The organism is Rhizobium sp. PP-F2F-G48 (assembly GCF_004342335.1).
Taxonomy (GTDB): domain Bacteria; phylum Pseudomonadota; class Alphaproteobacteria; order Rhizobiales; family Rhizobiaceae; genus Ferranicluibacter.
This window is the reverse complement of sequence record NZ_SLVH01000006.1, coordinates 1-113,574: the sequence shown is the minus strand read 5'-3', so window position 1 is coordinate 113,574 and position 113,574 is coordinate 1. Positions and strand designations below refer to the sequence as shown.

105 protein-coding genes, 1 other RNA gene and 3 pseudogenes (1 of these 109 only partly in view) are annotated in these 113,574 nt (G+C 64.5%); 63 read left to right on the top strand and 46 right to left on the bottom strand.

The features are described 5' to 3' along the window. Positions 1-2,650 carry the 3' portion of a glutamate synthase large subunit gene (gene gltB / locus C8J36_RS15200; RefSeq protein ID WP_245506579.1) on the top strand. Its footprint begins 2,102 nt before the window's first position, so 2,650 of the gene's 4,752 nt are visible here — the last part of the coding sequence; the start codon falls outside the window, past its left edge; it ends in the stop codon at positions 2,648-2,650. Positions 2,651-2,976: 326 nt separating this feature from the next. Next, positions 2,977-4,431, top strand: a complete 1,455-nt coding sequence (locus C8J36_RS15195; protein ID WP_132536076.1) for a glutamate synthase subunit beta — start codon at positions 2,977-2,979, stop codon at positions 4,429-4,431. A gap of 142 nt (positions 4,432-4,573) precedes the next feature. On the opposite strand, the gene C8J36_RS15190 is transcribed toward C8J36_RS15195, so the two are convergent. Then, positions 4,574-4,963, bottom strand: coding sequence for a helix-turn-helix domain-containing protein (locus C8J36_RS15190; RefSeq protein ID WP_132536074.1), 390 nt, complete (start codon positions 4,961-4,963; stop codon positions 4,574-4,576). A gap of 163 nt (positions 4,964-5,126) precedes the next feature. On the opposite strand from C8J36_RS15190, the gene C8J36_RS15185 reads away from it, so the two are divergent. Beyond that, a complete protein-coding gene (locus C8J36_RS15185) occupies positions 5,127-5,738 on the top strand; it encodes an NAD(P)H-dependent oxidoreductase (RefSeq protein ID WP_132536072.1) in 612 nt (203 codons plus the stop codon). A gap of 25 nt (positions 5,739-5,763) precedes the next feature. Here the strand turns inward: C8J36_RS15185 and C8J36_RS15180 are convergent, their stop codons facing one another. Continuing rightward, entirely contained in the window at positions 5,764-7,086 is a 1,323-nt protein-coding gene (locus C8J36_RS15180; RefSeq protein ID WP_132536070.1) for a DUF459 domain-containing protein, read from the bottom strand. Between the two features lie 112 nt (positions 7,087-7,198). Further along, a complete protein-coding gene (locus C8J36_RS15175; RefSeq protein ID WP_132536068.1) occupies positions 7,199-8,419 on the bottom strand; it encodes a lytic murein transglycosylase in 1,221 nt (406 codons plus the stop codon). Between the two features lie 570 nt (positions 8,420-8,989). On the opposite strand from C8J36_RS15175, the gene galU reads away from it, so the two are divergent. Further along, entirely contained in the window at positions 8,990-9,871 is an 882-nt protein-coding gene (gene galU, locus C8J36_RS15170) for a UTP--glucose-1-phosphate uridylyltransferase GalU (RefSeq protein WP_062595853.1), read from the top strand. Between the two features lie 69 nt (positions 9,872-9,940). On the opposite strand, the gene C8J36_RS15165 is transcribed toward galU, so the two are convergent. The 10 genes from C8J36_RS15165 to C8J36_RS15120 all read right to left on the bottom strand — a co-directional run bounded on the left by C8J36_RS15165 (position 9,941) and on the right by C8J36_RS15120 (position 22,602). Then, a complete protein-coding gene (locus C8J36_RS15165) occupies positions 9,941-11,503 on the bottom strand; it encodes an outer membrane beta-barrel protein (RefSeq protein WP_245506578.1) in 1,563 nt (520 codons plus the stop codon). 97 nt (positions 11,504-11,600) lie between these two features. Further along, entirely contained in the window at positions 11,601-12,068 is a 468-nt protein-coding gene (locus tag C8J36_RS15160; RefSeq protein ID WP_132536066.1) for an NfeD family protein, read from the bottom strand. Further along, the gene (locus tag C8J36_RS15155; protein WP_132536064.1) at positions 12,068-13,087 is read right to left on the bottom strand and encodes an SPFH domain-containing protein; all 1,020 of its coding nucleotides are present in this window, start codon (positions 13,085-13,087) and stop codon (positions 12,068-12,070) included. Before C8J36_RS15155 ends, C8J36_RS15160 begins: the two co-directional genes overlap by 1 nt. A gap of 88 nt (positions 13,088-13,175) precedes the next feature. After that, a complete protein-coding gene (hemH, locus tag C8J36_RS15150) occupies positions 13,176-14,261 on the bottom strand; it encodes a ferrochelatase (RefSeq protein ID WP_132536315.1) in 1,086 nt (361 codons plus the stop codon). Between the two features lie 218 nt (positions 14,262-14,479). Continuing rightward, positions 14,480-16,465 carry a bifunctional metallophosphatase/5'-nucleotidase gene (locus C8J36_RS15145; protein WP_132536062.1) on the bottom strand — a complete coding sequence of 662 codons (1,986 nt, stop codon included), beginning with the start codon at positions 16,463-16,465 and terminating at the stop codon, positions 14,480-14,482. A 138-nt stretch (positions 16,466-16,603) separates the two neighbouring features. Next, positions 16,604-16,975, bottom strand: a complete 372-nt coding sequence (gene omp10, locus C8J36_RS15140; RefSeq protein WP_062595848.1) for an outer membrane lipoprotein Omp10 — start codon at positions 16,973-16,975, stop codon at positions 16,604-16,606. Positions 16,976-17,188: 213 nt separating this feature from the next. Then, positions 17,189-18,640, bottom strand: coding sequence for a homospermidine synthase (locus tag C8J36_RS15135; RefSeq protein WP_062595847.1), 1,452 nt, complete (start codon positions 18,638-18,640; stop codon positions 17,189-17,191). 219 nt (positions 18,641-18,859) lie between these two features. Continuing rightward, the gene (locus C8J36_RS15130; RefSeq protein ID WP_132536060.1) at positions 18,860-19,501 is read right to left on the bottom strand and encodes an aminotransferase class IV family protein; all 642 of its coding nucleotides are present in this window, start codon (positions 19,499-19,501) and stop codon (positions 18,860-18,862) included. After that, positions 19,498-20,664, bottom strand: a complete 1,167-nt coding sequence (locus C8J36_RS15125; RefSeq protein WP_132536058.1) for an aminodeoxychorismate synthase component I — start codon at positions 20,662-20,664, stop codon at positions 19,498-19,500. The genes C8J36_RS15130 and C8J36_RS15125 overlap by 4 nt, the downstream gene beginning before the upstream one ends. Before the next feature lie 111 nt (positions 20,665-20,775). After that, complete coding sequence (locus C8J36_RS15120; RefSeq protein ID WP_207897521.1) at positions 20,776-22,602, bottom strand: M3 family oligoendopeptidase; 1,827 nt, start codon at positions 22,600-22,602, stop codon at positions 20,776-20,778. Between the two features lie 280 nt (positions 22,603-22,882). Here C8J36_RS15120 and C8J36_RS15115 point away from each other — a divergent pair, with 280 nt between their 5' ends. The 3 genes from C8J36_RS15115 to C8J36_RS15105 all read left to right on the top strand — a co-directional run bounded on the left by C8J36_RS15115 (position 22,883) and on the right by C8J36_RS15105 (position 27,570). Continuing rightward, positions 22,883-24,451, top strand: coding sequence for a sigma-54 dependent transcriptional regulator (locus tag C8J36_RS15115; RefSeq protein WP_132536054.1), 1,569 nt, complete (start codon positions 22,883-22,885; stop codon positions 24,449-24,451). A 217-nt stretch (positions 24,452-24,668) separates the two neighbouring features. Then, positions 24,669-26,651, top strand: a complete 1,983-nt coding sequence (locus C8J36_RS15110) for a DUF882 domain-containing protein (protein ID WP_132536052.1) — start codon at positions 24,669-24,671, stop codon at positions 26,649-26,651. A 190-nt stretch (positions 26,652-26,841) separates the two neighbouring features. Further along, positions 26,842-27,570 (top strand): LuxR C-terminal-related transcriptional regulator, encoded by a 729-nt coding sequence (locus C8J36_RS15105; RefSeq protein WP_132536050.1) that lies wholly within the window; start codon positions 26,842-26,844, stop codon positions 27,568-27,570. 107 nt (positions 27,571-27,677) lie between these two features. Here C8J36_RS15105 and C8J36_RS15100 read toward each other — a convergent pair whose 3' ends face one another. From C8J36_RS15100 to C8J36_RS15090, 3 genes are all read right to left on the bottom strand, one after another. Next, positions 27,678-27,944: a DUF2312 domain-containing protein gene (locus C8J36_RS15100; protein WP_092989277.1), complete on the bottom strand. Its 267-nt coding sequence runs from the start codon at positions 27,942-27,944 to the stop codon at positions 27,678-27,680. Positions 27,945-28,162: 218 nt separating this feature from the next. Further along, positions 28,163-28,468, bottom strand: a complete 306-nt coding sequence (locus tag C8J36_RS15095; RefSeq protein ID WP_132536313.1) for a DUF1244 domain-containing protein — start codon at positions 28,466-28,468, stop codon at positions 28,163-28,165. Positions 28,469-28,581: 113 nt separating this feature from the next. Next, positions 28,582-29,376, bottom strand: a complete 795-nt coding sequence (locus C8J36_RS15090; protein WP_132536048.1) for an N-formylglutamate amidohydrolase — start codon at positions 29,374-29,376, stop codon at positions 28,582-28,584. 296 nt (positions 29,377-29,672) lie between these two features. On the opposite strand from C8J36_RS15090, the pseudogene C8J36_RS15085 reads away from it, so the two are divergent. Both C8J36_RS15085 and pyk read left to right on the top strand, forming a co-directional pair. Further along, positions 29,673-30,044 (top strand): annotated as a pseudogene (locus C8J36_RS15085) (DUF1036 domain-containing protein); the annotation flags it as partial. Further along, positions 30,044-31,483, top strand: coding sequence for a pyruvate kinase (pyk, locus tag C8J36_RS15080; protein ID WP_062595810.1), 1,440 nt, complete (start codon positions 30,044-30,046; stop codon positions 31,481-31,483). The pseudogene C8J36_RS15085 and the gene pyk, both read left to right, overlap by 1 nt. A gap of 97 nt (positions 31,484-31,580) precedes the next feature. Here the strand turns inward: pyk and C8J36_RS15075 are convergent, their stop codons facing one another. From C8J36_RS15075 to C8J36_RS15050, 6 genes are all read right to left on the bottom strand, one after another. Beyond that, positions 31,581-32,615, bottom strand: coding sequence for an alpha/beta hydrolase (locus C8J36_RS15075; RefSeq protein ID WP_245506577.1), 1,035 nt, complete (start codon positions 32,613-32,615; stop codon positions 31,581-31,583). Positions 32,616-32,757: 142 nt separating this feature from the next. Continuing rightward, positions 32,758-33,414, bottom strand: a complete 657-nt coding sequence (locus C8J36_RS15070; protein WP_165915067.1) for a hypothetical protein — start codon at positions 33,412-33,414, stop codon at positions 32,758-32,760. Between the two features lie 119 nt (positions 33,415-33,533). After that, positions 33,534-33,659, bottom strand: a complete 126-nt coding sequence (gene ykgO / locus C8J36_RS15065) for a type B 50S ribosomal protein L36 (protein WP_034855034.1) — start codon at positions 33,657-33,659, stop codon at positions 33,534-33,536. Positions 33,660-33,863: 204 nt separating this feature from the next. Continuing rightward, complete coding sequence (locus C8J36_RS15060) at positions 33,864-34,913, bottom strand: 5-(carboxyamino)imidazole ribonucleotide synthase (protein ID WP_132536046.1); 1,050 nt, start codon at positions 34,911-34,913, stop codon at positions 33,864-33,866. Then, a complete protein-coding gene (gene purE / locus C8J36_RS15055) occupies positions 34,910-35,374 on the bottom strand; it encodes a 5-(carboxyamino)imidazole ribonucleotide mutase (protein WP_132536305.1) in 465 nt (154 codons plus the stop codon). Before purE ends, C8J36_RS15060 begins: the two co-directional genes overlap by 4 nt. A gap of 160 nt (positions 35,375-35,534) precedes the next feature. Further along, entirely contained in the window at positions 35,535-35,738 is a 204-nt protein-coding gene (locus C8J36_RS15050; RefSeq protein ID WP_062595807.1) for a YdcH family protein, read from the bottom strand. A 298-nt stretch (positions 35,739-36,036) separates the two neighbouring features. On the opposite strand from C8J36_RS15050, the gene C8J36_RS15045 reads away from it, so the two are divergent. After that, positions 36,037-36,210 (top strand): DUF465 domain-containing protein, encoded by a 174-nt coding sequence (locus C8J36_RS15045; protein WP_082477274.1) that lies wholly within the window; start codon positions 36,037-36,039, stop codon positions 36,208-36,210. 1,177 nt (positions 36,211-37,387) lie between these two features. On the opposite strand, the gene C8J36_RS15040 is transcribed toward C8J36_RS15045, so the two are convergent. Continuing rightward, positions 37,388-37,648 carry a metalloregulator ArsR/SmtB family transcription factor gene (locus C8J36_RS15040; RefSeq protein WP_062595805.1) on the bottom strand — a complete coding sequence of 87 codons (261 nt, stop codon included), beginning with the start codon at positions 37,646-37,648 and terminating at the stop codon, positions 37,388-37,390. Between the two features lie 248 nt (positions 37,649-37,896). Between C8J36_RS15040 and C8J36_RS15035 the strand changes: the two genes are divergently transcribed. From C8J36_RS15035 to C8J36_RS15015, 5 genes are all read left to right on the top strand, one after another. After that, the gene (locus C8J36_RS15035; protein WP_062595804.1) at positions 37,897-38,550 is read left to right on the top strand and encodes a thiamine phosphate synthase; all 654 of its coding nucleotides are present in this window, start codon (positions 37,897-37,899) and stop codon (positions 38,548-38,550) included. 8 nt (positions 38,551-38,558) lie between these two features. Beyond that, positions 38,559-39,794, top strand: coding sequence for a tetratricopeptide repeat protein (locus tag C8J36_RS15030; RefSeq protein WP_132536044.1), 1,236 nt, complete (start codon positions 38,559-38,561; stop codon positions 39,792-39,794). Between the two features lie 247 nt (positions 39,795-40,041). After that, a complete protein-coding gene (locus C8J36_RS15025; protein ID WP_132536042.1) occupies positions 40,042-40,842 on the top strand; it encodes an inositol monophosphatase family protein in 801 nt (266 codons plus the stop codon). 234 nt (positions 40,843-41,076) lie between these two features. Then, positions 41,077-42,156 carry a MotA/TolQ/ExbB proton channel family protein gene (locus C8J36_RS15020; protein WP_062595802.1) on the top strand — a complete coding sequence of 360 codons (1,080 nt, stop codon included), beginning with the start codon at positions 41,077-41,079 and terminating at the stop codon, positions 42,154-42,156. 1 nt (position 42,157) lies between these two features. Beyond that, a complete protein-coding gene (locus C8J36_RS15015) occupies positions 42,158-43,189 on the top strand; it encodes a peptidoglycan -binding protein (protein WP_062595801.1) in 1,032 nt (343 codons plus the stop codon). 205 nt (positions 43,190-43,394) lie between these two features. Here the strand turns inward: C8J36_RS15015 and C8J36_RS15010 are convergent, their stop codons facing one another. Together C8J36_RS15010 and C8J36_RS15005 are read right to left on the bottom strand one after the other, a co-directional pair. Beyond that, complete coding sequence (locus C8J36_RS15010; protein WP_132536040.1) at positions 43,395-44,378, bottom strand: tripartite tricarboxylate transporter substrate binding protein; 984 nt, start codon at positions 44,376-44,378, stop codon at positions 43,395-43,397. 199 nt (positions 44,379-44,577) lie between these two features. Further along, on the bottom strand, positions 44,578-46,374 hold the full coding sequence (locus C8J36_RS15005; RefSeq protein WP_132536303.1) for an ABC transporter transmembrane domain-containing protein: 1,797 nt from the start codon (positions 46,372-46,374) through the stop codon (positions 44,578-44,580). A gap of 297 nt (positions 46,375-46,671) precedes the next feature. Between C8J36_RS15005 and rpmE the strand changes: the two genes are divergently transcribed. Beyond that, positions 46,672-46,893 carry a 50S ribosomal protein L31 gene (rpmE, locus tag C8J36_RS15000; RefSeq protein WP_018327882.1) on the top strand — a complete coding sequence of 74 codons (222 nt, stop codon included), beginning with the start codon at positions 46,672-46,674 and terminating at the stop codon, positions 46,891-46,893. A gap of 194 nt (positions 46,894-47,087) precedes the next feature. Here rpmE and C8J36_RS24955 read toward each other — a convergent pair whose 3' ends face one another. The 3 genes from C8J36_RS24955 to C8J36_RS14990 all read right to left on the bottom strand — a co-directional run bounded on the left by C8J36_RS24955 (position 47,088) and on the right by C8J36_RS14990 (position 49,592). After that, positions 47,088-47,258: a hypothetical protein gene (locus tag C8J36_RS24955; protein ID WP_165915066.1), complete on the bottom strand. Its 171-nt coding sequence runs from the start codon at positions 47,256-47,258 to the stop codon at positions 47,088-47,090. Positions 47,259-47,295: 37 nt separating this feature from the next. Continuing rightward, complete coding sequence (locus C8J36_RS14995; protein ID WP_062475155.1) at positions 47,296-47,814, bottom strand: DUF1465 family protein; 519 nt, start codon at positions 47,812-47,814, stop codon at positions 47,296-47,298. A 443-nt stretch (positions 47,815-48,257) separates the two neighbouring features. Continuing rightward, complete coding sequence (locus tag C8J36_RS14990; protein WP_132536038.1) at positions 48,258-49,592, bottom strand: MFS transporter; 1,335 nt, start codon at positions 49,590-49,592, stop codon at positions 48,258-48,260. Between the two features lie 247 nt (positions 49,593-49,839). On the opposite strand from C8J36_RS14990, the gene C8J36_RS24950 reads away from it, so the two are divergent. Next, entirely contained in the window at positions 49,840-49,995 is a 156-nt protein-coding gene (locus C8J36_RS24950) for a hypothetical protein (RefSeq protein ID WP_165915065.1), read from the top strand. A gap of 31 nt (positions 49,996-50,026) precedes the next feature. Here C8J36_RS24950 and C8J36_RS14985 read toward each other — a convergent pair whose 3' ends face one another. The 6 genes from C8J36_RS14985 to tkt form a co-directional block, all read right to left on the bottom strand. After that, on the bottom strand, positions 50,027-50,947 hold the full coding sequence (locus C8J36_RS14985) for a PhzF family phenazine biosynthesis protein (RefSeq protein WP_132536036.1): 921 nt from the start codon (positions 50,945-50,947) through the stop codon (positions 50,027-50,029). A 282-nt stretch (positions 50,948-51,229) separates the two neighbouring features. After that, positions 51,230-52,255 carry a class I fructose-bisphosphate aldolase gene (locus C8J36_RS14980; protein WP_132536034.1) on the bottom strand — a complete coding sequence of 342 codons (1,026 nt, stop codon included), beginning with the start codon at positions 52,253-52,255 and terminating at the stop codon, positions 51,230-51,232. Positions 52,256-52,476: 221 nt separating this feature from the next. After that, a complete protein-coding gene (locus C8J36_RS14975) occupies positions 52,477-53,676 on the bottom strand; it encodes a phosphoglycerate kinase (protein ID WP_132536032.1) in 1,200 nt (399 codons plus the stop codon). A gap of 29 nt (positions 53,677-53,705) precedes the next feature. Next, positions 53,706-54,278 (bottom strand): putative glycolipid-binding domain-containing protein, encoded by a 573-nt coding sequence (locus C8J36_RS14970; protein WP_132536030.1) that lies wholly within the window; start codon positions 54,276-54,278, stop codon positions 53,706-53,708. 164 nt (positions 54,279-54,442) lie between these two features. Continuing rightward, positions 54,443-55,453 (bottom strand): type I glyceraldehyde-3-phosphate dehydrogenase, encoded by a 1,011-nt coding sequence (gene gap / locus C8J36_RS14965; RefSeq protein WP_062595795.1) that lies wholly within the window; start codon positions 55,451-55,453, stop codon positions 54,443-54,445. A 134-nt stretch (positions 55,454-55,587) separates the two neighbouring features. After that, positions 55,588-57,570, bottom strand: coding sequence for a transketolase (tkt, locus tag C8J36_RS14960; protein ID WP_132536028.1), 1,983 nt, complete (start codon positions 57,568-57,570; stop codon positions 55,588-55,590). A 284-nt stretch (positions 57,571-57,854) separates the two neighbouring features. Here tkt and C8J36_RS14955 point away from each other — a divergent pair, with 284 nt between their 5' ends. The 10 genes from C8J36_RS14955 to C8J36_RS14910 all read left to right on the top strand — a co-directional run bounded on the left by C8J36_RS14955 (position 57,855) and on the right by C8J36_RS14910 (position 64,611). Beyond that, complete coding sequence (locus C8J36_RS14955; RefSeq protein WP_062595793.1) at positions 57,855-58,127, top strand: DUF4164 domain-containing protein; 273 nt, start codon at positions 57,855-57,857, stop codon at positions 58,125-58,127. A gap of 56 nt (positions 58,128-58,183) precedes the next feature. Continuing rightward, the gene (locus C8J36_RS14950; protein ID WP_132536026.1) at positions 58,184-58,600 is read left to right on the top strand and encodes a cell division protein ZapA; all 417 of its coding nucleotides are present in this window, start codon (positions 58,184-58,186) and stop codon (positions 58,598-58,600) included. An 85-nt stretch (positions 58,601-58,685) separates the two neighbouring features. Next, a non-coding RNA gene (gene ssrS, locus C8J36_RS14945) (6S RNA) lies at positions 58,686-58,843 on the top strand. Between the two features lie 151 nt (positions 58,844-58,994). Further along, positions 58,995-59,591 (top strand): 5-formyltetrahydrofolate cyclo-ligase, encoded by a 597-nt coding sequence (locus C8J36_RS14940; RefSeq protein WP_132536301.1) that lies wholly within the window; start codon positions 58,995-58,997, stop codon positions 59,589-59,591. Positions 59,592-59,607: 16 nt separating this feature from the next. Further along, on the top strand, positions 59,608-60,432 hold the full coding sequence (locus C8J36_RS14935) for a TIGR00282 family metallophosphoesterase (RefSeq protein ID WP_062595791.1): 825 nt from the start codon (positions 59,608-59,610) through the stop codon (positions 60,430-60,432). A gap of 122 nt (positions 60,433-60,554) precedes the next feature. Further along, positions 60,555-60,809, top strand: coding sequence for a BrnT family toxin (locus C8J36_RS14930; protein ID WP_132536024.1), 255 nt, complete (start codon positions 60,555-60,557; stop codon positions 60,807-60,809). After that, the gene (locus tag C8J36_RS14925) at positions 60,796-61,092 is read left to right on the top strand and encodes a BrnA antitoxin family protein (RefSeq protein WP_132536022.1); all 297 of its coding nucleotides are present in this window, start codon (positions 60,796-60,798) and stop codon (positions 61,090-61,092) included. Before C8J36_RS14930 ends, C8J36_RS14925 begins: the two co-directional genes overlap by 14 nt. Positions 61,093-61,205: 113 nt before the next feature. Next, complete coding sequence (locus tag C8J36_RS14920) at positions 61,206-62,063, top strand: MBL fold metallo-hydrolase (protein WP_132536020.1); 858 nt, start codon at positions 61,206-61,208, stop codon at positions 62,061-62,063. A 106-nt stretch (positions 62,064-62,169) separates the two neighbouring features. Next, a complete protein-coding gene (locus tag C8J36_RS14915; protein WP_062595787.1) occupies positions 62,170-62,916 on the top strand; it encodes a YebC/PmpR family DNA-binding transcriptional regulator in 747 nt (248 codons plus the stop codon). 237 nt (positions 62,917-63,153) lie between these two features. Next, positions 63,154-64,611: a diguanylate cyclase gene (locus C8J36_RS14910; RefSeq protein WP_165915064.1), complete on the top strand. Its 1,458-nt coding sequence runs from the start codon at positions 63,154-63,156 to the stop codon at positions 64,609-64,611. A 7-nt stretch (positions 64,612-64,618) separates the two neighbouring features. Here the strand turns inward: C8J36_RS14910 and C8J36_RS14905 are convergent, their stop codons facing one another. Next, complete coding sequence (locus C8J36_RS14905; RefSeq protein ID WP_132536016.1) at positions 64,619-65,617, bottom strand: LLM class flavin-dependent oxidoreductase; 999 nt, start codon at positions 65,615-65,617, stop codon at positions 64,619-64,621. A gap of 149 nt (positions 65,618-65,766) precedes the next feature. Between C8J36_RS14905 and ruvC the strand changes: the two genes are divergently transcribed. The 9 genes from ruvC (at position 65,767) to C8J36_RS14860 (ending at position 70,728) form a co-directional block, all read left to right on the top strand. Next, the gene (gene ruvC, locus C8J36_RS14900; RefSeq protein ID WP_062595784.1) at positions 65,767-66,291 is read left to right on the top strand and encodes a crossover junction endodeoxyribonuclease RuvC; all 525 of its coding nucleotides are present in this window, start codon (positions 65,767-65,769) and stop codon (positions 66,289-66,291) included. Between the two features lie 59 nt (positions 66,292-66,350). After that, entirely contained in the window at positions 66,351-66,968 is a 618-nt protein-coding gene (gene ruvA / locus C8J36_RS14895; RefSeq protein ID WP_062595783.1) for a Holliday junction branch migration protein RuvA, read from the top strand. A 75-nt stretch (positions 66,969-67,043) separates the two neighbouring features. Beyond that, positions 67,044-67,322, top strand: a complete 279-nt coding sequence (locus C8J36_RS14890; RefSeq protein WP_110730005.1) for an AbrB/MazE/SpoVT family DNA-binding domain-containing protein — start codon at positions 67,044-67,046, stop codon at positions 67,320-67,322. Continuing rightward, on the top strand, positions 67,319-67,720 hold the full coding sequence (locus C8J36_RS14885; protein WP_062595781.1) for a type II toxin-antitoxin system VapC family toxin: 402 nt from the start codon (positions 67,319-67,321) through the stop codon (positions 67,718-67,720). The genes C8J36_RS14890 and C8J36_RS14885 overlap by 4 nt, the downstream gene beginning before the upstream one ends. Next, positions 67,717-68,757: a Holliday junction branch migration DNA helicase RuvB gene (gene ruvB, locus C8J36_RS14880; RefSeq protein ID WP_062595780.1), complete on the top strand. Its 1,041-nt coding sequence runs from the start codon at positions 67,717-67,719 to the stop codon at positions 68,755-68,757. Before C8J36_RS14885 ends, ruvB begins: the two co-directional genes overlap by 4 nt. Next, positions 68,758-69,624 carry a metallophosphoesterase gene (locus tag C8J36_RS14875; RefSeq protein WP_132536014.1) on the top strand — a complete coding sequence of 289 codons (867 nt, stop codon included), beginning with the start codon at positions 68,758-68,760 and terminating at the stop codon, positions 69,622-69,624. It abuts the gene before it with no gap. Then, complete coding sequence (locus tag C8J36_RS14870) at positions 69,624-70,133, top strand: NUDIX hydrolase (RefSeq protein WP_132536012.1); 510 nt, start codon at positions 69,624-69,626, stop codon at positions 70,131-70,133. The genes C8J36_RS14875 and C8J36_RS14870 overlap by 1 nt, the downstream gene beginning before the upstream one ends. Before the next feature lie 65 nt (positions 70,134-70,198). After that, a complete protein-coding gene (locus tag C8J36_RS14865) occupies positions 70,199-70,414 on the top strand; it encodes a DUF2945 domain-containing protein (RefSeq protein ID WP_062595777.1) in 216 nt (71 codons plus the stop codon). Then, the gene (locus C8J36_RS14860; RefSeq protein ID WP_132536010.1) at positions 70,414-70,728 is read left to right on the top strand and encodes a hypothetical protein; all 315 of its coding nucleotides are present in this window, start codon (positions 70,414-70,416) and stop codon (positions 70,726-70,728) included. Before C8J36_RS14865 ends, C8J36_RS14860 begins: the two co-directional genes overlap by 1 nt. Before the next feature lie 11 nt (positions 70,729-70,739). On the opposite strand, the gene C8J36_RS14855 is transcribed toward C8J36_RS14860, so the two are convergent. Genes C8J36_RS14855 through C8J36_RS14845 form a run of 3 tightly spaced genes read right to left on the bottom strand, consistent with a single transcriptional unit; the run spans position 70,740 to position 73,764 of the window. Further along, entirely contained in the window at positions 70,740-71,708 is a 969-nt protein-coding gene (locus tag C8J36_RS14855; RefSeq protein ID WP_132536008.1) for an NAD-dependent epimerase/dehydratase family protein, read from the bottom strand. Then, positions 71,705-72,547, bottom strand: a complete 843-nt coding sequence (locus C8J36_RS14850; protein ID WP_132536006.1) for a glycosyltransferase — start codon at positions 72,545-72,547, stop codon at positions 71,705-71,707. Before C8J36_RS14850 ends, C8J36_RS14855 begins: the two co-directional genes overlap by 4 nt. Continuing rightward, a complete protein-coding gene (locus C8J36_RS14845; RefSeq protein WP_132536004.1) occupies positions 72,544-73,764 on the bottom strand; it encodes an NAD-dependent epimerase/dehydratase family protein in 1,221 nt (406 codons plus the stop codon). The genes C8J36_RS14850 and C8J36_RS14845 overlap by 4 nt, the downstream gene beginning before the upstream one ends. A 188-nt stretch (positions 73,765-73,952) precedes the next feature. Here C8J36_RS14845 and ybgC point away from each other — a divergent pair, with 188 nt between their 5' ends. From ybgC to serA, 17 genes are all read left to right on the top strand, one after another. Further along, positions 73,953-74,384: a tol-pal system-associated acyl-CoA thioesterase gene (ybgC, locus tag C8J36_RS14840; protein WP_062595998.1), complete on the top strand. Its 432-nt coding sequence runs from the start codon at positions 73,953-73,955 to the stop codon at positions 74,382-74,384. Positions 74,385-74,526: 142 nt separating this feature from the next. Then, positions 74,527-75,561, top strand: a complete 1,035-nt coding sequence (locus C8J36_RS14835) for a glycosyltransferase family 1 protein (protein WP_132536002.1) — start codon at positions 74,527-74,529, stop codon at positions 75,559-75,561. Positions 75,562-75,828: 267 nt separating this feature from the next. Further along, on the top strand, positions 75,829-76,548 hold the full coding sequence (gene tolQ, locus C8J36_RS14830; protein WP_062475077.1) for a protein TolQ: 720 nt from the start codon (positions 75,829-75,831) through the stop codon (positions 76,546-76,548). 21 nt (positions 76,549-76,569) lie between these two features. Then, positions 76,570-77,025 carry a protein TolR gene (gene tolR, locus C8J36_RS14825; RefSeq protein WP_062595771.1) on the top strand — a complete coding sequence of 152 codons (456 nt, stop codon included), beginning with the start codon at positions 76,570-76,572 and terminating at the stop codon, positions 77,023-77,025. A 9-nt stretch (positions 77,026-77,034) separates the two neighbouring features. Beyond that, entirely contained in the window at positions 77,035-78,147 is a 1,113-nt protein-coding gene (locus C8J36_RS14820; RefSeq protein ID WP_132536000.1) for a cell envelope integrity protein TolA, read from the top strand. 96 nt (positions 78,148-78,243) lie between these two features. Beyond that, a complete protein-coding gene (gene tolB, locus C8J36_RS14815) occupies positions 78,244-79,548 on the top strand; it encodes a Tol-Pal system beta propeller repeat protein TolB (RefSeq protein ID WP_165915062.1) in 1,305 nt (434 codons plus the stop codon). 200 nt (positions 79,549-79,748) lie between these two features. After that, the gene (gene pal / locus C8J36_RS14810; protein WP_062595768.1) at positions 79,749-80,285 is read left to right on the top strand and encodes a peptidoglycan-associated lipoprotein Pal; all 537 of its coding nucleotides are present in this window, start codon (positions 79,749-79,751) and stop codon (positions 80,283-80,285) included. A 234-nt stretch (positions 80,286-80,519) separates the two neighbouring features. Continuing rightward, the gene (ybgF, locus tag C8J36_RS14805) at positions 80,520-81,632 is read left to right on the top strand and encodes a tol-pal system protein YbgF (protein ID WP_132535996.1); all 1,113 of its coding nucleotides are present in this window, start codon (positions 80,520-80,522) and stop codon (positions 81,630-81,632) included. Beyond that, a complete protein-coding gene (gene tilS, locus C8J36_RS14800; RefSeq protein ID WP_132535994.1) occupies positions 81,632-83,119 on the top strand; it encodes a tRNA lysidine(34) synthetase TilS in 1,488 nt (495 codons plus the stop codon). Before ybgF ends, tilS begins: the two co-directional genes overlap by 1 nt. Before the next feature lie 104 nt (positions 83,120-83,223). Next, positions 83,224-85,161 (top strand): ATP-dependent zinc metalloprotease FtsH, encoded by a 1,938-nt coding sequence (gene ftsH / locus C8J36_RS14795; protein ID WP_062595766.1) that lies wholly within the window; start codon positions 83,224-83,226, stop codon positions 85,159-85,161. 766 nt (positions 85,162-85,927) lie between these two features. Then, positions 85,928-87,280: a phosphoglucosamine mutase gene (gene glmM, locus C8J36_RS14790; protein WP_132535992.1), complete on the top strand. Its 1,353-nt coding sequence runs from the start codon at positions 85,928-85,930 to the stop codon at positions 87,278-87,280. Between the two features lie 180 nt (positions 87,281-87,460). After that, the gene (locus C8J36_RS14785) at positions 87,461-88,294 is read left to right on the top strand and encodes an outer membrane protein (RefSeq protein WP_062595763.1); all 834 of its coding nucleotides are present in this window, start codon (positions 87,461-87,463) and stop codon (positions 88,292-88,294) included. Positions 88,295-88,488: 194 nt separating this feature from the next. After that, complete coding sequence (locus tag C8J36_RS14780) at positions 88,489-88,812, top strand: hypothetical protein (RefSeq protein ID WP_132535990.1); 324 nt, start codon at positions 88,489-88,491, stop codon at positions 88,810-88,812. A gap of 114 nt (positions 88,813-88,926) precedes the next feature. Then, positions 88,927-89,700 (top strand): outer membrane protein, encoded by a 774-nt coding sequence (locus C8J36_RS14775; protein WP_132535988.1) that lies wholly within the window; start codon positions 88,927-88,929, stop codon positions 89,698-89,700. Between the two features lie 121 nt (positions 89,701-89,821). Next, positions 89,822-90,148 carry a hypothetical protein gene (locus C8J36_RS14770; protein ID WP_132535986.1) on the top strand — a complete coding sequence of 109 codons (327 nt, stop codon included), beginning with the start codon at positions 89,822-89,824 and terminating at the stop codon, positions 90,146-90,148. Positions 90,149-90,320: 172 nt separating this feature from the next. Further along, positions 90,321-91,499, top strand: coding sequence for a phosphoserine transaminase (locus C8J36_RS14765; RefSeq protein WP_062595760.1), 1,179 nt, complete (start codon positions 90,321-90,323; stop codon positions 91,497-91,499). 103 nt (positions 91,500-91,602) lie between these two features. Next, entirely contained in the window at positions 91,603-93,198 is a 1,596-nt protein-coding gene (gene serA, locus C8J36_RS14760; RefSeq protein WP_062595759.1) for a phosphoglycerate dehydrogenase, read from the top strand. Between the two features lie 157 nt (positions 93,199-93,355). Here serA and C8J36_RS14755 read toward each other — a convergent pair whose 3' ends face one another. Beyond that, positions 93,356-94,246, bottom strand: a complete 891-nt coding sequence (locus C8J36_RS14755) for a DMT family transporter (protein ID WP_062595758.1) — start codon at positions 94,244-94,246, stop codon at positions 93,356-93,358. A 295-nt stretch (positions 94,247-94,541) separates the two neighbouring features. Here C8J36_RS14755 and C8J36_RS14750 point away from each other — a divergent pair, with 295 nt between their 5' ends. Beyond that, entirely contained in the window at positions 94,542-95,840 is a 1,299-nt protein-coding gene (locus tag C8J36_RS14750) for an adenylosuccinate synthase (RefSeq protein WP_062595757.1), read from the top strand. Between the two features lie 241 nt (positions 95,841-96,081). Beyond that, positions 96,082-98,829, top strand: coding sequence for a hypothetical protein (locus C8J36_RS25350; RefSeq protein ID WP_245506576.1), 2,748 nt, complete (start codon positions 96,082-96,084; stop codon positions 98,827-98,829). A gap of 53 nt (positions 98,830-98,882) precedes the next feature. Here the strand turns inward: C8J36_RS25350 and C8J36_RS14740 are convergent, their stop codons facing one another. After that, entirely contained in the window at positions 98,883-99,341 is a 459-nt protein-coding gene (locus tag C8J36_RS14740) for a hypothetical protein (RefSeq protein ID WP_132535984.1), read from the bottom strand. Positions 99,342-99,496: 155 nt separating this feature from the next. Then, a complete protein-coding gene (locus C8J36_RS14735) occupies positions 99,497-100,249 on the bottom strand; it encodes an outer membrane beta-barrel protein (RefSeq protein WP_132535982.1) in 753 nt (250 codons plus the stop codon). 312 nt (positions 100,250-100,561) lie between these two features. Here C8J36_RS14735 and C8J36_RS14730 point away from each other — a divergent pair, with 312 nt between their 5' ends. Next, the gene (locus C8J36_RS14730; protein WP_132535981.1) at positions 100,562-101,740 is read left to right on the top strand and encodes an alpha/beta fold hydrolase; all 1,179 of its coding nucleotides are present in this window, start codon (positions 100,562-100,564) and stop codon (positions 101,738-101,740) included. Between the two features lie 209 nt (positions 101,741-101,949). After that, positions 101,950-103,011, top strand: coding sequence for a DUF4105 domain-containing protein (locus tag C8J36_RS14725; RefSeq protein WP_132535980.1), 1,062 nt, complete (start codon positions 101,950-101,952; stop codon positions 103,009-103,011). Positions 103,012-103,024: 13 nt separating this feature from the next. On the opposite strand, the gene C8J36_RS14720 is transcribed toward C8J36_RS14725, so the two are convergent. From C8J36_RS14720 to C8J36_RS14705, 4 genes are all read right to left on the bottom strand, one after another. Next, positions 103,025-103,342: a hypothetical protein gene (locus C8J36_RS14720; RefSeq protein WP_132535978.1), complete on the bottom strand. Its 318-nt coding sequence runs from the start codon at positions 103,340-103,342 to the stop codon at positions 103,025-103,027. A gap of 149 nt (positions 103,343-103,491) precedes the next feature. Then, positions 103,492-104,205 carry a class I SAM-dependent methyltransferase gene (locus tag C8J36_RS14715; protein WP_165915061.1) on the bottom strand — a complete coding sequence of 238 codons (714 nt, stop codon included), beginning with the start codon at positions 104,203-104,205 and terminating at the stop codon, positions 103,492-103,494. Between the two features lie 350 nt (positions 104,206-104,555). Next, positions 104,556-104,765: a KTSC domain-containing protein gene (locus C8J36_RS14710; RefSeq protein WP_062595751.1), complete on the bottom strand. Its 210-nt coding sequence runs from the start codon at positions 104,763-104,765 to the stop codon at positions 104,556-104,558. A gap of 205 nt (positions 104,766-104,970) precedes the next feature. After that, positions 104,971-105,267, bottom strand: coding sequence for a hypothetical protein (locus C8J36_RS14705; RefSeq protein WP_132535974.1), 297 nt, complete (start codon positions 105,265-105,267; stop codon positions 104,971-104,973). A gap of 294 nt (positions 105,268-105,561) precedes the next feature. On the opposite strand from C8J36_RS14705, the gene C8J36_RS14700 reads away from it, so the two are divergent. From C8J36_RS14700 to C8J36_RS14675, 6 genes and pseudogenes are all read left to right on the top strand, one after another. Continuing rightward, positions 105,562-107,574, top strand: coding sequence for a methyl-accepting chemotaxis protein (locus tag C8J36_RS14700; protein WP_132535972.1), 2,013 nt, complete (start codon positions 105,562-105,564; stop codon positions 107,572-107,574). 321 nt (positions 107,575-107,895) lie between these two features. Continuing rightward, entirely contained in the window at positions 107,896-108,531 is a 636-nt protein-coding gene (locus C8J36_RS14695) for a LysE family translocator (protein WP_165915060.1), read from the top strand. 182 nt (positions 108,532-108,713) lie between these two features. Then, complete coding sequence (locus C8J36_RS14690) at positions 108,714-109,244, top strand: SMI1/KNR4 family protein (RefSeq protein WP_165915059.1); 531 nt, start codon at positions 108,714-108,716, stop codon at positions 109,242-109,244. Positions 109,245-110,859: 1,615 nt separating this feature from the next. Then, positions 110,860-111,627: pseudogene (locus tag C8J36_RS14685) on the top strand (DNA adenine methylase). A gap of 67 nt (positions 111,628-111,694) precedes the next feature. Then, entirely contained in the window at positions 111,695-112,132 is a 438-nt protein-coding gene (locus C8J36_RS14680) for a hypothetical protein (RefSeq protein ID WP_132535966.1), read from the top strand. Positions 112,133-112,135: 3 nt separating this feature from the next. Beyond that, on the top strand, positions 112,136-112,564 hold the full coding sequence (locus C8J36_RS14675; RefSeq protein ID WP_132535964.1) for a hypothetical protein: 429 nt from the start codon (positions 112,136-112,138) through the stop codon (positions 112,562-112,564). Between the two features lie 262 nt (positions 112,565-112,826). Here C8J36_RS14675 and C8J36_RS14670 read toward each other — a convergent pair. Beyond that, a pseudogene (locus C8J36_RS14670) lies at positions 112,827-113,574 on the bottom strand (IS3 family transposase); the annotation flags it as partial.

The following is a 113,574-nucleotide window of genomic DNA, read 5'->3' as shown; positions in this document are numbered from 1 at the left end:
CTCGGTCGGCCTCGTGGTGGAATCGGGCGAGCCGCGCGAGATCCATCACTTCGCGCTGCTCGCCGGCTACGGTGCCGAGGCGATCAACCCCTATCTCGCCTTCGACACGCTGACCGACATGCACAAGCGCGGCGAGTTCCCCAAGGAAGTCGACGGCAGCGAGATCGTCTATCGCTACATCAAGGCCGTGGGGAAGGGCATCCTCAAGGTCATGTCGAAGATGGGCATCTCGACCTACCAGTCCTATTGCGGCGGGCAGATCTTCGATGCCGTCGGTCTTTCGAGCGCACTGATCGAGCGCTATTTCTTCGGAACGGCCACGCAGATCGAAGGCATCGGCCTCAAGGAGATCGCCGAGGAGACCTTCAACCGTCACCAGGCGGCGTTCGGTCCCGATCCGGTCCTGACCAACACGCTGGATGTCGGCGGCGAATATGCCTACCGCATGCGCGGCGAAGGCCATGCCTGGTCGCCGGACTCGATCGCCTCGCTCCAGCATGCCGTGCGCGGCAATGCGCAGGATCATTACCGCGCGTTCGCCGACATGGTGAACGGCGACGCTCTGCGCATGAACACCATTCGCGGGCTCTTCACCATCAAGGGTGCAGACGGTCTCGGCCGCACGCCGATCTCGATCGACGCGGTCGAGCCGGCTGCCAAAATCGTCAAGCGCTTCTCGACCGGCGCGATGTCGTTCGGCTCCATCTCGCGCGAGGCGCACACGACGCTCGCCGTCGCCATGAACCGGATCGGCGGCAAGTCGAACACCGGCGAAGGCGGCGAGGAGAGCGATCGCTACTTCCCGCTTCATGACGGCTCGGCCAACCCGGAACGGTCCGCGATCAAGCAGGTGGCGTCCGGCCGCTTCGGCGTGACGACGGAATATCTCGTCAATGCCGACATGCTGCAGATCAAGGTGGCGCAGGGTGCAAAGCCCGGCGAAGGCGGTCAGCTGCCCGGCCACAAGGTGGACGCGACCGTCGCCAAGACCCGGCATTCGACGCCGGGCGTCGGCCTCATCTCGCCGCCGCCGCACCATGACATCTATTCGATCGAAGATCTGGCCCAGCTGATCTACGACCTGAAGAACGTCAATCCGGAAGCCAACGTGTCCGTCAAGCTCGTCTCGGAAGTCGGCGTCGGCACGGTTGCCGCCGGGGTCGCCAAGGCGCGCGCCGACCATATCACCGTCTCCGGTTACGACGGCGGCACCGGCGCCTCGCCGCTGACATCGCTGAAGCATGCCGGCAGCCCCTGGGAAATCGGCCTTGCCGAGACGCACCAGACGCTGGTTCTGAACGGCCTGCGCTCGCGCATCGCCCTGCAGGTGGATGGCGGCCTGAAGACCGGCCGCGACGTCATCATCGGTGCGCTGCTGGGGGCCGACGAGTTCGGCTTCTCCACCGCGCCGCTGATCGCCGCCGGCTGCATCATGATGCGCAAGTGCCATCTGAACACCTGTCCGGTGGGCGTGGCGACGCAGGACCCGGTCCTGCGCAAGCGCTTCAAGGGTGCGCCCGAGCATGTGGTCAACTACTTCTTCTTCGTCGCCGAAGAGGTCCGGGAAATCCTCGCCTCGCTCGGCGTGTCAAGGTTCGACGACATCATCGGCGCCTCGGAACTGCTGGAGAAGGACACGCTGATCTCGCACTGGAAGGCGAACGGGCTCGATTTCTCCAACATCTTCTACAAGGTGGATGCGCCGAAGGAAGCGACCTACTGGACGGAGAAGCAGAACCATCCGATCCACGACATTCTCGACCGGAAGCTGATCGCGGAAGCGATGCCGGCGCTGGAATCCAAGACCCCGGTGAAGATCGAGGCGACGATCAAGAACGTCGACCGTTCGGCCGGCGCCATGCTGTCGGGCGAAGTGGCCAAGCGCTGGCGCCACAAGGGGCTGAAGGACGATACGATCTTCGTGACGCTGCGCGGCACGGCGGGTCAGTCGTTCGGTGCGTTCCTCGCACGCGGCATCACCTTCGACCTGATTGGCGACGGCAATGACTATGTCGGCAAGGGCCTGTCCGGCGGTCGCATCGTCGTGCGTCCCTCCGAGGCATCGAAGATCAAGGCGGCGGAATCGATCATCGTCGGCAATACGGTGCTCTACGGCGCGATTTCCGGCGAGTGCTACTTCAACGGCGTGGCCGGTGAACGCTTCGCCGTGCGCAACTCGGGCGCCATCGCGGTGGTCGAGGGCGTGGGCGACCATGGCTGCGAATACATGACGGGCGGCGTGGTGGTCGTGCTCGGCGAGACCGGCCGCAACTTCGCGGCCGGCATGTCGGGCGGCGTCGCCTATGTGCTGGACGAGAGCGCCGACTTCCCGCAGCGCTGCAACATGGCCATGGTCGAGCTTCAGCCGGTTCCGGAAGAAGACGACATGCTGGAAAAGCTGCATCATCACGGTGGCGACCTCATGCACAAGGGCATGGTGGACGTCTCCGGCGACATGACGCGCCATGACGAGGAGCGGCTGGTGCAGCTGATCTCCAACCATCTCCATTATACGGGCTCGCCCCGCGCCAAGGAGATCCTCGACAACTGGGCGGACTTCCGGCCGAAATTCCGCAAGGTCATGCCGGTCGAGTACCGTCGGGCGCTCGAGGATATGGAGCGGATGAAAATGGCGGAGGCTGCCGAGTAATCGGCGGCCCCGCCCCCGGCGAAGGAAAAGGCTCCGTCGTCTCCGGGCCGGCGTCTCTTCCGCACGTCTGGCAGCGGCCGAAGCCGGCCTGCATGGTCCAACTCTAGCGGTCTGCGGACAGCCAGTTGGCGCAGAAGCGCGGGGACAAGAGCTTGCCGGCACGGGACCAGCGACCGTCTCGGCACCGGGACATGCGATGGAGCGTTCGCCGGGTCCGGCGACAACGGGATCAAAAGCTGCCGGTCGCCCGGCGGTCAGAAACAGAAACGGGTGGGCGCGGCGCGGGTGGCATCAGCGCTTCCACGGCGACGATTGAGGGTTACGTCATGGGCAAGGTTACAGGTTTCATGGAGATCGACCGGCAGCTGGCAAAGTATCAGCCGGCCTCCGATCGCATCCGTCATTTCCGGGAATTCACGATCCCGATGTCGGAGCCTGAAGTCCAGAAGCAGGCGGCACGCTGCATGGATTGCGGCATTCCCTTCTGCCACGGCCCGACCGGCTGCCCGGTGCACAACCAGATCCCCGACTGGAACGATCTCGTCTACAGCGGCAACTGGGAAGAGGCGATCCGCAACCTGCACTCGACCAACAACTTCCCCGAATTCACCGGCCGCATCTGCCCCGCGCCCTGCGAGGAAGCCTGTACGCTGAACCTCGAGGACGCGCCGGTCACCATCAAGACCATCGAGCAGGCAATCGCCGACAAGGCCTACGAGATGGGCTATATCGTGCCGAAGCCTGCGGTGACGAAGACCGGCAAGTCGATCGGCATCATCGGTTCGGGTCCGGCCGGCATGGCCGCCGCCCAGCAGCTGGCGCGCGCCGGCCATGCGGTGCATGTCTACGAGCGCGAGACCAAGGCAGGCGGTCTGCTGCGCTACGGCATTCCGGACTTCAAGATGGAGAAGAACTTCATCGACCGCCGCGTCGAGCAGATGACCGGCGAAGGCGTCACCTTCCATTACGGCGTCAATATCGGTGTGGACCGCACGGTGGAGAGCCTGCGCGAGGAGCACGACGCCGTGCTGTATTGCGGCGGCTCCGAGACGCCGCGCGATGCCGGCATTCCCGGGGGCGATTTCGCCGGCGTTCACGATGCCATGCCGTATCTCGTGCAGCAGAACCGCCGCGTCGGCCGCGAGAACATCGACAGCGTCGGCTGGCCTTCGGACCCGATCCTTGCCGGTGGCAAGCACATCGTCGTCGTCGGCGGCGGTGACACGGCGTCCGACTGCGTCGGCACTGCGTTTCGTCAGGGTGCCGTCAAGGTGACGCAGCTCGACATCCGCCCGCAGCCGCCGGAAAAGGAAGACAAGCTTTCCGTCTGGCCGTTCTGGGCCACGAAGATGCGCACCTCCTCGTCGCAGGCCGAAGGCGCCGTGCGCGAATTCCAGGTCGCGACGCTCGAATTCGTCGGCGAAGACGGTGTGCTGACCGGCGTGAAGTGCTGTCAGGTCGACGATCGCCGCAAGCCGGTTCCCGGCACGGAGTTCGTCATCAAGGCCGACCTCGCCTTCATCGCCATCGGCTTCAGCGGCCCCTTGAAGACGGGTGTTCTGGAGGAGCTCGGCGACGCGCTCGCCATCAACACCGACCGTCGCGGCTCCAGCAACGTGATTGCGGACGACAAGGACTATCGGACCTCCGTCGACAAGGTCTGGGCTGCCGGCGACGTGCGCCGTGGCCAGTCGCTCGTCGTCTGGGCCATCCGTGAAGGGCGCCAGGCAGCCCGCGCGATCGACGAGGCCCTGATGGGCTCCAGCGTTCTGCCGCGCTGATCCCGCGCGGCCTCCTGTGATGCGCGATGTCCGGTTTGCCGGGCATCGCACGTGAGGGAAACAGTGCCGCCCTCACGCGGCAAGGCCGCAAAGCCTGCAGCGCATTCAGCCCCGAGGTTCGGTCACGGTGCGCGTTGGCCGATCACGCCTGCCGTTGATCGTAGGCCAGGCGTGCCCGGTCGATCTGCTCCTGATGCTCGAAGGCCCAATTGCCGAGCGCCTGCACGGGCTCGCGCAGCGACTGGCCGAGATCGGTCAGCGCATATTCCACCTTCGGCGGAATGGTCGGGTAGATCGTCCGCGTCACCAGCCCATCCCGTTCCAGATTGCGAAGCGTCAGCGTCAGCATACGTTGCGAGATGCTGCCCAGCGCCCGCTTGAGCGCGTTGAAGCGCTTGGGTCCCGGCGTCAGCAGCATCACCACCAGCACCGACCATTTGTCGCCGATCCGGGAGAGGAGGGCGCTCGCCATGCGGCAGTCATGGGTCTCGTGAAGCGTCTCCAGCGTCATGTCCTTATTTGCAGGTGTCATAAATGTGCCTCCTTGCGCACGTTCCGACACATCATTCATAGTGCCTCGGTATGGAAAAGTAACTGGAATTCCCCGCGTCTCGCAGGACAAAGCGCGGCGTCGCGTTTCCATGCGCCGTCACCATCGACTGACCGTGCACATCGTGCATCAAAGGATAGACATCATGAAACTCCTCCACCTCGATTCCAGCATTCTCGGTGACCATTCCGTCAGCCGGGCCCTGTCCAAGGCTGCCGTCGAACGCCTGACGGCGGGCCATCCCGACATCGAGGTCACCTATCACGATCTCGCCGCCGAGCCGGTCGCCCACCTCTCCGGCCGGTATATGGCCGGACAAAGCGACGATGTTCAGCACGATCAGGCGCTTCAGGAGGATCTGGCGCTGGGCGGCAGGGTTCTCACGGCGTTTCTGGAAGCCGACATCGTCGTCATCGGCGTGGCGCTCTACAATTTCGGCATATCAAGCCAGCTGAAAAGCTGGGTGGACCGCATCTGCGTCGCCGGCAAAACCTTCCGCTACACCGAGGCCGGTCCGGAGGGCCTCGTCGGCGACAAGCGCGTCATCCTGACGATCGCACGCGGTGGGCTCTATGGTCCGGGCACGCCGTCGCAGTCCTTCGAGCATGCCGAAACCTACCTGCGGTCGGTTCTCGCCTTCATCGGTGTTATCAATCCCGAGGTCTTCGTGGCCGAGGGCCTGGCGCTCGGCGCAGAGCCGCGGGACGCTGCGACCAAGGCGGCTCTCGCAACGATCGCTACGCTCAAGGCTGCCTGAGACAACAAATACGCCCGCTCGGACTTTATCTGAGCGGGACGGCCTGCCAGGGCGGCACGGGACCTGCAACGGGCGTTGCCGGTTCGGCGGTCTCTGGCGTTCCCGGCGCCAGAGCCGTCTTCACCATCCGGAAATCGTCGATCCGGCCGAACGGCGCGGGCGGGGCCTCGCCTTTTTCCACCAGCAGATCCCGCGCGCTGCGCCCGGTGCTGGCCGGAAGGCTCGCATCGTCCAGAAGCGTGGATGCGCCGTCGAGCTCCGGATCGACAAGGCTGATCGGCTGGGTCTTGACGATCGTCTCGCTGGTCGGGGCTGTGACCACGAGATCCTTCATGCCGCTCGGGTCCGGAATGTCCTGTCCGGGCGCCACGGTTTCGCCGAGGAGACGCCGGATGTCCTTTTCCACATAGAAGGCAAGCTTGCGCTTACCCGCCGGCGTCAGGTTGATGCCGTCGGCGCCGCGCAGGCGAACCTGCTGGCCGTTGATGTCGGAGCCGGTCGTCACGAACTTGCCCTGCTCATCGACGAAACCGTCCCAGATATCGATGAACTGCCCGCCGATCTTTTCCGCCTCGGCGCGGAAGATGCCGTTGAGCGTCACCATGTCCGTGGTCATCGCGGGCGACTGGAACGAGGGCATGCCGACCCAGAGCAGCGGCACGTTGCGGCTGCGGGCAAGGGCTGCAAAGGCGGCGACGCGCCGTGTATATTCGGCCGTCCAGGCATCCGTGCGATATTTTTCGCGCACGGAGCCGATTTTCATCTGCTGGCGGTCGTTCGCCCCGAAACTGACGACGATCAGGGCCGGCTTCACGTCATCGGCGTAGACCGGCAGCATATCCGGCCAGTCGAAATAGTCGTCGCGCACCATGCCCGACGAGCCCTCGCTGCGGTCCTCGACGACGATCCCCGGGCTATCGGCAAACGCGGTCTTCAGGCCGTCGCTGAGGCTGCCGGCGATGAAGTCGCCAACCACGAGCACGGTTTTCGCGTCCGGCTGCTTCTCCACGATCTCGGGCGTATCGGGTGCAACCGGCACGGGCCGGGGCTTGGCGCGTTGGGGCTTTGCTGGGCGCCGGGCCCGCGGCGGCGGCTCCCGATCGGTGTTGCCGTCGTCGCCATAGGTCTCGTAGACCCGCTGCTCCTGGCGCGGCCGGCCGAAGAACATGTCGAGGATGGTGCGTCGTTCCTGCGCCTCGGCGCGGCCGGCGGGCGGAAGAAGCGTGACGGCCGGCAGGGCGAGGAGGAGGGCGAGGACGAAAACGGCAAGCCGGCGCAGACGCGGCTGCCGCACCGGTTGCGGCAGGAACCTGTTCTGACGAACGGGAAGGATTGCTGTTCTCGGCATCGACATCTGCATTCCCGCCAGGCATCCTGCCCGGCTCTTTCTTGATCCGCAGACCTTATCGCGAAGGCGCGCCTCTGCTGAAGCCTGCGAGGTTCATTCGCAGTTCCGTCCCTCAGTCCCTGAGGGCGCGCAGGAGGTTCTGCGTCGGCTGGCCGTCCGGGGTCATGCCGTTGCGGTTCTGGAAGGCCTGGATCGCCGCCTTCGAGCCGGAGCCGAAATTGCCATCGACCTCGCCATCGTAATAGCCGAGTTCCTTCAGTCGCGACTGAAGCTCGAACTTCTGCTTGACGTCCAGCGTGCCGTCCGGCCGGCTCCAGGCCTGCTGCATGCCGCCATAGCCGGCAATCTCGTCGGCCAGCAGACCGACGCCGAGCGCATAGCTGTCCGAGGCGTTGTAGCGCTTGATGACGGAGAAGTTCTTGGTCATCAGGAAGCCGGGGCTGCCACCGCCGCCCGGCATCTTCAGCGTCGCGCGGATGCTGCCGTCACGAAAGCCCTTGCCGTTCGGGCGGGTGAAGCCGAGGGCCGCCCACTGCTTGAGCGTCTTCGTCTGGCCCTGCAGATCGGAGCCGCCGGCCGGAACGGCCGTCTCGTAGCCCCAGGTCATGCCTGGCTGCCAGCCGTTTTTCTTCAGAAGGTTTGCAGCCGTCGCCAAGGCGTCGGGAACCGAGTTCCAGATATCGCGATGGCCGTTGCCGTCGGCATCGATCGCATAGAGCAGGTAGCTCGTGGGGATAAACTGCGTGTGGCCCATGGCGCCGGCCCAGGAGCCGTTCAGTTCGCGCGGGGATACGTCTCCCGACTGGAGGATCTTCAAGGCGGCAATCAGCTGGGTCTTGGCGAATTTTGCGCGCTTCGGATCGGCATAGGCGAGCGTCGCCAGCGCCCGCGGCACGTAATGCAGCCGGTCGTCCTTCTCCAGAACGGCGCCGTAGTTGGATTCCATCGACCAGATGGCCAGAAGCACGGTGCGATCGACACCGAAATGCTTCTCGATCGCGTCGAGCGTGCGACGGTGCTTGACCGCCATCTCCTGCCCGACCTTCTGCGTGTAGGGGTTCACGCGGCTGTCGATATATTCCCAGATCTTGTGCTTGAATTCCGGCTGGTAATTGGCCTTCTCGATCACGGTCTCGTCCGGCGATTTCACGCCGGCAAAGGCCTTGCGATAGGTGCTCTCGGTGATGCCCGCCTTGGCGGCCGTCGAATAGAAGCCGTTGATCCATTTCTGGAAGCCGGCATCGGCGAAGGCAGGCGTGGTGGCAAGGAAGGTGGCGGCGGCAACAAGGGCGGCGCGGAGGCGGCGGCGAAGGGGCAGACTGTTGCTGTTCATCGGTCTGTCGTTTCCGTAATCTCGGTCAGGCACGTCGGAAGAGACGCGCGAACCATCACTATACCATTCCAGAACCCGTCCCTCTTGCGCAGGCGGAGACGGATCTGACGCGTGCCGGCTTTCGTTTCGGGCCGGTTTGAGGAAGACTATCGAAATGTGGTCAACAAGTTCTTTACCATGTCGAGGGTCTTGCGTCTTGCGCAGCGAAAAAATAGCGTGTCCGCGGTATATACGTTCACGTTCATGTGACGGACCCGTGTCATGTTCACTTGGCATTCACCCCGGGTCGTCCATGGAGACGGGGCAAGCAGGGCCTGCTCGGGCTCATAGTTCAAAACCCGGATCGTGCGGATCTGGAAACAGCGAGTGGGTTGGACATATCAACGTCCGTCAGACGCCGGGTTTTCGGAAGGCGGCAAGGCCCTCCGGTGGAAAGGGCGCTGCCAGAGTTCAAGAACATCGGGATCGACGTTCATTTAAGGCCGGTTTTCCGGCAAGACGATATCACGCCACGGCGGTCGGGTCCTCCCGTCCGTCCTTTTGAAGAATGACTGAGAACTGGAGATATTGATGAGTGAAAAGCGTAAGGTCCGAAAGGCCGTCTTTCCTGTTGCCGGCCTCGGCACGCGTTTTCTGCCCGCCACCAAGGCTGTCCCGAAGGAAATGCTGACGGTCGTCGACAAGCCTGTTATCCAGTACGTCGTCGATGAGGCGATCGAAGCCGGCATCGAGCATCTGATCTTCGTAACGGGCCGCGGCAAGGGCGTGATCGAAGACTATTTCGATATCCAGACGGAGCTCGAGCAGACACTGCGCGAGCGCAACAAGAAGGCCGAGCTGACGCTTCTGGCCGATATTCTGCCGGAAGCCGGCATGACCAGCTTCACCCGCCAGCAGGCGCCGCTCGGCCTCGGCCACGCCGTCTGGTGTGCCCGCGATATCGTCGGCGACGAGCCCTTCGCGGTGCTTCTGCCCGACATGATCATGCGCGGCGAAAAGGGCTGCCTCAAGGGCATGGTCGAGCTGTACGAGCAGAGCGGCGGCAATGTTCTCGCCGTCGAGGAATGCGCGCCGGAAGTCGCCCATCGATACGGCATCGTCGGCGTCGGCGAACCGATCGGCGACGGTTTCGCCATCAATGCCATGGTCGAGAAGCCGGCGGCCGGCACTGCGCCGTCCAACTACTTCATCAATGGCCGCTACATCCTGCAGCCGGAGATCTTCAAGATCCTGGAAACGCAGGAGCGCGGCGCCGGTAACGAGATCCAGCTGACAGACGGCATGCTGAAGCTGCTGAAGAGCCAGGGCTTCGCCGGCTACGTGTTCCGCGGCGAAACCTTCGACTGCGGCGCAAAGGATGGCTTCATCCTCGCCAACGTCGCCTTCGCCCTGTCGCGCGACGATATCCGCGAGTCCGTCGAAGGTCCGCTCAAGGCGCTTCTCGCCCGCTGATCCGGTCAATCGTTGAGAAAAAGCCGCGTTGCCCGAAGCAGCGCGGCTTTTTTGCGTTTCGCAATGGGCTTAGCGCCGCAGCGTCAGGCCGACGCCGATGCGGGCGACGGAGGTGGATTGCCCGATGTCGGGCGTCGTCCGCTCATAGCTGACGTCGCCGGTCAGGGCGAGGTAGCGGTTGATGTCGTAGGTAAGCCCCGCGCCCGTCAGCCAGACCTTCGTGTCGGAGGAGGTGCTGCCCGAGGGGTAGTTGCGGAAGGTCAGGCTGTTGGAGAGCCGCGCGACGAGGGTCGAGCGCAGCTCGTGCGTGACGCGGCTGGACAGGGTGTAGGCGAGCGCGCCGCTTTCGCCGGAGGTGGTGGAGGGCTCCAGCGTCGTCGAGAGCCCGGTCGAGACATCCGTGCCGCGCTGCGGCGACCAGTTGATGAGCCCATCGATGGTGGCGCCGTTCAGATCCTTCAGCCGCGCGTCGTCGAAACGATACGTGTTGTAGCCGAACGCCAGTTCGCCCTTCAGCTTCTCGCCGAGGTCGGTCTCCACGCCGGCGCGGCCGGAATAGGTCTTGTAGGAGCGGCTGTAACCAAGGCTGTCGGCACGCAGTTCGTAGACGCCGCGGCCGATCGAGGCTTCGAGAAACGGGATCAGGGCCGGCGACAGCTCGTAGCCGATGCGCGTCGTCAGCGTGCCGACATCGCGGTTGCGGTCCCTCTGCGACAAGGTCGTGCCGTCGGACAGATCGACGTCGGAATAGGTCAGGCGGTTGACATCGACCTTTGCCGAGCCGCGCAGAATGCCGAAATCATGCTCGATGCCGGCGCCGAGCCTGTACTGGTTGACGCCGGACTGCGTTTCCGCGCCGTTGACGGCGTTCGGGTCGGTCGCATCCTCGCGGTCGAAGCTGTAGCCGGCGCGCAAGGTCGCGATCGTGTCGCGGCTGATGTCGAGGCGGAAGGCGCCGTCGATGTCGGCGCGGGGCTTGGTTTCGCCCGTGCCGGAGAGATTGCGCTGCCAGTAGCCTTCGCCGGTGATGCTCAGCTGATGGCGGGACCAGTCGGAGGTCAGGGTGCCCTTGAGGCCGGTCTCGGTATAGGTGCGGCGCTCGCTCGTATCGCCGCTACGCGTCGTCTCCGAGTTGATCGTCTGGCCGATCGACGGCTTGAGGGTGAAGGTGCCGAGCGAAATGCCGGGCACGTCGTCATCGTCTGCAAGGGCCGATTTCAGGCCATCGACGCCGGTCTCGCGCAGGTTGGAGCGAATCAGGTCCTGATCCCGCAGCAGCCCGCCATCGACCACGGCGTCGTCGCCGATCGCGCCGGTGATGTCGCCATCGCCGGTGGCCGGCAGAGTGCCGGTTGCGGGAACAGCCGCCGCCGCCGCTCCGGCCGCCTGCGGGCTGAGGGTGCCGGGTGTCTGGGTACCCGGCGTCTCACGACCGGACGTCCCTGTGGATGTGGGATCCTCCGGTCCTGCAAGGTCCGTCTCGCCGGCATCGTCCTCCACAGCCTGGGCCCGGGCGAAAGACGGCGCGGCAAGCGTCGTCAGGCAGACGGTGGACAGGAGCAAAGCGGCCATGGCGGCACGAGCGGGCCGAACGGCACACGCATCGGTGTCCAGGGAAAGAGAAGGCGCCATATGCCGGGTCCGCAAGCTCGAAGCAATTGTTTCGCAATCGTAAACGCTTGTGGTTAACCAATCCTTAGCTGTCAGATCGTCGGAGGGTGCATCCCGCTCAGTCGGCCGGGGCCTCGTCCACGCGGAGCCATTGGCCGTCGGCCGAGACGACGCGAACGCGGGCACCGATCGGCAGGTCCGGCCCGCTCACCGGCCATGTGGTGTCGCCGAGGCGAACGCGGCCGCGGCCCTCCGCGATCGGTTCTTCGAGGATGGCGGTCCGCCCGATCAGGCTGCGGCCGCGCTGGTTCAAGAGGGGCGCGTCGGATGGATGGTCGAAACGGGCCAGCAGGCGGCGGCCGACGAGAACGGAGACGAGCGACAGAACCGCAAACAGCGGCAACTGCACATGCCAGCCGAAAAAATCCGCATTCCAGAAGATCAGGGCCAGCGCGCCGGTCAGGATCGCCGCCATGCCGATCCAGACGAGAAAGACGCCGGGAACGAGGATTTCCGCGGCCAGCAGGACCAGTCCGAGCACCCACCAGGCCCAGGGGCCGAGTTCCTCGATGATGCGCGCGACCATCAGGCGCCTGTCCGCGGGGTCGAAAAGGGTGAGGGCGCCGTCGGGATGGTCGGCGGCACGGAGCGTGTCGGGGCACGGGGACGCTCCGGCGGGGTCGGGGCATCGCCGAAGACCTCGCGGGCGATGGCGCCGATGCCACCCAGCGAGCCGATCAGCGCGGAGGCTTCCATCGGCATCAGCACGATCTTGGAGTTGGGCGCCGTGCCGATCGCGGCGACGGCTTCGGTGTATTTCTGGGCGACGAAGTAGTTGATCGCCTGCACGTCGCCGGCCGCGATCGCCTCGGAGACCATACGGGTCGCCTTGGCTTCGGCTTCGGCCAGCCGCTCGCGCGCCTCGGCATCCCGGAACGCTGCCTCGCGCTGGCCTTCGGCCTGCAGGATCGCCGATTGCTTGGCGCCTTCGGCCCGCAGGATCTGCGCATTGCGCGAGCCCTCGGCTTCCAGCACCTGCGCGCGCTTTTCGCGCTCGGCCTTCATCTGGCGTGCCATGGCGTCCACCAGGTCCTTTGGCGGCTGGATGTCCTTGATTTCGACGCGGGTGACCTTGATGCCCCAGGGGCCGACGGCCTCGTCCACGACGCGCAACAGGCGGTCGTTGATCGTGTCGCGGTTGGACAGCAGCTCGTCGAGATCCATCGAGCCCATGACGGAGCGAATATTGGTCATCGTCAGGTTGAGGATGGCGCTCTGCAGATTGGCGACCTGATAGGCCGCCTCCGCCGCGTTCAGCACCTGATAGAAGGCGACGGCATCGGCCGAGACGCTGGCATTGTCCTTGGTGATGACCTCCTGGGTCGGCACGTCGAGGACCTGCTCCATCACGTTCATGCGCGCGCCGACGCGATCGATGAAGGGCATGATGAGATTGAGGCCGGGCTCCAGAGTCCGCGTGTAGCGGCCGAAGCGTTCGATCGTGTGGCGATAGCCCTGCGGCACGGTCTTGATCCCGGCGATCAGCACGAGGATGACCAGGACCGCGAAGGCCACAACCACGATATCCAGTCCGCCCAAGATCATCTCCTCCGTGTATCGACTGGTCCCGGCTTAGCATGCCCGGGCGCGATGCGGAACCACGCCGGTGCCGCTTTGGGGGGCAGTGGGGATATCAGATGCTCGGCGCGCCCAGCACACGCTCGAGCGTCACGGTCCGGGGTGCTGCCACATCCACCCAGCCGCCGAGTTCCCGGCGCACGACGTGTTCCAGCACGCGCATGCCGTCATCGCTGTCGTTGAGGCAGGGGATATGCGTGAATTTTTCGCCGCCCGCATGGTGGAAGGTCTCGGCGGCTTCCACGGCAATTTCCTCCAGCGTTTCCAGACAGTCGGACACGAAGCCCGGATTCATCACGGCGATCCGCTTGATGCCCTTCTGCCCGAGCGCCTCCACGGTCTTGTCGGTGTAGGGCTGCAGCCATTCCTCCGGGCCGAAGCGGGACTGGAAGGTCACCTGCAATCTATCCTTCGACCAGCCGAGCTTTTCGCGCAGCAGACGCGCCGTCTTGTAGCACTGGCAGTGATAGGGATCGCCCTTCCTGAAGTAGGACTGGGGGATGCCGTGGAAGGACGTCAGCACCACTTCCGGCTCCCAGTCGAGCGTCGCCAGATGCGTGTGGATCGAGTTGGCGAGGCTTTCGATATAGACCGGATCGTCGTGATAGGGCGGCACGGTGCGCAACGCCGGCTGCCAGCGCGATTTCAGCAACAGGCGGAAAGCCTCGTCGTTGACGGTGGCCGTCGTGGCGGCGGCATATTGCGGATAGAGCGGGAAGAGCAGGATCTTTTCGCAGCCCGCCTGCTTCATCGCCTCCATGCGGTCGGGGATCGAGGGTTGGCCGTAGCGCATGGCCCAGTCGACCACGACATTGTCGTGATCGGCAAGGCTTGCCGCCATCTTCTCGGCCTGGCTGCGGGTATAGGTGCGCAGGTAGCTTTCGTTCAGATCCTTGTTCCAGATCGTCTCATAGGCCTTGCCGACCTTGGCGGGTCGCGTGTTCAGCACGATGCCGTAGAGGATCGGGTACCAGAAGACGCGCGACCATTCGATGACGCGCTTGTCGCTGAGAAACTGCTTGAGGTAGCGCCGCATGGACACCTTGTCCGTGCCATCGGGCGTGCCGAGATTGACCAGGAGAACGCCCACTTTTCCAAAAGCCACCTTCGGGTGGTCGGCGGGGAGAGGCGTGACGGTCATGTTCATGGCGGTGTCCTGCGGCAAGAGATGGAGACGCTACCCGGTACGAATGCTGCCCGCATCGGTTCACTTCGCCCTATGTAAAACAAAAAACGGCCCGGGGAACCCCAGGCCGTTGCAATGCGATGAGGCCGATTGTCTCATCGGCTTTGGGGGCGGCTGTCCAGACGATGTCCGGTCGCGCCACGACCGGACACAGCGCGGCATGGAAGACCGTGTCAGCGTGGCGGCAGGGTCAGTTCCGTCCCGACATGCAGTCTTTCGGGAACCGGGTTGCCGTTTGCCCCGGCGATCGTCTTCCACTTCTCGCCGTCGCCATAGACCGACTTAGCGATGTCCCAAAGCGTGTCGCCCTTGACGACGACATGGCGGGTTTCGGCCGGGGCCGCTGCCGCCGGTTCCGGTGCCGGTGCCGGTGCGGGTGCCGCAGGCTCGGCCGGTGCGGGCGCAGCCGGTGTCGCGGGCGCGGCAGGGGCTGGCGGTGTCGCCGGCGGTGCAACGGATGGTGTTGCAGGCGCCTGAGCGGTCGTCGTCGGGGTCGTCGTCGGCGGGGCGGCGGGGGCCTGTTTTGCCGGGGGCACGTAGCTTGCCGGTGTCAGATCCGTGATGCGGCCATCGGTGTAGGGCTTGTAGGGATTGTGCGCGCCGAGATAGGCGGCCACGGCCTCTTCCAGATTGGGGCCGAAATCATAGGCGTTCTTCGCATTGGTCGCGAAAATCTTGAAGCCGTCGCCGCCGCCGCGCACATAGTTGTTGGTGACGACACCATAGGTCTTGGCAGGGTCGATCGGCACGAAGGCATCGCCTTCCTTCACCTCGACGCCACTGATGCGGCTGCCGACCGGCTTCGACCGGTCGAAGGCGTATTTCAGGCCGGCGACCTGGAGGAAGCGGCCGCCGCCGTCATCCACCTGGCTCACCGCATTTTCGAGCGCCGTCACGAGATCGGCGCCGGCCAGCTGGAAGGTGGCGATGGTGTTCTGGAAGGGCAGCACGGTCAGCACTTCGCCCATGGTCACCGGGCCGGCGTCGATCGGTGCGCGCAGCCCGCCGCCGTTTTGCAGCGCGATGGTGATGCCCTGATCCTTGACGCGGTCGAGTTGCGCATCGGCCAGCAGGTTGCCCATGCTGCATTCCCTCGCGCGGCAGATCTTCCGGTCGCCCTCGATGGGGGCGGAGGCCTCGCCCACCACCTTCTGCTTCAGTTCCTCGATCGGAGCCTTCAGCGCGTTGATGCGGGCTGTGAGCGTGGGGTCGGGCTGGAATTGGCTGTCGATCAGGATCGGCTCGCCGCTCGCTTCCTTGACCACGCCGGCATCGTCGAAGACGACTTTGAGATCGCCGAGATAGCGCGAATACTGGAAGGCCTGCACGACCGGCACCTTGTGGCCGTCGGGATTGTCGACCCAGGTCGGATAGGGCCCTTCGGCACCCTCGGCCGTGTTCGACAGCAGTGTGTGCGAGTGCCCGCCGACCACCACGTCCACATCCGGGATCTTGGCGATGGCCGAGAGATCGCGCGGGTAGCCGACATGGGTGAGCGCGATGATCTTGTTGACCCCTTGCGCCTTCAGGGCCGCAACCGCCTCGGTGATCTTGGCGACATCGTCTGCAATCGTGATGTTCGGGCCGGGATTGGCGATCTCCGGCGTATCGTTTGTAACGGCGCCGACGATGCCGATCTTCTGGCCGCCTTTCTCGATGACGATGGAGGGCTTGATGCGGTCGCCGATCTTGGCGGCGGCGCTCGGCACGACATTGGCGGTGACGACGGGAAACTGCACCTTGTCGAGGAAGGTCGCGAGGACGTCGTCGCTGTCGTCGAATTCATGATTGCCGACGGTCATGGCGTCGAACTTCATGGCGTTCAGCACCTCGGCTTCCGTCGCGCCCTTGTAGGTCGTGTAGAACAGGGAGCCCTGGAAGTTGTCGCCCGCATTCAGCAGAAGCGTGTTCTTGCCGGCGGCGTCGAGCGCGCCGCGCGTCGTGTTGATGGCGGTGAGCAGGCGGGCGGCGCCGCCGAAGCAGGCGTTCTTGGCTTCCTCCTCTGCAGAGCAGGTCGCATCGGACTTGTTGATCGCCTCGATGCGGGAGTGGAAGTCGTTGATATGAAGGATGTTCAGTTCGTAATCGGCAAAAGCGGCACCTGTGGACAGGGCCAGCAGGGACGCAGCCATCAGGCCGGTCTGCAGGGTGCGGATCATCACGATCTCCTCTTTGTCGAACGCAGGCCCGCTGCCGGGAATCCGGCACCGGACAACGGGATCGTTTCATCCCGCCGTCCCGACTTCAAGGAGAAAGAACGCGGCCCGGCCATTTTTGCCGCCGGGCGTGTAAAGGCGTTAGACGCGGCGCGACAGCGAGAACTGGGCGCCCGTATCCGTCGTGCAGTTCAGCTGCGAGGTCGTGACCATGGCGCAGTTGACCTTCTGCTGGGTCTTGCGAACCATCGAGGTCATGTTGATCTCGACCAGCTTCGGCGTGATGCTGACATAGCTGCCGGAGGCAAGCAGTTGGTTGGTGTCGGTCGTGCGGGTGGAGAAGGTTCCGCTCGCAAACGTCGAGACGATGCCGTTCGGATCGGCCCAGGTTCCCTCGACACCCACCGGCATGGCCTGGCTTCTCGGCATCTGGCTGACCTCGCGCGGGGCGGACTGGCAGGACGCGAGTGACGCAGCGACGGCGAGGGCGGTCATGATGGCTTTGGCGTTCATTGCAGGGTCTCCGTGATGCTCGGAACGATCGGAAAGTCGAAAAACCATGACGTGATCGAACCGTGTTTGCAAGCCGCGCGGGTGCAGCACACGCAGCGTTCGGTTACACAAGCGCCGAGGCGCGGCTTTCGGGAGACAGTCAGGGCGAGACGGGCACGAAAAGGCCCGGAACGGTGTCGTTCCGGGCCTTTGCTTGGCATGTGCAGGTTCGGATTACCGAACCAGGATGTTCTTGAACTGCCAGGGATCGCTCTCGTCGATCTCTTCCGGGAAGAGGCCCGGGCGGCCGTCGAGCGGGGTCCAGTCGGTGTAGTGGCCTTCGACCGGGCCGAGATAGGGCGTCTGCACTTCGAGGCAGCGCTTGTAGTCGATCTCGTCGGCTTCCACGATGCCGGCCTTCGGGTTTTCCAGCGCCCAGACCATGCCGGCGAGCACGGCCGAGGTCACCTGCAGGCCGGTCGCGTTCTGGTAGGGCGCAATGCGGCGGGTTTCCTCGAGCGACAGGCGCGAACCGAACCAGTAGGCGTTCTTGTCGTGGCCGTAGAGCAGGACGCCGAGTTCATCGACGCCATCCACGAGTTCGTTCTCGTCGAGAACGTGGAGGACCGGCTGCGGCGTGCCGCCATTGCCGAACATCTCGTGCAGCGACAGCACGGCATCGTTCGCCGGGTGATAGGCGTAGTGGCAGGTCGGGCGGAAGGTGACTTCGTCGTCCTTGCCGCGAACCGTGAAGTAGTCGGCAATCGAGATCGACTCGTTGTGCGTCACGAGGAAGCCGTACTGGGCGCCCGGCGTCGGGCACCAGGTGCGCACGCGGGTGTTGGCGCCGGGCTGTTCCAGGTAGATGGCGGCCTGGCAGCCCTTCTTGTGCTTCTTGGCGTTCTTCGGCATCCAGTTTTCATGGGTGCCCCAGCCAAGCTCGGCCGGCTGCAGGCCTTCCGAGATAAAGCCTTCGACGGACCATGTGTTCCAGAAGACGTTGAGCGGCTTCGGGTTCTTGGCGCGCTGCGTGTCGCGCTCGGCAATGTGGACGCCCTTGACGCCGACCTTCTTCATCAGCTTGGCCCAGCCTTCGCGGTCGTGCTGGTCCGGCTCGTCGAACTTGATGTCGAGATCGTTGGCAAGGTTCACCAGGGCCTGCTTGACGAACCAGGAGACCATGCCCGGGTTTGCGCCGCAGGTGGAAACAGCCGTCGTGCCGCCCGGGTTCTTCTTCTTCTCATGACGCATGGTCTCGCGCAGCGCGTAGTTGGTGCGCTCGGAGTTCTTCATGCTCTTGTCGAAGTAGAAGCCGAGCCAGGGCTCGACCACCGTGTCGATGTAGAGAACGTCGAGCTTGCGGCAGAGCTTCACGAGATCGACCGAGCCGGTATCGACCGACAGGTTGACGCAGAAGCCCTGGCCGCCGCCTTCCGTCAGGAGCGGCTTCAGCAGTTCCTTGTAGTTTTCCTTGGTGACGGCGGCCTTGATGTGCTTGACGCCGTGCTTCTTCAGGATCTTCAGGTCGGCCGCGTCTTCGCGCGGGTCGATGACGACCATCCGGCTCTTGTCATAGGTGAAATGCCGTTCGATCAGCGGCAGGGTGCCGCGACCGATGGAGCCGAAGCCGATCATGACGATCGGGCCGGTGATTTCGCCGTAAACCGGATGAGAGGCTTCCGCCATTTGGTCTTCTCCTGAACGTGTTCTTTTTCGGGGCAAGCCGATCCGGGTTCGGTCGGCTGCAGGCAATATGCGCGCCCCTAGATCATAAATCGATGTCACAATAAAGGGCAGCGTCTTTCGAAGATCCCTTAAATGAAGGCTTTGCCGGTGCCAAGGGGGCACGGGTCTGCGGGACGGCTCCGACAACACGTTCCGCCGATGAACCCTCCGCCAGAGACGTCAGGATTCGGTCAGCCGTGCGGGAATGAGGCCGCGCAGCGAATTGCCCATGAACAGCGTGCCCTTGCGGATGCCGTCGAGCGTCAGGCGCTCGACGCGCGCGCGGCGGGCGCAGATCAGCTCCGTGCGCAGGACGCCGGCCAGCAGGCCGCAGGCGATCGGCGGGGTCTTGAGAATGCCGGATCCGTCATCGAGAAACAGCGAGGTGATGGTCCCCTCGCAGGGTTCGCCGCGCTCGTTGAGCAGCAGCACCTCGTCCGCTTCCCCGGCCGGCCATTCCGCGCGCGCGGCGTCATAGGCGGCCCTTCGGCTGGTCTTGTAGCGCAGAAGCGGATCGGTCGAGGCGAGGCGGGTCTTCGCGAGGCGCACGCGCCAGACGGTGCCGGGCGGCTGGACCGCGAACGGCACGACGGCGATGTCGATGCGGCCGTCGTGCGCCAGTTCGAGCCGGACGCGGGCGGGCGCGGTCGCCTTTGCGACGGCGCGTTCGAGGTGGTCAGCGACATCGTCCGGCAGGGTGAAGCCGAGGCGCCGGGCGGAGCGGGACAGGCGGGCGATGTGCAGCCGGAGGCGCAGGAAGCCCGGATCAGGGCTTTCAGGCGGTTCGTAGCGCAGCGTTTCGATCAGGGTGAAACCGGTCATGGCGCAGGCCCCAGCGCCGGCGCCTCGTCTCCGAGCGCGAAGCGGGCCTTCAGCAGGCACTCGGCATATTCGGCCTCGGCCGTGGAATCGTAGACGATGCCGCCGCCGACATTGAAGACGGCCTCGCCGGTGTCGAAGAGCGACAATGTGCGGATGGCGACGCTGAAGCGCATGTCGCCGCCGGGCGCGATATGGCCGATGGCACCGCAATAGGCATCGCGCGGTCCGGTCTCCAGCCCGCTCAGGATCTCCATCGCCCGGATCTTCGGGGCGCCCGTGACCGAGCCGCAGGGGAAGAGCGCCCGGAAGATGTCCGCGATGGCGAGGCCGGGCACGAGGTTCGCCCTGATATGGCTCACCATCTGATGGACGGTCGGATAGGTCTCGATGTCGAACAGACGGGTCACGTCCAGAGTGCCGACCGCGGTGATGCGGGAAATGTCGTTGCGCAGGAGATCGACGATCATGCGGTTTTCGGCCTGGGTCTTGCCGTCGGCCAGCATCGCCGCGACGATCGCCTCGTCTTCGCGCGGCGATGCACCGCGCGGGGCGGTGCCTTTCATCGGATGCGTCTCGATGATGCCCTCCGAAATCTGGAAAAACAGCTCCGGCGAGCGCGACAGAAGCGTCGGGCCGTCAAGGTTGACGAGCGCGCCGTAGCGCACGGGCTGACGCTCGATCAGCGACCAGAAGGCGTCGAGCGGATCGCCGTTCCAGCGCGCCGAGATCGGCATGGTGAGGTTCGCCTGGTAACAGTCGCCCTGCCGCAAGTGCCGGTGCAGCCTGTCGAAACGGTCGCGATAGGTGGCGAAATCCCAGGCGGTGCGCGGCCCAGTGAGGAACGGCGTGTTGTCGCGGCGGCGGCGGGGTGCGGCGAGGGGGTGGGCGTCCTCCGCCGGGCCGGAAAAGACGCCGAAGGAGAGGAGCGGGGTTTCCCGATCGTCCTGCGCGAGCGGCGCCAGCCGTTCCTCGAACAGATAGCCGGCCTCGTAGGCCATGAATCCGGCCAGCCAGCGGCCGTCGGCCTTCGCCGCCTCCATCCGGGCCAGGGCCGGCATGACCTCGGCGCGGGTGCGGGCGGTGATGATCTCCAGCGGTTCGGCAAAGAGCGTCACGGTCTGCGTCATGTCGTCGCTGAAGAGGATAAACGGCTCGGGGGTCATGGGTTGCTTCCTGGTTCGGGTCGCCCCTCATCCGCCTGCCGGCACCTCTCCCCGCAAGCGAGGGGAGGGTTCGGGTGAGGGTGAGGGGCGCCGCAGGCTCCTAGACTGGCGTCACGCCGCGTCCAGAGCTTCCAGCTCGTCGATCAGGCCTTCGATCATCGACAGGCCCTTTTCCCAGAAGGCGGGATCGGTGGCGTCGAGGCCGAAGGGTGCGAGAAGTTCGCTGTGATGCTGGCTGCCGCCGGCCTTCAGCATCTCGAAATATTTCTGCTGGAAGCCGCCCTCCGCCTTCTCGTAGACGGCATAGAGCGAGTTCACGAGGCAATCGCCGAAGGCATAGGCGTAGACGTAGAAAGGCGAGTGGATGAAGTGAGGGATGTAGGCCCAATAGGTCTCGTAGCCTTCGGAAATCGCGATCGCCGGGCCTAGGCTCTCCGCCTGCACGGACAGCCAGAGCTGACCGATGGCCTCGGGCGTCAGTTCGCCATCCTTTCGCGCCGTGTGCAGCTTGCGCTCGAATTCGTAGAAGGCGATCTGGCGCACGACCGTGTTGATCATGTCCTCGACCTTCTGGGCGAGCATCGCCTTGCGTTCGCGCCGGTCCGTCGTGCGCTCCAGCAACGCGCGGAAGGTCAGCATCTCCCCGAAGACGGAGGCGGTTTCCGCCAGCGTCAGCGGCGTCGAGGCCATCAGGGCGCCTTGTCCGCCGGCCAGCACCTGGTGCACGCCATGGCCGAGTTCGTGGGCGAGCGTCATCACGTCGCGCGGCTTGCCCATGTAGTTCACGAGCACATAGGGGTGGGCCGAGGGCACGGTCGGATGCGCGAAGGCACCCGGCGCCTTGCCCGGGCGCACCGGCGCGTCGATCCAGCCGCCATCGAAGAAACGCTGCGCGATGGCTGCCATTTCGGGATCGAAGGCGCCATAGGCCGAAAGCACGGTCGCGCGCGCCTCGCTCCAGGGGATGACGTGGTTGGGCGCTTCGGGCAGCGGTGCGTTGCGGTCCCAGAAATTCATCCGCTCCATGCCGAGCCATTTCGCCTTCATCGCATAATAGCGGTGCGACAGGCGCGGATAGGCGGCGCGCACCGCCTGGGCCAGGGCGTCGACAACCTCGCGCTCCACCCGGTTGGCCAGGTGCCGGCTGTCGGCGATATCGGCAAAGCCGCGCCAGCGGTCGGAGATCTCCTTATCCTTGGCCAGCGTGTTGGTGATGAGCGCGAAGGTGCGGATATTCGCGCGGAAGGTGGCGGCCAGCGCCTGCGCAGCCTTGCGGCGGGTCTCCGGGTCCGGCTCCTGCAGAAGGCTCAGCGTCCGCTCCAGCGGCAGGTCCACGCCATCCACCGTGAAGGTCAGGGCGTTCATGGTCTCGTCGAACAGCCGGTTGAAGGCGCCGGCGCCGGTCATGGATTTTTCGAGAAACAGCTGCTCCAGCCGGTCGTCCAGCTGGTAGGGCTTGTCCATCCGCAGGTCGACGATCCAGGGGCGGTAATGCGCGGCGAGCGGGTCGGCGGCAAGCGCCGCCTCCAGCACCGCGTCGTCGATCCGGTTCATTTCCAGCGCGAAGAACAGAAGGTGGCTCGCATAGTCCGTCAGTTTGGCCTGCACGTCGCCGAAGAACTTGCCGATCTCGGGGTCGGAGGTGTCGGTGTAATAGGTGAGCCCGGCATAGGAACCGATGCGCCCCATGCGCTCTTCCAGTGCCTCGAATTCCTGCACGGCCTGGCCCAGGCCCTCGTCGCCGGTCCTGGCCGCAGCCTCGATCAGTTTGCCCTTCCACTTCGCCTCGAAGGCCAGGCATTCCGCGCCGGCCTTTTCCAGGTCGTCGCGAAAGAGCGGCGATCCGGGTGCGGGATAGAGATCCTCCAGCTTCCATGTGGGCAGGTCGCCGAGCGCCGCATCGACCGCTGCCGCAGAGGCCGCGTCCGTGGGGTTCATGAAGCGCTGCAGGGCGATCGAGGTCCGGGGGGAGAGGGTCATTGCGGTCACTCGCTTGCTTCGGCACGCCGGGGGCAGCCGGACATTTTCAGGAGGTCGGCCACAGGCCGGGAGAGGGCGCGTCGAGCCACGGGGCCGACCTTGCGCGGGGGCGGACCGTAACGTCCCCGTTGGTTAAAATGCAAGCCTTTCGCCAAACACCGTGTTCAATCCTTTGTGCCAGGAATGGACGCTCAAGGTGGCGCGCATGACGGTGCGCCGAAGACGTTGAGGAGGTCCCATGGCAGCGCAGATTCTCGTGATCGAGGACGATCCGGTCCAGCGTCGGATCCTGACGGGCATGATCGAGCGGCTCGGGCATATCGCCCATGTGGCAGAAAACGGGCGCGCGGGGCTTGAGTTGCTGCTGCGCCGCGGCGCGCGCATCGATGTCATCCTGCTCGACCTGATGATGCCGGAAATGGACGGCCACGCGGTGCTGGCGGCGCTCGCCGAGCGGCATATCTCGACGCCCGCCATCGTGCAGACCGGGCAGGGCGGCATCGAGACCGTGGTGCTCGCCATGCAGGCCGGCGCGTTCGATTTCGTGGTGAAGCCGGTGTCGCCGGAGCGGCTGGCCGTGGCGCTCGGCAATGCGCTGAAGCAGTCCGGCCGTCCCGCCCGCGGCTCTGCCGGCCGACGCAGCCGGGGCGACGTCGTCCGCTTCGAGGATGTCGTGTCGGCCAGCGAGGCGATGATCCGCGTGCTCGATCTGGCCAAGCGCGCCGCCCAGTCGAGCATTCCCGTCGTGCTCGAAGGCGAATCGGGCGTGGGCAAGGAAATGGTGGCCCGCGCCATCCAGTCCGGCAGCGACCGGGCGGGCAAACCCTTCATCACCGTCAATTGCGGCGCGATCCCGGCCAATCTCGTGGAGAGCATCCTGTTCGGCCATGAGAAGGGCGCCTTCACCGGTGCAACCGAAAAGCATGCCGGCAAGTTCGTCGAGGCGGACGGCGGCACGCTGTTCCTCGACGAGATCGGCGACCTGCCGCTCGCCGTGCAGGTCAAGCTGTTGCGCGCCGTGCAGCAGGGCGAGATCGAGACGGTGGGTGCGCGCATGCCCCAGAAGGTCGATGTGCGGCTGATCTCGGCCACCAACAAGGACCTGATCACCGAAGTGCGCGAGGGCCGGTTCCGGGAGGATCTCTACTACCGGCTCAACGTCTTCCCCATCGCCATTCCCGCGCTGCGCCGCCGCAAGGAGGACATTCCGCTCCTCGTACGCAATTTCGTCGAGATCTTCTCGGGCGAGCAGCGGCTGGCGAAAACCCTGACCGTCAGCCACGCCGCGATGGCCCTGCTGACGGCCTATGACTGGCCGGGCAATATCCGCGAGCTGGAAAGCGCGATCTATCGCGCCGTGGTCATGGCCGAGCGTCCCGAACTCGACATCGCCGATTTCCCGCAGCTCGCCGTCACCCTTCCGGATCTTCATGCCCAGGGTGCCGTGCCGCATCTGACGCCCGAACCGTTTCGCACCGAGCCTCTGGTCGGCACGGCCGCGAACCCCGGTCACACCGCGCATGGCGGCCCGGCGCACGCCGGCTCAAACATCGCGCCCTCCGAGCGGCGGGCGATTCGTTCCGGCGAGACGGTGGTTGTCGAGCAGGCCATTCTGAGCGTCGATGCCGGCGGCCATGTGCGCAAACTGGCCGAGGTCGAAGAGGAACTGATCCGCTTCGCGCTCAAGTTCTATCGCGGGCAGATGAGCCAGGTGGCGCGCAAGCTCGGCATCGGACGCTCGACGCTCTACCGAAAGCTCAAGGATTACGGCATCGATCCGGATGATCCGTTCTCAGAAGCCGCCTGAATGCCGCCGATATTCGGCGCGAAAAGCCGCCTGCCAGGACATCCTTGCCTCAAGCCTTCGTCAAAATCTTTCGCTGTCGTTTAGACCTTGTTAGTGATCCGTTCACTATATTATAAGGATAAGTGACGACTGTGGCATAAATGCCATGCTGTCACCGTATTTGACAGTCAACTGGATGGCCGCAGGGAGCGGCGCGTCCGTCGACGGGGAAGAAGGTTTGCAGGATTTGTCGGGAATGATAACGCCTTTCGGCGCCAAAGTGCGCGACCTTTGCAGCCGTTGGGCCGGGCGTATGCCGCGTCTTCTCGGATCGCTTGTCATCGCTGCATCCATGGTGACGCCGGGCGTGGTGCCGGCCGTCGAGGCTGCCGGCCAGACCCGGACGCTCAAGATCTTGTTCATTCACACCCGCGAGAAGGCCGAAATCACCTTCAAGCGCAATGGCCGCTATGACCCGAAGGGTCTGCAGCAGGTCAACAACATGCTGCGCGACTGGCGCCGCAACGAGCCGACGAAGATGGACCCGCGTCTTCTCGACCTGATCTGGGAAGTCTACCAGAAGAGCGGCTCGCGCGATTACATCCACGTCGTTTCCGCCTATCGCTCACCTGCCACCAACGGCATGCTGCGCTCGCGCACCAAGGGCGTCGCCAAGAAGAGCCAGCACATGCTCGGCAAGGCGATGGACTTTTATCTTCCCGACGTGAAGCTGAAGACGCTGCGCGAAATCGGCATGAAATTCCAGGTCGGCGGCGTCGGTTATTATCCGACCTCCGGTTCCCCCTTCGTCCATATGGACGTCGGCGGCGTGCGTGCCTGGCCGCGCATGAGCCGCGGCGAACTCGTTCGCCTGTTCCCGGACGGCAAGACCATGCACCTTCCCTCCGACGGCTCGCCGCTTCCCGGCTATGAGCAGGCGGTTGCGGATTACAAGCGCCGTGTCGGCTCCAGCGCCATCGAAGTCGCCGGTGGCGGCACCAAGGGTGCGGGCGATCGCGACACCAAGCGCGGCGGCAAGAACCTCTTCGCCATGCTGTTTGGCAGCGGCGACGAGGACGAGGATGCAACGGCGATCGCCAGCGGTGCCGACAGCGACGATTCCGAAGCCCCCGCCCAGGCCCGGACCACCAAGCCTGCCGCCGCTCCGGTTCAGCAGCCCGTTCTCGCCGGTGTCGAAGGTGCCGAAGACGGTCCCGTCGTTGCCGAGCAGACGCTCAAGGCGCCGGTACCGCTCGTGCGGCCCGCTTTCCAGGAAGCCGATACGGCGGTTCAGACGGCGCTCGTCGCGCCGCAGCGGAATGCTGCGCAGGATGCTCTGGCTGCAGCGCTGCCCGATGAGCCTCAGACGGGCGAGTTTGCCGACCTCCGGAGCTACAAGGTGCCCGTGCCCATGGCACGCCAGACCGACCCGCAGGGTAGCGAAGCGCTGCTCGCCAGCGCCAATCCGGGTGCGGACCCGAATGCCATGACGGAAGATTCCGAGGCGCTCGGCTTCGTTCCGGTCCCGGCCCTTCGGCCGGCCGGGGAAGCCGCGCTGATGGCGGTCGCCCAGGCCGATGTCGCCGGTGCGCCCGCCGGCATGGCCGCAGAGCCGCTCCCGACACCCACGACGACGGCTCCGGCCGTGGTTGCCACCGCCGAAGTTCCGCTGGAGACGGCGGCGGAAGCTCGCGCCAAGGTCGCGCTCGCCGCCCCGACCGTCGGCACCGTGCCGGCCGAACGGCCGGAAAGCGTGGCCTCCGTACCGGCCCGCATCGCGGCCCCGGCCCAGGACGCCACCCGTATGGCAGCGGCGACACCGCCGCCGGTGCGCCCGTCGCCGCCAGTGGAGCTTGCCTCCTACGCGCCGTCGCCGTCCGCCTCTCCGCGGGATCCGTTCGGCAGCGCGTTCGATGTGCCGGCCGAAGCGCCGACCAAGGCCGCGCGCCCGAAGAAGGTGCAGGCGGATGCCGCGCATCGGTCCTCGGTTCGCACGGAGCCGAAGCTGACGCAGAAGATCATTGCGGAATGGGCGCTCTCGACCAGCCGCATGGCGACGCTGTCGAAGCCGGTCAAGGCGCCGCGTTTCGTGTCCCGTTCGCTGCGCGCATCGCCGACCACCGTCTATTCCGCAGGCTTCACCACCGGCCCGGCGGCATCCGATACCAGCAAGTTCAGCGGCACGGCCGTCAACTTCATGGAAGTCAAGCGGTTCAACTGATGGCTGCGGCGCTCGATCGCCGCGCGCGTGGCCAGGCGAGGTCCAAGATGCATGAATGCCCCGGAAAACCGGGGCATTTCTGTCTCTATACGGTAAAAACCCCTAGAAATAGATCTTTTGGTTGTGATGCTGTGCGGATTTTGACAATGTCTGCCAAGACTTACTGCAAGTCGGCATTCGGAGTCCCGTCATGGCCAGCAAGACGCCATCGTTGCTTTCGCCGTTGCGCGCGGAATGGCGCGACCTTCGCACCGTTCCGAGCCATCGCTATTTCGCGTCCAATCCGGTGGTCGATCGCCTGCGACGGGCGGTGCCGTTCGACTACATTTCGATCAGCGGACTGGACCTCGAAGGCTATCGGTTCGGTCAGGGCGCGTCCGTCGATACCGATCTGCCGCCGGCCTTCATAGAGACCTATGTTCGGGAGCAGCTTTACCAGATCGATCCTATCGTCGAGGCGGTCCACACGGGCCAGCTCGTCGTCGAGGCAGAGGTGTTTGCAGGCGTGCCGAGGCCCGAGCTTCTCGATCGGGTCTTGTCCACCTTCCATGTCTACAATCGGACGCTGGTGCCGGTGACGCGGTCCTCCGTCGTCTACGGCGTCGTCATGTTCAGCCGGCAGACACCCTTCGACAGCGAGGAGATCGCGTTTCTCACGCTGATCGCTCCCTCCGTGCATGCCGCCGTGACACGGCCGCTGATGGAGCGCTTCGCGGCAGCCCATCTGCGCCTGTCACGCGGCGAGGTCGCCTGCCTGATGCAGGCCAGCCACGGGCTGACCAGCGAGGGCATCGCGCGGGTGACCGGCTATCAGAACGATACGGTCAACAGCTACATCAAGTCGGCGATCAAGAAGCTCGGTGCCGCCAACCGAACGCACGCCATCGCCGATGCCATCCGGCGCAGCCTCATCCACTGACATGCCGCCGGCGCCAGGCGTCTCTGCGTGGCCCAGAAACGAAAACGCCGCCCGTCGATCCCGACGCGCGGCGTTGATGGTGGCTGCGGTCGGGGCCGCAGAGCCTGCTATTCCATGCCGAGCGCGGCCATATAGGTCTGGAGGATCGTTTCCTCCTCGATGCGCTCGTTCGCATCCTTCTTGCGCAGGCGGATGATCGTGCGGATGGCCTTGGTGTCGTAGCCGCGGCCCTTGGCCTCGCCCATGACGTCCTTGATATCGTCGGCAATCGCAGCCTTTTCCTCTTCCAGGCGCTCGATACGCTCGATGAACTGGCGAAGCTCGGCAGCGGCGACGTTTTCCACGCCCGTTTCCGGGATTGTTCTCTCGTCCATTCCTGTTGTCCTTTTCGTTCAGGCTGTTTGATTGACCATGCATCGTGCCGTCCGGCCGGAAAAGGCAATGACGGGATGCGGAAATTTCGGAGGCGTTCGGGTCTTCTGGGCCTCATGCCCGGCTGGGCCGTCACCTGCCGTGAAGCGGCGTCGAGGTCAAGTTGTTTTGCGCAAAGAATGCGGCGGGCGGAAGGGCGTGTGCACCCTTGTCGCCGACCTCATTCCTTCGGGCGGGCGATCTCGAAGGCCGCCTGCTGATCGGCATTCGCCTCGCGCTGGTGCTTCTCGCGCCATTCGTCGTAGGGCATGCCATAGACGATCTCGCGGGATCGCTCCTTGGTCAAGGGCTGGCCGCTGGCCTCGGCCGCGTCGCGGTACCAGTTCGACAGGCAGTTCCGGCAGAAACCCGCAAGAGTCATCAGGTCGATGTTCTGCACGTCGCTGCGCGTGTCGAGATGCGCCAGCAGGCGCCGGAAGGCGGCGGCCTCGAAGGCGGTGCGCTGGTCCGGCGTCAGGTCGGGCATGCCGGATGTGGGGGCGGAGGTGGGGGCGGCGGTCGTGTCTGGCATGGGGATGTCCTTTCGGTCGGCAGTGCGGGCAGGCGGCGAAGAGGGCAGGGCGCTCGGGCCCCAGGGTATCACGTGGCGTAGGGTCCCGTGCGGGAGGGGTGTCGTTCGCTCAGGTGCAGGTCGTGCCGGGCGTTCAGCCGCTCGAAGATCGGCGCCAGCCGGTCGACCCAGGCGGCAACGCCTTCCGGTGTCGCGATCTGGTCCTGGCGCACCTCGATCAGCGCATGCGGCATGCCGGTCTCCATGCAATGCCGGTAGAGCGTGTCGCCCCGCAGCGCCCCGTCATAGGGCTCGTTGTCGCCGACCACGACATCGCCGGGTTCGCGCAGCGCCGCGAGCAGCGGCAGCACCGCACGCGCGTCCGTATCCCAGAGCACGGTGACGTGCCAGGGCCGGGGCACGCCCTTCCAGGCCGGCGTGAACGAATGCAGCGACAGGATCAGCGGCGTTCGTCCGCCGGCCTCCGCGACCTCGGCAAGGGTGCCGGCCACGGCCCGGTGGTAGGGGCGGTGGAACCCGTCCAGCCGCGCTTCGGCTTCCTCCGGAGACAAGGGATGATTGCCCGGGATGATCGCGCCGTCGGAAATCTTCATGATCAGGGTCGGATCGTCCTCGCCCCGGTTGGGATCGATCAGCAGGCGCGAGAAGCGGCTCATCACCGCGGGCACGTCGAGCCGCGCGGCCAGTTGCCGGATCAGCGGCTCCACGCCGATGTCATAGGCGATGTGCCGTTCGAAGGCGCTTTCGGGCAGGCCGAGCGTGCCGTAGCGGAGTGGCAGCCGGTTGGTCGCGTGGTCGCCGAGCAGCACGAGCCCGCTGCGCATCTCGCCTCTGATGATCTCGAACGGCGCCTCGTCGGCCATGGGTTCAACCTCTTTGCATGCCTTTAGAATTTGGATGACATGCGGAAAAGGCGATCGCAAGGCGGCGGCGTCGGTCCCCCGTCGCGTCCGCCCGGAAAAAGCCGGAAATGAGCGCTTACACGTCCGTTGACTTTCGCCCCGCACCGTCGCAAGAAAGTGCCTCGACAAAATGCAATGGAGCACCATTGGAAACCGTGTCTCGACATCTTCTCTCCTCGTCGAACATGCGTCGCTTGTCTCTCGGTGGATTGACTGTCTTCGCGCTCGCGCTCGCCTCGCCTCTCCTGGCAACGGAGGCCCGCGCCGAATTTCGCGTCTGCAACGGTACGCAGAACCTGGTTGGGGTCGCCATCGGCTACCGCGCCAAGGAAGGCTGGATCACCGAGGGTTGGTGGCAGGTACCTGCCACCACCTGCGCGACGCTGATCGAGGGCGAATTGCAGTCCCGCTATTATTATCTCTACGCCGAGGATGCGGCGCGCGGGGGTCGCTGGACGGGCAATGTCAACATGTGCGTCGCCGAGAACGAGTTCAAGATCGTCGGCGTGCAGGATTGTTTCGCGCGCGGTTTTCAGCGCATGGGCTTCAAGGAATATGACACGGGACGTCAAGGCAGCTGGATGGTTCAGCTCTCCGACACGCCCGGGACTCAAGAAGGCCAGAATTGATGAGACGGAATAGAAAAGCCAAGATCCTCGCGACGCTGGGACCCGCGTCGAACGAGGAGTCGATGATCCAGAAGCTGCACGAGGCGGGTGCGGATCTTTTCCGCATCAATATGAGCCATGCCAGCCACGACATGATGCGCACGCTGATCCAGCGCATCCGGTCCGTGGAAGAGCGCTGCGGCCGCCCGATCGGCATCCTCGCCGACCTTCAGGGCCCGAAGCTGCGCGTCGGCAAGTTCGTCGACGGCAAGGTCGACCTCGTTCCCGGCCAGTCCTTCACGCTCGACAACAACGAGACGCTGGGCGACAAGACCCGTGTCTTCCTGCCGCACCCGGAAATTCTCGAATCCGTCAAGGCTGGTGACCGGTTGCTGATCGATGACGGCAAGCTGCATCTGCGGGCCGAAAGCGCCGATGGCAAGAGCATCGTCTGTACGGTCGTGTCCGGCACCAAAATTTCCGACCGCAAGGGCGTGAGCCTGCCCGATACGCTGCTTGCCGTCGGCGTTCTCACCGACAAGGACCGCGCCGACCTCGATGCCGTGCTCGCCACGAACGAAGTCGACTGGGTGGCGCTCTCCTTCGTTCAGCGTCCAGAGGACCTGATCGAGGTTCGCAAGATCTCCGGCGGCCGCGTCGGCCTGATGTCGAAGATCGAGAAGCCGCAGGCGATCGAGCGGATCGACGAGATCATCGAGCTCTCGGATGCGCTGATGGTCGCCCGTGGCGACCTCGGGGTCGAGATGCCGCTCGAGGCCGTGCCCGGCCTGCAGAAGCAGCTCATCCGCGCCTGCCGCCGCGCCGGCAAGCCGGTGGTCGTCGCCACGCAGATGCTGGAATCGATGATCTCGGCACCGGTTCCGACCCGCGCCGAAGTTTCCGACGTCGCTACCGCGGTCTTCGAAGGCGCCGACACCGTCATGCTCTCGGCCGAGTCCGCCTCCGGCGATTACCCGGTCGAGGCCGTCGCCACCATGTCGTCGATCGCCAGCAAGGTCGAGACGGACCCGCATTACTCCGGCATCATCTACGCCCAGCGCACGCCGCCGGAAGCAACCGGTGCGGATGCGATCTCGCTTGCCGCGCACCAGATCGCCGAAACGCTGAAACTGTCGGCCATCGTCTGCTACACGTCCTCGGGCAATACCGGCCTGCGCACGGCGCGCGAGCGTCCGCAGGTGCCGATCCTGGCGCTTTCGCCGGTCATCCAGACCGCGCGCCGGCTTTCGGTCGTCTGGGGCATGCATTGCGTCGTCACCCACGACGCGACGGACCTTGACGACATGGTCAACCGCGCCTGCCGCATCGTCGCCTCCGAAGGCCTTGCCTCCCCGGGCGATCGCATCATCATCTCGGCCGGCGTACCGCTCGGCACGCCCGGCGCCACCAACATGCTGCGCATCGCCTATATCAGCGAAGACGGCGCCGGCGGTATCTGATCCCGCCGACAAAGCGAACCGAACAGCAAAACGCCGCGCCTTGTGACAAAGGCGCGGCGTTTTCGCGTTATGGGCTTTTGTGTTTCGGGCCTGTCGCTCAGTCCGCGTCGTCGCCGGCGATGCGCTTTTCGGCCGCACGGGCAAGACCCTCCAGATCGGGCTTTTCGCCCGCAACGGTCTCGATGGCCGCGATGGCGACGTCGGTGACGATGTAGTCGGGCTTGTGGCCGAGATTGTGAATGGTGACCAGCCTGGAGCCCCTGATCGCCTCGTGCAGCTGGCGCGAATGAATGTCCGGCAGGACGACCTTGTCCCTGTCACCGGTGATGATGACGGTCGGCGCCTTGATCTCGACATAGCGCGGCGCGACCGTTTTGACGTAGGCGAGGAGGTTGGCGATATCGATGGCATTGTTGCGGAAGGTCGCCGGGCGCAGCGCCAGATAGGTCTTGCTCTCGGCGATGTAGTCGTCCGGCCGATGGTTGGGCGCAAAGACGCCGCGCGTCGCCTTGTCCACCAGCAGGCGGCCTACGGTGGGCGCGACGAGCGTTGCGAAGAGATCGCCGAGCAGAGGCGTCTTGGCGACGTCATAGTACCAGTCGATGCCGCCCGGCCAGGGATGGGTGGCCGGCGAGAGGAAGACGAGGCCGGCCACCATGTCGCTGTGGTTCAAAGCGAAGGTCGCGGCGATCGCCCCGCCGAAGGAATGCGCGACGATGATCGCCTTGCCGATGCCGCGCTTCTTCATCAGCGCGGCCACGGCATCCGCTTGCCCATCCGGATAGGCATTGCGCGGACCGCCGCGCTCGGAATAGCCGAAGCCCGGGCGGTCGAGGAACAGCATCTCGGCCCGGCCCTCGAGCTTTTCGCGAAAGGCTGCCATGGGATCGTTGAGATTGGCGCTGGCGCCGTGGATGAAGACGATGGGCGGCAGGTCGGCACCGGGCGGGCGGGGCACGTGCACGCTGTTCATCCTGTAGCCGCCGACATCGATCAGCTCGCCGCGATTGCCATTGTCGCGCTCGAAGGCCGAAGCCTGATACGTGCCTGCGCCGACCCCCACGGCGATCAGGATGAGGAAGGTCGCAAGCGTCGAAAGCATGATGGTCCTGAAACGTGGAATGAGAGTCATGGATCTGTCGTCGTTGCACCGTCTGCGATCCCGCAGCCGAGGGCAACACCTGTCGTCAGGCTTCGGGCGGCATCTGGATTCTGCGGTTCATACGAAGGGGGATGCAGGGCGGTTCACCGCCACGGCCGATGCTCTTGCACCGTCAGGTCCGGTTGCCGGCCAGCTTCTCTTCCAGCTCGCCCACCTGCTCCTGCGCCTTGCGCTCGGCGGGGTAGACGGCGAGGAACTGCTCCCAGGCGCGCAGCGCCAGCTCGTCCTTGCCGGACGCGGTGAGAATCGCCGCCATGCCGGCCAGCGACCCGAAGTGCCGCGGCTCCAGCGCCAGCACGCGGTTGATGTCGGACATCGATTTGCGGTAGTTGCTCATCTGGTAATGCAGCGTGGCCCGCTGGTTCCAGCCTTCGACATAGTCGGGCGCTAGCGCGATGACCTGGTCGTAAAGGTCGAGCGCGCTCGGCTGCTTGTTGTCGGCAACGGCCTTCGCCGCCCATTGCATCAGGAGATTGACGGTGGCGCTGCCGGAATCCTGCCATTCCATGCGGATCTGGTCGGCGATGCCGCTTGCCGTCTCGACGTCCCGCTCGCGCTTCAGCGCGGCAAAGAGCGTGTCGAGCTTCTCGGCCCGTGTCGGCAGCTTTTCGGGCTCGGCCGGTTTTGCCGCTTGCGCATCGACGGCCGGCACCGTCACGGCAGACGGCCCGGTATCCGCAGCCCGAGCCGGGCCGATCGGGGACACGACCAGAAGGGCCGCCACGAAAGGGATGAGGCTGGATGTCGCGGGAATCAGGAGACGGGACATGAAAAAGGCCATGGTGAGAAGGTATCCCGCCATGGCCTCAGATCAAATCAATTTTATGACATGCCCCTCGACCCAAGGTCGAAACGCCGGTCACAGCAGTCCCGGTTCGGCAGAGTGCCTCAGCCCTGGCGGGCCTTGAAACGCGGGTTCAGCTTGTTGATGATGTAGACGCGACCCTTGCGGCGAACCAGACGGTTTTCGCGATGACGGGCCTTCAGCGACTTAAGCGAATTTTTGATCTTCATCTTTCTGATCCGCAGGTTGCGGCGAATGCACATTCGCACAGGGTCTAAACAATCAAAAAGCGCGCCTGCGAGCCTGTCAGGGCTGAGCGCGCTCTTTACGGTGGCTGGCAAATACCCCGAGCCCGGGCCGCTGTCAACATCAAGGGCGGGGAATTTGGCCGGGAAGCCGGGTTTTTAGGAGGCTTGCGGCATCCGGCACCACCCTCAGGCCAGCGTCGTGACGTGGCCCATCTTGCGGCCCGGCCGGGCGTCCGCCTTGCCGTAGAGATGCACCAGCGTGCGCGGCGCCTGCAGCCAGCGCGGCAGGTCGTCGATGTCGCCTCCGATCAGGTTCTGCATCACCGCATCCGAATGGCGGGCGGTATCGCCGAGCGTCAGGCCGCAGACGGCGCGGATATGCTGCTCGAACTGCGAGACCACGCAGGCGGCCTCGGTCCAGTGGCCGGAATTGTGGACGCGCGGCGCGATCTCGTTGATGACGAGCCCACCATCCGGCCGCACGAAGAATTCCACGCCGATGACGCCGACATAATCGAGCGTGTCCAGAATCGCTCTCGCGGCGGCGATCGCGGCATCGGTGCCGGCCGGATCGATCGTCGCGGGAACGGTCGAAGTGTGGAGAATGCCGTTGCGGTGAACGTTTTCGGCCGGATCGAAGGCGGCAAACGCGCCATCGGTGCCGCGTGCGGCGATGATGGAGAGTTCGCGGTCGAAGGCGATGAAGCTTTCGAGGATGAGCGGCACGCCGCCGAGACTCTGATAGACCGCCGCGGCATCGTCGCGGCCATCGCGGAAGACATGCTGCCCCTTGCCGTCATAGCCGAGACGACGGGTCTTCAGCACGCCCTTGCCGCCGAAATCGGCGAGCGCCGCGGCCAGCTCCGCGGCGCTGTCGATCGCGTGGAAGCGGGCCGTCTCCAGGCCGCAGGCGTTCAGAAACCGCTTTTCGGTCACCCGGTCCTGCGAGACTTCCAGAGCTTTCGGCGGCGGGTAGACCGGCAGGCTGCGGGCGAGACGGGCGGCGGCCACCACCGGCACGTTCTCGAATTCATAGGTGACGACGTCGCAGGCATCCGCCAGCGCGTCGAGGGCGGCTTCGTCGTCGTATGGGGCTGCGATCTGCCGGTTGGCGACCTGGGCTGCCGGACAATCCGCCTGCGGCTCGAGAATGACGGTGCGCACATTGAGGCGCGCAGCGGCCATGGCGAGCATGCGGCCGAGCTGGCCGCCTCCGATGATGCCGAGCGTGATCATGCGGGATCGACCGGGTATTCGGCGACGGCGGCGCTCTGCTCCGCGCGCCAGATGTCCAGCCTGTCGGCGAGATCCGGATCGGACAAAGCAAGGACGGCGGCCGCCAGCAGAGCGGCATTGATGGCGCCGGCCCGGCCGATGGCGAGCGTGCCCACGGGAATGCCGGCCGGCATCTGAACGATCGAGAGCAGGCTGTCCTGCCCGGACATGGTCTTCGACTGCACCGGCACGCCGAAGACGGGCAGGGCGGTCATGGCGGCGGTCATGCCGGGAAGGTGGGCCGCACCGCCGGCACCGGCGATGATGACCTTGAAGCCTTCCTCGCGGGCAGTGGTGGCAAAGCTCACCAGCCGGTCGGGCGTGCGATGGGCCGAGATGATGCGCGCTTCGTAGGGAACATCGAGCGCATCGAGCATGTCGGCGGCATTCTTCATGGTCTCCCAGTCGGACTGGCTTCCCATGATGATGGCGACGGGGGGCGGGCCGGGGTTCGTCACGTCTCGCACTCCTTCAAAAGATTTGGCGAAAAGATTGGCCAAAAGATTGGCGAAAAGATTGGCGGAAGAGGCGGGCGCCGGCTTCGAAGACGCCTGTCGGCATCAGGCCAGTCTCAAGCCAGCATCAGGCGATGATGTCGGGAATGATCACATCCTCGATCTTGGTGATCTTGTCCTTGATGGCCAGCTTTTTTTTCTTCATCCGCTGGATGCGCAGGGCATCGCAGCCGGTCTGGATCATCGCGTTGATGGCGACATCGTAATCCTCGTGCTCCTGCCGCAGACGCGCGACGCCCAGTCTGAGTTCGGCCTGGTCCTGATCGGGCATGAGGATTTCCCTGTCGGCATCCGGCGGCAGAACTGTCGTCGGGTAAGAAAATGGGTGCGTGGCCGCACGGTCGAAGCAGGCCGGTTCGGATCATCGCGATGCGGTTGGAACCTTCCGGCCCCGTGCGCGATTCATCCAAGGCGCGATCCTCTAGCATAGAACGATCGTTCACGGGAAGTTATCCGTTCTTGCGATTTCGCCTTCGACAAATCGGCAAACGCATGGCACACTTCACCGGTTAGAAACTGAACATCCGGCGCCTGGCGACTGGATGCAAGCAAAAGGAAGGGACTGCCACATGAACATTGAGGCTCATCTTGCAACGCTTGAGAAAAAACATACCGTGCTCGAAGAAGAGCTGCACTCGGCTCTGACAAGACCGTCAGTGGAAGACGAATATATTGCCACGATCAAGCGTCGGAAGTTGCGTTTGAAGGACGAGATCGCCAAGATCCGTTCGACGACTCATTGATTACGTAAAGCAATCTCTCCAGGGAATTTGCAGAGCAGGCGGACCGGGCCGATCATGACGGCCTTGGTTCCGCGCACGACAAGCAAGACGCCTCGCAGACCGGCTGACGCCCGCTGCGAGGCGTCGGCTTTTTAAGGGTCCGGGTTTTCGAACGCACCGGCTTCAGGGTGCGCAATTCTCGATGCCGGTCCGGCGTTTCCACACTTCAATCGACACATCTTCGTGCGACGTCGAGGGCATCGCCTCCAGCAGGTCCGCCGCCGGCGCGCGCTTCCGTCCTCCACGCTCCCGCCGTCCGCAAGACGCGCGCCATCCCGCGAGATGCCGACATTCGCACCATCGCAGAGCATGGTCTCGAATCGCTCGACGTCTCGGTCCGATGGTTTGTTGCGTCCAAGGCAGAGGTCGGGACGTCCTGCAATCGCGACCTGCCGGCGGAAAGGATAGCGATCGGAGCAACGGGGAGAGGTCGTGGCTGGTCTATCCGCACAGTCTGGCGATTCGCGGGGCCACGGACGGCCCGTGCAGCGTTGCCCGATTTTTGGGTCCTGGGACCTGCCTGATTCGGATCTCCCCGTGCCTTTCAGCATCGTGCGCGAATCGGGAATCGGGAATCGGGTCTGCGATAACGGTTTGCGCAAAAGCCTGGTCAGCCGAGGCGGCACCGCTTCGGGGTCGGACAATGCGGTAGAACAAAACGTGAGACCATGTCCTGCGAGCCGGGGTTCACGAGAATGTTCGAGCGCGTCGCGATCTTTCAGATTCGCCATTGCGCTTGAGGCCCTTGTTTTTATGTCCGTCGTTCATCGCAAAAAACCTTCACACTGGAGTGCGACCGGCTTTCTGTATTGCGGCAGGCTTTGCCTCTCGACGCTTCTCCCGACAGGCGCTCGCCCTGTCGGATCACGGCATTGGGCATAAAACGGCAGCGGGCGGACAACGGCATTCGCCCCTTAGGGCATGGCGGGCACGGATGCAGCCGATCCGGAGCGTGACATCCGGACGGCAATCGAGGTCCGTCCTTCTCGACGGGAAGCAGGCGTCTTCGCCGATACGCCTTACAGGCATGAGATCGGCGCCTTGTCAGGCCTTTTGCCTTGCTGCTCGGTTATCTCGAGGTCGCAAGCCAGGCCCCACGGCTGGCTTATCCGCTGATAACCGCGTCCGGCAGCGGCAACTAGGCCCAGAACTGGTCCAGCCAGAGATTGACGGCGTCGAATCCCGGCTTGTTGATCTGATAGATGCGTTTCGTTCCGTTGGGCGAAACGGAAACGAGGTTGGAATCAAGCAGAGCCTTGAGGTGCTGTGAAACCGCCGGACGACTGATCGGTAAGCCTTCGGCAAGTTCGTTGACGGTCTTCGGCGCACGCCGAAGTTCCTCCAACAGGTAGCGACGGTTGGGATCTGCGATGGCACTGAAGGGCGAGATATTCGACATATTAGAAGGTTATTGGAAATGCACATTGGCATCAAGTAAATTGTGCGTTGCTACAACCTATTTTTTACAATCTCCTAATTTTCGTCCAATGCGAGCAGGCCCCCAAGCGGCTTTCTCTCAAAAGTAGAAGAACGGCCGATCCCGGCATGGTTGATCCCCGTGGCGCGAGCGGGTATCGCTCAACGCACAGATAAACACGCAGACCACGCACAGATGCACGTCCCCTGCGACCTGCCGGAGCAACCTTCATGAGCCTGACCGACAACCGCTGCCGCCTCGTCCTCATCGTCCCCGATATCGCGGACCCCGCCGAGCGGGCCCGCATCGTCGGCGACGCGCTGAAGGGTGGCGATGTCGCCTCCGTCATCCTGCCGCAATACGGCCTCGACGATCAGGCCTTCCAGAAACATGCCGAAGCGCTGGTGCCGATCATCCAGGAGGCCGGCGCCGCGGCGCTCGTTGCGGGCGATACAAGGGTTGCCGGGCGCGCGCGCGCCGATGGCCTGCATGTCGAGGGCAACCACGAAGCCATGAGCGAGGCGATGGAAAAGTTCTCGCCGAAGCTGATCGTCGGCGGCGGCAATGCGGCCGACCGGCATCATGCGCTGGAGATCGGCGAGGCCAAGCCCGACTATATCTTCTTCGGCAAGCTGAATGGCGACATCAAGCCCGAGGCGCACGGCAAGAATGTCGCGCTTGGCGAATGGTGGTCCTCGATGATCGAGATCCCCTGCATCGTCATGGGCGGCGCCGATCCGGCCTCCGCGCTGGTGGTGGCGGAAAGCGGTGCCGAATTCGTGGCGCTGCATCGGGCCGTTTTCGAGGTGCCGGAGCGCGCCGCCGCCGTCATTGCCGAGGTGAATGCGCTGCTGGACGAAAAAGCGCCACGGTTTGGCGCTTAAGACCTGCCATGCTGGATCGTTCGCCCCGTCTCTGCCTTTTGTCCCTGGCCCTGCTCGTCGCAGGTCTGGCGGGACTGCCTGCGCGCGCGCAGGAGGCGCTTCCGGGCGTCGAGCCTGACACGGTCACCATCGATCCGGCAGAGCCACCGATCGACGCGGCACCCGCGGGGGACGGCCAAAGCGCCGGCGCGCCGGATGCGGCGGAGCAGGGCGTGACGGCCAAGCGCGGTCGCATCACGCCGTTCAATGGTGCGGCCCTTCCCGAAAACGAGGTTCCGGCGCTGCGGCGGCCGGGCGGCGAGGCCAAGCCTGCGGACGGCCGGATCGCGCCGTCGGGCGGGGTCAACGTGCTGGAGCGCATGGGGGCTGCGCTTCCGGCGCTGCCGGCCGAAAAGCCGTTCGAGGGCAAGGCCGACGATGCCTATGGCGCGTTCCAGCGCGGGTATTATCTCACGGCCATGGAGCTTGCCCTGCCGCGGGCGCAGCTCGGCGATGCCGCGGCGCAGACGCTGGTGGCGGAAATCTTCTCGCAGGGCCTCGGCGTTCCGCGCAAGCCCAAGGATGCCGCCTTCTGGTACGGGCAGGCTGCAGCCTCCGGCGATCCCACGGCAATGTTCAAATACGCCATCCTCCTGATGGAGGGCCGGGATGTGCCGCGCGACAAGGCGCGTTCCGAAGACTTGATGAAGAAGGCTGCCGAGCGGGGAAATCCGTCCGCGCAGTTCAATTACGCGCAGCTGCTCGTGGCCGACCAGCCGGGGCAGGCCGGCTTGAAGGCGGCACTGCCCTTTTATGAGAAATCTGCCGAGCAGGGCATCGCGGATGCGCAATATGCGCTGTCGCAGATCTATCTCAATGTCGATGGCATCCCGGACGACAAGCGCGAGCGGGCGCGGGAATGGCTGCTGCGGGCGGCCGCGTCCGGGGTCGATACGGCCCAGCTCGATGCCGGCATCTGGCTGATCGACGGCATCGGCGGCGGCCGCAATCTCGAGCAGGGCTTCGGCTGGATGCTGCGCGCCGCCAGTGCCGGCAATGTCGTGGCGCAAAACAAGCTGGCGCATCTCTATATCAATGCCATCGGCACCCGGCCCAATCCGGTGGAAGCCGCCAAGTGGTACGTGCTGTCGCGTCGCGCCGGCCTGAAGGACGACGACCTCGAGGATTTCTATCTCGGGATCGGCGAGGACCAGCAGAAAGCGGCGCGCGAGGCGGCAAACCGGTTTCGCGCGGCGCGCGGCTGAGGCGTCATCGATCGTTCCCTCGGTCGGCTCCGCGCCTGCTGCCGGCGCGCCGTGTCCGCGCAGGGACTTGAAATCGGCGGGGATCTGTGGTCTTGAAGCGCCGCCCGGTGGATCGTCAGGACGATCCGCCGCGTTGTCGGCTTGATCCCGGTCCGCTCTTGAAAAGCGCCGTCGTCGCCGACCGTTCTGTGACAGCCCCGCGATCTGCCGGTCCTCTTTCCGGCGCTTTTTTCAGAGGAAGCCCGAAATGGCCCGTTCCGCCCTTCTCAACGTCATGGTCCAGGCCGCCTTCAAGGCCGGCAAGTCGTTGTCCCGCGATTTCGGCGAGGTGCAGAACCTGCAGGTGTCCATGAAGGGGCCGGGCGATTACGTGTCGCAGGCCGATCGCAAGGCTGAAAAGATCCTCCGCGAAGAGCTGATGAAGGCCCGCCCGACCTATGGCTATCTCGGCGAAGACGGCGACGAGGTCGAGGGTACGGACGGCGCGCATCGCTGGATCGTCGATACGCTCGACGGCGCCACCAACTTCCTGCACGGCATTCCGCATTTCGCCATCACCGTCGCGCTGGAACGTCAGGGCGAAATCGTCACGGCCGTCATCCTCAATCCCGCGACCGACGAACTCTACACCGCCGAGCGCGGCGGCGGGGCGTTTCTCAACGATCGCCGCCTGCGCGTCGCCGCCCGCCGCAGCCTTGCGGATGCCGTCATCTCCACCGGCACGCCCTTTCTCGGCCGCGGCCACCACGGCAATTACCTGATCGAGTTGCGCCATGTGATGGGCGAAGTCGCCGGCGTCCGCAGTCTCGGCACGCCGTCGCTCGCGCTCGCCTATGTCGCGGCCGGCCGGTTCGATGGCTATTGGGAACGCGGGCTGATGCCGTGGGATCTGGCCGCGGGCATGCTGATGGTGCGCGAGGCCGGTGGCTGGATCGCCGATATCGACGGCGGCAACAAGCCGATGGAAGACGGCTCGATCGTCGCCGGCAACGAATATATCCGCAAGGCGCTGCATGAGGTTCTGCACCGTCCGATGCCCGGAAAATAAGGCCGGGCAGAACGCTCGATCGTCCGCGCGAAAGCGCCCGATCCTGGCCGCGCGAAAGCGCCCGATCCTGATTGTGCCGGGCCGGTCGGGGACGTTCCGCACGGGTCTTTCCGCCCGTGCAGAATATGCGGACGAACCGTTCCGGTTTTAAGCATTATGAAGTAGGGTCTGCGCCATATGGCGGACCCGGCCGATCGATGACCGGGCGGCCGGCTGGGAATCGAGAGAAGCGGCATGGCGAAACTGACATTGTCTGGTTGGGATGCGGAGCAGGGCGAGGACTACAATCCGAACAAGCTGACGAGCCCCATGGTGTTCTTCTGGACCATGGTCATCTTCCTCATCATCGTCGGCTTCGTCGGGGCCATCCTGTTCCGGCAGGCGCAGACGGCCTTTCTGAGCAATCCGGGCCTCAATGGGCTCATTCTCGGCGTGTTGCTGATCGGCATCCTCCTCGTCTTCACTCATGTGCTTGCGCTCCGGCCCGAGGTGCGCTGGTTCAACAGCTTCCGTGCCGCGGGCAGTGCCGACAAGGTCGGCCGCGATCCGGTGCTGCTCGCGCCCATGCGCGCGCTGATCGGCAAGCGCCATTCGATGGCGATCTCCACCGCGGCGCTCCGGTCCATCCTCGACAGCATCGCGACCCGGCTGGACGAATCGCGCGATACGTCGCGCTATCTCATCGGGCTGCTGGTCTTTCTCGGCCTGCTCGGCACCTTCTGGGGCCTGCTCGGCACCATCGGCTCGATCAACACCGTCATCCAGTCGCTGGATGCGGGCAGCGGCAGCACGGACGACGTGCTCTCGGCCCTGAAGACCGGCCTGTCCGCGCCTTTGACCGGCATGGGCACGGCGTTCTCCACCTCGCTTTTCGGCCTTTCGAGTTCGCTCGTGCTCGGCTTCCTCGATCTGCAGGCCGGACGAGCGCAGAGCCGCTTCTATACCGAGCTCGAAAACTGGCTCTCCTCCGTCACCGATGTCAGCTCCGACGTGAACGTGCGCTCCGAGGCCGGCACCGGCAACCGTCCGGAAGACCTGCGGCTTCTGGCCGAGGAACTGAGCCGCATGGCGCAGGAAGGCGGCACCAGCCAGCGGACGACTGCGGCCATGGCGAGCCTTGCCGAAGGCATTCAGGGACTGGTCAAGAACATGCGCGGCGAGCAGCAGATGCTGCGCGACTGGATCGAGGCCCAGCAGGAGGAAGCGCGCTCCATGCGCCGCACGCTCGACAAGCTGGCCGCACGGCTTTCCGACAATGACCGGAAGACCCTGCCGACGCCGCGCCGCGCGAGCGAAGAGACGGGACAGGATTGAGATGGCGCTCGGACGCAGGGGTCGCCACCAGCGCACCGTGGATTACTGGCCGGGCTTCGTCGATGCGCTGTCGACGCTGCTCCTCGCCATCATGTTCCTGCTCTCGGTCTTCGTGCTCGCGCAGTTCCTCCTCAGCCGCGAAATCAGCGGCAAGGACGAGGTGCTGACGCGGCTGAACAGCCAGATCAACGAGCTGACCCAGCTTCTGGCGCTGGAGAAGAGCGGCAAGCAGGATCTGGAGGATTCGCTCGCCAATCTGCAGGCCTCGCTTGCGACGTCGGAAGGCGAGCGCTCGCGGCTGCAGTCCCTGCTCGATCAGGGCAGCGGCAGCTCGGCGGCTTCCGACCAGCGCATCGGCGACCTCACGGGACGGCTGGAGGCCGAGCAGCAGGCGAGCGGCCGGGCCATGAGCCAGATCGACCTGCTCAACCAGCAGATCGCGGCCCTGCGCAACCAGATCGCCGCCATCGAAAGCGCGCTTCAAGCCTCCGAGGCCCGCGACGCGACCTCCCAGACGAAGATCGCCGATCTCGGCCGCCGCCTCAACGTGGCGCTGGCGCAGCGCGTGCAGGAGCTGAACCGTTACCGGTCGGATTTCTTCGGCCGGCTGCGCGAGATCCTGTCGGATCGCGAAAACATCCGCATCGTCGGCGACCGTTTCGTCTTCCAGTCGGAAGTGCTCTTCCCCTCGGGCGGCAACGAGCTCAATCCGGCGGGGCAGGAGGAAATGGCGAAGCTCGCCATGGCGCTGCTCGATCTCGCCAAGGAGATTCCGGCCGAAATCAACTGGGTGCTGCGCGTCGACGGACATACGGACAATGTGCCGTTGTCGGGCTCGGGCCGTTATGTCGACAACTGGGAGCTTTCCTCCGCCCGCGCCACCTCGGTGGTCAAATTCCTCATCTCGAAGGGCGTTCCCCCCGGCCGCCTGGTCGCCGCCGGCTTCGGCGAGTTCCAGCCGATCGCCGAGGGCGACACCAAGGAAGCCCGCGACCAGAACCGGCGTATCGAGTTGAAGCTGACGGAGAAGTAGGGCGGGCAGTGTGTGTGGTCGTCCGGTTGCGGCCTTGGGGCTACCCCCTCACCCTAACCCTCTTCTCGCCTGCGGGGCGAGGGGACGTGGCCCGCTCGGCCGTTCAATGTGGCGCGAAAGCTGTGCCTCAAGTCCTTCTCCCCGCAGGCGGGGAGAAGGTGCCGGCAGGCGGATGAGGGGCGAGCCCCATCCAACCTCTCTCTCCTCAATCCAGCGTCACGTTCGCGTCTTTCACCACCGGCGTCCATTTGACGATCTCGGCCTTCACATGCGCCTTCAGCTCGTCCGGCGTCGAGGCGACGATGGTGGCGCTGAAGTCCTTCATGCGGGCGACGACGGCGGGATCGGCCATGGCCTTCTTCGCGGCCGCGTTCAGCCGGGCGATGATGGGTTCGGGCGTGCCGGCCGGGGCAAACAGCGCGTTCCAGGTATAGGTCTCGTATCCCGGAACGGTTTCGGCGATCGTCGGCACATCGGGGAAGGAGGCCGCACGCTCGGCCGTGGTCACGCCCAGTGCCCGCAGTGTGCCGGCCTTGATGTGGCCGGAGGAGGAGGGCAGGTTGTCGAACATGATCGGCACCTGGTTGCCGATGACGTCGTTCAGCGCCGGCCCGGAGCCCTTGTAGGGAATGTGCTGCATGCTGACGCCGGCCATCTTCTTGAAAAGCTCGCCCGAGAGATGCAGCGGCGTGCCGTTGCCCGAGGAGGCATAGGCATATTTCTCCGGATCGGCCTTCAGAAGGGCGATCAGCTCGGCCACGGTCTTTGCCGGCAGTTCCGGATTGACGACGAGGACGTTCGGCACCAGCACCAGAAGCGAGATGGGCGCGAAGTCGGTTTCGGGATCGTAGGGCTTGGTCTTCAGAATCAGCGGGTTCAGCGCGTGCGTCGCGACCGTGCCCATCAGTATCGTGTAGCCATCCGGATCGGCGCGCGCGACATTGCTCGCGCCCAGATTGCCGCCGGCACCGGCGACGTTCTGGACGATGACCTGCTGGCCGAGATCGTCCGACATCTTCTGGGCGACGATGCGCGCCACCACGTCGGTCGAGCCGCCCGCGGCAAAGGGCACGACCATCGTCAGGGTGCGATCCGGAAATTCCTGCGCCTGCGCGCCATGGGTGCCGACCGCCAGCGCCAGCGCCAAAGCCGGCAGCGCTCCGGTCAAAAGGGATTTGAAGACAGACATCGCGTTCCTCCCGTTACTGTCTGAGATTTCGGGCAGCGCAACCTCCGAAGCGCCGGCCGAACGGGAGAGTGACATCCCGGGATCGAAACAGACAATCGCCGGCGCCCGCCGGAGCGCCGCTTTTACCGTGCGAACGCGCCGTGATGGGTGGTCTTCCACCCGTCGGCCCCGGATGTGGGTGGAAAACCGCCCAGAGGCGTCAGAGATTGGCGACGTTCAGCGCCTGCGACCCGTGATCGAACTGGAGCCTTGCCAGCCGGGCATAGAGCCCGCCCTGGCGCACCAGCGAGGCATGGGTGCCGTCTTCGACGATGCGGCCCTGGTCCATGACGAGGATCCGGTCCGCCTTCAGCACGGTTGCCAGCCTGTGCGCGATGACGAGCGTCGTGCGGCTGCGCATCAGCCCGTCGAGCGCGGTCTGCACCAGCGTTTCGCTTTCGGCGTCCAGTGCGGAGGTCGCCTCGTCGAGCAGCAGCACCGGCGCGTTCTTCAGGATGGCGCGGGCGATGGCGATGCGCTGGCGCTGGCCGCCCGACAACGTGATGCCGCGCTCGCCGACCGGGGTGTCGTAGGCTTCCGGCATCGCGCGGATGAAGCCGTCGGCCTGCGCCGCCAGAGCCGCCGCCTCCACTGCGTCTCGCGTCGCGCCCGGCGTGCCGAAGGCGATGTTCTCGTGGATGGTGGCGGCGAAGATGGTGACGTCCTGGGGGACGATCGCCAGCCGGGCGCGCAGGTCGCGGGGCGAGAGCGCACGGATATCGACGCCGTCGAGGCGGATCGCCCCGCTGACGGGATCGTAGAACCGCAACAGCAGCGAGAACAGCGTGCTCTTGCCCGCGCCGGACGGGCCGACGATGGCGACCGTCTGGCCGGGCTCCACCTCAAGCGTCAGGCCCTTCAGACTGCGCTCCTGCGGGCGCGTCGGATAGGAAAAATGGACGCCGTCGAAGGCCACACGGCCGGCGGCCGGCTGCGGCAGCGGCTTGGCGTGCAGGGGTTCGGCGATGTCGGGCCGTTCCTGCAGCAGCTCGCGCAATCGCTCGGCGGCGCCCGCGGCCTGCGACAGCTCGCCCCAGACCTCCGACAGCGCGCCGAGGCTGCCCGCCGCAAAGACCGAGTAGAGCAGGAACTGGCCGAGCGTGCCGGGCGAGATGGTGCCGGCCAGCACGTCCTGCGCGCCGAACCAGAGCACGGCGACGACGCTGCCGAAGATCATGGTGATGGCGAAAGCCGTCAGCGCCGAGCGTGCGGTGATCGCGCCGCGGGCGGCCAGATAGGCGTCTTCCACCGTACGGCCATAGCGCGCCATCGCGGTCGCCTCGCCATTGAAGGCCTGGACGGTGCGGATCGCGCCGATCGCCTCGCTGGCATAGGCCGATGCGCCGGCCAGCCGGTCCTGCGCCTCGCGCGAGCGGCGGCGGACATTGCGGCCGAAGGCGACGAGCGGAAAGACGATGACGGGGATCGCCATCAGCACGAGGCTCGACAGCTTGGGGCTGGTATAGACCATCATGGCGATGGCGCCGAGACAGAGAATGATGTTGCGCAGCGCGACGGAGGCCGTGGCGCCGACGGCGGATTTGATCTGCGTCGTATCCGCCGTCAGCCGCGAGACGATCTCGCCGGATTGATTGACATCGAAGAAGGCAGGGGACAGCCGCGTGATATGGTCGAAGACCTCGCGCCGGATATCGGCCACCACGCGTTCGCCGAGCGTGATGACGAAGAAGTACCGGCCGGCGCTCGCAAGAGCCAGAACGATCGCCAGCACCATCAGCATGGCGAAATAGGTGTTGATGAAAGCGCGGTCGGAATTGGAAAATCCGTGGTCGATCATGCGGCGCACCGCGAGCGGCAGCGTGAGGGTGGTCAGCGCCGCTGCGACGAGGCAGACGGCCGCACCGGTCACCAGCCCCCGATAACGCTTCACATAGGGGAGCAGCCCGGCCAGCGGGCGGACGTTTCGCGTGCGTCCTGCCGCCTTGTCATTCTCGATCGCCACACTGTCCTCCACTCGTCCGGTCCCCGGACGATACGCGTCGCCTGTCTTGCCGTCAGATCATATCCCGGTCGGATCATGTCTGGCCATGATGTCTGGCCATCATGTCTGGCCATGAGATCATCGGCCGGGCCTGTTGTCGGCCCTTGTTATCTCCGAGGCCTTCCTGTATAGGCACCGCATCCAATTGAAAAGACGTTGGCCGAAACGCGGTCTGCGGCTTCATTATCGTGTTCGGTCCGGTAGCCGCAAGTGGCTGCGACAAATGGACCCGGGAACTGCAGGAAGAGTGTTATGAAGGCTGATATCCATCCCGCTTACCACATGATCAAGGTGGTCATGACCGACGGCACCGAGTACGAGACCCGCTCGACCTGGGGCTCCGAAGGCCAGACCATGAACCTTGAAATCGACCCCAAGTCGCACCCGGCCTGGACCGGCGGCAACCAGCAGCTCATGGACCGCGGCGGCCGCGTTTCCAAGTTCAAGAAGCGTTTCGAAGGCCTCGGCCTGTAAGACCCGCTTCGGCGCCGCGCTCTCGCGCGGGCTGCAGGACTGTATTGCAAGAGCCCGGTTCGCCGGGCTTTTTTGCGTTTTGCAAGACGGGTGCAGATCGCTTTGGGCTGTGCGCGTGGCTGCCCCTCATCCGCCTGCCGGCACTTTCTCCGGCGCGCGGGGGAGAAGGGCGTACGCCGAACGCCACACCGGTCTCATGGCAACAGATGCTGCTGGTAAAAGATTTCACTGTCGTACGGCACCTGCGCCACACCTCCCTTCGCCCCGCTGAGCGGGGAGAAGGTGCCGGCAGGCGGATGAGGTGCGGACACGGGCTCGACGCCGAACCGATGAAGCCAACGACCAGACACGAAAAAGCCCGGCATGCCGGGCTCGTTTCATGACGCTGTCGATATGAAGGCCTCAGTTCGCGCCGAAGGCCGTCTGCAGCAGGTTCAGCTGGGCTTTCACGCCGTTCTGGTTGTCGGGCACGAAGCTGCCGGCTTCCTGGGGGCGGTAGATTTCGCGGTCGAGCAGGGCAACGCGGTTCTGGAGGCGGAGCGAACGGTCGATCAGGTCGCGGAAGCCTTCCGGAAGGTCGGACCAGCCGGGCGCCGTGCGATCCACATTGAAGCTGTCGAGACGGACCTTGTTCTTTTCCGACAGAACCTGATCGCGCGTCATTTCGCCATTGTTGACCGCGCGCTGCAGCAGGAGCCAAGAGGCCATCTGCATCAGGCGGGTGGTCAAACGCATGGATTCGGCCGCGTAGAGAACGGATGCCATGCGCGGAAGAACCTTCGAGGCCGCGCGGCCATGACCGTCGAGGTAGCTCGCCGTTTCCTCGACCAGTCCCATGCCCTCAGCGTAGAGCGCCTTGAACTGTGCCGATGCTGCGGCGTGGCCTGCAAAACTGACGGTGTTCAATCCGCGTTCGGACATGGTTTATTCCCTGGTTGGACGCATTCACTCAGTCAGGTAACGGGCGGATCGATAAAAAGTTTCTAACGCCGCTCTTCTCGAGACCAAGAATGATCTCATAGCGTAAAACACGCAAGTCTATTCTTAAGAAAGGGTTAACATCCACACTTTGATGAATGCGCTCTGGTGGCGGCAGAATTAAGGCAAAAAAAAGAGCCGCGGAAAGCGGCTCTCAAGGTAAAACAGGGAGAAAATCAGACCATTCGCCGAGGCTGAAACGTCTGAGTCCAGAGCGAACTGGATGCCATGATGTATAAACCGAAATGCTTAACGGACGGTTAATCGGCTATTGTTCCCATGCCGATCTGCCGCAATCGTCATCCTGTTAGGGCTTCGTTCATCCTTGCGCACAGAGAAGGCCGAACCGAGCAGGCGGCGCCTGAGTCGCCGGTCGCCGACCCGCCTCAGGGGTCGCGCTGCGCGTCCCCGTTGAAGTCGTCTGCGGTCGTTTCCGCCACCAGGTCCGGGGCTGGATCCGCGGCAGGATCGGCCGTTGCGGCCTGTGAGGCGCGGGGCGACATCTGCAGGCTTTCGGGCGTGGCCATCAGCGGACCGTTCGACATGGTCGCGGGGAAGGGGTCCCGCTCCGAGACCGGCACGGCCGCCCGCATGCGGCTGCGGAAGAGGGCATAGCCCGCAACGATGACGTGGGCGCAGGCGGTGATCATGAACAGCGCATAGGGCCCCATCGTCGTCATCACGGGGCCGCCGACCGTCGGGCCGATGATCGTGCCGATGCCGTAGAGCAGCAGCAGGCCGCCCGAGACCTTCACGAAATCCTCCGGTGCGGCGAAGTCGTTCGCGTGGGAGACGGCGATCGGGTAGAGCGCGTTCGACATGGCGCCATAGAGCCCGACCATGATGAGCAGCGACACCTTGCCGGCCGGCTCGAACAGGAAGATCAGGAGCCCCGCCAGTGCGGCGACGGCGGAAATGCCGGCGAGCACGTAGCGGCGGTCCATGCGGTCGGACAGGCGCCCGGCCGGAAACTGCATGACGGCGCCGAGGAAGATGACGGTGCTGACCATCACAGCCACATCCGCATCCGGCAGGCCCGCCTGCCGGCCGAACACGGCGGCAAGCGTGCCATAGGCGCCATTGGCGATGCCGATCATCAGGATGCCGAGAAAGGACACCGGCGAATTGCGGTAGAGTCCGGCAAGGTCGAGGCGCACCTGCTTCAGCGGCTGGGGCGACACGGCGGTCGACATCAGGGTGGGCAGCATGGCCACGCAATAGACGATGCCGCAGACCATGAAGAGCACGGTGGTATTGGTGTCGCCGAAGGGCACGATCATCTGGCCGGCGACCACGCCGAACAGGGTGATGGCGATATAGAGCGAGAAGATCGCGCCGCGGCTCTCGTTGGTGGCGCGCTCGTTCAGCCAGCTCTCGATGATCATCGAGGTGCCGGCGGTGCAGAAGCCGGTGAAGGCGCGCAGCACCACCCACCAGATGGGATCGACATGGATGCCGGTCATCAGCGCGACGATGGCGAGGATGGCGGCGAAGATGCTGAAGGCCCGGATGTGCCCGGCGCGCCGCACGATGGCGGGCGCCGTCAGGCAGCCGAGCACGAAGCCGCTCGCCCAGGACGTGCCGAGCAGGCCGAGCAGCGTGGCCGAATAGCCCTCCGTGGTGCCGCGCATCGGCAGGAGCAAGCTGTGAAGGCCGTTGCCGAGAAACAGGAAAAGCGTTCCAAGGAGAAGGGCCGCGACGGGGAGGAGGTTTCTGGTCATGAGACTCCGCTTGTTCCGGACGTGCGCGCGAACCTACTGCAATTTTCCCGAAACCGGAATCGGTTTGCGCATCAATCTGCCTACGATGTTCAAGCCCGGTCCCGCCATGCCATCCGCGACGCGCCGTGCTCCGGGCAGGACGGGTCTCCAACCCTTTGGTCTCAAGTCACAAGCCTCCGGCCACGAAACCCGAGGCCCAGACGAAAGCGCGTCGCATGGCCGCGTAATTTCCTCTAAGGTCGCGGCGATGTCGAAAGCGCTCTCCCTCCTGCTTCTTGCCGTGATGATGGTCCAGCTGGTGAAGCCGCTGGGATGGCCGGGGCTTCGCTATCGCCGCGATTTCTGGAAGGTCGCGGTCGCCGCCATCGCCATGATGATGCTGATGGTGCTGATCAGGCCCTGACGCCCGTCCTGTGGTGCGTTGCGCAGGAGGCTCACACGGTGAGCACGCCGCGCATCACCTCGACGCAGTCGCCGATGACATGCACGCGGGACGGCCCGGCGTCCGCCGCGGTCACCCGCAGGCGGATATGGCTCGGGCGCCCCATGTCCACGCCCTGGTCGATCGTCATCTCCGTGGTCTCGGCGGGGTCGGTCTCGCGCGAGACGAGATAGGCGGCGAGCGCCGCCGAGGCGCTGCCCGTCGCCGGGTCCTCGGGGATCTCGCCGAGCGGCGCGAACATCCGGGCGCGCAACTGCCACGGCGTCGCGGCGGGCCGGACATAGAGGAACACCGACAGCCGGCCGGCAAGGCTCGCATAGTGCTGTGCGGCCTCTGCGAAGCGCGCCGTATCCGGCCTGGCCGTCGCCAGGGTCTCGATATCGCGGATCTCGGCGACGACGAAAGGCACGCCGACGGACAGGAGGAGAGGCGCGTGGTTCTGCGTCGCGACGCCTTCCGGCGGCAGGCCGACGATCGACGCCAGCCGTTCGGCGGGCACGCTGTCTGCGACCGACAGAGGCTCCGGTGCGATGATGGCGGTGCCGGAGACGGCGCCAGTGGCATCGCGGTGCACGGCCACCTCGACGAGGCCGGCCTTTTCCTCGAAACGAAGACTGTCGCCCGGTTTGCGGCCGAAGACGCCGTTCTCTCGTGCCAGGACGAAGCCGGTGCCGACATTCGGATGGCCGGCGAAGGGAAGCTCGGCATTGGGGGTGAAGATGCGGACCTCCGCCGTGTTGGCGGGGTCGGCCGGCGGCAGCACGAAGGTGATCTCGGAATATTTGAACTCGCGGGCGATCGCCTGCATGGTCTCGCTGTCGAGCCCGCGCGCGTCTGGGAAGACAGCCAGTTGATTGCCGGTGAAGCGCGTGCGCGTGAACACGTCGACGGTGATGAAATGGTACTGGGCCATGGCGAAGGCTTCCCGGTTCGTTGAAGCTAACGAAAACAAAGTTCTGGAAACTTTGCTGTGAACCCCTGCTCACGGGACATATCTAGCGTCGAAGAGGGCGTCTGCGAAACGGCAGACTTGTGACCGTGACAATTCCGGGCGCGGCATCATCGTCTGCGCTCCGATGCCGCCATAAGCACAAAAAAACCCGGCCGCACATGGCGGCCAGGTCCCCTCCCTCCCAGAAGGTGTGTGCCGGCGTCCCGAAGGAAACCGTGCAGAAATGGTCGAACCAGGCGGCGATCAGGCCGCTTTTTCGAGATCCTTTTTCCAGCCGCCGAGGGCCGCCAGGCCGCACATGCGAGCGCGGTGGGTGAAGGCACGCTGGCCGGCCGCGACGTTCTCGGCCTTGCCCTGCCAGGCATTCAGCGCTTCGGTCTGCAGCGCGCGGCCGTAGGAGAAGGTCATGCCCCAGGGCAGGTCGTAGCCGGCGATCATGGCGGAGAGGTGGGCGGTCGCTTCTTCCGTGGACTGGCCGCCGGAGAGGAAGGCGATGCCGGGGACGGCGGAGGGGACGGTGCGCTTGAGCACGGCGACCGTGCGCTCGGCCACCTGTTCGACGCTCGCCTTGCGGGCCTTCTTGCCGTCGATGACCATGCTCGGCTTCAGGATCATGCCTTCGAGCGAGACGCGAGCGTCGGCCAGTTCGGCAAAGACGATGCGCAGCGTTTCCTCGGTCACTTCGGCCGAACGCTCGATCGTGTGGTCGCCGGGGACGCCGTCCATCAGCACTTCCGGCTCGACGATCGGCACGATGCCGGCGTCCTGGCAGAGGGCGGCGTAGCGGGCGAGCGCCTGGGCGTTGGCCTTGACCGAGCCGAAGGTCGGCAGCGTGTCGGAGACGGCGATGACGCCGCGCCACTTGGCGAAGCGGGCGCCGGCCTCGTAATATGTCTTCAGGCGGTCGGCGAGGCCATCGAGGCCTTCGGTGATGGTTTCGCCCGGAAACTTCGCCATCGGCTTGGCGCCGGTATCGACCTTGATGCCGGGAACGGCGCCGGCGGCGCGGATGATATCGACGAAGGGCGTGCCGTCGGCGGCCTTCTGGAACAGGGTTTCCTCATAGAGGATGACGCCGGAAATGTGGGCTTTCATGGCCTCGTCGGCGCGAAACAGCATCTCGCGATAATCGCGGCGCGAGGTCTCGCTGGAAGCAAGGCCGATCGTGTCGAAGCGCTTGCCGATGGTCGCGGTGGATTCGTCGGCAGCCAGGAGACCCTGTCCCTTTGCCATCATCGCTGCGGCAATATCTTCCAGTCTCTCGGTCATGATCCATCTCTCCGGCTTGGCTTATCTGCTTCCCGGAATAGCAGATGTCGAAAGGGATGCAAAATAAATTAAAATATTTAAACCGATTGAAAATAATTTAATCGGTTGAATTACTTGCGGTTTCGCAAATCGTCTGTGCCAAATCGAGTGCAAGCGCTTTGGAACGTCTGCACGCAGGAGACGCATGAATGTCACGCGTCTCCTGCAGGCGTCGGGTTCGGTTACTTCTGCTGGTGGAGGACATCGACGCCGGGCAGCGGCTTGCCCTCCATCCATTCGAGGAAGGCGCCGCCGGCGGTGGAGACATAGGTCAGGTCGTCGGCAACGCCGGCATGGTTCATGGCCGAAACCGTATCGCCGCCGCCGGCGACCGAGACGAGCGCGCCGCTCTTCGTGCGCGAGGCCGCATGCTTGGCGACGGCCACCGTCGCCTTGTCGAAGGGGGCGATCTCGAAGGCGCCGAGCGGGCCGTTCCAGACGAGCGTCTCCGCCTTGCTGACCCAGTCGTTGACGGCTGCGATCGACTTCGCACCGACATCGAGAACCATGGCGTCGGCGGGAATCGCCTTGATGTCGACCACCTCGTTGGCGGCCCCGGCCTTGAATTCGCGCGCGATCACGCCGTCCACCGGCAGCACGATGGCGCAGCCCGATGTTTCCGCTTCGGCAAGGATGCTGCGCGCGGTGTCCGCCAGATCATGCTCGCAGAGCGACTTGCCGACATCGATGCCCTGGGCGGCGAGGAAGGTGTTGGCCATGCCGCCACCGATGACCAGCGCGTCCACCTTCTTCACGAGGTTGGTGAGCAGATCGATCTTCGTGGACACCTTGGCGCCGCCGACGATGGCGACGACGGGACGCTTGGGATTGCCGAGGCCGGCTTCCAGCGCTTCGAGCTCGGCCTGCATGGTCCGGCCGGCGTAGGCCGGCAGCAGGTGCGCGAGACCTTCCGTCGAGGAATGGGCGCGGTGCGCGGCGGAGAAGGCGTCGTTGACATAGATGTCGCCGTTGGCGGCCAGCGCCTTGGTGAATGCGGCGTCGTTCTTTTCCTCGCCCTTGTGGAAGCGGGTGTTTTCGAGCAGCAGGATGTCGCCGTTCTCGAGGCCGGCAACGGCGCTTGCCGCCGTTTCGCCGATGCTGTCGGCAGCGAAATGAACGCGCTGGTCGATGATGTCCTCGACGGCGGCGGCGATCGGCTCCAGCGACATGTCGGCGACCGGTTCGCCCTTGGGACGGCCGAAATGGGCGAGCAGGATGACCTTGGCGCCCTTTTCGGAGAGTTCGCGGATCGTCGGCACGACGCGCTCGATGCGGGTCGCATCGGTCACCTTGCCGTCCTTGGTCGGCACGTTCAGATCGACGCGCACGAGCACGCGCTTGCCGGCGATGTCGGTCAGGTCATCGAGGGTCTTGAAGGTCATGGGGTCGTCTCCAGTTGCGTCTGATCGGGTCAGGTTCGAATGAAAAGCGTGGGATAGTCCAGCACGAGGCCATCCGCATCGAGCGGCAGCTCGGCCGTGAAGCTGCGGTCGGCAGCCTCGTAGCGATAGAGCCGGTCCTGCGTCAGGCAGGTGTAGTGCTGGCCGTCGCGCAGGGGCTCGAAGGTGTCGAAGGGGATGTAGAGCATATCGAGGCTGCGGGTGCCGTCCTCGGGGCGCAGGGAGAGCCTTCGGATCGGCAGCGTGTTGGTGAAGGGCGTTCCGGCGAGATCGACGTCGATGCAGCCGTCGAATGCCGGCAGGGCCTGTCCGTCGCCGTCCTGCCAGTGGCCGAGGCCATCCGAGACGAGCGAGAGGTGGAGGCCGGTGGTGGTCGAAAGCGTCAACGCCGTCGTCGTCCAGTGCGGGTCGCAATCGATCGTATAACGGACGCCGTAGGGGATGCCGGCGCGTGCGCCGATGACGACGGAGGTGATCCGGATGCCGGGTTGCGGTCCGTTTCGCGGCATCACCGTCAGATGCTCCAGACCCTCGCCCTCAAGCGGACGCCAGCGCACGGTGGTTGGCTGCAGCGGGCGAAACATCGGGAGATCCTAGCCTTCCTGTGCCGAGGCGTTGCAGGCGGTCGGCGCGCCGGACCGGGAGGTCAGGGCGGCGTTGACGGGGTGCACGGGGGTGCGCGGGCGACGACGTGCCGCAGATGAAAAAAACCCCGGGCCGCCTGAGGCGCCCGGGGCTTTCGATCGTCTCAGAGCAGCTTGCCCATGGCGACGGCCGTGTCGCACATGCGGTTGGAGAAGCCCCATTCATTGTCGTACCAGGACAGGATGCGCACGAAATTGCCTTCGAGAACCTTGGTCTGGTCGATGGCGAAGATCGAGGAATGGCTGTCATGGTTGAAGTCGCGGGACACCAGCGGCTCGTCCGTATAGCCGAGGATGCCCTTCAGCTTGCCGTTCGAGGCCGCCTTGATGGCGTCGTTGATTTCGGCGACGCTCGTGTCGCGCTTGGCGACGAACTTGAAGTCCACGACCGAAACGTTCGGCGTGGGAACGCGGATCGACGTGCCGTCCAGCTTGCCCTTCAGCTCCGGCAGCACCAGGCCGACGGCCTTGGCGGCACCGGTGGAGGTCGGGATCATGGACAGGGCTGCGGCGCGGGCGCGGTACAGGTCCTTGTGCATGGTGTCGAGCGTCGGCTGGTCGCCCGTGTAGGAGTGGATCGTGGTCATGAAGCCGTGATCGATGCCGATCACGTCGTTGAGAACCTTGACCACCGGCACGAGGCAGTTCGTGGTGCACGACGCGTTGGAGATGACCGTGTGTTCCTTGGTCAGCTGGTCGTGGTTGACGCCGTAGACGACGGTCAGGTCGGCGCCGTCGGCCGGTGCCGAGATGATGACGCTCTTGGCGCCGGCCTGCAGGTGGGCGGCGGCCTTGTCGCGGGCGGTGAAGATGCCGGTGCACTCGAGCGCGATGTCGACGCCGAGATCCTTGTGCGGCAGTTCGGCCGGGTTGCGAACGGCCGTCACCTTGATCGGCTTGCCGCCGTTGACGATGATCGAGTCGCCCTGGACTTCGACGGTCGCGGGGAACTTGCCGTGGATCGAGTCGTAGCGCAGCAGATGGGCGTTGGTTTCGACCGGGCCGAGATCGTTGATCGCAACGACTTCGATGTCGGTGCGGCCGGATTCGACGATGGCGCGAAGCACGTTGCGGCCGATGCGGCCGAAGCCGTTGATGGCGACTTTCACTGTCATAAAGGCTCTCTCCTTTGAGAAGGCGTGTCGGGTGAGAAGGCGTGTCAGGTACGAAGACGTGTCTGAAGAAACGTCCCGGGTTCATGCGTCGTCATCGGGCATGCGCGAGCGCGCATGCCCCTTCTGGGAGGTGGTTAGGCGAGCTTGGCTTCCGCAGCCGCGACGATCGCGTCCGAGGTGATGCCGAAGTGCTTGAAGAGATCCTTGGCAGGGCCGGACGCACCGAAGGAGTGCATGCCGACAAAGGCGCCGTCATTGCCGATGAAGCGATCCCAGCCCTGGCGGACGGCGGCTTCCGCCGCGATCTTGACGGGCGCGGTGCCGATCACGGCCGCCTGGTAGTCTTCCGGCTGGTCTTCGAAGAGTTCGAAGCACGGCACGGATACGACGCGGGCGGCGATGCCCTTGGCCTTGAGGTCGGCGGCCGCCTTGACGGCGATCTCGACTTCCGAGCCGGAGGCGAAGATCGAGACCTTGGCGTTATCGGCGGCGATCAGCTCGTAGGCACCCTTGGCGCAGAGGTTTTCCTGCGAATAGGTGGTGCGGGCCGGCGCCAGGTTCTGGCGGGTCAGCGCCAGGCCCGAGGGCCGCTTGCCGTCTTCCAGCGCCAGCTGCCAGCATTCCGCCGTTTCCACGGCGTCGGCCGGGCGGAACATCAACAGGTTCGGGATCGCCCGAAGTGCTGCCATATGCTCGACCGGCTCGTGCGTCGGGCCGTCTTCGCCCACGCCGATGCTGTCATGCGTCAGCACGTGGATGACGCGGATGCCCATCAGCGCGGCCAGGCGGATCGACGGACGGCAGTAGTCCGAGAAGATCATGAAGCCGCCGGAGTAGGGGATCAGTCCGCCGTGAAGCGCGACGCCGTTCATGGCCGCAGCCATGCCGTGTTCGCGGATGCCCCAGTGCATGTAGCGGCCGCCGAAATCCGTCGGGGTGATCGACGTCATCTGGCTGGTCTTGGTGTTGTTGGACGGCGTCAGGTCGGCAGAGCCGCCCAGCGTTTCCGGCAGGAAGCCGTTGATGACTTCCAGCGCATCTTCCGATGCCTTGCGGGTCGCAATGGTCGGGGGCTTTTCGGCGAGCTTCTTCTTGTAGTCGTCGATGGCCTTGTCGAAGCCGGCCGGCAGCGCGCCGGCGAAGCGGCGGGTGAACTCGGCCTTCTTGGCGTCATCCGTGGACGACAGGCGCGATTCCCAGGCCTTGCGGGCCTGGACCGAACGCTCGCCGGCACTGCGCCAGGCATCGAGAACGTCGGCCGGCGTGTCGAAGGCTTCCGATTCCCAGTTCAGCGCCTTGCGGGTCGCGGCGATTTCTTCCGCACCGAGCGGCGAGCCGTGAACCTTGTGGGTGCCGGCCTTGTTCGGTGCGCCGAAGCCGATGACGGTCTTGCAGGCGATGAAGGTCGGGCGGTCGGATGTATGCGCGGCTTCGATGGCGTCGGAGATGGCCTTCTGGTCATGGCCGTCGACTTCGATCGTGTTCCAGTGCACCGCCTTGAAGCGGGCGACCTGGTCGGTCGAGTCCGACAGCGAGACGGCGCCGTCGATGGTGATCGAGTTGTTGTCCCAGAAGAGCACGAGCTTGTTCAGCTTCAGGTGCCCGGCGAGCGCGATCGCCTCGTGGCTGATGCCTTCCATGAGGCAGCCGTCGCCGCACAGCGCGTAAGTGTAGTGGTCCTGCAGGTCCGAGCCGAATTCCTGTTCGAGCTTACGCTCGGCAATCGCCATGCCCACGGCATTGGCAATGCCCTGGCCGAGCGGGCCGGTCGTCGTCTCGATGCCCGTGGCATGGCCGAATTCCGGATGGCCGGCGGTCTTGGAGCCGAGCTGGCGGAACTGCTTGATGTCCTCGATGGTCATATCCGGATAACCGGTGAGGTAGAGCAGGGCATAGAGCAGCATCGAGCCATGGCCGGCCGACAGGACGAAACGGTCGCGGTCAGGCCAATGGGGGTTCTTGGGGTCGAACTTCAGGTATTTGGTGAAAAGAACGGTCGCGATATCCGCCGCTCCCATGGGAAGGCCGGGGTGGCCGGAATTGGCCTTCTCCACCGCATCCATGGCCAGAAAACGGATCGCATTCGCCATCCGGTCGTGTTGTTCATTCGAGATCATGACTGTTCCGCTTAAGCTTGATGATCAGGGAACGGTCTCTATCCTCCAAAGACCGCATCGGAAGCGGGTGAGACATAGCACCTCGCCCGGTGGAGTCAACAAAGACGGCAGGCGTCTCATCGCTGTCGAAGCGCGAAAAATCGTGCTTGATCCACAGCTTCCAGCCTGAAGCTGACAGGCCGGCGTTGTATCGTCCGATGGATTGAGTCTAATACTGCGATTGGCTTTGTCGAGGGTGCAGCTTGCCGATTCGGTGCCCCGGCCATGGATTGGAAGCAGACACGATGGCGGCAGGAAAGACAGTCAGGGCGGCAATCGACGCGCTGAAGGGGGCTGTGACCGGTCTGGAAAGCGCGATCGACGGCCGGCTGGACCGCGAACGCGACCGGGTGGAGATCGAGGGCGAGGTTCGCCGGGTCAACACGGACAGGGCGCGGCTCGCCCAGGAACTCGACCAGTCGCAGTTTCGCGCCAACCGCCTCGAAGAGGTCAACCGCGAGGTTTCCCGCCGTCTCGTGACCGCGATGGAAACCATCCGCGCGGTTCTCGACCGATGATGCGCCCGGTGATCCCGATATCTTCCGTCAACGGGCCTCGGGCCGGGAGTTAGCCAATGGCGCAAGTCACCGTGACGATCGACGGCAAGGCCTATCGCATGGCCTGCGAGGAAGGGCAGGAGGATCATCTCACCGATCTCGCCGCCCGCTTCGACCAGTATGTCAGCCATCTCAAGGGCCAGTTCGGCGAGATCGGCGATCTTCGCCTGACGGTGATGGCCGCCATCATGGTGACGGACGAACTCTCCGAGGTGGATCGCCGGCTGAAGGCGCTGGAAACCGAGGTGGACGGGCTGAAGCGGGCCCGCGATGCCGCCGTCGCCGAGCAGGCCGATGCCGAGGAGGCGCTGGCGTCTGCGCTGACCGAAGTCACCACCCAGATCCAGGGGCTGGCCGCCCGCATCGTCAATCGCCCGACGCCTCCGGCCCAGCCCGCCCATCCCACGGCGCATCCCCCGGCGCATCCGCGCTAGGCGTCTTTTTTCGCAAGAGCGCCCCTGCCACGCCGATTTCGCAATCGCCTCTGGCATGCCGCACCGAAGCACTCTATATTCGGGTTGCGGTCTGCGCTTCACGACAGGAACCACAATCCCTGGGGCCATACTCGATCCAACGGGAGCTGTCCCTGTCCAGGCTCGTGGGCCTGGGCATATGGCGCCCACCTACGTTTGTAGGCACCCAGGATCGTAAACATCCATCGGTCGTGTGGATCGCACTTTTCTCTTCCGTGACTGCCGAACCGGCAAGGGGCCACCGCCTTGCACGCAGTCCTGCGTCTCCTCGCCCTGACATCCCCCAGGTTTCCCCGGCTTGATCTCCGCCTCCGCAGGGTTCAAACCGCGTGGAGATGAGGAGTGGACCATGACGCTGACTTTGCGAGAACGGAAGGCGCTGCTGCGCGCCGAGCGGCTGGCGCTGCGAGACGCCCTGTCCCCGGATGTGCGTGCGGCCGGTGCCGCCGCCATGCTCGACCATGTCTCCGCGCCGGCGTTTCGCGACGCCTTCGAGATCGATGGCGCTCTGGTCTCCGGCTTCTGGCCGATCCGCTCCGAACCCGATATCCGCCCGCTGATGGAAGAACTCCGTCGCCAGGGTGCCGGCCTTTGCCTGCCCGTCGTCCTTGATCGCGAAACCATCGTTTTCCGCGATTACCCGGTCGGCGCGCCGATCGTGAAGACCGGCTTCGGCACTGCGGGGCCGGGCGAGACCGCGCCGGTGGTCGATCCGGAAGTCATGCTGGTGCCGCTCTCGGCGTTCGATCGCGGCGGCCACCGGATCGGTTATGGCGCCGGTCACTACGACCGCGCGATCGCCCGCCTCGACGCGCTGGGAACGCGACCGCGCTTGATCGGGATTGCATTCGCCTGCCAGGAAGTGGCATCAGTGCCTTTTGAGCCGCACGACATCCCGCTCGATGCCATTCTGACAGAGGAAGGCCTGATCGAGATGCGCGGCGCTCTGTAAGCGAGATCGATCTGACATGAGACTTCTGTTCCTCGGCGACATGGTGGGCAAGACGGGCCGGACGGCCGTCTGGGAGAAGCTTCCGGGCCTCGTCTCCGACCTCAAACTCGACTTCGTCATCGTCAATGGCGAGAACGCGGCCGGCGGCTTCGGCATCACCGAAGATATCTTTCTGGAAACGATCAATGCCGGCGCCGATGTCGTCACCACCGGCAACCATGTCTGGGACCAGAAGGAGGCGGTGACCTTCTGCCAGCGGCACGACCAGTTCCTGCGGCCGGCCAACTATCCCGCCGGCACGCCCGGCCGCGGTTCCGGCCTCTATTTCGCCCGCAACGGCGCGCGCGTCCTCGTCGCCAACATCATGGGCCGCGTGTTCATGCATCCCGAGCTCGACGACCCCTTCAAGTCGGCCGAGGCCATTCTCGCCGCCTGTCCGCTGAAAGAGCAGGCGGATGCGATCGTGTTCGATTTCCATGCCGAGGCGACCAGCGAAAAGCAGTGCTTCGGCCATTTCGTCGATGGCCGTGCCAGCTTCGTCGTCGGCACCCACACCCATGTTCCCACCGCCGACCACCAGATCCTCAACGGCGGCACCGCCTATCTGTCCGACGCTGGCATGTGCGGCGACTACGATTCGTCGCTCGGCATGGAAAAGGAAGAGCCGCTCAACCGCTTCATTTCCAAGATGCCCAAGGGCCGCTTCGAAGCGGCCTCCGGCCCCGCCACCCTCTGCGGCGTCGGCGTGGAGATCTCCGACCGCACCGGCCTTGCCGAAGCCATCGCCCCCTTGCGCATCGGCCCGCGCCTTTCGGAGACCGTGCCGTCGTTCTGGGCGTGAGGGTGCGGATCGGTCAGTCGTGATACATTAGGCACGCATCATATTGACATCATCCGCTCCGGCGCGTTTTCTGGTCTCCATCGAGAACGCTTGGCGGGCTGGCGGAGTGTGTTACGATATCCATGCGGATCGTGTTCGACGAGATCAAACGGCAGAGCAATATCCGGAAGCACGGTTATGATTTCGCCGTCGTCGAGCTGTCGTTCTTCGCGGCAGCGCAGGTCTTCGAGGCGAAACGCGGCCGAAAGATTGCGATCGGACCGCTCGGTCCCAATCTTGTCTCCGTGATCTTCATTCCGCTCGGTCGGGAGGGCTTGTCGGTCCTTTCTATGCGTCGGGCAAGCCAGAAGGAGAGACGTGCTTATGGCAACGGCTAAACCTGCCTATAGAGACATGACAGACGAGGAAGAGGCCGACCTCCAGGCGGAAATCCTCGCCGATCCCGATCATCCGGAACTCACGGACGAGCAGATCGCAACCGGTCGCCCCTTCGCCGAGGTCTTCCCCGATCTCGCCGAGAGCATCCGGCGGGCCGAGGCGGAGCCGGAGGCGTCCAGGGAACGCGTCGATCTCGACGGTGATGTTGTGGCCAAATTCCGGGCAACCGGCGAAGGCTGGGAAGAGCGGATCAATCAGGTGCTGCGCGCCGCCAAGCTCTGACCACACGCCCCTGCAATGACGCGATTGTGACGCGGCGCCCCTTTACCCCACCCTGCCTGCGCATATCCTGAGCCGACCGCCGAACACGCGCCGAACCGGGGTCAGGGTGTCCCATGCTGCGATCTGCCGCTTTCGCCTGCTGTTTCTTGACGTCTGTCGCGGTTTTCGCGCTGTCCCCGATTGCCCGGGCGCAAGCGCCGCAGCGGCCGGCCGTCAGCCAGTGCCAGGCCATCGCGCAAACCCTGCCGGATGCCGGTTTCGTCCGCCTGGCGAGCGCCGGTCCCTTCGCACCGCCACTGCAGCCGGCGGCCATGCGCGACCAAACGGTCGCAATCACCTTTCTCGGGCACTCCACCTTCCTCATCGAAACGCCGGAGGGGGTGACGATCGCGACCGATTATTCCGGCTTCCACCGCCCGGCGCAGCCGCCTTTGGTGGCGACGATGAACAAGGCGCATTCCACCCATTACACGCTGACGCCGGGGCCCGAGATCGCCCATGTGCTGCACGGCTGGGGCGACAATGGCGCTGCTGCGGATCACGACCTCGTCGTCGGCGACGCCTATATCCGCAATGTACCGACCGACATCCGTGCCGGCTATGGCGGGGCGATGGAGCCGGACGGCAATTCGATCTTCGTCTTCGAGGTCGCGGGTCTCTGCATCGGGCATCTCGGTCATCTGCATCACGAACTCGCCGAGACGGATTATGCGGAAATCGGCCGTCTGGATGTCGTGATGGTGCCGGTGGATGGCGGTTTGACCATGGGCGCGGAGAGCATGATGCGCGTCGTCAGCCGGTTGCGCTCGGCGCTGATCCTGCCCATGCACCGGCGCGGCCCGCCGGTCGAGAGCTTCCTCGGTCTCTTCGGCCCCGGCTTCGACCGGACGACGGCCGACAGCGCCACAGTCACCGTCTCTCTCGCGACCTTGCCGAAGAAGCCTCTGATCATGGTTCTCCAGGGGCTTTGAGGCTGTCTGCCAACGATGAGCCGGACAACAGGCTGGACGAACCGGCCGGATGAAATTATAAGGCGGCCCGATCCCATCATCGGCAGAGTTTATCCAAGAGGGCGCCATGGCCGGCCATTCACAGTTCAAGAACATCATGCACCGCAAGGGCCGACAGGACGCGGTGCGGTCCAAGATGTTTTCCAAGCTTGCGCGCGAAATCACCGTCGCCGCCAAGGCCGGCCTTCCCGACCCCTCGATGAACGCCCGTCTGCGTCTCGCCATCCAGAATGCCAAGGCGCAGTCCATGCCGCGCGACAATATCGAGCGCGCCGTCAAGAAGGCGTCCGGTGCCGATAGCGAGAACTACGACGAAATCCGGTACGAGGGCTACGGCCCGGGCGGCGTCGCCGTGATCGTTGAGGCGCTGACCGACAATCGCAACCGCACCGCCTCCAATGTCCGCTCGACCTTCACCAAGGCCGGCGGGGCGCTGGGGGAAACCGGTTCGGTCTCCTTCTCCTTCGATCGTGTCGGCGAAATCACCTACAAGGCCGACGTCGGAACGGCGGATGCCGTGATGGAAGCGGCCATCGAGGCCGGTGCCGAGGATGTCACCAGCGACGAGGACGGCCACACCATCATCTGCGGCTTCGAGGATATCGGCGAGGTCTCCAAGGCGCTGGAAGCGACGCTCGGCGAAGCCGAGACCGTGAAGGCGATCTGGAAGGCACAGAACAGCGTTCCGGTCGATGAGGAGCGGGCGGAATCGCTGATGAAGCTCATCGATACGCTGGAAGACGACGACGACGTGCAGAACGTCTACGCCAATTTCGAAGTGTCCGACGAGGTCATGGCCAAGCTTTCGGCCTGATCCGCAGGTTGCAGATTGCGGGTTTCGCCGATTGTTTTTGGTGTATGCCTGCGTCTGTGCTAACTTTATCGTAAGACCTGTCCGTCAGCATGCGGCCTGTCCGCTGCTGCCGGCGCCTCGTTGTGATCGAGGCCTCTCCCGCATCGGTTGATGGATCGGCGGAAGCGCAATCGTGCGTCCGGCGCACGGCGTTCGTGCGGGTCCCACCTGAAAGCTGGATTGGAAAGCGGGCCGGGATTGCGCTTCGTTCACCTCAAACTCGTCGGGCCGGCCATTGGCGGCATCGCCCTTTTCATCGCCGCCATGGCGACGGTGCCCTATTATGGCGCAGCCCGGATCGATGGCGAGGCACGGGTTCAGCAGGAGACGCTGGTCAAGCGCAATCTCGCGCTCTGGATTGCCGATATCGAGTTCGCGCTGACCTCCTGGACCATCTGGGATGAGGCGATCGCCAAGCTCGACACGCAGTTCGACTTCGAATGGACGGATCGCAATATCGGCGCGTCCCTCACCGGCACCTCGCGGACGCGCTTTACCGCGGTCCTCAAGCCCGACGACAGCATTCTCTACACTCGGACCGACGAGACGGTCGCGTTGCGGCCATTCTTTTCGAGGGGCGCCGCGCGGATCGTTGCGGATACCGGGACGCTGGTCGCCGAGGTGCGCAGGCGCGAGACGGCGCCGAAGGCGCCGGGCATTCCCCAGCCCATTTCAACGAGCCGGATCGAGGTCATCGGACAGGATGCCGTGCTTTTGTCGGCCAGTCTGTTCCAGCCGGATTTCGGCACGACGCGGTTGAAAGGCGATCGGGCGCCTGTGCTCATCACCGCCATGCCGATCGGCAGCAGCCTCCAGGATTTCTTCGGAACGCGGTTCCTGCTCGACGACGCCCGCGTCAGCCCTTTGACCGAGGTCGCGCCCGAGCGGGCCCGCACCGAAATCGCCGTCGGTCCGGATGGCGAGGTGCAGGTCCTCTCCTGGCGGCCGCCGACGCCGGCGCGCGACATGCTTTACCAGGCGATGCCGCTGATCCTGACGATCTTCTTCGTGCTGCTGGCCGCCGGCATCCTCCTCCTGCGTATCTCGCAGACGACCGCCCAGATGCTGGTCACGCGCGAGCGCCAGATGGCGCATGCCGCCACGCATGACGTGCTCACGGGCCTTGCTAACCGGGCGCTGCTCGACAGAACCTATGACACGGAGGTGGCCAGAGGCACGCTCGTCGTCGCCTGCCTCGATCTCGACGGGTTCAAGGGCGTCAACGACACCTATGGTCATGCGATCGGCGACGATCTGCTGCGCGCGGTCGCATCGCGGCTTCGTGCCACGGCGCGAAAGGAGGACAGGCTCTTCCGTCTCGGCGGCGACGAGTTCGCCGTCCTCATGCCGTCCGTCACCCTGACCGAGGCTGAGGCCGCGTGTCTGAGTCTGGGAGAGGCGCTGTCGGCACCGATGTATCTGCCGGGCGCCTATCCGCCGGGACACCGGATCGAGATCGCCGCCTCGTTCGGGCTCTGCCAGGTCATGGATGGATCGACCACGTGCGATGCCGCGTTCCGCGCGGCGGACGATGCACTCTACACGGCGAAATCGCTCGGGCGCGGCCGGGTCGTCATCGGGCAAAGCCCCGACCGGGAAACGCCGGGCGCGGCCACGGGCGATCTGCGCCGCATGGCCGCCAGCCTGCGCGGCTGAGCCGGCATCAGGCTGCGGCGGCAAGCTCCTGCCGCGCTTCCGCGAAACGGCGTACCGATTTCAGACGGGCATCCATGTCGAAGACGGGCATGGAGATGATCAGCTCGTCCGCGCGCGTATCGGCCAGGAACGCCTGCGTCTTGCGGCGCACCGTCTCCGGGCCGCCGACGATCGCATAGCTCATCGCGTGATCCACAAAGCCCTTTTCCGATGCGTTCCAAAGGCCGTCCATGCTGTCGACCGGCGGCGGGAACGGGCCCCGCGCATTGCGCCGCAGCGCCACGAAGGATTGCTGCATCGAGGTGAAGAGATGGCGCGCCTCTTCGTCCGTATCCGCCGCCACGCCCATGATGCCGACCATGGCATAGGGCTTGTCAAGGATGGCGGAAGGCTCGAAACGTTCGCGATAGATCTCCAGTGCCGAAAACAGCATGTCCGGCGCGAAATGCGACGCGAAAGCAAAGGGCAGGCCGAGCATGCCGGCAAGCTGCGCGCTGTAATGGCTGGAGCCGAGCAGCCAGATCGGTACATGGGTCCCGGCACCGGGCGTGGCGATCACCTCGCCCTCGCGCGGCATGCCGAGCAGCCCCTGCAATTCCACCACGTCGTTCGGGAAGGAATTGGCGCTGCCCTCCATATGGCGCCTGAGTGCTGCCGCCGTGCGCATGTCCGTGCCCGGCGCGCGGCCGAGGCCGAGGTCGATCCGGCCGGGATAGAGCGCTGCGAGCGTGCCGAACTGTTCGGCGATGACGAGCGGCGCGTGGTTCGGAAGCATGATGCCGCCCGACCCCACGCGGATCGTCTTCGTTCCCGCCGCCACATGCGAGATGACGAGCGCGGTCGCCGCACTGGCAATGCCGCTCATGCCGTGATGTTCCGCCAGCCAGAACCGTTCGTACCCGGCGCGCTCCGCCTCCTGCGCCAGGCGCCGGGAGTTGTCGAGCGCCTGCGAAACGGTGCTGCCTTGCGTGATGGGCGACAGGTCGAGAATGGAAAAGGGGACCATGGCGAGCGGCCTTCAATGGATGAATGTCCTTGTCATGTAAGAGGCCTCAGCGGCAAATCCAAGGGCAGGGCGTTGACGAGCCTTGCCGATGTTTTTGTTTTGTTCACATTTTGCTGGCAGCGTCCGGGTGCAAAGGCTAGGATGATTTCATGCAATCCACGATTCGCATTATCGGTATCGATCCCGGGCTCCGGCGCATGGGGTGGGGCGTGATCGACACGCTGGGCAACACGTTGCGCTTCGTGGGTTCCGGCACGATCCTTTCGGATGGCGATGCGGATCTCGCCTCGCGTCTCTGCCAGCTGCATGACGGGCTTGCCGACGTCCTTCATCTCCACAAGCCGGACGAAGCGGCCGTCGAGCAGACCTTCGTCAACAAGGACGCGGTGGCGACGCTGAAGCTCGGACAGGCGCGCGGCATTGCCATGCTTGTGCCCGCCCGTGCCGGCTTGAGGGTCGCGGAATATGCGCCCAATGCGGTCAAGAAATCGGTGATCGGCGTCGGGCATGGCGAAAAACAGCAGATCCACATGATGATCAAGGTTCTGATGCCGAAGGCGACCTTCAAGGGTAACGATGCCGCCGATGCGCTGGCCATCGCCATCTGCCACGCGCACAATCGCCAGAGTTTCGCGGGCAGCCTCGCCCATCGCATTGCGGCGGCCACCGCGTAACGGTTCCGGCGTGAGAGATCGCCTGTAAGTTATCGTTTTTCACTCGGGGACCGACGCGGATGATTGGCAAGTTGAAGGGCACGATCGACGAGATCGGCGACGACCATGTGGTGATCGACGTCCACGGCGTCGGCTATGTCGCCTATTGCTCGGCGCGCACGCTCGGCAAGCTCGGCTCGGCCGGCGAGGCGGCAGTGCTGTTCATCGAGACCTATGTCCGGGAAGACCAGCTGCGCCTGTTCGGCTTTCTTTCCGCGCTGGAGCGCGAATGGTTCCGGCTGTTGCAGAGTGTGCAGGGCGTCGGCGCCAAGGTGGCGCTTGCCGTGCTCTCGGTTCTCACGCCCGGCGAGCTTGCCAATGCCATCGCGCTGCAGGACAAGACGTCGATCTCGCGCGCCCCGGGCGTCGGCCCCAAGGTCGCGGTGCGCATCGTCACCGAGCTGAAGAACAAGGCGCCGGCTTTTGCCGGCGAGGCCGCGGCCGGCATCGGCTTCAAGCAGGAACTCGGCGAAGGCGCCGTGCCCGCGCCGGTGGCCGACGCCGTCTCCGCCCTCACCAATCTCGGCTATTCCCGCGACCAGGCCGCCAACGCCATCGCCGCGGCCCTGCGCAACGGCGGCGAGGGGGCGGATAGTGCCAAGCTGATCCGCCTGGGCCTGAGGGAGTTGTCGCAGTAGTCGTCTACTCTTGGCCAAATTCCTCCTGTTTCCGTTTGGTCTGACAAATGCTATTTTGTCGGAAAGGAGCATCTTATGACGAAAATTCTGACCATGACGGCAAAAGGCCAGATCACGATTCCGAAAGAAACGCGCGAAGCTCTCGGTCTCAGAGCGGGCGACCAACTTGTATGGAGCGTTTTGGGGAACGAAGTCGTGATAACACCCAAGAATATCGACTTTCGCGAGCTTGCTGGTCTCCTGGGTGATCCGCCTGCTGGCAAAGCGTCTCTTCAAGAGCTGGATGAGGCTGTTATGGAGGCCGCCGGTCAGCATGTGTCCGGCCTTGGGAACATGAGGGATGATGCCGCATGAGGCGATGCGGTATCGACACGAACGTCATTTTGCGCCTGATCGTCAATGACGACGCCGAACAGCGTCGCCTTGCTCTTCGGTTCAGCGAGCAGATGGGCGATACCTTCGTCGGCCATCTCACCCTCATTACGCTGATCGAATTGGACTGGGCGCTCCGCTCACGCTACGGATATTCCCGGGCAGACGTTGCCGAGGCCATCGGCAAGCTGCTTCGCGTGCGCGGCTTGTCTGTCGAGTCCCATGATCTCGTCGTGTTCGCCTTGAAACTGATGCGTGGAAAGTCGGATTTTGCCGATGTCCTCATTGCTCTCAAGTGTCGCGAAGCCGGCTGCGAGAAGACCGTGACCTTTGACCGGACGGCTGCCAGCCTCATCCCCGGAATGGAACTCCTCGCATGATAGACGACGACCGCCTGATCGCTCCCGAAAAACGCGGCGAGGATCTCGATACCGCGCTTCGGCCGCAGTCGCTGGACGAGTTTACCGGCCAGGCGGAGGCGCGGGCCAATCTGAAGGTCTTCATCGAGGCGGCCAAGCATCGCGGCGAGGCGCTGGATCATGTGCTGTTCGTCGGCCCGCCCGGTCTCGGCAAGACGACGCTCGCGCAGATCATGGCGAAGGAACTCGGCGTCAATTTCCGCTCGACCTCGGGCCCCGTCATCGCCAAGGCCGGCGATCTCGCGGCGCTCTTGACCAATCTCGAAGAGCGCGACGTGCTCTTCATCGATGAAATCCACCGCCTCAATCCGGCGGTCGAGGAAATCCTTTATCCCGCCATGGAGGATTTCCAGCTCGATCTCATCATCGGCGAAGGCCCGGCCGCGCGATCGGTCAAGATCGACCTGTCGAAATTCACGCTGGTCGCCGCCACCACGCGGCTCGGGCTGCTCACCACGCCGCTGCGCGACCGTTTCGGCATTCCCGTGCGGCTCAGCTTCTACACCGTCGAGGAACTGGAGCTGATCGTGCGGCGCGGCGCGCGGCTGATGGGACTGGCCATCACCGACGAGGGCGCGCGCGAAATCGCCCGACGGGCGCGGGGAACGCCGCGCATCGCCGGCCGGCTCTTGCGCCGGGTGCGGGATTTCGCGCAGGTCGCCCGGGCCGAGGCCGTGACGCGGCAGATCGCCGACGAGGCCCTGACGCGGCTGCTCGTGGACAATATGGGCCTCGACCAGCTCGACAAGCGTTACCTCAGCATGATCGCGCTCAATTTCGGCGGCGGTCCCGTCGGCATCGAGACGATCGCGGCGGGCCTGTCGGAGCCGCGCGATGCGATCGAGGATATCATCGAGCCCTATATGATCCAGCAGGGCTTCATCCAGCGCACGCCGCGCGGCCGCGTTCTCACGGTCAATGCCTGGAAGCATCTCGGCCTCGTGCCGCCCAAGGATCTTGAGGCGTCGCAATTCCGCCTGTTCCAGGAGGACGAGTGAGTGCTGTCCCGGCGCGGGTTCATCAAGACCTTCGGCGGGTTCGTCGTCGCGGTCCTGTCCACGGTCGCCTATGGCATCGGCATCGAGCCGCGCGGCCGGCCGCGCGTCGTCCGCTACAGGATCGTGCCGCCCGGCTGGCCCGAGGGGTTGCGGCTGCGGCTCGTGCTGATCAGCGACATCCACGCCTGCGATCCCTATATGCCGGCGTCGCGCGTCGCCGAGATCGCCCATCAGGCAAACGGGATCGGCGGTGACATGATCCTGCTTCTCGGAGACTTTCTCTCCGGCATGGAATTGGGGTCGCTGGTGCCGCCCGAGGCCTGGGGCGAGGCGTTGCGGCCCCTGCAGGCGCCGCTCGGCGTTCACGCCATTCTGGGCAATCACGATTGGCTGGACGATCGCCGGGCCATGCAGACCGGCCGTCCCGGCGTCGTCAAGGACGTTCTCGATCGTCTCGGCGTGCCGCTCTACGAAAACCGCGCCGTGCGTCTCGAAAAGGATGGCCATGCCTTCTGGCTGGCCGGTCTTGCGGATCAGTTGCTGCCGGCGCGGGGCCTCGACGATCTCGCGGGAACGCTGGCGCGCGTCACGGACGAGGCGCCGGTCATCCTCATGGCGCATGAACCCGACGTCTTCCCGACCGTTCCCGCGCGCGTCGCGGTCACCCTGTCGGGCCACACCCATGGCGGACAGATCCGCCTGTTCGGCTATTCCCCCTTCGTTCCCTCCCGTTTCGGCAGCCGCTATGTCTATGGCCACATCGTGGAAGAGGGGCGCCATCTCGTCGTGTCCGGCGGGCTTGGAACATCCGCCATTCCCGTCCGGCTCGGTTCGCCGCCGGAAATAACCGTCGTGGAGCTCGGCTGATGGTGAAGCGCAAGATGGTCCGGCTCGATGCCGGCGACAGACGGTTCAATTTCCGCATCGCCGGGCTCGGCTTTCGCGACGGGCACGTCCTCGTCCATCGGGCGGTGCACGAGACGTTCTGGACCTTTCCGGGCGGTCGCGCCGAAATCGGCGAGACCTCCGAGGCGACGCTGCGGCGCGAGATGCAGGAGGAACTGGGCGTCGATGTCGCGGTGGGGCGCCTGTTGTGGACGGTCGAGAACTTCTTCCGCTACGAGGCGCGCGATTATCACGAGATCGGCTTTTATTATCTGATGACGGTGCCGTCGGTCTTTCCCTTCCACGCGAGCGAGATCGTGCATCGCAACCGCGACGGCAAGAACGATCTCGAATTCAAATGGGTGCCCGCCACCGTCGCCGCGCTCCGCGCGCTCGACATCCCGCCCTATTTCATCGCCGAGGAGATCGAGACGCTGCCCGAGACCAGCCGCCATGTCGTCTGGCACGATGGCGATCTCGACCGCGACTGACGGAACCGGTTTCCCGCGCGCGCATTTCGTCCAAGCGACCGACCGTCGCGTCAGAGGAGCGAGCGATGAAGAAATTTACGAAGGGCACCACCGTTTCCTGGAAATGGGGGCAGGGCACGGCAGAAGGCAAGGTGGACGAGAGCTTCACCGAGGATGTCGAACGCACGATCAAGGGCCACAAGATCAAGCGCAAGGCCTCGACCGACGAGCCGGCCTATCTCATCAGCCAGGAAGATGGCGCGCATGTGCTCAAGAGCCATTCGGAACTGAGTGCGCACTGATGGCCGGCGATCATGTTCCGCCGGTCGCCGTCGCCAGGCAAGCCGAGAAGGGCCTGACGCTGCGCGAAAAATTCAAGCGTGGCGGCACGCAGATCGGCGTCGCCCGCGCCCGCGACCTCAAGAACCGCATCCATCTTTCGCCCGACACGATCAAGCGCATGTCGAGCTACTTTTCCCGCCACAAGGTCGACAAGCGCGCCAAGAATTTCGGCGACGACGACAATCCGTCCGCCGGCTACATCGCCTGGCTGCTCTGGGGCGGCGATGCGGGACGGGATTGGGTGGAGAAGCAGAAGGAGAAGCTTGAGACGTGAGCGGTACGTCGTCAGTCGGTAGCTGGTGAGCGTGCATCTCCGGTGGCGAGGCGATCGGCGAGCGATGCGATGTCGGCGCGCAGGCGCTCCGGGCCGCCGGGGGTCCAGCCGAGAGATCGTAGGCGCGTCGTGTCCATCCGGGCGAAGCCGGAGGGGTCGGCCGGGTCGGGCAACGGGTGGATGCAGGTCGTCGCCTGCTGGAGTTCCGAAAGGATCTCGTGGCGGCTCGTCAGCAGGTCCGAGGCGTTGAACGCGCGGCCTGCGACGAGGGCGGCGTCGGCGGTCAGCAGCAGCAGAATGGCGGCGGCGAGGTCGTCGCCATGGATTTCGGTCCCCACGCGATCCGCGATCGGCCGGCCGGAGAGGTAGTCGCGCGCGAGATTTTCCCATTTGTGTGGCAGGCCGGGCAACAGGCCGTAGACGCCCGTGGCGCGGACGCTTGCCGTCACGAAATCCTCTCCGTCCATTGTGGCCAGTGCCTGCTCCGTCTCCCATTTGACGCGGCCGTAGAGGCTTTCGGGCGCCGGCTCACTCTCCTCCGTCAGCAGCTCGCCGTCCGGCGGGCGGCCATAGACGGCGCGGCTCGACAGGAAGACGCAGCGCCGCACCCCCGCTTTGCGCGCGGCCGCAAACAGAGCAAGCGAGCCCTCGAGATTGGCACGCCGGAACCCCTCGGGGTCGTCGCCTTCGCCGCCACGATATCTTCCGGGCACATGCTGGAACGCGGCGTGGACGAAGGCGTCGATCCCGCCGAAATCCGGCGCCGCCGCCGCGGGGTCGAGCGACAGCGGAACGGTCTCGACCTGTCGCGAGAAGGTGGCGCGCGAAAAGGTAGGCCGCGAGAATGAGGGCTGTAAGACGGGCGGGGCGCTCGTCCCGGCTCGGACGCCCGCCACCACCTCATGGCCGTGGGCCAAAAAATGCTCCACCACGAAGCGGCCGACGATCCCGCTTGCGCCCGAGACCAGCACCCGCATCAGCCTGCCTTCGTGTCCCGGTCGGAAAGATCCGGACCGGGAAGGCTTGCGATGTCGGGAATGTCGGTGCCGTCATGGAAGGCCTGCCAGAGGTCGATCAGCGGTCGCAGCGCCTCGGCCTTCGGATGATCCGCCTCCCACGGCTTTTCATACTGATAGTGCAGCACGCCGATGGACGGCCAGTCCCAGAGCGCGGGCAGCGCGAACCAGACATATTGCAGCATGTTCATCGTCACCGGCAGGCCGTGCCAGTCGGGAAAGAAGGCCTGGAGAAAACTCTGGTCGGTGCGCGGCCAGAAGGCGTCGGGCCCGTCCAGCCGCTGCAGCATGGCTTGAAACGTCTCCTCCGATGGCGTGGCCACGAAGACGCCGGAGTTCATCCGGTGGAAATCGGCCAGGCTCTCATAGACGTTCGGCGCGGCGCAGAATTCGGGATAGGCAAACAGCCGGTCGATGTTTCGCAGCACCAGCGCATCTGCGTCGATGAAGACGCAGCGCTCGTAGTCCGTCAGCTGCCAGAGGCGCAGCTTGCAGAAATTGTCGAGCGGCGAATGAAAGGCCGGCTTGCGCCCCTTGGTGAAGGGTGCCGCGGCATGGACGTTGCGCCGCGCGTGCCGCTCGTCGAAGGCGTCCGACAGCGGCAGAAGCCCGGTTTCGACCAGCCGCACATCGAAGGCGGCAAGCGCTGCCAGCCTCTCGGCCGAGACCGCCTGTGTGTGCAGCACCACGATGTCGGCGCGCGTGCCGGTGCGGCGGATCGAGCGGCACAGCGCCTTGGCGCCCATGGCGTAGTCCGCATTGGTCACCAGCGTGACATAGGCGTGGGCAGTCCCCCCGCTCATGAGACGGATTTCAGCCGGCGCCCTTCCGGATCGTGGACGATCTTGGCGGCGATGTCCTTCGTCCAGGCGGAAACGGCGGGCACGCGGCTGCGATCGACCCGGTAGGCGTGTTTTTTCGCGACATCGACGATCTCCGACAGAAGCCCGTCCTTCAGCCGGGTCGGGGCGAGGCCGAGATCGAGGAACTTGTCGTTCCTGACGATCAGCTCGTTCTCCGGCGCTTCCTTGCGCGGGTTCGGCAGCCAGGCGATCTCGGCGCCGGTGATGTCGCAGATCATCCGGGCGAGGTCGCGCACCCGGTGCGTCTCGGTCATCTGGTTGAAGATCTCGACGCGCGATCCGCGCTGGGGCGGGTTCCTCAGCGCCAGCTCGATGCAGCGAACCGAGTCCTGGATGTGGATGAAGGCGCGGGTCTGGCCGCCGGTGCCATGCACGGTCAGGGGATAGCCGATGGCGGCCTGGATGAGGAAGCGGTTCAGCACCGTGCCATAGTCGCCGTCATAGTCGAAGCGGTTGACCAGCTGCTCGTGGCGGCGGGTCTCCTGCGTGTGCGTGCCCCAGACGATGCCCTGGTGCAGATCGGTGATCCGCAGGGCGTCGTTCTTGGCGTAGAACTGGAACAGCAGCTGATCGAGGCACTTGGTCATGTGGTAGATCGAGCCGGGGTTCGCCGGGTAAAGAATTTCCTGGCTTACCGTTTCGCCGCTCTCGGTGGTGATGCCGACCGGCAGATAGCCTTCGGGGATCGCGGCGCCGACGGTCGAATAGCCGTAGACGCCCATCGTGCCCAGATGCACCAGATGCGCGTCGAGGTTCAGTTCCACCAGCGCATTCAGAAGGTTGTGCGTCGCCGACACGTTGTTGTTGACGGTGTAGTTCTTGTGCCGGTCGCTCTTCATCGAATAGGGCGCCGCGCGCTGTTCGGCGAAGTGGATGACGGCGTCCGGACGGTGCTCGGCCAGCCAGTTCTTCAGAAGCTCGTAGTCGCGGCCAAGGTCGATCAGGTTGAAATGGATGCGGCGCCCGGTCTCGGCATGCCAGATGCGCGTGCGCTCCTGGATCGAGTCCATCGGGGTGAGGGACTGCACGCCGAGCTCGGTGTCGATCCAGCGGCGCGAGAGATTGTCGAGAATGTGGATGTCATGGCCCGCCTGCGACAGGTGCAGGGCTGTCGGCCAGCCAATGAAACCGTCGCCGCCCATCACTGCAATCTTCATGACGTCGCCTCCTGGAGAGTTTGGTGTCCCGGTTCGCCCGGCCGCCCGCAACCCGCCTCTCGAACGGATTTTGCGTCTCTCCCGCTGTAATTAGAAATTATGACAGTTGTTCAATGCTTGTCGCGATGGCGTCTTTGCGCCACAACGGCCAAACGGAGACGATAACGGCAGCAAGAGGGAACGGCACGGTGGATTTCTCGATTGCGGGTAGGCTGACGGAAGACGGGCATTCGCTCCGCCAGCGGGTCTATTACGAAGACACGGATTTTTCCGGTCTGGTCTATCACGCCCGCTACCTGCATTTCCTCGAGCGCGGCCGCACCGATTATCTGCGCTGCCTCGGCGTCGAGCAGCGGGCGCTGCTGACGGCGGACGCGGAAGGCCTCGTCTTCGTCGTCCACCGCATGGAGATCGACTTCCGCCTGCCGGCCCGCATGGACGACATTCTGGAGATCCGGACCGTGACGGAGAAGGCGGGCGGCGCCAAGATGGTGCTCGTGCAGCAGATCCTCTGCGACGGGCGCCTGTTGATGGACGCCAAGGTCATCATCGCCGTCATCAACGCCGCCGGCCGTCCGCGCCGCCTGCCGGACGCGCTGGCCCGAAAATTCCTCGCCTGAGGCGGTCCTCGCTTGAGGTCGGCCCCGCACCGTCCGTCCTCCTCCCGTCAACGCTAACCGAAGGTTCACGTGCCGATGCTAGGGCATGTCCAGCCGCAGCGGGATCGCTCCGCACACGGGGGAGGGCGATGAGGGGATGTCGATGAAGATAGCCGTCAATGCCAGGGTCACGCAATTCGCCATGGGCGGACAGCAGCGCGTCGCCGCCGAAATCGCGTCCCGCCTCGGGCCCATGACCGAACTCGTGCCGGATCGCCCGCTCGGCGGCATGAAGGCGCATGCCTGGGAGCAAGTCGTGCTGCCGGTGCGCGCCCGCGGCCATCTCCTCTGGTCGCCCTCGGCCACCGGGCCGGTGTCGAAGGCGCGCCAGGTCGTCACGCTCCACGATGTCGCCTTTCTGGATGTGCCCGAATTCTTCTCCCGCGCGTTCACCGCGTTCTACAAGGCGCTGCTGCCGGTGCTGGTCAGGCGCGTCGATCGCGTCGTCACGGTCTCGGCCTTCTCCCGCGCGCGGATCGCGGCGACCCTCGGCATCGACGAGAGCCGCATCGACATCATCCCGAACGGCGTCAGCCGCCATTTCCGCCCGCACGCGCCGCACGAGATCGCCGCCACCCACGCCGCACTCGACCTGCCGGCGCGCTACCTGCTGCTGCAGGCCACCTCCGACCGGCGCAAGAACCTGGCCGCGACGCTGCGGGCCTGGGCCATCGCGCAGGCGGCGCTGCCCGACGATATCACGCTCGTCGTCTCGGGAAATCTCGGCCGGGCGCATGTCTTCGGCGATGTCGAGGCCCTTCCCGATGTGCCGCGCACGCGGCTGATCGGCTATGTCGCGGAGGCGCATATGGGGCCGCTGATGGCGGGGGCGGAGGCCTTTCTGTTTCCCTCGCTCTATGAAGGCTTCGGCCTGCCGATCGTCGAGGCGATGGCCTGCAACACGCCGGTGCTGACCGCCGCGGCCACCGCCACGGACGAGATCGCAGGCGGCGCGGCGCTGCTGGTCGATCCCGCGTCCGATGCGGCGATCGCCGAGGGCATCGTCGCGTTGATGCGGGACGAGGGCCTGCGGACCCGGCTTGCGGCGGACGGGCTGAGGCGCGCCCGGGATTTCTCCTGGGACGTCGCCGCCGAGCAGTATCGGACGCTGTTCCGCACGCTCGGCGCGGATATCTGACGATCCGGCCGCCTCTTCCGCCCGGGGGCAGACCCCCGGTAACACTCCCTTAACCATAATGATGTCTTATCGACCCACGGGATTTTGTGCACTGCACGTCATCCTTTGACCAAGATTACGCGGGAAAGGTTTGCCCGAAGCTTGGATTGCACGTGTGCGATCGGCGGCGGGCTGCCGGGGCGAACTTGAAAACAATGACGTTTGAGCGACCTGGCGTCGAGCATGTGATGGCTCTTGCCGGGCGTCCGGATTCGGGGATTTGAAAGCATGGAACAGGCTGGATTGGCCGCTGTGACCACGGACGTGACCTTGTGGTCTCTTTTCATGGAGGCCGGCTTCGTCGTGAAGCTGGTCATGCTCGGGCTCATGGCCGCCTCGGTCTGGACCTGGGCGATCGTGGTCGACAAGACCATCCGCTATGCCCGCGTCCGTCGCCAGCTCGATAGTTTCGAGCAGGTGTTCTGGTCGGGCCAGTCGCTGGAAGAGCTCTATCGCACGCTGTCGGATCGCCAGACCTCCGGCATGGGGGCGATCTTCGTCTCGGCCATGCGCGAGTGGAAGAAGAGTTTCGAGCGCGGCGCGCGCTCGCCGATCGGGTTGCAGATGCGCATCGACCGGGCCATGGACGTGACGCTGTCGCGCGAGTCCGAAGCGCTCGAAGCGCGCCTCGGCTCGCTCGCCACCATCGGCTCGGCCGGTCCGTTCGTCGGCCTGTTCGGCACCGTCATTGGCATCATGACGTCGTTCCAGGCCATTGCCGGCTCGAAGTCCACCAATCTGGCCGTCGTGGCGCCGGGGATCGCCGAAGCGCTGCTCGCCACCGCCATCGGCCTTCTCGCCGCCATCCCCGCCGTCATCGCCTACAACAAGTTCACGGCGGATGCCGGCAAGATCAATTCCCGCATGGAAGGCTTTGCCGACGAGTTCTCCGCGATCCTGTCGCGTCAGATCGACGAAAAGCTGCAGCCGCGCCAGGCGGCTCAATAAGACCGGACGGAGACCGCGACGATGGGTATGGCAGTGGGCGGATCCAAGGGCTCGGGCGGCAGACGCCGCGGGCGTGGACGCGGCGGCAAGGCCGTCATGAGCGAAATCAACGTGACGCCCTTCGTGGACGTCATGCTGGTGCTGCTCATCATCTTCATGGTGGCCGCACCGATGATGACCGTCGGCGTGCCGATCGACCTGCCGGAAACCCAGGCCAAGGCGCTGAACTCCGATACGCAACCGATCACGATCTCGGTCAATCCGGCCGGCGAGATCTTCCTGCAGGAAAGCCCCATCACCCTCGAAGAGGTCGTGCCGAAGCTCGAGGCCATCGCCAAGACCGGCTACGAGGAGCGCATCTATGTGCGCGGCGATACCAATGCGGACTATGGAACGGTCATGAAGGTCATGGCGCGCATCTCCTCGGCCGGCTTCAAGAACCTGGGTCTCGTGACCCTCCAGGAAACGGACAAGTGAGCCTTTGACATGAAGGGCAGCATCGCCACCTCCGCTGTGCTTCACGGACTGGTGCTCACCTGGGCGCTGGTGTCGCTCGGCAGTCCGAAGCCTCTCGAGGTTGCGGCGGTCGAGTCCGTGCCCGTCGAAATCATCAGCGAGATGAGCCAGATCCAGCAGGGCGACCTCAAGGCGCCGATGGCCGAGAAGTCTGCGCCCAAGCCCTCGCAAAAGCCCCAGACCAAGCCCGAGGCCGAGAATGTCGGCGACAACGACGTCGACATGAAGACGCCGCCGAAGCCGGTGTCCAAGCCGGTCGAAAACCAGGCCTCCGCCGCCCCGCCGAAGTCGGAGGACGCGCCGCCGTCGCCGGACCCGGTGAAGGAAGAGGTCAAGCCGTCCGAAAAGCCGCCGGCCGAACCGGCCACCGAGGTCGCCGCCCTTCCCGAACCCAAGGAAGAGGTGAAGCCGGACCCCAAGCCCGATCCGAAGCCGCAGCCCGAGGCGAAGGCCGAGCCGACGCCCGAGCCGACACCGACGCCGGCCGAGCAGACGCCCGCCGAAAGCCCGGATGCCGCCGCCCTGCCGGAAAACGTGCCGGCCCCGACCGCACGCCCGAAGGTGGAGCAGACCGCCGCGGCCCAGACCGCCAAGACGCCCGACCGCAAGACGGATGCGGCGCCGAAGGAACAGAAGAAGACGTCGTCCCAGAAGGAAAGCGACTTCAACGCCGACGAGGTGGCAGCCCTCCTCAATAAGACGGAATCGTCGGGTGGCGGCGCCAAGCGCTCGCAGGACAAGGCAGCGCTCGGCGGCAAGAAGACGACGACCGGCAACACGCTGTCGCTGAGCGAGATGGATGCGCTGAAGGGCGCGATCCAGAAGAACTGGTCGATCATCCCCGGCATGGCGGATCTCGAGGGCATGGTGATCACCGTCACCATCCAGCTCGATCCCCAGGGCGAGATCGTCGGCCAGCCCGAGGTCGAAGCGACGGGGGGCACGCCCACCTCGCAGCGCGCCATGATCGGCAGCGCCACGCGCGCCGTGCGCCGCTCCGCACCGTTCAAGCTGCCGGCCGACAAATACGACTCCTGGCAGGAGGTCGTCATCCACTTCGATCCGTCGGACATGCTGCTGTGACCGCCGGCTCTGCGAACACCAACGACATCACACCGGCCATCGCTTCGCGGGATGGCCGTCATCATACCGAATGGACTGCTGAGAGGCTCCGTAATCATGCTTAGACGCACCTTTTTCCGGCTCTTCGTCGCGTTGACGGGTCTGGTCGCTGTTGCGACCGGCCCGGCGCATGCGCGCGTCGAGATCAACATCAACCGGGGCAATGTCGAGCCGCTGCCGATCGCCATCACCGACTTCCTGCAAGGGGAGATGGGGCAGAAGATCTCGGACGTCGTGGCGGCCGACCTGAAACGGTCGGGCCTGTTCGCGCCGGTCGATCGCAAGGCCTTCATCGAGAAGATCACCAATCCGGATGCGCCGCCGCGCTTTGAAGACTGGCGCGTGCTCAACGTGCAGGCGCTCGTCACCGGCCGCGTGACGCAGGAGGGCGATGGCCGCCTGAAGGCCCAGTTCCGCCTGTGGGATGCCACCGCGCAGAACCAGATCACCGGCCAGCAATATTTCACCCAGCCGGAAAACTGGCGCCGTCTCGCCCACATCATCGCGGACGCGATCTACAAGGAAATCACCGGCGAAGAGGGCTATTTCGATACCCGCGTCGTCTATGTCGCCGAAAGCGGCCCGAAGACGGCCCGCAAGCGCCAGCTCGCCATCATGGACCAGGACGGCGCCAATGCGCGCGCCATCACCAATTCCAACGACATCGTGCTGACGCCGCGCTTCTCGCCGAGCCGCCAGGAAATCACCTATATGTCGTTCGAGGGCCAGGAGCCGCGGGTCTACCTGCTGCAGCTGGAAACCGGACAGCGCGAGGTGGTCGGCAACTTCCCCGGCATGACCTTCGCGCCGCGCTTCTCGCCGGATGGCCAGCGCGTCATCATGAGCCTCCAGCAGGAGGGCAATGCCAATATCTACACCATGGACCTGCGCTCGCGCACGACGACGCGCCTGACCTCGACGCCGGCCATCGATACCTCGCCGTCCTATTCGCCGGACGGCGCGCGCATCGTGTTCGAAAGCGACCGCGGTGGCCGCCAGCAGCTCTACGTCATGGGGGCGGACGGCTCCGGCCAGACGCGCATCTCGTTCGGCGACGGCTCCTATTCGACGCCGGTCTGGTCGCCCCGCGGCGACCTCATCGCCTTCACCAAGCAGTCGGGCGGCAAGTTCTCGATCGGCGTGATGAAGCCGGACGGCTCGGGCGAGCGCATCCTGACCTCGGGCTTCCACAATGAAGGCCCGACCTGGGCGCCGAACGGCCGCGTGCTGATGTTCTTCCGCCAGGATGCCGGTGCCGGCGGTCCGCAGCTCTATTCCATCGACCTCACGGGCTATAACGAGCAGCGCGTCGCCACGCAGGGCTTTGCTTCCGACCCGGCCTGGTCGCCGCTTCTCGAATAGCCAGATCTCGCGATTGCGGTGGGAAATGTGGCCAAATGCCGCTTTCCCGCCGCAAAAGACGGATTACGACCCACGCGATGGTCGCGTGTTGAGAGAGTTTTAACCATCTCCGTTGCATGAAGGTTAACCGCTTCCGGTTACAGTTCGGCAACCCTAAACTTCACTTATTCCCGACCTTCGCTTACCAAGGAGACCGGCTCATGAGCCGCATTCACGTCCCGGCCACAGGCCGTCTTCAGTCCCTCGCACGCAATCCCGTCGCGATCGCCCTGTTCCTGTCGCTGGCCATTACAGGCTGCGCCTCCAAGAAGAACAACATGCCGAACGATGCCGCCGGCCTCGGCCTCGGCGCCGGCGGTTCGGCAACGCCGGGCTCCCAGCAGGACTTCACGGTCAATGTCGGCGACCGCATCTTCTTCGACACGGACTCGTCGTCCATCCGCGCCGATGCCCAGGCGACCCTGTCGCGCCAGGCACAGTGGCTGGCCAAGTATCCGAACTACCAGATCACCGTCGAAGGCCATGCCGACGAACGCGGCACGCGCGAATACAACCTGGCGCTCGGCGCCCGCCGCGCCGCCGCCGCCAAGGAGTTCCTCTCGGGCCAGGGCGTTCCGGCCGGCCGCATGCGCACCATCTCCTACGGCAAGGAAAAGCCGGTCGCCGTTTGCGACGACATTTCCTGCTGGTCGCAGAACCGCCGCTCGGTCACCGTTCTCGGCGGCGGCAACATGTAAGTCTCGAACGACCGGTTTCGGCGGGCACACGGCTCGCCGGTCCCGCGCGTCGACAAGAGCTTTTGGTTGGGGGAGGCGGTCCGCAAGGGCCGCCTTTCTTTTTCGTCACACTTTGACCGAACTCCGTTGCTTTTTGCAGGCAATTGGAAAACTGTGCGGCGGTTGCAGTGCGGTAGAGGCGGGCTTCCTTCGCCTCGGCCTGCGACATGATCGGTATCGAACGGGACACATGACATGAAGAACATTGTCGTGGCAGCCATGATCGGTCTTGGCGCCTTCGGGTCGCTGAGCCAGCCCGTGACTGCCATGCCGCTTTCCGGCTGGTTGGACAAGACGTTCCACCGCAACGACACGAAGCCCGCGCAACAGGCGCCGCTGTTTTCTGCGCAACAAGCGCCAGTGCTGAAGGTACAGGCCAGCGAGGCCGGGCGCATCGGGCAACTCGAGGAAACGATCCGCTCCCTCAACGGGCGTATCGAGGAAATGAGCTTCCAGCTCCTGCAGATGCAGGAGCAGATCCGGAAGTTCCAGGAAGACAACGAATTGCGCTTTCAGGATCTCGAAGGCGGCAAGCCTGCGGCTCCGCGCAAGAGCGGGGCGCTCGAAACGCCGCGCACCTCCAACGAGGCCATGGCGACCACCGGTCGCACGGCACCGTCGGCAACCGTTACCGATCCCGGCGCAAGCACGGGATCGGAGACGGCCGCCCGCGGCGTGCCGGGCGTTGCCCCGGGCGCGGGCGCCGGCTCTCAGGGCAGCCTGCCGACGACGCTCGGCCAGATCATCCTCGACGATGCCGGCAACCCGATCGGCACCAATGCGGAAAACCTGCCGGATCCCGGCGCTAATCCGGGTGCCGGGCCCGGCACCGACATCGGCTCGGTCGCTTCCACCGATCCGAACACGCGCGCCGCGCCCGGCCTCAATTCGACGCCCGAGACCGAGCAGCAGACCGCGAGCCTCGACAATCCCGGCGATCTTTACCAGTCGGCCTATGGCCATGTGCTCTCCGGCGACTACAGCCAGGCCGAAAACGAGTTCCGCGACTATCTCGAAGCCTTCCCCAAGGGCGAGAAGGCGGCCGATGCCAGCTTCTGGATGGGCGAGGCCCAATATTCCCAGGGCAAGTTCAACGACAGCGCCAAGACGTTCCTTAATGCGCATCAGGCCTTTTCCAAGTCGCCCAAGGCGCCGGAAATGCTCCTGAAGCTCGGCATGTCGCTGGCCGCGCTCGACAACAAGGAAACCGCCTGCGCGACGCTGCGCGAAGTCGGCAAGCGCTATCCCAAGGCCTCGCCTGCGGTGAAGGCTAAGGTCACGAGCGAGCAGAGCCGCCTGTCCTGCTGATGCGGCCGCCCGCGCCGGCCGATGCCGATGCCGAGACGACCGGGCCCGAGCGCCCGACGCTTGCGCCCCCCCAGCCCAGCATCGGCCAGCCCAGCATCGGCCAGTCCAGCATCGACCAGCCCCGCATCGACCAGCCCATTGCCGCGGCCCATCATTTCCTCACGCGCCTGCACCCATCGTCCACCATCCTCGTCGCCGTCTCCGGCGGCAGCGATTCGATCGGCCTGCTCCTCGCCCTTCATCACGCGCTGGAGACGTCCGGCGCGCCCCATCGCCTCGTCGCCTGCACCATTGATCACGCCCTGCGCCCCGGGTCCGCGGCCGAGGCTGCGGCCGTCGCCCGGCGCTGCCAGGGGCTCGGCATCCCCCACCATGTCGCCCGCTGGTCGCATTCAGGCGTCACCTCCGGCCTGCAGGCGGAAGCGCGTCTCGCCCGCTACCGCCTCCTCTGCGCAGCGGCCGAGACCTTCGGGGCCGATCTCGTCGTCACCGGCCATTCCGCCGACGACCAGGCGGAGACCATCGCCATGCGCGCCGCCCGGAGCCGGCAGGGCGGGGTGGATCGCGACCGTTTCCCCATCGGCCTGCCTCCCATAGGCCTGGCCGGCATGGCGGACGCCGTTCTCTTCGGCCGCCGGCTCTGGATCTGCCGCCCGTTTCTTGGCATTCGCCGGCAGGCCGTGCGGGAGATGCTGACATCGCGCGGGGAGGGCTGGATCGACGATCCGAGCAATGACGATCCCCGTTTCGAGCGCGTCCGCATCCGCAAGGCCGGACCCCAGCCCTCGGCGGCGAGAGCCGAAACCGCCCCGCCGGACGCCGCAGCCGGGCGCCTCCGCTCCGCAGCCGTCCTGTCGGACCGTCTCACACGCAATGTCCGCATCCATGAGGCGGTGGCCGCCGAGATCGCGCTTGCCGATCTCGACCTTGCCGATGTCGGTTGGCAGCGTCTGCTCGCGCTTCTCGCCGCCACGCTCGCCGGAAAGCCGCATCCGATCGGACAGGAGACCGCCGCCCGCCTGGTCTCGTCTCTTGGCGATCCCGCGGCCACCGCCGCCACCGCCGGCAGCTGCGTGTTCGAGCGGCGCGGCGGGCGCCTGTTCGTCTATCGCGAGCGCCGCAATCTCCCGCCACCCTTAATCGTCGCGCCCGGCCAGTCCCTCGTCTGGGACGGCCGATTCACGGTCGAGAATACAGGCGCAGTCCCGCTCACGGTAAAGGCCGGCGGAGATCCCGCCCTGACGGCAAGGCTCACCTCCCGAGACATCCCCGCCGGCATCGCCGGCCGCGTCGGTCGAGCCTCTCCCCAGATGCTCTCCCCGGATGGCACCCCCGCCGGAAACGAGGCCTTTTGCCTCAGCCCGGTAATCGCGCCCTACGACACCTTTTTGCCGCGTTTCGACCTGATGATCGCGCAAAGCATGGCCGCAAAGTTCGGCCGCGCGCCCTATCCGGCCTGTCCGGTTGACGATATCGCGATGAAATGATCAGCCAAAAGGCGGATTGCCTTGGCAAGGCCTCTCGCGAACCCTATGTTAGCGAAGAAATATGAGCCCCGGTCGCGGGGCCAGCACCGGTTCCGGGGAGTTCGATGAACCCTAATTTTCGTAATCTTGCCCTCTGGGCCATTATCGCTCTGTTGCTGATTGCGCTGTTCAGCATGTTTCAGCAGCCGTCCGAGCGAAGCGGCTCGCGGGAAGTTCCTTTCTCGCAGTTCCTGAAGGATGTCGATGGCAGCCGCGTCAAGGACGTTGTCATCACCGGCAACAAGGTGCTGGGCACCTATAACGAGAGCGGCGCGACCTTCCAGACCTATGCCCCCTCCGTGGATACGGCGCTGACCGAGCGGCTCGAAGCCAAGAACGTGACGGTCACCGTCCGTCCGGAAACGGATGGGTCGAACGGCTTCCTGAGCTTCATCGGCACGCTGCTCCCCATGCTGCTGATCCTCGGCGTCTGGCTGTTCTTCATGCGGCAGATGCAGGGTGGCTCGCGCGGCGCCATGGGCTTCGGCAAGTCCAAGGCGAAGCTTCTCACCGAAGCGCATGGCCGCATCACCTTCGATGACGTCGCCGGCGTGGACGAAGCCAAGCAGGATCTCGAGGAAATCGTCGAATTCCTGCGCGATCCGCAAAAATTCCAGCGCCTCGGCGGTCGCATTCCGCGCGGCGTTCTGCTCGTCGGCCCTCCGGGCACCGGCAAGACGCTGCTCGCCCGCTCGGTCGCCGGCGAAGCCAATGTGCCCTTCTTCACGATCTCCGGTTCGGACTTCGTCGAAATGTTCGTCGGTGTCGGCGCCAGCCGCGTCCGCGACATGTTCGAGCAGGCCAAGAAGAATGCGCCCTGCATCATCTTCATCGACGAAATCGATGCCGTCGGTCGTCACCGCGGTGCGGGTCTCGGCGGCGGCAACGACGAACGCGAGCAGACGCTGAACCAGCTGTTGGTCGAAATGGACGGCTTCGAGGCGAACGAGGGCATCATTCTCATCGCCGCGACCAACCGTCCCGACGTTCTCGATCCCGCGCTGCTGCGTCCGGGCCGCTTCGACCGTCAGGTCGTCGTTCCCAATCCGGACATCAACGGCCGCGAGCGCATCCTCAAGGTTCACGTCCGCAACGTGCCGCTCGCACCGAACGTCGATCTGAAGATTCTCGCCCGCGGTACGCCCGGCTTTTCCGGTGCGGACCTGATGAACCTCGTCAACGAATCCGCCCTGATGGCCGCCCGCCGCAACAAGCGCGTCGTCACCATGGCCGAGTTCGAGGACGCCAAGGACAAGATCATGATGGGTGCGGAACGCCGCAACTCCGCCATGACCGAGTCCGAGAAGAAGCTGACGGCCTATCACGAAGCCGGCCACGCCATCGTCGCGCTCAAGGTTCCCGCTGCCGATCCGCTGCACAAGGCCACCATCATTCCGCGCGGTCGCGCACTCGGCATGGTCATGCAGCTGCCCGAGGGCGACCGCTATTCGATGAGCTACAAGTGGATGGTTTCGCGCCTCGCCATCATGATGGGCGGCCGCGTTGCCGAGGAAATCACCTTCGGCAAGGAAAACATCACCTCCGGCGCGTCGTCCGATATCGAGCAGGCGACCAAGCTTGCCCGCGCCATGGTCACGCAGTGGGGCTTCTCCGACCAGCTCGGCCAGGTCTCCTACGGAGAAAACCAGCAGGAAGTCTTCCTCGGCCACTCCGTCTCGCAGTCGAAGAACGTGTCGGAAGCCACGGCGCAGAAGATCGACAACGAGGTGCGCCGCCTTATCGACGAGGCCTATGACGAGGCCCGCCGGATCATCACCGACATGAACTCGCAGTTCGTGGCGGTGGCGGAAGGCCTGTTGGAATACGAAACGCTGACCGGGGAAGAAATCAAGGCGCTGATCCGCGGCGACAAGCCCGCCCGCGACCTCGGCGACGACTCGCCGCCGCATCGCGGCTCGGCCGTCCCCTCGACCGGCACCAAGAAGGACGGCACCACGCCCAAGGGCGAAGCCGAAGGCGGTCTGGAGCCGCAGCCGCAATAAGGCGCGAGCCTGAACCACCCTCAGCACGACCCCCGACATCGACATCCTCCGGCGCAAGCCGGAGGATTTTTTTGTCGGGCCATCCTTTTTTTCGCGCTTTCTTTTCCCCGCCCGATTTTTCCAGCACCATACTGGCCTCGTCCCGTTATCGGATGCACCGGAAGGCGTTCCGGCGAGGCGGGGCCGGTGCCGATTGTGAGGAGATGACGCACATCCTCATCGTCGGGCTCGCGAAGAGGCCGTCCGCCCTGGGACCTTTCATAAAGGCCTGCGGTGTGGCGATGTCATACAAGAGGCGGCGATCGTTGAAACCGCGATCGTCCTGTGAAACCTGGCAAGGCGGCGGCAAGCCGCGCCGTGACTGCCGGACGCGCTCTCGGGTGAAGCCGAGGGAATCCTCTTCGAGACGGCCGGGCTGCGGGAAAAACCACCGAACGAGGCGCTGGAAGATGTCATCTTCCAACTTCTACTCCACGCGGCAGCTTCCAGCGCCTCGTCCGAACTGTTTTTCCCCACGGCGCGTCCCGCGTGCGTGGTTCTCGGCGCGTCTGCCATCCGCATTTCGGGTCAGCTTTGCGAAGGTAACGACGTGTAATCATTTCTGATGGCCCGGAGGATGCCGTTTTCTGCGTGTCTGTGGCAGAAGGACGACGACGCACCGCGCGTGCGAAGACGACAGGGGCGTCCGGCCCGGCCTCGCCTTCGGGCAGACGGCCAGCAGAAGACGGCCAGCACAAGACGGTTTGGACGATAGGATGGAGCGATCATGAAGCGCAGATATTTCGGCACCGACGGCATTCGCGGGCAGTCCAACATTTTCCCGATGACGCCGGATCTCGCCATGCGGGTCGGCATCGCCGTCGGCACCATCTTTCGGCGCGGCGCCCACCGCCACCGGGTCGTCATCGGCAAGGATACGCGGCTGTCCGGCTATATGCTGGAGAACGCCATGGTCGCCGGCTTCACCGCGGCCGGTGTCGATGCCTTCGTCCTCGGCCCCATTCCCACGCCCGCCGTCGCCATGCTGACGCGGTCGCTGCGCGCGGATATCGGCGTGATGATCTCCGCCTCGCACAATCCGTTCGAGGACAACGGCATCAAGCTGTTCGGCCCGGACGGCTACAAGCTTTCGGACGATATCGAGAGCCAGATCGAGGAACTGCTCGACCAGGACCTGTCGATGCAGCTCGCCCGCTCCAACGAGATCGGCCGCGCCAAGCGCATCGACGGCGTCCATGACCGCTATATCGAGCATGCCAAGCGCACGCTGCCCCGCGACGTCACGCTCAAGGGCCTGCGCATCGCCATCGATTGCGCCAATGGCGCCGCCTACAAGGTCGCGCCCGCCGCCCTCTGGGAGCTCGGTGCGGACGTGGTGTCGATCGGCACCGATCCGAACGGCACCAATATCAATCTCGATTGCGGCTCCACCAGCCCGGCGGCGCTGACGAAGAAGGTGCACGAGGTACGCGCCGATATCGGCATCGCGCTCGATGGCGATGCCGACCGCGTGCTGATCGTGGACGAGAAGGGCAGCATCGTCGATGGCGACCAGCTGATGGCCGTCATCGCCGATAGCTGGGCGGCCGACGGCACCCTGCGCGGTGGCGGCATCGTTGCCACCGTCATGTCCAATCTCGGGCTCGAGCGCTATCTGCAGAGCCGCAAGCTGTCGCTCCAGCGCACCAAGGTCGGCGACCGCTATGTGGTCGAACATATGCGCGAGAAGGGCTTCAACATCGGCGGCGAGCAGTCCGGCCATATCGTCCTGTCGGATTTCGGCACGACGGGCGATGGCCTCGTTGCCGCGTTGCAGGTGCTCTCCAGCGTCAAGCGGCTCGGCAAGCCCGTGAGCGAGATCTGCCACAAGTTCACCCCCGTGCCGCAGGTGCTGAAGAACGTGCGCGTCTCCGCCGGTGCGCCGCTCGAAGACAATGCCGTGCGCCAGGCGATCGCCGATGCCGAGGCCGCGCTGTCGAAGACCGGCCGCCTGCTCATCCGTCCCTCCGGCACCGAGCCTCTGATCCGCGTCATGGCGGAAGGCGACGATCGCGGCCAGGTGGAGCGCATCGTCGACGAGCTCGTCTCCGTCATCGGCTCGGCCCGACACGCCGCTTAAGCGTACCAACACGGATGATCGACGTTCGAAACCCGGCTTCGGCCGGGTTTTTTTATCTCGAAACAAGGTGAAGAATTGTGGTTAAGCGCAGCTTAACCAATCTCCGTCATGATGCCCGTCAACAGGACGGTCGGGCTGCACGATGAGGTGGGCTGACACAACATTGTAATGGAGTGAGCCATGAAGACTATCGTGCTCGGCGTTGTGGCAGCTATGCTGACCGGCACCGTCGCCTTTGCCGCCGACCTCTATCAGCCCCCGCTCGAACCCGTCGTCGAAGCAGCCCCCGTCGAGGTCAGCGAAGCCAGCGGCTGGTATCTGCGCGGCGATGTCGGCTATGCCTTCACCAAGCTGCGCGGCGCGAAATTCTACCAGGGATCGAATTCCTACGAGCGCGATTTCGACAGCTACGATCTCGACGACACCTGGACCGGCGGCATCGGCGTCGGTTACCAGATCACCAAGCACCTGCGCACGGATCTGACGCTCGATCACCTCGGCAAGACCGATTTCGAAGGCTCCACCAGCGGCAGCTGCGGCGTCGCCACGTTCTGCACCTCGCGCGACATTTCCTCGATGACCGCCTGGAGCCTGATGGCCAACGCCTATGTCGATATCGGCACCTACGGCATCTTCACCCCGTATGTCGGCGCCGGCATCGGCGGCACACAGGTGCGCTGGGACAAGCTGAAGAACACCAGCTGCGAATCCGGCAACCCCAACAATTGCGACGACACGTTCGAGCATGGCGGCAAGCGCAAGTGGCGCTTCACCTACGGCCTCATGGCCGGTACGGCGATCGACATCACCTGCAACCTGCAGGCCGACGTCGGCTATCGCTTCCGCCAGATCGTCGGCGGCGACATGTTCGGCTACAAGGCGAGCGGCGGCCCCGGCCGCGACAAGGGCATTAATGTCCACGAAGCCCGCGCCGGCCTGCGCTACAACTTCGGCGGTTGCGATCAGGCAGCCTATGTGCCGGACTATCCGGTCGAACAGCCCGTCTACAAGTAAGCATCCCCTGTCCGAAATGCCGCAAAGCCGCCTCGCAAGGGCGGCTTTCGTGCGTTTCCGGCACACGGAGCGGGTGGCCTGTTGACGCCGTCTTAACCAGCATGGCGGGCGGTGCCGTGGGTTGCTTGTGCGCTCCGCCTCGCGGGTTAGGGTCGATCCCGGATGATTCGATGAAAACTTGACGGGACGCGACGATGGAAAGACACTTCTGGCGGATCACCGGCCATAGCGGCATGGACCAGATTTTCGAGCGGATCGTGCCCGTGGACAGCCTGTCGGATGCCGCCGTGTGCCTCCTTCTCCAGTGCCTTGTGGCCCGCGAGGTCGATATCAACGCCCTGATCGACGGTCTCGGCCAGCCGGGCACTGCCGGCGCCGGCCCGCTCGATGTCCGCCGGGAGCCCGGACCGCCGGTGCACTACAGGCTTGCCGAGGCGGATGTCGTTTTCGAGGCGAGCGTCATGGCGGAGCGTCCCGCGTCCTTTGCAGATGCCCGCAACGCCGGGCTTGCCGCCTGAGAGGGTGCCCCCGCGTTAACGCGGCATTAACCATACCGGCCCAAAAGTTAACGCCTGTTCCTCCCCCGGTCGCCTGATTCGCGGACCGGCGGGGCACCGGCAATCGAGGGCTCCATGACGCGTCTTTCACATTCGGGCACTGCAGGATCGGTCGTTCCGGGCCGCGCGACCATCGCGGCAGCCTTCCTCGCGGCAGGCCTCGGCCTCTCGCCGGCGGCACAGGCCGAGGACGTGCTCCTGTCGGCGCCAGAGGTCACCATCGCAGCCGAGACCGTCTCGACCGGCCTCTATCTCCGCGCCGATCTCGGCGTGGCCGCCTTCCGCCCCGATGCCGGCTCCGACCTCTCGGTCGGCGGCACCCGCAGCCGCTTCGACGACGACCGGTTCGACCGTCCCGTCTCCGGCACGCTCGGCCTCGGCTACCGCTTCACCGACATCCTGCGCGCCGATATCACCGCGGACCTCTTCGAGGGCCGTTTCTCCGGCACCAGCGACGCGACCGGCACCATCGCGCGCTACCGGGCCGATCTGCGCGGCGTCGGCATCATGGCGAACGGCTATGTGGATCTGGCGACCGTCGCCGGCTTCACGCCCTATCTCGGTGCCGGCATCGGTGCCACCTCGCTCGACTGGAACGACGTCACCGCGAAATCCGGCGGCGTCCCCATCTCGGGGAGCGACTATGCGGGCGACAGCAGCTGGCGCTTCACCTATGCCCTCATGGCCGGCGCCTCCTACGATCTCACCGAGCGTCTGAAGCTCGATATCAGCTACCGTTATTCCGATATCGCTTCCGGCGACATGTTCGCCCGGGCCGGCGAGACGGCGCGCGACGACGGCCTGTCCCGCCACGAAGTGCGCGCCGGCCTGCGCTTCCAGCTCTACTAGGGCATTCCAGCCGAAGCGGGATCGCTCCAGCGTCGGACATGCTCTCGCCTGATCGGGATGAACGAGGCGGGCGGAACCTTGTTGCGGTCCGGTTGTTCTGGCTCCAACAGAGGAGCCCGCCATGACCGATATCGGAAACCCCATCCCCCGCGGCACGATCGATCCCGACGACACCACCGAGGGCCACACCGACGCCCCGCTGGTCGACGAGGCGCTCGCCGCCAAGGAAGACCAGTCCTCGAGCGAGGCCGCCGACACGGTGGCCGCGCTGAAGGCGGAGATCGAGACGCTCCGCAGCCGCATTTCGGAGCGCCGCGCCGACGCCGTCGAAACGATCCGCACCACCGTTCATACCACCGTCAACGATCACCCGATGACCAGCCTCGCGGCGGCCCTTCTGGCCGGCTACGCCCTGGCGCTCGCCGTCCATGGCGGCCGGTCGCGCTAGGGTGCGCGCCGCGTTGCCTCGACAATATCCGGGCACAGGATCCCCGGATTGAGAGACGGCGGTCGGATGGCACCGTCGAATTTTGTCTTGCCTTCCATGAGCGGTTTCTGTATCTGCGAGGGCAGGACACGCCTCCCTAACGAGGTGCTTTCTATCTGGAAGGGTAGCCATCATGAATACGACTGCGACACCGGACCTCCGTCCGGCGAATACCCATTTTTCGTCTGGACCTTGCTCCAAGCGCCCCGGTTGGTCGCTGGATGCACTCTCCGATGCACCGCTCGGCCGGTCGCATCGCGCCAAGGTCGGCAAAGCCAAGCTCAAGCAAGCCATCGATCTGACCCGTGAGGTCCTGAACGTGCCGGCGGATTACCGCATCGGCATCGTTCCCGCCTCCGACACCGGCGCCGTGGAAATGGCGATGTGGTCGCTGCTGGGCGAGCGCGGCGTCGACATGGTCGCCTGGGAAAGCTTTGGCTCCGGCTGGGTCTCCGACGTCGTCAAGGAGCTGAAGCTCCCCGACGCCCGCAAGATCACCGCCGATTACGGCAAGCTGCCCGATCTCTCCACGATCGATTTCAACCGCGATGTCGTCTTCACCTGGAACGGCACCACCTCGGGCGTCCGCGTTCCCAACGCCGATTTCATTCCCGCCGACCGCCAGGGCCTGACGATCTGCGACGCGACCTCCGGCGCCTTCGCGCAGGACCTCGATTTCTCCAAGCTCGATGTCGTCACCTTTTCCTGGCAGAAGGTGCTGGGCGGCGAGGGCGGTCATGGCGTGCTCATCCTGTCCCCGCGCGCCGTCGCGCGTCTGGAAAGCTACACCCCGGCCTGGCCGCTGCCGAAGATTTTTCGCATGACCAAGGGCGGCAAGATCGTCGAAGGCATTTTCCAGGGCGAGACGATCAACACGCCCTCCATGCTCTGCGTCGAGGATTACATCGATGCGCTGCAATGGGCGAAGTCGCTCGGCGGCCTCAACGCGCTGATGGCGCGGGCGGATGCCAATGCGCAGGTCATCTTCGATTATGTCGAGAAGACCGACTGGATCGCCAATCTGGCCGACGTCGCCGAGACCCGCTCCAACACGTCCGTCTGCCTCAGGATCGTGGATCCCGCCGTCACGGCGCTTGCGCCCGACCAGCAGGACGCCTTTGCCAAGGGCATGGTGGCGCTCCTCGAAAAGCAGGGCGTCGCCCATGATATCGGCGCCTATCGCGATGCCCCCTCGGGCTTCCGCATCTGGGCCGGCGCGACCATCGACACCGCCGACCTCCAGGCGCTGATGCCCTGGTTCGACTGGGCATTTGCAACCCAGAAGGCCGCGCAGCTCAAGGCCGCGGCTTAAAAAAGCCGGCTCGGCAGGGCCGCGCCCCGGCGCGCGGTCCCGTTGCCTATCGCACCGCATCATCCCTGTTTTTTTGAAGACGTTTTACCAGTGGAGGCCTCTCATGGCACCTCGCGTTCTCGTATCCGACGAACTGTCGGAAACCGCCGTCCAGATCTTTCGCGATCGCGGCGTCGATGTCGATTTCCAGCCGCAGCTCGGCAAGGACAAGGACAAGCTCGCCGAGATCATCGGCAATTATGACGGCCTCGCCATCCGCTCCGCCACCAAGGCAACGGAAAAGCTGATCGCCGCTGCGACCAATCTCAAGGTCATCGGCCGCGCCGGCATCGGCGTCGACAATGTCGATATCCCCGCGGCCTCGCGCCGCGGCATCATCGTCATGAACACGCCGTTCGGCAATTCCATCACGACGGCCGAACACGCGATCGCGCTGATGTTCGCCGTCGCCCGCCAGCTGCCCGCCGCCGATACCTCGACGCAGGCCGGCAAGTGGGAAAAATCCAAGTTCATGGGCGTCGAGATCACCGGCAAGACGCTCGGCGTCATCGGCGCCGGCAATATCGGCTCGATCGTCATCTCGCGCGCCATCGGCCTCAAGATGCACGTCGTCGCCTACGACCCCTTCCTGTCCAAGGAGCGCGCCGAGGAAATGGGCGTGACCAAGGTCGAACTCGACGAGCTGCTTGCCCGCGCCGATTTCATTACCCTGCACGTGCCGATGACCGACAAGACGCGCGGCATCCTCAATGCCGAAGCGCTGGCCAAGACCAAGCCCGGCGTGCGGATCATCAACTGCGCCCGCGGCGGTCTGGTGGATGAGGCGGCGCTCGCCGAAGCCATCAGGTCCGGCCATGTCGCCGGCGCCGGCTTCGACGTGTTCGAGACCGAGCCCGCCAAGGAAAGCCCGCTGTTCGGTCTGCCGAACGTCGTCTGCACCCCGCATCTCGGTGCCGCCACCACGGAAGCGCAGGAGAACGTCGCGCTGCAGGTGGCCGAGCAGATGTCGGATTATCTGGTCAAGGGGGCCGTCTCCAACGCAATCAACATGCCCTCGATCACGGCGGAAGAAGCCCCGATCCTGAAGCCGTTCATCCGTCTTGCCGACGTGCTCGGCGCCTTCGTCGGCCAGGTCACGGACAGCGCGATCAAGGAAATCGAGATCCTCTATGACGGCTCCACCGCCGCCATGAACACCAAGGCCCTGACGAGCGCGGCGCTGGCCGGCCTCATCCGCAGCCAGGTGTCGGATGTCAACATGGTTTCCGCGCCGATCATGATCAAGGAAAAGGGCGTCATCCTGTCCGAGGTCAAGCGCGACAAGACCGGCGTGTTCGACGGCTACATCAAGCTGACGGTGACGACCGACAACCAGACGCGCTCGGTCGCCGGCACGGTGTTCTCGGATGGCAAGCCACGCTTCATCCAGATCAAGGACATCAACCTCGATGCCGACGTCGGCAGCCACATGGTCTACATCACCAACACCGACGTTCCCGGCATGATCGGCTTCATCGGCAAGACGTTCGGCGATGCCGGCGTCAACATCGCCAACTTCCAGCTCGGCCGCAAGGATGCGGGCTCCGACGCCATCGCGCTCCTCTATGTCGATGGCCCCGTACCGGACAGCCTCCTCCAGACCCTCACCGACAACCCGGCCATCCGCCACGCCAAGCCACTGGTCTTCAACGTCGAGTAAGCCGACGCGCAAACGCGTGACGACAGGATTGGAAGCGCCGGATCTCTTGTGAGGTCCGGCGCTTTTGCGTGAAGGCGCGGCATTGCGCCGGTCGTCAGGTCAGGAATGACGAAGGTAGGGCGGGACCGCAGAGTGGGACGGGGGAGACAAAGGCGCCCTAAGCCTGCGCCTTCGGCCGCCCCTTTTCCGCAACGGCGATGCCGACGAGCGCCAGAACCAAAGCGATGACGTGGAAGGTGTGGAGCGTCTCGCCGATCAGCGCGATCGAGAGGAGCGTGCCGAAGATGGGGATGAGGTTGATGAACAGGCCGGCGCGGTTGGGGCCGATGAGCTCGACGCCGCGCACATAGAGGATCTGCGAGACCAGCGACGGGAAGATGCCGGCATAGGCGACGATGATCCAGCCGGTGGTGTCGGGCCAGATCATCGCGCCGGCGGTGCTTTCCCAGACCATCAGGGGCACGCTGCTCAGAAGCGCTGCAAAGGCGGAGACGGCGATCAGGCTCTTCCAGTGGATGCCCGGCTTGTAGCGCAGCGTCACCGTATAGCCGGCATAGACGAGCACCGCGAACATCATCAGCGCATCGCCGCGGTTGAGGTCGAGCGCGAGCAGGGTCGAGAGGTCGCCATGCGAGGCGGTGAGCGCGACCGCAAACAGCGTCAGCACGAAGCCGAACCACTGGGCGATCGACACGCCGGTGCGAAACAGCACGAAATTCATGGCGAAGATCACGATGGGGACCGCCGCCTGCTCGATCACGGCATTGATCGCGCTGGTATATTGCAGGGCGGAATAGAGCGAGGCATTGAAGGCGGTGAAGCCGACGGCGCCGTAGCTGAAGAGCAGCAGCCAGTGACGGCGGATCAGCGGCCAGTCCTTGCGCAGCGCGGGAACGGCGATGGCGAGCAGCAGTGCGCAGGCGATCATCCAGCGCATGCCCGTCAGCAGCATGGGGCTGACATGGCCGACGGCGATCTTGCCGGCCACGGAGTTGCCGCCCCAGATGAAGGTGGTCAGGGCAAGGATCAGATAGGCCTGGATGTTCAAGGCTGAAATTCCATCTCGCACAGGTGGGGCCGAGCGTTTCGCGACGCGCCCTTTCCGCTGCATATCGCGTAAAGCGCGGCGTTGCCATGCAAAAAGCCCTGATTTCCGGGCAAACGGAATAGCTTTTGAAAAAACGAGGCAGTATAGATGCGCGGGTTTGCAGCCCCGGATCATGGGCCGGGATGCAGGACCATGGGTCGGTGCGGGCGCTCATTGCCGGACGAGGCAGGGCGTTTTCGTGCGAGGCGAAGATGAGCGCGGATGAAAACGCGCGCTTGCAGACAGGAAAAACGAAATGACGAATGTCGTGGTTGTCGGATCGCAATGGGGTGACGAGGGCAAGGGCAAGATCGTCGACTGGCTCTCCGAACGCGCCGATGTCGTCGTCCGCTTCCAGGGCGGGCACAATGCTGGCCATACGCTCGTGATCGACGGCACCAGCTACAAGCTGTCGCTGCTGCCCTCCGGCGTCGTGCGTCCGGGCAAGCTCGCCGTCATCGGCAATGGCGTCGTCATCGATCCGCATGCGCTGATCGCCGAGATCGAGAAGCTGGACGGGCAGGGCGTCACCATCACGCCGGAAAACCTGCGCATCGCCGACAATGCGACGCTGATCCTGTCGCTGCACCGCGAGCTGGACGGTATCCGCGAGGATGCGGCCTCCAACAGCGGCACGAAGATCGGCACCACCCGCCGCGGCATCGGCCCGGCTTACGAAGACAAGGTCGGCCGCCGCGCCATCCGCGTCATGGATCTGGCCGATCTCTCGACCCTGCCGGCCAAGGTCGATCGTCTGCTGACCCATCACAATGCGCTGCGCCGCGGCCTTAACGAAGCCGAAGTCAGCCATGCCGCGATCATGGAGGAGCTGTCCTCGATCGCCGCGCGCGTGCTGCCGTTCATGGATACGGTCTGGCTGCTGCTCGACCGCCTGCGCCGCAAGGGCGCGCGCATCCTGTTCGAGGGCGCGCAGGGCACGCTGCTCGACATCGACCACGGCACCTATCCCTTCGTCACCTCGTCCAACACGGTGGCCGGCCAGGCCGCTGCCGGTTCGGGCATGGGTCCGGGATCGCTCGGCTATATCCTCGGGATTACCAAGGCCTATACGACACGCGTCGGCGAAGGCCCGTTCCCGACCGAGCTTCACGACGAGATCGGCCAGTTCCTCGGCGAAAAGGGCCATGAGTTCGGCACCGTGACGGGGCGCAAGCGCCGTTGCGGCTGGTTCGATGCGGCGCTCGTGCGTCAGTCGGTCGCCACCAACGGCATCACGGGGATCGCGCTGACGAAGCTCGATGTGCTGGACGGACTGAAGGAGCTGAAGATCTGCGTCGGCTATACGCTCGACGGCGTCGAGATCGACCATCTGCCGGCCAGCCAGGCCAGCCAGGCCCGGGTCGAGCCCGTCTATGTGACGCTCGAAGGCTGGCAGGAGTCCACGGTCGGCGCGCGCAGCTGGGCCGACCTGCCGGCCCAGGCGATCAAATACGTCCGCCAGGTGGAAGAACTCATCGGCGCACCGGTCGCTCTCCTGTCTACAAGTCCGGAGCGCGACGACACGATACTTGTTACCGATCCGTTTGAGGACTAGGTTAACAAGCCTGTAACGGGGTGATGACAAAGGCGAAAAGCGCGGGTTTTGCAGAGATCCCGCGCTTGCGCCATATCAAGTATCGGCTTAATCACCCCGAAGGGTTGAAAGAAAGTTTTCGATGGCGGATTTTGTAGCAGTTATTCGCAGGACCGTGGACGGCCTGTCCGACAACAGTCCGGACATGCGCTCCAGGGTATACGAAAAGGCCCGAGGCGCCGTCCGCCGTCAGCTTGAAAGCATGAAGCCTCGTCCCTCCGACGAGATGATCGACCGGCAGATGGGCAAGCTCGAAGCGGCCATCACCGAGGTGGAGGCCAGCCACGCCGCAGCGCCGGCAGTGGATGCGGTGGCTGCGGCCGCAGCGGTTGCCGCCCCGGCTTTCGTGCCCGTCGACGACGCCCCACCCGAGAGCGCGTCTCCCGAAAATACGGCGCCCGGAGATGCGGCGCCGGAATACTCGCAGGCCGAAGACCCGCAGCCCGAAGCCGCTCCCGCCGTTGAGGATGCGCCGGCCGAGGTTGCCTTCCAGCAGCCGCCCGTGCCCTACGACGTCACGCATGTGGCGCCGGACCAGCCGGTCGAAGCCGCGCCGATCGTGCCTGAGCCGGAAGATGCGCCGTATTCCGAGCCGCAGCCCGTCGAGGACGTGGCGCCCGAACCGGTCTATGAAGCGCCTGCCACGGATACCGTCTATGACGACGAACCTGCGCAAGCCGCAGACGTGCAGGCCTATGAGCCGTATTCCGAGCCGGAGCCTGAGGTTTATCACGCGCCCGAGGTTTATTCCGAGCCCGTCGCCGAGCCGGACGCCGATCGGTATCAGCCGGAAGCGGCCTCTGCGCCGGTCGAGGATTTTTCCTATCTGCAGGAACCGGTCTCGCATCCGGACGACGCGGCCGTCGAGCCTGTCGATGAGAACGACACGGTCGCCTCCGAAGATACCGTCGAGCCCGAGCCGGTCACCGATGAGCGCGAGCCCCTGGAGGAGCCCGCGCCCGTCGAGGAGCCGGTCCAAGAGTGGGCCTATCTCCCCTACAGCGCACCGGAGCCAGACGCCGAACCGGCCTCGATCGCGCCGGAGACCATCGAGCCGGAGACCATCGAGCCGGAACAGCCGGCGCACGCGCCGGTGTCCTATGAGCCCGCACCCGTCGTGGAGCCGGTCGCAGCGTCGAGCGATGTCAGCGCCATGCCGCCTGCGAGCTGGGATCTGCCGGAATGGAACGAGGCCCCAGTTGAGCCGGTCGCCGAGCCGGTGGCCGAACCGATTGTCGAGCCCATCCCGGAACAGCCAGCCGCGGAACAGCCGGCCGAGCAGACGTATGAGCTTGCCGGCGATCATGCCGCCACGCCGGTCACCGGCCATATCGAGCCCGTCTGGACGGAAGCGGTCGAGACCCATCCGGCCGAACAGGCCGCCGATCCCCATGACGACTGGCGGGACGAGACGCTCGCCGATGCCGCGCCGGTCGTCCTGCCGGCCGTGTCCGGTGGGTTGACGCCCGAGGGCGAGCCGTCGCATTCCTGGGCGCTGGACGAGACCGATCCCTTCCAGCAGGAGGTCCGCCCCGAGGAACCCGAAAGCGTCGAGCCTGCCGTGTCCGACTGGTCCTGGCCGGTCGATCGCAGCAATGAGACCGAGCGGACAGAGGCCGGCGACGAGCCGCCGCCGCCGCAGAACTGGGACGAAATCGACAGTCTGCTTGCCGCCGGCGGCGCTGCGGCCGCCGCCCAGACTGGCCGTTCGGCGCTCGATCCGACCGAGGCGCCGGCCGCGCCGCGTCGTCCGGCCTCCTATCGTGCCGAGCCGCGCAAGTCGGCCTTCAGCATCAAGCGGATCGTCTCCGTGCTCGTCCTCCTGCTCGTCTTCGGCGGCGGCGGATATGCCTACTGGATGAACCGCGATGCGGTGAACGGCTGGGTAACGGAGACGATCGCCTCGCTCAACACGGCGCCCCCGACCGCGAGCAATGGTGGAGCTTCGGCGACCGGCACCGGCGGTGCGGCGTCGGGAACCGCCGCCAGCGGCAATGCGACGACCGATGTCGCCTCGGCCGAGCCGAACACCAAGTTTACCCAGCGCCTGCAGACGGATGGCAGCGAGGTCGACGAGGGTGCAGCCCAGCCGCCGGCCGGCGAAAGTGCGGCGCAGGAAGGCAAATCCGTGGCCGCCCAGACCGAGGCGAGCCGTCCTGTCGATACGGCCGACGCATCGGCAACCGCGACCCCGCCTGCGGCGGGAACACCGGTCACGACGCCCGATACGGCGCAGGCCGACCCCTCGGCGACCACGCCCGGCATCGGACCGGAGACGACACCCGAGACCGCCCCCGAGACCACCCCCGGGACCACACCGGCCACGGACGCGCAGACCCCACCGGTCAGCCCGACCGGCGCGCCGGACGAGGCCACGACCCAGATGCCGGCCGGCGCCCAGAAGATGTTCCTCTATGAGGAGCGTCTCGGCCAGACGGCCCCCACCGCCATCGAAGGCGGCGTGGCGTGGTCGCTCAAGGAGGAAGCGCCGGAAGCCGGGCAGCGTCCCGAACCGGTCATCCAGGCGCAGATCACCGTGCCGGATCGCGGCCTGACCGCGCTGATGACGATCAAGCGCAACACCGACACGTCGCTGCCGGCCAGCCATACGATCGAGTTCGTGTTCTCGCTGCCGGAGAACTTCGAGGGCGGCAGCATCGACAGCGTCCAGCGCGTCGCCATGAAGCGCAACGAGCAGGATCGCGGCGATCCGCTGATCGCGGTGCCGGCGAAGATCACCGACGACTTCCACATGATCGCCCTCAACGATTTCCCCGAGGCCGTCACCACCAATCTCGACCTGATGCGCACGCGTTCCTGGATCGATATTCCCCTGACCTATCGCAACGGCCGGCGTGCGCTGCTGACGCTGGAAAAGGGGACGGCCGGCACCGAGGCCTTCACCAAGGCGCTCGCCGCCTGGAGCCAGGCACGCCCCGCCGGGAACTAGCCGTCATGGCCGTCCGGGATCGCCTCGCGCGGTCCCGGATGCGGCGCCCGGCATCACCCGGCGGACGGCTCGATCTTGAAGACGTCGTCGCCCACGAATAGCACGACATAGCCGCCTTTCGCCTCGGCCTCTGCGGCCCAGCGTGCGAGCAGCGCCTTGTAGGGCGCCTGCTGCCAGATCGTCGGGTGATCGGGATCGACCAGCACGGTCGTCTGCGGTCCCTGCTCGTAGACCATCATTTTTGCGACCAGCGGGTCCCATTCCGGTGCGAGATCCGGCCGCGTCATCCAGGCACAGAGAAAGTCCCGGCAGAGGGTCGGACGCTCGGGATAGATGGTGCAGCCGCGCCCGGCAGCGCAGTGGCGGCACCAGGCGTTGGCCGGCTTGTCCAGCGCGTCGATATCCGGCAGGCGGCAGCAGAGCGTGCAGGTCCGGCAGGCGCGACCTTCAACCGAAACGGGGAGGGGCGTCGTCGTCCCCGTTGCGGGCGGCGGAAAGTCTGCGGGTGTCACGAGCGGTCGTGCCTTTTCCTGTCGGGCTGTCTGTCGGCAAGCCTGTCCTCGGTCTTCGACCCAAACTCGACCGGACGCCTATTAAAATCAAGACGACACGAAAAAGCCGGCTGGTGGGACCAGCCGGCTTTTTGCAGTCAGGGGGCGAAGAGCCCTTAGAAGGTCTTGCGGAAGCCGACCATGATGGCGTGGCTGCGGAAATCCGTTTCCGAGCGCGAACCGTCGCGGGCCGTGAAGGAGAAGTTGTCGGCAGCGGTGAAGCGGTAACCGATGTCGAACGTGGTGTTGGTCAGCAGGGCGAAGTTGGTGAACAGGCCGAGCTCCTGGATGTTGATGCCGACGCCGGCGTCCAGGTGGTAGGCGAAGCGCGTGTCGTCATCGTCCATCAGCGTGGCGCCGAAGCCGCCGCCGACAGCGCCCTGGCGACGCAGTTCGAGGTTCATCACACCGGCGCCGCCGCCGACGTAAGGCGTGATCGCCGAAAGCGCGCCGCCGAGCGGGATGTCGAGGTAGCCGTTGACATAACCCTGGATGGTGCGGGCATCGCCATAGCTGTCGATGGAGGGGAGGGGACCGATGCCGCGAACGCTGTGATTGTCGACCGACGCGTTGCCCATGCCGACTTCCAGTTCGATGCGGGGCGTGACGAAGCCCATCTCGCCGAAGCTGTAACCGGCGCGAACGCCCGTGTAGTAGCCGACGTCGTAGTCGGTGTTGACCGTAAAGCCACCGACATCGAACGACGTGTCGTCGAGGAAGGTCAGGCTGCTGACCGAGCCGAGGTAGAAGCCGCCACTGGTTTCAACGACGACCGGGCCGACCGGCTCCGTCAGATCGGCAGCGCGAACGATGGAGCCGGAAGCCGCGAGAGCGACGCCAGCCAGCAGGATCTTGGTCAAACGGGTCATGAAGATATCCTTCGGAAAGAGGGCGGCGCCACCAGTCTATGTGCGTCGTGTGATGGGTAAGTAGCCGGATTTTTTTCGGCGTGTAGAGGAGATCCGCGTAAATCACGGCGCACAGGATCTCGAAAAATGGGGCTGTTGCATGAAAGTCACGAATGCGCCCTTGGCGTGTGTCGGAAAATGTTTGAGGATGAAAGCGCGAGATGGTCAGGCGCGCGGCATCCCTCTATGGTGCGCCAGACCGTGTGCGCAGCCTTTCCCGGGGTGCGCGCGCCCGCCTGCACAACCGTAAGCTTGAACGTTTGGGGAAACCTGATGACCGCGATCCACGCCGGTGCCGCCGCCTTGCCGCGTGTCCGCTTTGCCGTCCGTTTCCTGCTGCTCGCCGTCCTTGCCGGGCTTGCCGGCTGCGCCAACCGGCCACCGGCGGCCGTGCTCGATCCCGTGCCCGATCGCGTGGCCGTTTCGGCCGGGCAGCCGACCAAGGCGGCATCCGGGGCCAGGTCGCTGACGCTCTTTGCCGTCACCAATCGCGAGCGGGACGGCGATGGCTTTGACAGCGGCCGTGCTCGCACACTCACCTATGAGCGCTACCGGCTGTCGATCCCCGCATCGCACAAGCCGGCGGCGATCGAATATCCGTCCACGCATCCGGACCCTGAAAAAGCGATGACGGTGCGCGAACGCCGCAGGCTCGACCAGCGCAGCATGGTGGCCGCCATCGTGGCCCAGCCGGGATTCGACGGCACGGTCGGTCTGTTCGTCCATGGTTTCAACTATCGCTATCAGGAGGGCGTGTTCCGGCTGGCGCAGATGGCGGCGGATTCGCGCAGCAAGGCGATGCCGGTGCTGTTTTCCTGGCCGTCGGAAGGCGCGCTGTCCGGCTACCTCGCCGATCGCGATGCCGTGCTGTTTTCGCGCGACGATCTGGTCTCGCTGATGGCGGCGCTCAGCGAAACGGGAAAGGTGCGCCAGATCCTGCTGTTCGGCCACAGCATGGGCGGCTTTCTCATCATGGAATCGGTGCGCCAGTTGCGACTGACGGATCGCGGGGATGTGCTCGACAAGCTGTCGGTCGTCCTGGCCGCTCCCGATATCGACGCGGATCTGTTTCGCCGGCAGATGGATGTGATCGGCCGGCTGCGGTCGCCGCTGGTGCTGCTCGTCTCGCCGCAGGACGAGGCGCTGGCGGCATCGAGCCTGCTCAGCGGTGCGCGCCCGCGGGTCGGGCGGCTCGACGTCGAGGATCCCAAGGTGCGGGAGACGGCCAGGGCCTATGGCGTGCTCGTGGTCGATATCACCTCGCTCGATGCGCCGGACGGCCTCGGCCATGATCGCTATGCGAGCCTTGCGGCGCTTGCCCCGCAGATCGGCGCGCTCGGCCGGCCCGGTGCGGCGACGCCGACGGATGTCGGTGCCTTCATTCTCGATGCGGCGGGTCAGGTCGTGGCGAGCCCCTTCACCGTCGCCGGCCGCATCCTGTCGCCGCGCTGAGGCGCCTTGATTTGGGGCCCTGCCTTGGCGCCTTGATTTGGAACATGTCGTCATCGCGAAACCGCGGCCCGCTTTCGCGCGACATGCGCTGGATCTCCGGTTTCCCGCAGTCTGCGAGGCGAAGGCGACTCCGCTTTGGGGAGACATGCTCTAGTTAAGCCTCTGCGGATGCACCCCCATCGGCATCGTTCCTTCACGAGGTTTCCTGCATGCGCCTGATCACGACCCTTGCCACCGGCCTTGTCGGCATCCTTCTGCTCCTGCTGGCGCTGCTCGCCACTGGCTGGACGGCGCTGGCGCTCTGGTACCGCATTCCGGGCGACGGGCTGGTGCGCGGCGGCGCGGTTTGCCTCTGGGTCGTGTTCATTGTCGGCCTCGTGCTGTTCGGCCGGCGGCATCCGCTGCCCGCCATCGGCATCTTCCTCGTCGGGCTCATCGCCGTGGGGCTCTGGTGGCAGACGATCCGCCCGCGGCTCGATCGCGACTGGGCGCCGGATGTCGCCCGCACGGTGACGGGCACGATCGGGCCAACTCAGGGTGACACGGGTGAGGGCGACACGGGTGAGGGCGCTGCGAGGAAAGCGGGCAATCTCGTCACGCTTCACAATGTGCGCAACTTCCGCTGGACGAGCGAGCGCGATGCCGAGCCGCTGTGGGAGACGCGCCGTTACGATCTCGACACCATCACCGGCACGGATCTCATCCTGTCCTACTGGGGCATGGACGCCATCGCCCATACGCTGGTCAGCTTCAGTTTTGCCGATGGCCGGCACGTGGTCTTCTCGGTGGAGATCCGCCGCGAGACGACCGAGGAATTCTCCTCCATCGCCGGCTTCTTCAAGAGCTACGAGCTCGCCTTCATCGCCGCGGACGAGAGCGACATCCTGTATCTGCGAACCAATATGCGGCGGGAGGATACCTATCTCTATCCCCTGGCCCTGCCGCGGCAGGCCGCCGCCGCCCTGTTCCTCACCTATGTCAACGCCGCCAATGCGCGGGCCGAGATGCCGCAATTCTACGATACGCTGACCAGCAACTGCACCACCGTGATCTTCGATCTCGCCCGTCTGGTGACGCCCGGCATTCCCATGGACTGGCGCATCCTGCTGTCGGGCTATCTCCCGAGCTATCTCATCGACCAGAATGCCACGCTCTGGAAACTGCCGGAGAAGGCGCTGCGCGCGAAAGCCGCCATCAGCGCCAAGGCGCAGGCGCACCCGACCAACGGTCCCGACTATTCCACGATCATCCGCGCCGCGCGCACGCCCTGAGCCTGTCGGTGCGTCAGCGCCGGCGGCGGTAGACGAAGACGGCGATGGCGAGGATCACCAGCGCCGTCGGCCAGAAATCCGTCATCTGGTCGAAGGACCATTTCCACATCTCGTAGCCCTCGAGATGCGGCGGCTTCATCTTCACGCTGACCTCGAAATCGCGCTTTTCCCGGCCATGGAAATGTCCGATGGCGAAGGTCAGACCCATGAGGATCGCCACGCGCCGCTCGAAGAGAACGCAGAACAGCGCCGCCACGATCCCCGCCATGACGATCGCCTCGACGATATGTCCGGCCCAGTCGAAATTCGCTTGGATATAGGTCCAGTCCATCGGGCGCTCTCGGTGTCTGTGGATTAGGGCTTAGGGCTCAGGGCTTACGGCTCGACAAAGCGCAGTGCCGCATGATCCTCTCTCGAAGCCTGTGCCGACTGAAGCCGCGCCGTTCGTCTAGACGGAGGGGGCCGGACGCTCACATGCCGTCATCGCGACCGTGTGAGAACCATCAGGGACCAGCCGCCGATCATGCGAACCGTGGCATGCGGCGCGAGGGAGAAGGCGATGCGGCGGGGATAGGCCGCGAGCCGTTTCTTCCAGGTCTTGCCGGACTGGTCGATCGCCCAGGGCGTATAAAAGCTGTCGACGATGTCGAGCCCGCATTCCCGCAGCAGCGCCAGCGCCGACGAGCGGTCGAAGTAATGGAGATGCCCGATTTTCTCCCGGGCCTCTTCCAGAACCCAGCCCCGCCCCACGGCGAGCGCATTCATATCGAGCGGGATGTGAAACACCTGACGATCCGAGATGGCTTTCATCGCGCGGACGAAGTCGAAGGGGGCTTCCACATGCTCGATGACGTCGATGGCCATGCACAGGTCGAACCGCCGGTCGCTTTCAAACGGGCTTCCGAGTGTGAAGGACAGACGCGGCGAGGTCCTTTGCAGGCTTCGCTCATAGGCCGCCGGTGCGATCTCGAACCCCTCGATCGCGGCCGCCGGAAAGTCCCGGGCGAGGACCTCAAGAATGGCCCCGGTCCCGCAGCCGACTTCGCAGAGGCTCTGCGGATCGACCGCGTTGGCCCGGAGAATGCGGGCGATGTGCCCGGCTTTCCAAGGCGCATCCTCCTCGTGCCAGGTCGGGTTTTCCGCCAGATAATCCGCGCCGGAATATCGCTCGCTGTTGATGCTGGACGTCGACACGGTAACCCCTCGAATGGGCAGTTTCAGCCTGTCTCGGGCGGATGCCCACATATTCGATCTCTCGAATATAGGTTAGGCATCTCGGAAAGCCGTGGCAACCAGAAATCGCTGCGACGGGACAGGTGAACTGACGGCAGTACACCGCGTTTACGCGCAGAAGCCGGAGAGTGCAAGGACAGGCCGGCCGGAGCCTCCTGTCTCATGCGGTTTCGGGCCGATCGCATTCCGCGAACCGGAAACAAGCGCCATCGAACATCCCTGGCCGGAAGGCCGGATTTTCGATGGGAGTTTTCGACGGGAGAAAGACCGGATCCCGTTTCCGGCACCCCCCGGGACGCTGCGAGAACCGATCAGGCGGCCAGTCTCGGGAACTTCGTGCGGATATGGTCGATATAATGCTGGCCCGGCGAGGGGGCCTCGATCATCGCCTGCACATCGGCTTCGGCGACGCCGGTAAAGCGACGCTCCTCGCCGTTCTTCAACCGCAGATGAAGCTGGCCGTCTTCCGGATTGAAGAAAACCGCGGTGATGATTCTGGAGGTGACTGGAAGCTGCTGCATGAAAGGCGTCCCGCTTTCTGTGTGATCGAAAGCAGGTTGCCCGAAAATCGTTACAGGGCTTCCCATGAAGAATGGTAAAGACACCGTGACGTCGGCGCGCCCGCTGCCCATGGCCCCGAACGCGCCTTTACTGATGCGCCGTTACGGATGCGCCATTACTGATGCGAAGGGCTTTATCCTTGCCGATCCACTGCTGGCGGCAATGTCAGCGGTTGCCGGAGCGGTCGCTTGCGTAGATGAGACCACCGCCGCCTGTGCCGCTGATGCCCGAGGGGGTCATATCCACCGGGGGAAAGCAGACCTGCACGACCTCGGTGTAGCGCGGATAGGGAAAGCGATAGTCGATCCGAAGCCGCTCGCAATCGACCTGCGTCGCGACATAGGCCGCACGCGGCTCGTAGCGCTTTGCGGGGTAGTCCTGGATCAGATCGGCAGACGAAGCCACCGTGACGGACAGCAGCGAGCCGCACACGGAGAGGGCAAGAATAAGCGCTTTTTTCACGATGGTCTCCAGACATACAGTTGCAATCTAGAATATGGTTCCCGGGGCGAAAGTCGAGTCCCGCGAGGACGAGAACGGGCGATTCCGAGGGAAATGATCTCGCCATGGAAGCTTTATCCCGGTTTCCCTCTGCTCGCGCGTTGAGATCGGGTTAAAACGCGTCCATCACTTCGCCGCTCGATCGTTAATCGCGAATAAACCGATGAAACGCTAAGGTGCGGTGTCGGCATGAGACGCCGGCAGCTAAGACGTGCAATGCAGATGAGCTGCCTCCGGCACGCGTCGAGTGTTTTCATGACCCGCCCCAAGATCAAAACCGCTTTGATCATCGTGCTTTCGGTGATCGGTCTCATATTCGCAGGCTTCTCTGCGTTCGCCGTCAGCACCATGGCGAACCTCGACAGAAGCACGGCCGACATTGCCGGCAACTGGATGCCCAGCCTGGGCTTCGCCAAGGATGCCGACATCGCCTTTACCGATGTGAACGTCGCCTTGCGCGATCACGTGATTGCCAGTGCTGAAGATGGCGAAAAGCGGGCGGAAGCCGATCTTGAGGAGGCCAACGCCCGTCTGAGCAAGGCGCTGGCAGACTACGACAAGATCTATACCTATCCGATCGAGCTTGAGATCACGAAGAAGGTTCGGGAAGACTACGGACAATACGCCGAGCTTGCCAAGACTCTCAAAGTGGCGTCGGAAGCCAATGACGATGTCAAGACGGAGAAAATCCTCCTGTCGGATATGAGCGCCCTCCAGGTGAGCATCAGCGATGGCATCGCCAAGCTGGTCGAGATCAACACGAAAGGCACCAACGACGCCTATGAGCTGAGCAAGGCCAATTATGTCCAGGCGCTCACGGTCACGGTCGCGATGCTGATCGCCGCAGCCCTCGTCATTGCCGGCTCCATCTGGTTTGCGATCACCGGGATCGCGCGGCCGATCCAGGCGATCACGGGGTCCATGAACGGTCTTGCCGGCGGCGATGCCGCGACGGCCATTCCCTTTGCGGGCCGCACGGACGAGATCGGCGAGATGGCCGCGGCCGTCGAGGTCTTCCGGGCGAACGCCCAGGCCAATGCCAAGCTGGAAGAGGACGCCGCGACGCAACGGCATCTGACGGAAGAACAGCGGCTACGCACGGCCGAAGCGGAGCGCACGCGCGCCGAAGCCATGGCGCAGGCGACCAACGGTCTCGCCGACGGCCTGAAGCACATGGCCTCCGGCGACCTGGCCTTCGAGCTGAAGCAGCCCTTTGCCGCCGATTTCGAAAGCCTGCGCGCCGATTTCAATCTCGCCATTTCCCAGCTGCGCACGACGCTTGCCGATGTGGCGAAGGCCGGAAGCTCGATCGACAGCGGCGCCCGGGAAGTCAGCCAGAGCGCCGACGATCTTGCCAAGCGCACCGAGCAGCAGGCGGCCTCGCTGGAGGAAACCGCAGCCGCCCTCGACCAGATCACCGCCAACGTGTCGAATTCCTCCAAGCGGGCGGAAGAAGCACGGTCCGTGGCCGTCCAGGCGAGCACCAGCGCGACGCAATCCGGAACGGTCGTCGCCAATGCCGTCGAGGCGATGCGCAAGATCGAGGCGTCGTCCTCGGAGGTTGCCAATATCATCGGCGTGATCGACGAAATCGCCTTCCAGACCAACCTCCTGGCGCTGAACGCGGGCGTCGAGGCGGCGCGTGCCGGCGAGGCGGGCAAGGGTTTTGCCGTCGTCGCGCAGGAAGTGCGCGAACTGGCACAACGCTCCGCCAAGGCCGCAAAGGAGATCAAGGACCTGATCCGCAACTCCTCCGTGGAAGTGGGGACCGGGGTCAAGCTGGTCAGCGAAACGGGCGAAGCCCTGACGACGATCAGCCAGTATATCGTGACGATGAACCAGCATATGGACTCGATCGCCACCTCGGCCAAGGAACAGTCGATCGGGCTTGCCGAAGTCAACACGGCGGTCAACCAGATGGACCAGGTGACGCAGCAGAACGCCGCGATGGTCGAGGAGGCGAATGCCGCCGGGGCAACGCTTGCCAGCGAAGCCGGCCGGCTGCGCGAACTGATCAGCCAGTTCCAGCTCGGCCAGGGCGCTGGTCAGGGTGCTGGTCAGTTTGCGGGTCACGGCGCCGGCAATCCCTCAGCCCAGACGGCCGCCCTGCGCAAGACGGCGGCAACCCTGTCCTCGGCCTCGTCCCGCTCCGCACCGGTGGCCTCGCCCGCCCGCAGCATGGTCGGCAAGATCGCCAAGGCCTTCACCGGCCGCAGCCCCGCCGCCACGGCCGCCGCCCCTTCGACCGACAACTGGGAAGAGTTTTAAGCGAAGGGTTTTGTGCGTGTGACGATCAAGAGCGCTCCCGGCATGGCTGGGGGCGCTTTTTTTTGTTTTGGACGGTGTGTCGATTTCGAAGATGTCGTGGTGTCTGGACGCGTGGGCTTTGCAGCGCGAGACGGGGAGGAGAATGGGAGAGGAGTGGCCGCTTTGCGCCAGTTGCGGTCATTGCGATTGCCGCCAATATCCTTAGTCTGCAACGCTAGATAGGCAGGAACCGTCTCAGCTACATCAGCCTTCTAGACATCAACAACTTGGTCTGAAACAAAGTTAAAAGCGAGTTCCGTTTGTGATTTCATGGAGAGCAATATGAGTTCGATCCATTCTTATTGGCCGGGTATCATGCTCGCTTACACAACCTATATTGTCTCCGCTATAAGTCCAGGGCCAGCGATGTTGGCCACCATGGGAACAGCTATGGAATCGGGGCGGAAGGCTGGAATCGCGCTTGGGTTGGGTATCGCACTAAGTGCGCTTATCTGGGGAGCCCTTGCATTCCTTGGGCTGTCGACTCTGCTGGTCGCCTATGCTGGGATACTCGACATTGTCCGCATCTTGGGGTGTTTGTACCTGCTGTATCTCGCTTGGAAATCATTCGGATCGGCCTTTTCAAGCTATGATCTGAAAGTAAGCCATGTCGCCCTAAAGCGGCATAAAAATTTAAACGTGTTTTTACATGGGTGCATTTTAAATCTGGCAAATCCAAAGGCAGTTTTTACTTGGGTAGCTATAATTTCTCTTGCTATCGAACCGGGTGCGCCGCTTTGGACAATATTCGCAGTGCTCGGGGGCACAATTGGATTTTCTGTCGTTTTTTACACATTCATAGCAATAGTGTTTTCAACGCCGAGTATGATCTCAATTTATAGCCGCTCCCGAAGGTGGATCGACTTCACATTGGGGTTGGTATTTACTTTCTCCGCCTACGAATTGGCCAGAGACTGACTCACAGTCATTCTAACGCAACCCTGCCGCCCCCCAGCACAGATCACACGCGGTGCAGCAGGTGATATTCGCGGCGTCGACCGCTTGGGCCGAATGCCGTCATGGTTCAAAAGCGGCAATGGCCGACATTGCACTCTGGAATAGCAAGACCTACCTCAACCCAAAGATCGATGGAGAGCCGAATGCTGATTTTGCCGGAAAGCCTCCTGTCGCTTCTTGAGAAGGCGGATGAGATGGATCGACCTCAGAAGCCTGTTTCCCCGCAGGACATTGAAGAATTCGAACGGGCGCAAAACGTTCGATTGCCTGATGCTCTCAAGTTCTTCTGGGAAAGGTACGGTTCAAGGGCACTCGGCAACAAGGCTATCTTTGGATTCAAGGCAAGAGTGGAATTTCCAAACGGCAAAAAGAAGATGGCTGATGTCGGATTCATTGCGAGCCCTTCCAAGATGAACGAGGCATTGCAGCGTTATGTCGATCCGCTTTACAACAACTCCGGGGCGAGGTTGCCCGAGCGGCTATATCCCCTGACCTTCGACGACGGTTACGGGCATTGCCTGATCGATCTCAACGAAAACACCTACGGTCGAATACTGTACCTAAAAATCAAAGCTGAGACTTTTGGTTCTGCAGGATACGGTTGGGACCAGGTTGGCTTTGTGGCCGATACCTTCGAACAGTTTGTTGCAGGTTTAACACCAGATTATCTTTGAACATGCTCGTCAGCTTCGAGCTAGAAGGCGGCTTCCGCTGCGTGGCAATAGGAGACATCGAAGCCCTGGACACGTCTAGGCGGGTCGCGAAGCAGTGCGCAGCTCAACCGAGGTGTAACGTGGACATCGTTATCAAGCTGTCGAATGTTGTGATACGTTCAGGTCGGGAAAGTGAGGTAACGTGTGCTGGAGTGAAAGCTGTTGGGACCTATCGACGTTCTGGTCGACGTATTGTGGGAGTGGCTCCGGCGGCGCGATCGCAAACGCTGGGTAACGTGGTTAGGGTGTATTGCTACCCTCGGTCTGGTCGGACTGAGTTTATTCCTGGAGTTTCGCTGAGAGCGACAGCGCGCGTTCAACGTACCCTTCGACGGCTTCGGCCGACGGGGGCCGCGGCATGAGTCCGATCCGAATCAACAGGAAGGAATGCCTCTCTGGGTGTTTATCCCGACTTCGGTCGGGACGTTCTCGTCGTCGTGATGGTACCTCGGCCCGTTTTCACTGGGTGCATTCGCCATCGCCTGAGGTGCATCTGCAGCAACACGCCTGCTGATCGGAAAGCTGTTCCGGATCGATGGATAGGTGGCGGTCGGCGTCTCGTCAGCAAAGGCGTTTATCGGTCCACCCACGCTTTAAGAACACGTGGACCTGATACGCCTGGTTCAGGCCAAAGCTGGAGAAGGTACCGATCGTTTCCATCGAGGCCGTCGTCGCTGATCGAGTCCAGGCCAGACATGTTCACCCGGAGTCCGAGGGGTCCAGCCATCACAGGAAGCCTTTGGGCAGTCGGTTCGTAGTCTGTCAGGCCAGCCACGACCAAAACTCCAGATGGGCAACTGAAGCCGCCCTCTACAACATGCTGATACCGCTCGATCTCTACCTCAGGTCGCACGTCATACCAGTCTATGCTGACCGGCACAGTCATGTCGCGCGATGTGTGTACGATAGCGGCGTATGGATTTGTCATCAAGCGAGCGGCGATGGAGTCTTCTGAATAATTGGTGGGTAGTTCAGGATGATCCTGGTCTCTCACGTATATCTGGAAGTAGTCCGCCAAGAGGTCGCCGTTAAAACGCGATCGGGGCGCGTTCCGGCCCGTGGCTGCTGAACCCGTCATTGTCCACCCTCCCACAACCAGTAAAGTACGACGTTTCAATCGCATGTTATGCCCGGCCTGTGCGATGATCGCACAACCACTGTCCCTCATCGTTCCGCCTATATTTAGTGACAGCGACGTTCGAGACAAGCCACATGTCCGCACCGGGCCCAAAATCCGTCGTTTGACAGAGACAAAGGTGCCCTCTGCGATCCGACGTGTCGTTCCGTGCATGATGAGTCCACTCGGCCTGAATGTTGTCTGTCACCGCTATCCGGAATTACCGGGATATCCGGGAACGTGCGGGAATTTGCGGGAAGCCATTGATTGATAACGGTTTTTGCGACGCTCGCTCGTGATGTCGCGCAACAGTTTTTGACAGCTCGACGGTCCCGAAATTTGCCCGACGTGTCAATTTCCTCCAGATCTGCGTGCTTCTGTGAAGAGAGCTTCAAAAACCCTCAAAGCGCCTTTACGGTTCTTCAAATCATTGTTTTGTAACGAAGTGAGTGCTGGGCGATCTGCGTTAGGGTTGGGGGCAAGCGGATCTTGGCGACGCGTCTTGTCAAGATGATTGCCGATATCCCACATACGACTTACGCCGAGCCTTTCGTTGGCATAGGCGGTGTGTTCTTCCGTCGCCGATCGGCGCCTCGCCACAAGGTAATGAATGATCGATACGGGGACATCGTGAACCTGTTTCGCATCCTGCAGGGGCATTATCCGCAGTTCATGGACTGCCTAAAATTCCAGATCACGAGCCGGCGCGAGTTTGAACGCCTGAAGGCTTGTGACCCGTCCACCCTTACCGATCTCGAACGCGTTGCGCGTTTCATCTATCTCCAAAAACTAGCCTTCGGAGGCAAGGTTTCGGGCCAAACCTTCGGCGTTAGTCATGAGGGTGGGGCTTGCTTCAATCTGACCCGGCTTGCCCCGTTTCTGAAGGATGTTCACGAGCGGCTTGCGGGGATTGTGATCGAGAACCTTGACTGGCTGGGCTTCATCGATCTCTAAGATCGGCCGGGTGCGCTGTTCTACCTCGATCCGCCATATTTCGGGAAAGAGGGCGACTATGGTCCTAGTTTATTCAGCCGTGATCAATTCGAGGCCAAGGCCGAACGGCTCAGCCGGCCGAATGGCGATTTCGTCCTATCCATCAACGCCGTTTCGGAAATTCGCGAAATTTTTCGCAGATTGCCCGTTGTTGACGTCGATCTGCTCTACTCTGTTGCAGGCGGTAAAGGTAAGTCAGCACGCGAGCTTATCGTGCGAGGCATACGCCGCTAGGGTAACTGAGCCGTGTAATGAGTAGCGTATGATGGGTGCATATCCGAGTTATAGGCGGGATAAAGTTATGACCGAACGGAAACCAAAACGTAGAAAGCATTCGCTGGCCTCTCGCTGGGGCCTTTGGTTGAGAACGCGGCGGGCAGTCCGCGACCCAGATTACGGGCGCGGCATGCTCTCCGCATTCGAGGCTCGTATAGGAGGTGAAATGCCGCCATCTGAAGCTGTCGATGACCTGATCCTGGTCGCATGCGACGATGTGTACTTCCGCAAGTTCGGTTTGAGCCTACTCTCCTCCATGCAGCGCGATGGCGACATGCCCGCTCTGCATATCCACCTTTTGAACCCCAGCGAGGAGACGATAGAACACGCAGCGCTGCTTCGAGAACGGCATAAGCGGCTGAGCTTCACGACGGATGATTGCCGGGACTCGCATCCGTCGAGCAACATTTCATTTTATTACACAGCTGCCCGCTTCATTTTGGCCCCCATCCTTTTAAGATGAGGCGTGAAGAGGTTGCTGATTATCGACATAGACTCACTCATGCACGCATCCCCATGGCCTATGCTGGAAAAGGTACCGGCAGATGCATCAGCTGGTTTTGTGTTCAGGCCTGAGCTTCGTCGTGATTGGCAGAAGATCCTCGCTAATGCTGTGTTCTACCGTGGGAATGCGATGGGGACGCTAATTGCTGACCGTTTGGCTAGGGCCCTGCTGAAAAACGTGTCTCGTAAACAAAAGTACCATATAGACCAGATCATCCCATTCTATCTGCTGCAGAGCGATGGAAAGAAAGCAGTTGAACACATCTATCCGCTGCCCTCGACGATAAGCTCGTTGGATTATGCAGAAGACGCGGCCTTCTGGACGGCTAAAGGTGTCAACAAAAGGTCTGAAAAGTTTCAGTCACTACAGACGGTTCATTTGTCTGAGTAGATGCCAACCCTTTAAAGGCCACCTCTGTCCCTTCATAGGCATTTTCGACAACCAGATCAGAAAAGTAAAAATTCCAATTTCGCGTTGTTGTCTGTCACCGCTATCTGCAATTACCGGGAATATCTGGGAACCTGCGGGAATTTGCCGGAAGCTTTTGATTTGACCTGAGACCCTGAACTTCCTCCAGAATTTGGTAGGGTCCGTCACATCTGCTCTGGGACTAAACTTTGGACCGCCGGGAACTAGAGTTTTCCGGCTCTGATCACGATGGCTGGCTGGTTGCGCCACCGGGATTATGCAGGTCAATCGGGACGTTATATCCGATCGCCGAGTGAGGACGTTCCTCGTTGTAGTATCGACGCCAAGTCTCCAATTTTTCGCGGGAATCCGCAAGTGTCAGAAACCAATGAGCGTTCAGGCACTCCGCCCGGAGCTTGCTGTTGAACGCCTCGAGAAGCCGTTATCTGTCGGCTTGCCAGGCCGTGAGAAGTCCAGGGTGACGTTGTTGGCATAGGCCCACAGGTCGAGATCGCGGGAGATGAACTCGCTGCCGTTGTCCACCCTGATCGTCTTGGGATAGCCGGTCTTCCGGCAGATGCCTTCCAGTGTCTGGACGACATCCTCGCCCCGGTAAGTGAAGCGGGCGTCGGCGGCCGGGCAGTAGCGCGAGTGCGTGTCGACCACGGTCAGGATAGGCAGCTTCTTGCCGGTCGCGAGCTGATCGTGAACGAAGTCCATCGCCCAGACGTCGTTCGGCCCGACAGCCTCCTTGCGATCGTCTCTGAGCTTTGCCTTGACCCGGCGCTTCGGATGATTGTTGCGCAGCTGAAGCCCTAACTCGCTGTAAATCCTGCGTGTCTTCTTCATGTTGATCTTCCATCCATCGCGGCGCAAGTGAACATGGACACGCCGGTAGCCATACCGCACGCGTGTCTCACAAATCTCCTTGATGCGTCGTTCGAGTGGGGCCTGTCCGGTGCGGCGGGACTTGTAGTGGTATGTCGAGGTGT

Excerpts from the sequence above, each read along its gene's own strand:
- C8J36_RS15015 (WP_062595801.1), top strand. The coding sequence starts at position 42,158 with ATGGCGCTCGGACGCAGGGGTCGCCACCAGCGCACCGTGGATTACTGG.
- ybgF (WP_132535996.1), top strand. The coding sequence starts at position 80,520 with ATGAAGAACATTGTCGTGGCAGCCATGATCGGTCTTGGCGCCTTCGGG.
- C8J36_RS14835 (WP_132536002.1), top strand. The coding sequence starts at position 74,527 with ATGAAGATAGCCGTCAATGCCAGGGTCACGCAATTCGCCATGGGCGGA.
- C8J36_RS24955 (WP_165915066.1), bottom strand. The coding sequence starts at position 47,258 with ATGCCGGGCTTTTTCGTGTCTGGTCGTTGGCTTCATCGGTTCGGCGTC.
- C8J36_RS14690 (WP_165915059.1), top strand. The coding sequence starts at position 108,714 with ATGCTGATTTTGCCGGAAAGCCTCCTGTCGCTTCTTGAGAAGGCGGAT.
- C8J36_RS14905 (WP_132536016.1), bottom strand. The coding sequence starts at position 65,617 with ATGGTCCCCTTTTCCATTCTCGACCTGTCGCCCATCACGCAAGGCAGC.
- glmM (WP_132535992.1), top strand. The coding sequence starts at position 85,928 with ATGAAGCGCAGATATTTCGGCACCGACGGCATTCGCGGGCAGTCCAAC.
- C8J36_RS24950 (WP_165915065.1), top strand. The coding sequence starts at position 49,840 with ATGTCGAAAGCGCTCTCCCTCCTGCTTCTTGCCGTGATGATGGTCCAG.
- rpmE (WP_018327882.1), top strand. The coding sequence starts at position 46,672 with ATGAAGGCTGATATCCATCCCGCTTACCACATGATCAAGGTGGTCATG.
- C8J36_RS15105 (WP_132536050.1), top strand. The coding sequence starts at position 26,842 with ATGGCCAGCAAGACGCCATCGTTGCTTTCGCCGTTGCGCGCGGAATGG.
- ruvB (WP_062595780.1), top strand. The coding sequence starts at position 67,717 with ATGATAGACGACGACCGCCTGATCGCTCCCGAAAAACGCGGCGAGGAT.
- C8J36_RS15180 (WP_132536070.1), bottom strand. The coding sequence starts at position 7,086 with ATGCCGAGAACAGCAATCCTTCCCGTTCGTCAGAACAGGTTCCTGCCG.
- purE (WP_132536305.1), bottom strand. The coding sequence starts at position 35,374 with ATGGGAAGCCAGTCCGACTGGGAGACCATGAAGAATGCCGCCGACATG.
- C8J36_RS15050 (WP_062595807.1), bottom strand. The coding sequence starts at position 35,738 with ATGCCCGATCAGGACCAGGCCGAACTCAGACTGGGCGTCGCGCGTCTG.
- C8J36_RS15145 (WP_132536062.1), bottom strand. The coding sequence starts at position 16,465 with ATGATCCGCACCCTGCAGACCGGCCTGATGGCTGCGTCCCTGCTGGCC.
- C8J36_RS15060 (WP_132536046.1), bottom strand. The coding sequence starts at position 34,913 with ATGATCACGCTCGGCATCATCGGAGGCGGCCAGCTCGGCCGCATGCTC.
- serA (WP_062595759.1), top strand. The coding sequence starts at position 91,603 with ATGGCACCTCGCGTTCTCGTATCCGACGAACTGTCGGAAACCGCCGTC.
- C8J36_RS14920 (WP_132536020.1), top strand. The coding sequence starts at position 61,206 with ATGCTGCGATCTGCCGCTTTCGCCTGCTGTTTCTTGACGTCTGTCGCG.
- C8J36_RS15115 (WP_132536054.1), top strand. The coding sequence starts at position 22,883 with ATGGCAGCGCAGATTCTCGTGATCGAGGACGATCCGGTCCAGCGTCGG.
- ruvC (WP_062595784.1), top strand. The coding sequence starts at position 65,767 with ATGCAATCCACGATTCGCATTATCGGTATCGATCCCGGGCTCCGGCGC.
- C8J36_RS14750 (WP_062595757.1), top strand. The coding sequence starts at position 94,542 with ATGACGAATGTCGTGGTTGTCGGATCGCAATGGGGTGACGAGGGCAAG.
- C8J36_RS14710 (WP_062595751.1), bottom strand. The coding sequence starts at position 104,765 with ATGCAGCAGCTTCCAGTCACCTCCAGAATCATCACCGCGGTTTTCTTC.
- C8J36_RS14775 (WP_132535988.1), top strand. The coding sequence starts at position 88,927 with ATGACGCGTCTTTCACATTCGGGCACTGCAGGATCGGTCGTTCCGGGC.
- C8J36_RS14720 (WP_132535978.1), bottom strand. The coding sequence starts at position 103,342 with ATGGACTGGACCTATATCCAAGCGAATTTCGACTGGGCCGGACATATC.
- ftsH (WP_062595766.1), top strand. The coding sequence starts at position 83,224 with ATGAACCCTAATTTTCGTAATCTTGCCCTCTGGGCCATTATCGCTCTG.
- C8J36_RS15095 (WP_132536313.1), bottom strand. The coding sequence starts at position 28,468 with ATGCCCGACCTGACGCCGGACCAGCGCACCGCCTTCGAGGCCGCCGCC.
- C8J36_RS15010 (WP_132536040.1), bottom strand. The coding sequence starts at position 44,378 with ATGTCTGTCTTCAAATCCCTTTTGACCGGAGCGCTGCCGGCTTTGGCG.
- C8J36_RS14990 (WP_132536038.1), bottom strand. The coding sequence starts at position 49,592 with ATGACCAGAAACCTCCTCCCCGTCGCGGCCCTTCTCCTTGGAACGCTT.
- C8J36_RS14735 (WP_132535982.1), bottom strand. The coding sequence starts at position 100,249 with ATGACCCGTTTGACCAAGATCCTGCTGGCTGGCGTCGCTCTCGCGGCT.
- C8J36_RS14865 (WP_062595777.1), top strand. The coding sequence starts at position 70,199 with ATGAAGAAATTTACGAAGGGCACCACCGTTTCCTGGAAATGGGGGCAG.
- C8J36_RS15045 (WP_082477274.1), top strand. The coding sequence starts at position 36,037 with ATGAACATTGAGGCTCATCTTGCAACGCTTGAGAAAAAACATACCGTG.
- C8J36_RS15120 (WP_207897521.1), bottom strand. The coding sequence starts at position 22,602 with ATGAACCCCACGGACGCGGCCTCTGCGGCAGCGGTCGATGCGGCGCTC.
- C8J36_RS14850 (WP_132536006.1), bottom strand. The coding sequence starts at position 72,547 with ATGAGCGGGGGGACTGCCCACGCCTATGTCACGCTGGTGACCAATGCG.
- C8J36_RS15090 (WP_132536048.1), bottom strand. The coding sequence starts at position 29,376 with ATGGCCGACGAGGCGCCGTTCGAGATCATCAGAGGCGAGATGCGCAGC.
- C8J36_RS14930 (WP_132536024.1), top strand. The coding sequence starts at position 60,555 with ATGCGGATCGTGTTCGACGAGATCAAACGGCAGAGCAATATCCGGAAG.
- C8J36_RS25350 (WP_245506576.1), top strand. The coding sequence starts at position 96,082 with ATGAAGCCTCGTCCCTCCGACGAGATGATCGACCGGCAGATGGGCAAG.
- C8J36_RS15165 (WP_245506578.1), bottom strand. The coding sequence starts at position 11,503 with ATGGCGCCTTCTCTTTCCCTGGACACCGATGCGTGTGCCGTTCGGCCC.
- C8J36_RS14925 (WP_132536022.1), top strand. The coding sequence starts at position 60,796 with ATGGCAACGGCTAAACCTGCCTATAGAGACATGACAGACGAGGAAGAG.
- C8J36_RS15185 (WP_132536072.1), top strand. The coding sequence starts at position 5,127 with ATGAAACTCCTCCACCTCGATTCCAGCATTCTCGGTGACCATTCCGTC.
- C8J36_RS14770 (WP_132535986.1), top strand. The coding sequence starts at position 89,822 with ATGACCGATATCGGAAACCCCATCCCCCGCGGCACGATCGATCCCGAC.
- tolB (WP_165915062.1), top strand. The coding sequence starts at position 78,244 with ATGCTTAGACGCACCTTTTTCCGGCTCTTCGTCGCGTTGACGGGTCTG.
- C8J36_RS14860 (WP_132536010.1), top strand. The coding sequence starts at position 70,414 with ATGGCCGGCGATCATGTTCCGCCGGTCGCCGTCGCCAGGCAAGCCGAG.
- hemH (WP_132536315.1), bottom strand. The coding sequence starts at position 14,261 with ATGACCGTCACGCCTCTCCCCGCCGACCACCCGAAGGTGGCTTTTGGA.
- C8J36_RS15130 (WP_132536060.1), bottom strand. The coding sequence starts at position 19,501 with ATGACCGGTTTCACCCTGATCGAAACGCTGCGCTACGAACCGCCTGAA.
- C8J36_RS15075 (WP_245506577.1), bottom strand. The coding sequence starts at position 32,615 with ATGACTCTCATTCCACGTTTCAGGACCATCATGCTTTCGACGCTTGCG.
- C8J36_RS14820 (WP_132536000.1), top strand. The coding sequence starts at position 77,035 with ATGAAGGGCAGCATCGCCACCTCCGCTGTGCTTCACGGACTGGTGCTC.
- C8J36_RS14730 (WP_132535981.1), top strand. The coding sequence starts at position 100,562 with ATGACCGCGATCCACGCCGGTGCCGCCGCCTTGCCGCGTGTCCGCTTT.
- C8J36_RS14725 (WP_132535980.1), top strand. The coding sequence starts at position 101,950 with ATGCGCCTGATCACGACCCTTGCCACCGGCCTTGTCGGCATCCTTCTG.
- C8J36_RS14680 (WP_132535966.1), top strand. The coding sequence starts at position 111,695 with ATGACCGAACGGAAACCAAAACGTAGAAAGCATTCGCTGGCCTCTCGC.
- C8J36_RS15135 (WP_062595847.1), bottom strand. The coding sequence starts at position 18,640 with ATGGCGGAAGCCTCTCATCCGGTTTACGGCGAAATCACCGGCCCGATC.
- omp10 (WP_062595848.1), bottom strand. The coding sequence starts at position 16,975 with ATGAACGCCAAAGCCATCATGACCGCCCTCGCCGTCGCTGCGTCACTC.
- C8J36_RS15190 (WP_132536074.1), bottom strand. The coding sequence starts at position 4,963 with ATGACACCTGCAAATAAGGACATGACGCTGGAGACGCTTCACGAGACC.
- C8J36_RS15100 (WP_092989277.1), bottom strand. The coding sequence starts at position 27,944 with ATGGACGAGAGAACAATCCCGGAAACGGGCGTGGAAAACGTCGCCGCT.
- C8J36_RS14985 (WP_132536036.1), bottom strand. The coding sequence starts at position 50,947 with ATGGCCCAGTACCATTTCATCACCGTCGACGTGTTCACGCGCACGCGC.
- tolQ (WP_062475077.1), top strand. The coding sequence starts at position 75,829 with ATGGAACAGGCTGGATTGGCCGCTGTGACCACGGACGTGACCTTGTGG.
- C8J36_RS14970 (WP_132536030.1), bottom strand. The coding sequence starts at position 54,278 with ATGTTTCGCCCGCTGCAGCCAACCACCGTGCGCTGGCGTCCGCTTGAG.
- C8J36_RS14870 (WP_132536012.1), top strand. The coding sequence starts at position 69,624 with ATGGTGAAGCGCAAGATGGTCCGGCTCGATGCCGGCGACAGACGGTTC.
- C8J36_RS14955 (WP_062595793.1), top strand. The coding sequence starts at position 57,855 with ATGGCGGCAGGAAAGACAGTCAGGGCGGCAATCGACGCGCTGAAGGGG.
- C8J36_RS14780 (WP_132535990.1), top strand. The coding sequence starts at position 88,489 with ATGGAAAGACACTTCTGGCGGATCACCGGCCATAGCGGCATGGACCAG.
- ykgO (WP_034855034.1), bottom strand. The coding sequence starts at position 33,659 with ATGAAGATCAAAAATTCGCTTAAGTCGCTGAAGGCCCGTCATCGCGAA.
- C8J36_RS14980 (WP_132536034.1), bottom strand. The coding sequence starts at position 52,255 with ATGACCGAGAGACTGGAAGATATTGCCGCAGCGATGATGGCAAAGGGA.
- C8J36_RS14975 (WP_132536032.1), bottom strand. The coding sequence starts at position 53,676 with ATGACCTTCAAGACCCTCGATGACCTGACCGACATCGCCGGCAAGCGC.
- C8J36_RS14695 (WP_165915060.1), top strand. The coding sequence starts at position 107,896 with ATGAGTTCGATCCATTCTTATTGGCCGGGTATCATGCTCGCTTACACA.
- C8J36_RS15025 (WP_132536042.1), top strand. The coding sequence starts at position 40,042 with ATGGCCCGTTCCGCCCTTCTCAACGTCATGGTCCAGGCCGCCTTCAAG.
- C8J36_RS15160 (WP_132536066.1), bottom strand. The coding sequence starts at position 12,068 with ATGGTCGCGCGCATCATCGAGGAACTCGGCCCCTGGGCCTGGTGGGTG.
- C8J36_RS15020 (WP_062595802.1), top strand. The coding sequence starts at position 41,077 with ATGGCGAAACTGACATTGTCTGGTTGGGATGCGGAGCAGGGCGAGGAC.
- C8J36_RS15030 (WP_132536044.1), top strand. The coding sequence starts at position 38,559 with ATGCTGGATCGTTCGCCCCGTCTCTGCCTTTTGTCCCTGGCCCTGCTC.
- gap (WP_062595795.1), bottom strand. The coding sequence starts at position 55,453 with ATGACAGTGAAAGTCGCCATCAACGGCTTCGGCCGCATCGGCCGCAAC.
- tilS (WP_132535994.1), top strand. The coding sequence starts at position 81,632 with ATGCGGCCGCCCGCGCCGGCCGATGCCGATGCCGAGACGACCGGGCCC.
- C8J36_RS14700 (WP_132535972.1), top strand. The coding sequence starts at position 105,562 with ATGACCCGCCCCAAGATCAAAACCGCTTTGATCATCGTGCTTTCGGTG.
- C8J36_RS15195 (WP_132536076.1), top strand. The coding sequence starts at position 2,977 with ATGGGCAAGGTTACAGGTTTCATGGAGATCGACCGGCAGCTGGCAAAG.
- C8J36_RS14885 (WP_062595781.1), top strand. The coding sequence starts at position 67,319 with ATGAGGCGATGCGGTATCGACACGAACGTCATTTTGCGCCTGATCGTC.
- C8J36_RS14950 (WP_132536026.1), top strand. The coding sequence starts at position 58,184 with ATGGCGCAAGTCACCGTGACGATCGACGGCAAGGCCTATCGCATGGCC.
- C8J36_RS14785 (WP_062595763.1), top strand. The coding sequence starts at position 87,461 with ATGAAGACTATCGTGCTCGGCGTTGTGGCAGCTATGCTGACCGGCACC.
- C8J36_RS15040 (WP_062595805.1), bottom strand. The coding sequence starts at position 37,648 with ATGTCGAATATCTCGCCCTTCAGTGCCATCGCAGATCCCAACCGTCGC.
- C8J36_RS14765 (WP_062595760.1), top strand. The coding sequence starts at position 90,321 with ATGAATACGACTGCGACACCGGACCTCCGTCCGGCGAATACCCATTTT.
- C8J36_RS14845 (WP_132536004.1), bottom strand. The coding sequence starts at position 73,764 with ATGAAGATTGCAGTGATGGGCGGCGACGGTTTCATTGGCTGGCCGACA.
- galU (WP_062595853.1), top strand. The coding sequence starts at position 8,990 with ATGAGTGAAAAGCGTAAGGTCCGAAAGGCCGTCTTTCCTGTTGCCGGC.
- C8J36_RS14890 (WP_110730005.1), top strand. The coding sequence starts at position 67,044 with ATGACGAAAATTCTGACCATGACGGCAAAAGGCCAGATCACGATTCCG.
- C8J36_RS15125 (WP_132536058.1), bottom strand. The coding sequence starts at position 20,664 with ATGACCCCCGAGCCGTTTATCCTCTTCAGCGACGACATGACGCAGACC.
- C8J36_RS15070 (WP_165915067.1), bottom strand. The coding sequence starts at position 33,414 with ATGTCCCGTCTCCTGATTCCCGCGACATCCAGCCTCATCCCTTTCGTG.
- C8J36_RS15175 (WP_132536068.1), bottom strand. The coding sequence starts at position 8,419 with ATGAACAGCAACAGTCTGCCCCTTCGCCGCCGCCTCCGCGCCGCCCTT.
- C8J36_RS15035 (WP_062595804.1), top strand. The coding sequence starts at position 37,897 with ATGAGCCTGACCGACAACCGCTGCCGCCTCGTCCTCATCGTCCCCGAT.
- pyk (WP_062595810.1), top strand. The coding sequence starts at position 30,044 with ATGAGACGGAATAGAAAAGCCAAGATCCTCGCGACGCTGGGACCCGCG.
- ruvA (WP_062595783.1), top strand. The coding sequence starts at position 66,351 with ATGATTGGCAAGTTGAAGGGCACGATCGACGAGATCGGCGACGACCAT.
- C8J36_RS15155 (WP_132536064.1), bottom strand. The coding sequence starts at position 13,087 with ATGATCTTGGGCGGACTGGATATCGTGGTTGTGGCCTTCGCGGTCCTG.
- tolR (WP_062595771.1), top strand. The coding sequence starts at position 76,570 with ATGGGTATGGCAGTGGGCGGATCCAAGGGCTCGGGCGGCAGACGCCGC.
- C8J36_RS14915 (WP_062595787.1), top strand. The coding sequence starts at position 62,170 with ATGGCCGGCCATTCACAGTTCAAGAACATCATGCACCGCAAGGGCCGA.
- C8J36_RS14935 (WP_062595791.1), top strand. The coding sequence starts at position 59,608 with ATGAGACTTCTGTTCCTCGGCGACATGGTGGGCAAGACGGGCCGGACG.
- C8J36_RS14995 (WP_062475155.1), bottom strand. The coding sequence starts at position 47,814 with ATGTCCGAACGCGGATTGAACACCGTCAGTTTTGCAGGCCACGCCGCA.
- pal (WP_062595768.1), top strand. The coding sequence starts at position 79,749 with ATGAGCCGCATTCACGTCCCGGCCACAGGCCGTCTTCAGTCCCTCGCA.
- tkt (WP_132536028.1), bottom strand. The coding sequence starts at position 57,570 with ATGATCTCGAATGAACAACACGACCGGATGGCGAATGCGATCCGTTTT.